The organism is Corallococcus sp. AS-1-12, assembly GCF_020036995.1.
Classification (GTDB): Bacteria; Myxococcota; Myxococcia; order Myxococcales; family Myxococcaceae; genus Corallococcus.
This window is the reverse complement of sequence record NZ_JAIQDD010000034.1, coordinates 1-91,436: the sequence shown is the minus strand read 5'-3', so window position 1 is coordinate 91,436 and position 91,436 is coordinate 1. Positions and strand designations below refer to the sequence as shown.

Annotated in this window: 83 protein-coding genes and 1 pseudogene; 40 read left to right on the top strand and 44 right to left on the bottom strand. The window is 71.4% G+C overall.

Features of this window, described 5'->3' with window-relative positions; all coding sequences use genetic code 11:
• The first annotated feature begins 248 nt into the window (after positions 1-248).
• Positions 249-695 carry a hypothetical protein gene (locus tag K8556_RS34320; RefSeq protein ID WP_223744330.1) on the top strand — a complete coding sequence of 149 codons (447 nt, stop codon included), beginning with the start codon at positions 249-251 and terminating at the stop codon, positions 693-695.
• 12 nt (positions 696-707) lie between these two features.
• On the opposite strand, the gene K8556_RS34315 is transcribed toward K8556_RS34320, so the two are convergent.
• Complete coding sequence (locus K8556_RS34315) at positions 708-908, bottom strand: SlyX family protein (RefSeq protein ID WP_120553911.1); 201 nt, start codon at positions 906-908, stop codon at positions 708-710.
• A gap of 31 nt (positions 909-939) precedes the next feature.
• On the opposite strand from K8556_RS34315, the gene K8556_RS34310 reads away from it, so the two are divergent.
• On the top strand, positions 940-1,239 hold the full coding sequence (locus tag K8556_RS34310; protein WP_014392969.1) for a hypothetical protein: 300 nt from the start codon (positions 940-942) through the stop codon (positions 1,237-1,239).
• A gap of 15 nt (positions 1,240-1,254) precedes the next feature.
• Here the strand turns inward: K8556_RS34310 and K8556_RS34305 are convergent, their stop codons facing one another.
• The 3 genes from K8556_RS34305 to K8556_RS34295 all read right to left on the bottom strand — a co-directional run bounded on the left by K8556_RS34305 (position 1,255) and on the right by K8556_RS34295 (position 3,091).
• A complete protein-coding gene (locus tag K8556_RS34305) occupies positions 1,255-2,136 on the bottom strand; it encodes a tetratricopeptide repeat protein (protein WP_223744329.1) in 882 nt (293 codons plus the stop codon).
• A gap of 93 nt (positions 2,137-2,229) precedes the next feature.
• Positions 2,230-2,574, bottom strand: a complete 345-nt coding sequence (locus K8556_RS34300) for a hypothetical protein (RefSeq protein ID WP_171447791.1) — start codon at positions 2,572-2,574, stop codon at positions 2,230-2,232.
• A gap of 100 nt (positions 2,575-2,674) precedes the next feature.
• On the bottom strand, positions 2,675-3,091 hold the full coding sequence (locus K8556_RS34295) for a hypothetical protein (RefSeq protein WP_223744328.1): 417 nt from the start codon (positions 3,089-3,091) through the stop codon (positions 2,675-2,677).
• Positions 3,092-3,307: 216 nt separating this feature from the next.
• Between K8556_RS34295 and K8556_RS34290 the strand changes: the two genes are divergently transcribed.
• The gene (locus K8556_RS34290; RefSeq protein ID WP_223744327.1) at positions 3,308-3,499 is read left to right on the top strand and encodes a hypothetical protein; all 192 of its coding nucleotides are present in this window, start codon (positions 3,308-3,310) and stop codon (positions 3,497-3,499) included.
• 55 nt (positions 3,500-3,554) lie between these two features.
• Here the strand turns inward: K8556_RS34290 and K8556_RS34285 are convergent, their stop codons facing one another.
• The 4 genes from K8556_RS34285 to K8556_RS34270 form a co-directional block, all read right to left on the bottom strand.
• Complete coding sequence (locus tag K8556_RS34285; RefSeq protein ID WP_223744326.1) at positions 3,555-4,385, bottom strand: hypothetical protein; 831 nt, start codon at positions 4,383-4,385, stop codon at positions 3,555-3,557.
• Positions 4,382-5,137 carry a hypothetical protein gene (locus K8556_RS34280; RefSeq protein ID WP_223744325.1) on the bottom strand — a complete coding sequence of 252 codons (756 nt, stop codon included), beginning with the start codon at positions 5,135-5,137 and terminating at the stop codon, positions 4,382-4,384. The genes K8556_RS34285 and K8556_RS34280 overlap by 4 nt, the downstream gene beginning before the upstream one ends.
• A complete protein-coding gene (locus tag K8556_RS34275; protein WP_255652936.1) occupies positions 5,137-7,170 on the bottom strand; it encodes a TonB-dependent receptor in 2,034 nt (677 codons plus the stop codon). The genes K8556_RS34280 and K8556_RS34275 overlap by 1 nt, the downstream gene beginning before the upstream one ends.
• A gap of 226 nt (positions 7,171-7,396) precedes the next feature.
• Positions 7,397-7,807, bottom strand: coding sequence for a hypothetical protein (locus tag K8556_RS34270; RefSeq protein WP_223744324.1), 411 nt, complete (start codon positions 7,805-7,807; stop codon positions 7,397-7,399).
• Positions 7,808-8,016: 209 nt separating this feature from the next.
• Between K8556_RS34270 and glpD the strand changes: the two genes are divergently transcribed.
• From glpD to K8556_RS34250, 4 genes are all read left to right on the top strand, one after another.
• The gene (glpD, locus tag K8556_RS34265; protein WP_223744323.1) at positions 8,017-9,714 is read left to right on the top strand and encodes a glycerol-3-phosphate dehydrogenase; all 1,698 of its coding nucleotides are present in this window, start codon (positions 8,017-8,019) and stop codon (positions 9,712-9,714) included.
• Between the two features lie 280 nt (positions 9,715-9,994).
• Positions 9,995-11,806 carry a S8 family serine peptidase gene (locus tag K8556_RS34260; protein WP_223744322.1) on the top strand — a complete coding sequence of 604 codons (1,812 nt, stop codon included), beginning with the start codon at positions 9,995-9,997 and terminating at the stop codon, positions 11,804-11,806.
• Between the two features lie 192 nt (positions 11,807-11,998).
• Positions 11,999-12,703, top strand: coding sequence for a hypothetical protein (locus K8556_RS34255; protein WP_223744321.1), 705 nt, complete (start codon positions 11,999-12,001; stop codon positions 12,701-12,703).
• Positions 12,704-12,764: 61 nt separating this feature from the next.
• Positions 12,765-12,974 (top strand): hypothetical protein, encoded by a 210-nt coding sequence (locus K8556_RS34250; RefSeq protein WP_223744320.1) that lies wholly within the window; start codon positions 12,765-12,767, stop codon positions 12,972-12,974.
• A 14-nt stretch (positions 12,975-12,988) separates the two neighbouring features.
• Here K8556_RS34250 and K8556_RS34245 read toward each other — a convergent pair whose 3' ends face one another.
• Positions 12,989-13,582, bottom strand: coding sequence for a CDP-alcohol phosphatidyltransferase family protein (locus K8556_RS34245; protein ID WP_223744319.1), 594 nt, complete (start codon positions 13,580-13,582; stop codon positions 12,989-12,991).
• 180 nt (positions 13,583-13,762) lie between these two features.
• On the opposite strand from K8556_RS34245, the gene K8556_RS34240 reads away from it, so the two are divergent.
• From K8556_RS34240 to K8556_RS34225, 4 genes are all read left to right on the top strand, one after another.
• Entirely contained in the window at positions 13,763-14,656 is an 894-nt protein-coding gene (locus K8556_RS34240; protein WP_223744334.1) for a DUF4846 domain-containing protein, read from the top strand.
• A gap of 256 nt (positions 14,657-14,912) precedes the next feature.
• Complete coding sequence (locus tag K8556_RS34235) at positions 14,913-18,332, top strand: PAS domain-containing protein (RefSeq protein ID WP_223744318.1); 3,420 nt, start codon at positions 14,913-14,915, stop codon at positions 18,330-18,332.
• Positions 18,329-18,793 (top strand): response regulator, encoded by a 465-nt coding sequence (locus K8556_RS34230; RefSeq protein WP_223744317.1) that lies wholly within the window; start codon positions 18,329-18,331, stop codon positions 18,791-18,793. The genes K8556_RS34235 and K8556_RS34230 overlap by 4 nt, the downstream gene beginning before the upstream one ends.
• Complete coding sequence (locus K8556_RS34225; RefSeq protein WP_223744316.1) at positions 18,790-20,376, top strand: ATP-binding protein; 1,587 nt, start codon at positions 18,790-18,792, stop codon at positions 20,374-20,376. Before K8556_RS34230 ends, K8556_RS34225 begins: the two co-directional genes overlap by 4 nt.
• Positions 20,377-20,382: 6 nt before the next feature.
• Here the strand turns inward: K8556_RS34225 and yidD are convergent, their stop codons facing one another.
• Positions 20,383-20,721: a membrane protein insertion efficiency factor YidD gene (gene yidD / locus K8556_RS34220; protein ID WP_223744315.1), complete on the bottom strand. Its 339-nt coding sequence runs from the start codon at positions 20,719-20,721 to the stop codon at positions 20,383-20,385.
• Positions 20,718-20,951, bottom strand: a complete 234-nt coding sequence (locus tag K8556_RS34215) for a DUF4177 domain-containing protein (RefSeq protein ID WP_223744314.1) — start codon at positions 20,949-20,951, stop codon at positions 20,718-20,720. The genes yidD and K8556_RS34215 overlap by 4 nt, the downstream gene beginning before the upstream one ends.
• Positions 20,952-21,223: 272 nt before the next feature.
• Here K8556_RS34215 and K8556_RS34210 point away from each other — a divergent pair, with 272 nt between their 5' ends.
• From K8556_RS34210 to K8556_RS34195, 4 genes are read left to right on the top strand one after another with little or no spacing between them, the layout of a single operon-like run.
• Positions 21,224-21,868 carry an EcsC family protein gene (locus K8556_RS34210; protein WP_223744313.1) on the top strand — a complete coding sequence of 215 codons (645 nt, stop codon included), beginning with the start codon at positions 21,224-21,226 and terminating at the stop codon, positions 21,866-21,868.
• Between the two features lie 56 nt (positions 21,869-21,924).
• On the top strand, positions 21,925-23,205 hold the full coding sequence (locus K8556_RS34205; protein WP_223744312.1) for an ABC transporter substrate-binding protein: 1,281 nt from the start codon (positions 21,925-21,927) through the stop codon (positions 23,203-23,205).
• On the top strand, positions 23,202-24,080 hold the full coding sequence (locus K8556_RS34200) for a carbohydrate ABC transporter permease (RefSeq protein WP_223744311.1): 879 nt from the start codon (positions 23,202-23,204) through the stop codon (positions 24,078-24,080). Before K8556_RS34205 ends, K8556_RS34200 begins: the two co-directional genes overlap by 4 nt.
• Positions 24,077-24,886 (top strand): carbohydrate ABC transporter permease, encoded by an 810-nt coding sequence (locus K8556_RS34195; RefSeq protein ID WP_223744310.1) that lies wholly within the window; start codon positions 24,077-24,079, stop codon positions 24,884-24,886. The genes K8556_RS34200 and K8556_RS34195 overlap by 4 nt, the downstream gene beginning before the upstream one ends.
• A 2-nt stretch (positions 24,887-24,888) precedes the next feature.
• Here the strand turns inward: K8556_RS34195 and K8556_RS34190 are convergent, their stop codons facing one another.
• From K8556_RS34190 to K8556_RS34175, 4 genes are all read right to left on the bottom strand, one after another.
• Positions 24,889-25,206, bottom strand: coding sequence for a type II toxin-antitoxin system RelE/ParE family toxin (locus K8556_RS34190; RefSeq protein ID WP_223744309.1), 318 nt, complete (start codon positions 25,204-25,206; stop codon positions 24,889-24,891).
• A gap of 8 nt (positions 25,207-25,214) precedes the next feature.
• Positions 25,215-25,466: an addiction module protein gene (locus K8556_RS34185; protein ID WP_223744308.1), complete on the bottom strand. Its 252-nt coding sequence runs from the start codon at positions 25,464-25,466 to the stop codon at positions 25,215-25,217.
• A 66-nt stretch (positions 25,467-25,532) separates the two neighbouring features.
• Positions 25,533-26,189 carry an NAD(P)-binding oxidoreductase gene (locus tag K8556_RS34180; RefSeq protein WP_223744307.1) on the bottom strand — a complete coding sequence of 219 codons (657 nt, stop codon included), beginning with the start codon at positions 26,187-26,189 and terminating at the stop codon, positions 25,533-25,535.
• A gap of 113 nt (positions 26,190-26,302) precedes the next feature.
• Positions 26,303-27,490: a phosphatidylserine/phosphatidylglycerophosphate/cardiolipin synthase family protein gene (locus tag K8556_RS34175; protein ID WP_223744306.1), complete on the bottom strand. Its 1,188-nt coding sequence runs from the start codon at positions 27,488-27,490 to the stop codon at positions 26,303-26,305.
• A 226-nt stretch (positions 27,491-27,716) separates the two neighbouring features.
• Here K8556_RS34175 and K8556_RS34170 point away from each other — a divergent pair, with 226 nt between their 5' ends.
• The 6 genes from K8556_RS34170 to K8556_RS34145 all read left to right on the top strand — a co-directional run bounded on the left by K8556_RS34170 (position 27,717) and on the right by K8556_RS34145 (position 34,625).
• Positions 27,717-28,067, top strand: coding sequence for a YciI family protein (locus tag K8556_RS34170; RefSeq protein WP_223744305.1), 351 nt, complete (start codon positions 27,717-27,719; stop codon positions 28,065-28,067).
• Positions 28,068-28,071: 4 nt separating this feature from the next.
• Positions 28,072-29,313 (top strand): sigma-70 family RNA polymerase sigma factor, encoded by a 1,242-nt coding sequence (locus K8556_RS34165; RefSeq protein WP_223744304.1) that lies wholly within the window; start codon positions 28,072-28,074, stop codon positions 29,311-29,313.
• Between the two features lie 48 nt (positions 29,314-29,361).
• On the top strand, positions 29,362-30,681 hold the full coding sequence (locus K8556_RS34160) for a hypothetical protein (RefSeq protein ID WP_223744303.1): 1,320 nt from the start codon (positions 29,362-29,364) through the stop codon (positions 30,679-30,681).
• A gap of 232 nt (positions 30,682-30,913) precedes the next feature.
• The gene (locus K8556_RS34155) at positions 30,914-32,254 is read left to right on the top strand and encodes a hypothetical protein (protein WP_223744302.1); all 1,341 of its coding nucleotides are present in this window, start codon (positions 30,914-30,916) and stop codon (positions 32,252-32,254) included.
• A 16-nt stretch (positions 32,255-32,270) separates the two neighbouring features.
• Positions 32,271-33,854, top strand: coding sequence for a Tox-REase-5 domain-containing protein (locus K8556_RS34150; RefSeq protein WP_370640010.1), 1,584 nt, complete (start codon positions 32,271-32,273; stop codon positions 33,852-33,854).
• A gap of 12 nt (positions 33,855-33,866) precedes the next feature.
• Positions 33,867-34,625 carry an immunity 52 family protein gene (locus K8556_RS34145; protein WP_223744300.1) on the top strand — a complete coding sequence of 253 codons (759 nt, stop codon included), beginning with the start codon at positions 33,867-33,869 and terminating at the stop codon, positions 34,623-34,625.
• Positions 34,626-34,795: 170 nt separating this feature from the next.
• On the opposite strand, the gene gor is transcribed toward K8556_RS34145, so the two are convergent.
• On the bottom strand, positions 34,796-36,226 hold the full coding sequence (gene gor, locus K8556_RS34140; protein WP_223744299.1) for a glutathione-disulfide reductase: 1,431 nt from the start codon (positions 36,224-36,226) through the stop codon (positions 34,796-34,798).
• 255 nt (positions 36,227-36,481) lie between these two features.
• Between gor and K8556_RS34135 the strand changes: the two genes are divergently transcribed.
• Positions 36,482-39,961: a serine/threonine-protein kinase PknK gene (locus K8556_RS34135; protein WP_223744298.1), complete on the top strand. Its 3,480-nt coding sequence runs from the start codon at positions 36,482-36,484 to the stop codon at positions 39,959-39,961.
• 7 nt (positions 39,962-39,968) lie between these two features.
• Positions 39,969-40,832: a methyltransferase domain-containing protein gene (locus tag K8556_RS34130; protein WP_223744297.1), complete on the top strand. Its 864-nt coding sequence runs from the start codon at positions 39,969-39,971 to the stop codon at positions 40,830-40,832.
• Here K8556_RS34130 and K8556_RS34125 read toward each other — a convergent pair.
• Positions 40,822-41,682 carry an SDR family NAD(P)-dependent oxidoreductase gene (locus K8556_RS34125; RefSeq protein WP_223744296.1) on the bottom strand — a complete coding sequence of 287 codons (861 nt, stop codon included), beginning with the start codon at positions 41,680-41,682 and terminating at the stop codon, positions 40,822-40,824. The genes K8556_RS34130 and K8556_RS34125 overlap by 11 nt on opposite strands.
• A gap of 67 nt (positions 41,683-41,749) precedes the next feature.
• The gene (locus K8556_RS34120; protein ID WP_223744295.1) at positions 41,750-42,127 is read right to left on the bottom strand and encodes a 3-keto-5-aminohexanoate cleavage protein; all 378 of its coding nucleotides are present in this window, start codon (positions 42,125-42,127) and stop codon (positions 41,750-41,752) included.
• Between the two features lie 168 nt (positions 42,128-42,295).
• Between K8556_RS34120 and K8556_RS34115 the strand changes: the two genes are divergently transcribed.
• Complete coding sequence (locus tag K8556_RS34115) at positions 42,296-42,838, top strand: DUF2378 family protein (RefSeq protein WP_223744294.1); 543 nt, start codon at positions 42,296-42,298, stop codon at positions 42,836-42,838.
• 8 nt (positions 42,839-42,846) lie between these two features.
• Here the strand turns inward: K8556_RS34115 and K8556_RS34110 are convergent, their stop codons facing one another.
• Positions 42,847-45,114, bottom strand: coding sequence for a hypothetical protein (locus K8556_RS34110; RefSeq protein ID WP_223744293.1), 2,268 nt, complete (start codon positions 45,112-45,114; stop codon positions 42,847-42,849).
• 218 nt (positions 45,115-45,332) lie between these two features.
• Here K8556_RS34110 and K8556_RS34105 point away from each other — a divergent pair, with 218 nt between their 5' ends.
• Positions 45,333-45,881 (top strand): DUF2378 family protein, encoded by a 549-nt coding sequence (locus tag K8556_RS34105; protein WP_223744292.1) that lies wholly within the window; start codon positions 45,333-45,335, stop codon positions 45,879-45,881.
• Here the strand turns inward: K8556_RS34105 and K8556_RS34100 are convergent.
• The 6 genes from K8556_RS34100 to K8556_RS34075 all read right to left on the bottom strand — a co-directional run bounded on the left by K8556_RS34100 (position 45,863) and on the right by K8556_RS34075 (position 55,228).
• A complete protein-coding gene (locus K8556_RS34100; RefSeq protein ID WP_223744291.1) occupies positions 45,863-46,615 on the bottom strand; it encodes a lysophospholipid acyltransferase family protein in 753 nt (250 codons plus the stop codon). The genes K8556_RS34105 and K8556_RS34100 overlap by 19 nt on opposite strands.
• Complete coding sequence (locus K8556_RS34095) at positions 46,612-47,580, bottom strand: ketoacyl-ACP synthase III (protein WP_223744290.1); 969 nt, start codon at positions 47,578-47,580, stop codon at positions 46,612-46,614. The genes K8556_RS34100 and K8556_RS34095 overlap by 4 nt, the downstream gene beginning before the upstream one ends.
• Complete coding sequence (locus K8556_RS34090; RefSeq protein ID WP_223744289.1) at positions 47,577-49,418, bottom strand: cyclic nucleotide-binding and patatin-like phospholipase domain-containing protein; 1,842 nt, start codon at positions 49,416-49,418, stop codon at positions 47,577-47,579. Before K8556_RS34090 ends, K8556_RS34095 begins: the two co-directional genes overlap by 4 nt.
• An 87-nt stretch (positions 49,419-49,505) precedes the next feature.
• Positions 49,506-52,700, bottom strand: coding sequence for an efflux RND transporter permease subunit (locus tag K8556_RS34085; protein WP_223744288.1), 3,195 nt, complete (start codon positions 52,698-52,700; stop codon positions 49,506-49,508).
• A 9-nt stretch (positions 52,701-52,709) separates the two neighbouring features.
• Entirely contained in the window at positions 52,710-53,918 is a 1,209-nt protein-coding gene (locus K8556_RS34080) for an efflux RND transporter periplasmic adaptor subunit (protein ID WP_223744287.1), read from the bottom strand.
• Positions 53,906-55,228 (bottom strand): TolC family protein, encoded by a 1,323-nt coding sequence (locus K8556_RS34075; protein ID WP_223744286.1) that lies wholly within the window; start codon positions 55,226-55,228, stop codon positions 53,906-53,908. The genes K8556_RS34080 and K8556_RS34075 overlap by 13 nt, the downstream gene beginning before the upstream one ends.
• A 651-nt stretch (positions 55,229-55,879) precedes the next feature.
• Here K8556_RS34075 and K8556_RS34070 point away from each other — a divergent pair.
• A complete protein-coding gene (locus K8556_RS34070) occupies positions 55,880-56,521 on the top strand; it encodes a hypothetical protein (protein WP_223744333.1) in 642 nt (213 codons plus the stop codon).
• Positions 56,522-56,603: 82 nt separating this feature from the next.
• On the top strand, positions 56,604-56,987 hold the full coding sequence (locus tag K8556_RS34065) for a hypothetical protein (protein ID WP_370640009.1): 384 nt from the start codon (positions 56,604-56,606) through the stop codon (positions 56,985-56,987).
• A 64-nt stretch (positions 56,988-57,051) separates the two neighbouring features.
• Here K8556_RS34065 and K8556_RS34060 read toward each other — a convergent pair whose 3' ends face one another.
• Both K8556_RS34060 and K8556_RS34055 read right to left on the bottom strand, forming a co-directional pair.
• Complete coding sequence (locus K8556_RS34060; protein WP_223744284.1) at positions 57,052-57,630, bottom strand: hypothetical protein; 579 nt, start codon at positions 57,628-57,630, stop codon at positions 57,052-57,054.
• A 2-nt stretch (positions 57,631-57,632) separates the two neighbouring features.
• Positions 57,633-59,696, bottom strand: coding sequence for a HEAT repeat domain-containing protein (locus tag K8556_RS34055; RefSeq protein WP_223744283.1), 2,064 nt, complete (start codon positions 59,694-59,696; stop codon positions 57,633-57,635).
• A gap of 140 nt (positions 59,697-59,836) precedes the next feature.
• Between K8556_RS34055 and K8556_RS34050 the strand changes: the two genes are divergently transcribed.
• Positions 59,837-60,664, top strand: a complete 828-nt coding sequence (locus K8556_RS34050) for an alpha/beta fold hydrolase (protein ID WP_223744282.1) — start codon at positions 59,837-59,839, stop codon at positions 60,662-60,664.
• Between the two features lie 34 nt (positions 60,665-60,698).
• A complete protein-coding gene (locus tag K8556_RS34045; RefSeq protein WP_223744281.1) occupies positions 60,699-60,983 on the top strand; it encodes a DUF427 domain-containing protein in 285 nt (94 codons plus the stop codon).
• A gap of 1 nt (position 60,984) precedes the next feature.
• Here K8556_RS34045 and K8556_RS34040 read toward each other — a convergent pair whose 3' ends face one another.
• Positions 60,985-62,031 carry an oxygenase MpaB family protein gene (locus K8556_RS34040; protein ID WP_223744280.1) on the bottom strand — a complete coding sequence of 349 codons (1,047 nt, stop codon included), beginning with the start codon at positions 62,029-62,031 and terminating at the stop codon, positions 60,985-60,987.
• Positions 62,032-62,223: 192 nt separating this feature from the next.
• Between K8556_RS34040 and K8556_RS34035 the strand changes: the two genes are divergently transcribed.
• Complete coding sequence (locus K8556_RS34035) at positions 62,224-63,237, top strand: ABC transporter ATP-binding protein (protein WP_255652921.1); 1,014 nt, start codon at positions 62,224-62,226, stop codon at positions 63,235-63,237.
• Between the two features lies 1 nt (position 63,238).
• On the opposite strand, the gene K8556_RS34030 is transcribed toward K8556_RS34035, so the two are convergent.
• The 4 genes from K8556_RS34030 to K8556_RS34015 all read right to left on the bottom strand — a co-directional run bounded on the left by K8556_RS34030 (position 63,239) and on the right by K8556_RS34015 (position 67,706).
• Positions 63,239-63,781 (bottom strand): hypothetical protein, encoded by a 543-nt coding sequence (locus K8556_RS34030; RefSeq protein WP_223744279.1) that lies wholly within the window; start codon positions 63,779-63,781, stop codon positions 63,239-63,241.
• Between the two features lie 140 nt (positions 63,782-63,921).
• Entirely contained in the window at positions 63,922-64,422 is a 501-nt protein-coding gene (locus tag K8556_RS34025) for a hypothetical protein (RefSeq protein ID WP_223744278.1), read from the bottom strand.
• Between the two features lie 224 nt (positions 64,423-64,646).
• Positions 64,647-66,998: a glycosyltransferase gene (locus K8556_RS34020; protein ID WP_223744277.1), complete on the bottom strand. Its 2,352-nt coding sequence runs from the start codon at positions 66,996-66,998 to the stop codon at positions 64,647-64,649.
• Between the two features lie 510 nt (positions 66,999-67,508).
• Positions 67,509-67,706, bottom strand: coding sequence for a hypothetical protein (locus tag K8556_RS34015; protein WP_223744276.1), 198 nt, complete (start codon positions 67,704-67,706; stop codon positions 67,509-67,511).
• A gap of 153 nt (positions 67,707-67,859) precedes the next feature.
• Here K8556_RS34015 and K8556_RS34010 point away from each other — a divergent pair, with 153 nt between their 5' ends.
• The 4 genes from K8556_RS34010 to K8556_RS33995 all read left to right on the top strand — a co-directional run bounded on the left by K8556_RS34010 (position 67,860) and on the right by K8556_RS33995 (position 71,691).
• Positions 67,860-68,195: a DUF2171 domain-containing protein gene (locus tag K8556_RS34010; protein ID WP_223744275.1), complete on the top strand. Its 336-nt coding sequence runs from the start codon at positions 67,860-67,862 to the stop codon at positions 68,193-68,195.
• A gap of 138 nt (positions 68,196-68,333) precedes the next feature.
• A complete protein-coding gene (locus K8556_RS34005) occupies positions 68,334-69,434 on the top strand; it encodes a kelch repeat-containing protein (RefSeq protein ID WP_223744274.1) in 1,101 nt (366 codons plus the stop codon).
• A gap of 471 nt (positions 69,435-69,905) precedes the next feature.
• Positions 69,906-70,181 carry a hypothetical protein gene (locus K8556_RS34000; protein ID WP_223744273.1) on the top strand — a complete coding sequence of 92 codons (276 nt, stop codon included), beginning with the start codon at positions 69,906-69,908 and terminating at the stop codon, positions 70,179-70,181.
• A 106-nt stretch (positions 70,182-70,287) separates the two neighbouring features.
• Positions 70,288-71,691 (top strand): M24 family metallopeptidase, encoded by a 1,404-nt coding sequence (locus K8556_RS33995; protein WP_223744272.1) that lies wholly within the window; start codon positions 70,288-70,290, stop codon positions 71,689-71,691.
• 4 nt (positions 71,692-71,695) lie between these two features.
• Here K8556_RS33995 and K8556_RS33990 read toward each other — a convergent pair whose 3' ends face one another.
• The 3 genes from K8556_RS33990 to K8556_RS33980 all read right to left on the bottom strand — a co-directional run bounded on the left by K8556_RS33990 (position 71,696) and on the right by K8556_RS33980 (position 75,392).
• Positions 71,696-72,859 carry a cytochrome-c peroxidase gene (locus K8556_RS33990; protein WP_223744271.1) on the bottom strand — a complete coding sequence of 388 codons (1,164 nt, stop codon included), beginning with the start codon at positions 72,857-72,859 and terminating at the stop codon, positions 71,696-71,698.
• Positions 72,860-73,013: 154 nt separating this feature from the next.
• The gene (locus K8556_RS33985) at positions 73,014-73,418 is read right to left on the bottom strand and encodes a hypothetical protein (protein WP_223744270.1); all 405 of its coding nucleotides are present in this window, start codon (positions 73,416-73,418) and stop codon (positions 73,014-73,016) included.
• A gap of 216 nt (positions 73,419-73,634) precedes the next feature.
• A complete protein-coding gene (locus K8556_RS33980) occupies positions 73,635-75,392 on the bottom strand; it encodes a S8 family serine peptidase (RefSeq protein ID WP_223744269.1) in 1,758 nt (585 codons plus the stop codon).
• A gap of 348 nt (positions 75,393-75,740) precedes the next feature.
• Between K8556_RS33980 and K8556_RS33975 the strand changes: the two genes are divergently transcribed.
• Positions 75,741-78,227 carry a serine/threonine-protein kinase gene (locus tag K8556_RS33975; RefSeq protein ID WP_223744268.1) on the top strand — a complete coding sequence of 829 codons (2,487 nt, stop codon included), beginning with the start codon at positions 75,741-75,743 and terminating at the stop codon, positions 78,225-78,227.
• A gap of 31 nt (positions 78,228-78,258) precedes the next feature.
• Here K8556_RS33975 and K8556_RS33970 read toward each other — a convergent pair whose 3' ends face one another.
• Together K8556_RS33970 and K8556_RS33965 are read right to left on the bottom strand one after the other, a co-directional pair.
• On the bottom strand, positions 78,259-78,936 hold the full coding sequence (locus K8556_RS33970; RefSeq protein WP_223744267.1) for an RDD family protein: 678 nt from the start codon (positions 78,934-78,936) through the stop codon (positions 78,259-78,261).
• A gap of 87 nt (positions 78,937-79,023) precedes the next feature.
• Entirely contained in the window at positions 79,024-79,995 is a 972-nt protein-coding gene (locus K8556_RS33965) for a PDR/VanB family oxidoreductase (RefSeq protein WP_223744266.1), read from the bottom strand.
• Between the two features lie 306 nt (positions 79,996-80,301).
• Between K8556_RS33965 and K8556_RS33960 the strand changes: the two genes are divergently transcribed.
• From K8556_RS33960 to nhaA, 3 genes and pseudogenes are all read left to right on the top strand, one after another.
• Positions 80,302-80,946 (top strand): hemerythrin domain-containing protein, encoded by a 645-nt coding sequence (locus K8556_RS33960; RefSeq protein WP_223744265.1) that lies wholly within the window; start codon positions 80,302-80,304, stop codon positions 80,944-80,946.
• A 126-nt stretch (positions 80,947-81,072) separates the two neighbouring features.
• Positions 81,073-81,825, top strand: a complete 753-nt coding sequence (locus K8556_RS33955; protein WP_223744264.1) for an SIMPL domain-containing protein — start codon at positions 81,073-81,075, stop codon at positions 81,823-81,825.
• Positions 81,826-82,051: 226 nt separating this feature from the next.
• Positions 82,052-83,379: pseudogene (nhaA, locus tag K8556_RS33950) on the top strand (Na+/H+ antiporter NhaA).
• On the opposite strand, the gene mnhG reads toward nhaA, so the two are convergent.
• The 7 genes from mnhG to mbhE are packed head-to-tail and all read right to left on the bottom strand — an operon-like array spanning position 83,362 to position 89,077.
• Positions 83,362-83,775 (bottom strand): monovalent cation/H(+) antiporter subunit G, encoded by a 414-nt coding sequence (mnhG, locus tag K8556_RS33945; protein ID WP_223744263.1) that lies wholly within the window; start codon positions 83,773-83,775, stop codon positions 83,362-83,364. The pseudogene nhaA and the gene mnhG sit on opposite strands and share 18 nt — an antisense overlap.
• Positions 83,772-84,059, bottom strand: coding sequence for a monovalent cation/H+ antiporter complex subunit F (locus tag K8556_RS33940; protein ID WP_223744262.1), 288 nt, complete (start codon positions 84,057-84,059; stop codon positions 83,772-83,774). The genes mnhG and K8556_RS33940 overlap by 4 nt, the downstream gene beginning before the upstream one ends.
• Complete coding sequence (locus K8556_RS33935; protein ID WP_223744261.1) at positions 84,056-84,526, bottom strand: Na+/H+ antiporter subunit E; 471 nt, start codon at positions 84,524-84,526, stop codon at positions 84,056-84,058. Before K8556_RS33935 ends, K8556_RS33940 begins: the two co-directional genes overlap by 4 nt.
• A complete protein-coding gene (locus tag K8556_RS33930) occupies positions 84,523-86,010 on the bottom strand; it encodes a proton-conducting transporter membrane subunit (RefSeq protein WP_223744260.1) in 1,488 nt (495 codons plus the stop codon). Before K8556_RS33930 ends, K8556_RS33935 begins: the two co-directional genes overlap by 4 nt.
• Positions 86,007-86,354, bottom strand: coding sequence for a Na+/H+ antiporter subunit C (locus K8556_RS33925; RefSeq protein ID WP_223744259.1), 348 nt, complete (start codon positions 86,352-86,354; stop codon positions 86,007-86,009). Before K8556_RS33925 ends, K8556_RS33930 begins: the two co-directional genes overlap by 4 nt.
• A gap of 3 nt (positions 86,355-86,357) precedes the next feature.
• The gene (locus K8556_RS33920) at positions 86,358-86,777 is read right to left on the bottom strand and encodes a Na+/H+ antiporter subunit B (RefSeq protein WP_223744258.1); all 420 of its coding nucleotides are present in this window, start codon (positions 86,775-86,777) and stop codon (positions 86,358-86,360) included.
• Positions 86,774-89,077 carry a hydrogen gas-evolving membrane-bound hydrogenase subunit E gene (gene mbhE / locus K8556_RS33915; RefSeq protein WP_223744257.1) on the bottom strand — a complete coding sequence of 768 codons (2,304 nt, stop codon included), beginning with the start codon at positions 89,075-89,077 and terminating at the stop codon, positions 86,774-86,776. Before mbhE ends, K8556_RS33920 begins: the two co-directional genes overlap by 4 nt.
• 359 nt (positions 89,078-89,436) lie before the next feature.
• Here mbhE and K8556_RS33910 point away from each other — a divergent pair, with 359 nt between their 5' ends.
• Both K8556_RS33910 and K8556_RS33905 read left to right on the top strand, forming a co-directional pair.
• Positions 89,437-90,261, top strand: a complete 825-nt coding sequence (locus tag K8556_RS33910; RefSeq protein ID WP_223744331.1) for a universal stress protein — start codon at positions 89,437-89,439, stop codon at positions 90,259-90,261.
• A 35-nt stretch (positions 90,262-90,296) separates the two neighbouring features.
• Positions 90,297-91,319, top strand: a complete 1,023-nt coding sequence (locus K8556_RS33905; RefSeq protein ID WP_223744256.1) for a calcium/sodium antiporter — start codon at positions 90,297-90,299, stop codon at positions 91,317-91,319.
• The last annotated feature ends 117 nt before the right edge of the window (positions 91,320-91,436 follow it).

The window sequence follows — 91,436 nt, the reverse complement described above, 5'->3', positions numbered from 1 at the left end:
ATGGTACTCCGCGGGAAACCGCGTGGGAGAGTAGGTCGCTGCCGGATTCTTTTTGAAAGCCCCTGGTGCCGCAAGGCGCCGGGGGCTTTGTCTTTGCGGGCTTGGGATGCCGGCCTCGGACGCGTGCTTCGTCGTGGATTGATCCGACGGGATGCGAACGTACTGGTGCCTGGCTTTGAGGCTGGCCTGACCCTGGCTGCTTTTGCTTGAGTGACGCTCCTTCCCCCTCTCTGGACAGGAGCTCTCGCATGCATCTGCTTCGAATCTACGCCGCTGGGCTGTTCGCGTTGGGGCTCTTGCTGGCGCCCGCGGAGTCCAAGGCGCAGCAGTCCGGCGTCCGCCTGGGCGTGGGCGCGGACTACTGGGTGGACACCAGCGCCGCGTTCAACTTCACGCTCGGCGTTGAAGGGCATGTCGCGGGCCCCCTCTTCGTGGGTGCCCGGTTCGGCGCGGTGCTCGTCACGGACGGCAACATCATTGGCGTCCCGTTGGACATCTCGCTCCGCGCGACGCTGGGGCGGACCGTCTACATCGAGGGGCTCGCGGGTCCGTGGATCTTCTTCAAGGGGGACACCTTCAAGGCCCACGCGGCGTTTGGCTTTGGCCTCCAGGGCAAGGCCGCGAGCATCGGCGTCGAAGTGGGCTACCTCGATCCGAACCCCATCATCGGCTTGCGGCTGGGCTACAAGTTCTGAGGCCGTCGTGCCTCAGTAGTGCGGTGGCCGCTCCTGCTGGCGGGCATCCACCAGGCCCGGCTCGGCGTCCAGCTTGCGCTTGAGCCGGTCCAGCTCCGCACGGAGCGCGTCGATGACGCGCCCCTGCTGGTAGAGCACGTCGCTCAGCTCCTGCAGCAGCTCCTGCTGCTGCGTGTAGCGGATTTCCAGCTCGACCAGGCGCTTGTCTTCCATTGCCGTCTTCTCCGCTCGGGGACCGTGCCCCATGAATACCCTTGAACACCTGCAGCGCGCCCGCGAGCTGCTTGGACGCGGACAGCCCGAGCTGGCCGAGTCCGCGCTGAGTGACGCCATCGATGCGGCCGTGGCGGCGGAGGACCTGGTCCTCCTCACCCAGGCGCGGTTCGCGCTGGGGGAGTTGCTCTTCCAGCAGGGCCGCGATGAAGAGGCAATCCCCTTCCTCCAGGCCGTGGTGCGCACCGAACGGGCTGACGGGTCCGTGGACGCGCCGGTCATCGCCTCGGCGCGGATGCTCCGCCAGATTCGGGGGCAGGAGCCGCGTTGAAGCAGCCCCCGCGCATCAGGGCAGCCGGCACTGCTCCCGGATGGCGTCCATCCGCTGCGGGAAGCGCCGCTCCAGGTCCGTGCGCGTCAGGCGTGCTCCCTCGAGCCTTCCTGCCTTCACCTGGAGGGTGCAGAGCGTGGCCAGCGCCCGTGTGTCGGATACGTCCAGCCGGTCCGCCTGTCGCAGGGCCTCCTCGGCGGCGGTTTCATTTCCCAACTGGAACCAGGCGATGCCCAACTGGAAGTGGCCTTCCGCGAGCTTCGGGTCCTTCTGTACCGCCTGCTGCAAGAGCCCCACGGCTTCGCGGCTCCGGCCTTCCTTGCTGAGCACCAGTCCCTGTTCCACCAGGAGCCGCGCCGCGGGGACCTTGCCCTCCAGGGAGGTGAAGACTTTCAGGGCGTCCTCGGGTTTCCCCATCCGGCTGAGCAGCCGGCCGTAGCGCACGCCGATGAGGGGATCGCCTGGAGTGCGGCTGTAGGCCCGGGACAGGGCCTCCGTGGCGCCCTCGACGTCGCCCTTCTGTTCGCTCAGGTCCGCCCGGAGCAGCTCCGGCCGTGGGTCCGCCGGCGCGAGCTTCCGCGCCTTTTCGAGTGACTGGTCCACGCAGCGGGTCATCCGCTCCCGGTCGCAGATGCGCGCGAGCAGGAGCTGGGTCTCCAGCGCGTTCGGGTCTCGCCGCTCGGCTTCCAGGGCCAGGTCGTGCGCTTCCGCCGGGGCATCGCGCAGGAGCTCGGCGGCCTCCCGCAGGTCCGCCGCCGTCGCCTTGTCGTTGTGCTTCAGGGGCACCAGGAACCGCAGCCGGCCTTCCACGCTCTCCGTGGCTCGCGCGATGGCCAGCTCCTGCTCCGGCATGTCGCGGGGCAGGAACAGCGGGATGACGTGGATGGCGAGCGCCACTCCGCAAACCCAGAGGACGCCTCGGAGACCCTGGCTCCGGCGCCGGCCGCTCCGCTCCCCTGGTTCGTTCGATGGGTCGCTCATGGGGCGTTTCTAGACGGCTCGGAGGTGCGGGCGCAGCCCCGACGGCAGTTCCAGCTCGCAGCTCCAGCAGAGCTCGAAGTTGGCGGGGTTCTCCTCGCCACAGCGTGGACAGGTCACCGAGCGGCTGGCGGCTTCCTGGTTGGCCTGGAGCTCCGCGAGGACCTGGCGCCCGGCCTCCAGTTCCTGGGGCCACAGCCACAGCTCCACCCAGGCCTCGGTGCTGGGAATCTCTCCGCTCAGCGGGACCAGGGACTCGCCGCGGATGTCGACCGAGAGCCCGGCTGATTCCAGGGCTCCCGCCAGCATCCGCGCCTCTCCGACCGTGCGGTGCACGGAGAACTGCACGCGCTTCATGCTTCTTGTCTGTCAGAAGCGCGCCTCCAGGGCAACCGGCCCCGGCTGCTCCCCTGCTGGGCCTCGGGCGACGCGGCCCTCACGGACCGTGCGGCCTCCGTCATTCATCGTGACGCAGTTGGTGCGGCAGGACGGCGTGGGCGTGGCGGGGGGCCCGCGCGTGGAGCTCCGCCGACAGCAGGGCGTCCAGCTCCGCGAGCAGGCGATCATAGCCGCCTCCCTTCGCGGGCAGCCGCTCGGTGGCGAGCCTCAGCCGGGGCGTCTCCTCGTCCTCGAAGGCCAGGGTCACCGCCAGGATGTCCGGGCCTCCTGCCTGGGACGCGAGGGTGGCGGGTTCGGGCTCCCGTTGCAGGGGTTCCAGCAAGGGGGCCAGCCGGTGGATCTCCTCCGGCGTCAGGTCCCGCTCCACCACCGGTTCGCCCTGCTCCAGCACACGCAGGTGCTTGAGGCCCTCCACCCGCAGCGCCTGGGCCCCGGTGTTCGTCTGGCCACTGCGCTCGTAGGTCACCGTCTTCACGCGCCGCACCTCCTCGCGGTCAAGGAGTAGGCATTCGCATCCTCCCCGGCATCCGAGGGAGACCCCGGCGAGTGCTCCCGGTCCGTCGGGGACAGCCCGAGCGACGGGTGCCGGACACTGTGCAGCGCCCCCTGGGCCCCTGCGCTTCCTGGGGGCGTCTCCCTACCGTGCCTTCGTCCGGGCGCCCATGTCCGGACACACGGAGGACGCCGAACGATGAGCAAGCACAAGAACCCGACCCCGAATGATCAGCGCTCCAACACGAAGAACCCCGAGCGCCCGGAGCACAAGTCCGCCCAGGACAACCGCTCCAACCAGATGAACCCGAACCGTCCTCCGAACCCGCCGTCCCACACGCCCTCGCACGGCGGTGGCATGACGGGCGGGGACGACTCCTCGAAGCGCTGAGCGGAACAGGAGAGGCCGGCCGCGCGTTCGGGCCGGCCCCTCCGGGGGTGTTGTCCTAGCGGACGCGCGGTGAGCACTCGCCTTCGCCGCGGTAGTGGCCCACGGTGCGCACGAGCGCCGTTACGAAGTCGCGCAGCGTCCGCACGCTGCCCGCGCCTCCCGTGCCGTACTGGCCCGAGGGCAGCGACGTCAGGTTCACCAGGCCCAGCTCATCCAGGGTGATTTCGCCGTCCGGCCCGACGATGCCCGTGCTGTCCGCCGCGGCGATGGCGTCGAAGCGCATCTTCGCGTCCGGCGACTGGAGGTCGTCGAAGAACAGGTGGTCGCCGTGGAGGGTGAGCTGCACCGTCTCCGTGCTGCCCTTGGGCACCGTCACTCCGCTGCCGAGGTCCTCGTTCTCGCAGTGCTCGTAGAGCGTGTTGGTGGCGAAGCCCCAGTGGAAGCGCTTCGTCACGGTGCCCTTGGTGGCCGTGCCCTCGACGTAGACGGACCAGCCTTCGGTGTTCATCCGCGTCACGTCCTCCGCGTCCGCGTTGCCGGCGGTGGCGTCCGCGACGGGGGCGATGGCGTAGCTCACCTCGTCCCATTCCTCAGCGGCCAGGTCGTTGAACGTCGCGACGTTCACGGGGCCCGGACGGTGCACGTCGTAGACCTTCGCGGCCGTCTGCCCGGCGGCGGTCTCTCCCTCGTGGTTGGCGACCTTCAGCTCGCCCAGCTTCACGAGGAACTTGTCGTACTTCACCGTCCAGCCGTCCTCGAAGGCGCTGGCGGGGATCTCCTTCTCGATGAAGTCCTCCCCATACGCGGTGAACGTCACGTTGCCTTGACCCGACGAGCAGGCGACCAGGGCCAGGCAGGACACTCCCATCAGCCAATGCTTCTTCATTGCGCTGCTCCTTCCACCCACGTCACGACGTAGGCGCTGGTGTCTTCCACGCCGCGCACCAGGCCGTTCTGGGCCTGGCTGTTGGCGGGGAAGGTGGAAACGCCAGCCGCGTCCGGAGGCGACGCGGTGGCGAAGTCGATGCGGTCCATCCATTTCCCCAGGTCCACCGCGATGCGCACGTGGCCCGTCTCCTGCCGGAGGTCGCGCTCGAAGCGCACGCCTTCAATCGCCTTGGGCAGGTCCACCGCCGCGTCGAAGCGCACCGTGGCTCCGGAGGTGTGCGTGGCGGTGCCTCGCACGTGGGCGTGGTGGCCTCCGAGGACGTTCCGCGCGTCCGTGGCCGCCGTGGGCGTCACGAGCGTCAGCTCCAGCGAGCCGTATGAACCGGTGACGGCGTTGGCGTTGCCCAGGTTGCCACCCGCGAGCAGATCCACGGTCTGGGCGTTGAGCACCTCTCCCAGGGCATCGCCGGGGACATAGTGGCCTGGGTGCGCGTTCGCGGTGCCTCCAATGAGCGAGTACCAGTCGAGGCGGGGGAGGCGTCGAGACAGCAGCACGCGGCCTTCGAAGAAGCGCACCGAACCCACGGAGAGCTGCGCGGCTTCGGGCGTCACCGTCCAGCCGTACTCGTTGGGGGCCGTGGGCGCTGTCGCCGTCATCGTCACGGCGAAGGTGCGGCGCTCTGCCTCGGTCTTGCCGCCGCAGCCCAGGCTCATCAGGGCCACGAGCAAGGCCAGCACAGTCGGGTTCATCACAGGTGGACCTCCAGGGTGAGCGAGGCCACGCGTGGTGCCCCCGCGGTGAAATGTCTGGCTGGAACGAGGCTCGGCTGGGCGGTGGGGTCGAAGCGCGAGCTGTAGACGAACTCGCCGTCCCGCCAGCGCGTGTTCAGCAGGTTCTTCACGTCGAGCCGCAGCGCGAGCGCTCCTCGCCGCAGCGCGGCCTGCACGTCCGCGAGGAACACGGTGTGGCTGTATTCGTCGTAGGGCAGGGGCCTGGGGCCGATGAGCGTGAGGCCCGTGCCCAGCGACAGCACGGAGCCGATGCCGGGCAGCGGCTTCTCCCAGCCGAGGTCCGCTCGGGCGACCAGCGGCGCGAAGTAGGGGAGCCTCGCGTCCGTCTTCGTCACCGTCGCGTTCGCCACCGTGGCGCTCAGCGCGGCCGTGACGCCTTCGAGCGGACGCGCCTGCAGCGACGCGGAGATGCCCGTGCGCAGCGTCTCTCCCGTGAAGACGGTGGTGCCTACCGTGTGGTCGAAGAAGAAGTCGTCCGCCACCCGCGAGCCGAAGACGCTCGCCTGGAAGGACATGCGTTCGCCGTCCTTCCGCGTGCCCAGCTCCGCGCCGTGCACGTTCACGAAGGGCGCCTGCTCTCCCTCCGCGAGGCTTCGCGCCTGTGGCGAACGGAAGCCGTCTCCATAGCTGGCGAAGAGGGCCCACGTGTCCGTGAGCGCGTATTCGACGCCGGCCTTCGCGCCCCAGTGCACCCCGAAGGCGCTGCGCGAATAGCCCTGTCCGTCGTAGTAGCGCGGGTCCCGGAAGGCGAGCGCGTCGAAGACCTCCACGCCCAGCGCGTCCGCGCGGCCTCCCAGCCGGAGGGCCCAGCGGCCCAGCGGGAGTCTGGCCTCGGCGTAACCCCAGACATCCGTCTGCGTGAGGTCCGCGTCCACTTCGTCCGCGAAGAAGGTGCCGTCCGTCTCACGGTAACGGCGTTGCGTCTGGTGGATGCCGTCGCGCCTTCCTCCGAGCCCCAGCTCCAGTGCGATGGGGCGGTCGAAGAGGGTCACCTGGCGGCGGTGCTCGGCGCGCAGGCCCAGCGTGGTGCCGTCGTGGGTCTGCTCCAGGCCGTCACCCCGGTCGTCCACCCGGTAGCCCGTGAAGTTGTTGCGCAGGCGCAGGTCCGAGAGGATTCCGAAGGCCTCGATGCGCGTTCGCGCGGTGCCCTCGCGCGGGAGGTCCACGCCGACGAGGAGCTGGTGCCTGGAGACCGTGCCTCCCTGACGGTCGAAGGAGCCGGAGTAGAAGGTCCGGCGGCCGGCTTCGAGGTCGTCCTCTCGCACCACTCCGGGGGAGTCGAAGCGCGTGACGTAGCTGCCTCCCAGGATTCGCGCGCTCAGGCCTTGGCCCAGGTCCAGGTTCGCCTGGGCGAGGAGCGTGGCCCGTCCGTAGCCTCGCTGCGGGCCGAAGCCGTCGCTCTCTCCGATTTCCGCCGCCGCGAAGGTGCCGGGGTCTTCTCCCGGGCGCACCGTCACGACGAGCCGGCGCGTGTTGAACTGTCCCAGCGTGCCCGCGAACTCCACGCCCTTCTCGCGCGCGCCCAGGTCCATGCGCACCGTTCCCGCGACCGCGAAGTCGCCCTGGAACGCGCGGTAGGCGCCTTCCGTCACCTCCAGCGATTGGACGAGCTCCGGGATGATGAAGTTGGTGTCCGCGTAGCCCAGCGCGTGGATGTGGCTCACCTCGTTCACCGGCAGGCCTCCGACGTTCAGCTCCACGTCCTGGCCGTGGAGCGCGTCGAAGCCCCGGAGGAAGAGCTGCTGCGCCTTGCCCTCGCCGCTGTGCTGCGAGGCCACCAGCCCCGGGACGACCCGCAGCACGTCCGTCGCGTTCGTGCGCGGCGCCGTGTCCAGGATGTCCCGGCCGATGGTGACCTCGGCGGCGCTCTGGGCCGGGCGCGTGCCCCGCACCACCGTGGAGCGCTGCTTCCCGGGGACCTCCGTGGGCTGTGGCTGTTCGGGTTGCTGCTGTTCTGGCGTGGCCTCTGGCCCCTCCTGGGCGGCGGGCATGGCCGAGGGAAGACTCGTCGAGAGCGTGGCGAACGCGATGAGCAACAGGGTCACGGTGGATGGCACGAACAGACGACGACACGTCCCCGGCGCGCGTCGGGACGCGCTCCAGGGCGTGCGGGTTGAAAGGACAGACGACACACGCCCGCGCAGGCCCGTGCCTGGCCAAAGCCAGACGGTCCGCGCGCTCGCGAGTCATGCTTGCGTTACGGAGGCCCGAGGAGGACTAGGGGCCCTGCGGCATCGCCGCGGACCGCAACCGCTGGCCCGGCGACCACTCCGGGCTCCGCTCCGGCGCCACGCGCCAGGACACCCAGCGCGGCTTCGGCGGCACGAACACCGTCCAGCTCGCCGCCACCGCCAGCAGGTGCTCCACCGAGCCCGTCAGGTGCTGGTGGCCGTGGCCCCGCTTCGCTCCGTCCGGCGTGTCCTGCCCGGACTCCGCCGGACAGGGGGCCTTCGCCGCCTCACACGTGACCGGGGTGCGGTGGACGTGGGTGCTGGCGCCGTGCTCGTGGCGTCCCAGGCCTCCGCCGTGTCCCACCACCGCGTGCAGCACCGGCGCCACCGCGAGCCCGTACACCAGGACCCACAGCCCCAGGAACGCCAGGTCTCGTCGGTCTCGGGAGTCCCACACGGCGGTTCGGGGGTACGGCGGCGGAGCGTCCAGGACGGGGGAGGTGAGGCGGTCGCCTGCCTATCCGTCCTCCCCACGACACGCAAGGCCACCTCCGCCGCTCGCTGCGAGACAGTTCCCTGCCGCCCGGTCCCATCACCCCGTGGACCTCTTGACGCATTGCATCGGAATCCGCTGCGGCCGCAGACTTCCCGTCATAGACTCCTGGCGTGCGTTCCGACTCCGCCGCGCTTCGCTCCCTGCCTGCCTCCACGGAGGTTCCCGCCCCGCCCTCGCGCGCCGACCGTCTGCGTGCGCTGGGCAGTGAGTCCTTCGACCTGCTCGTCATCGGCGGCGGGGTGACGGGCGCGGGGGCCGCCCGGGACGCGGCGCTGCGGGGCCTGAAGGTGGCCCTGGTGGAGCGCGAGGACTTCGCCAGCGGGACGTCCAGCCGCTCGTCGCGCCTCATCCACGGCGGCCTGCGCTACCTGGAGCACGGGCACCTGGGGCTCGTCTTCGAGTCGAGCATCGAGCGGCGCCGCCTGCTCCACCTGGCGCCCCACCTGGTGCGCCCGCTGGCCTTCGTCTGGCCCGTCTACGAGGGGGCTCGCGTGCCGCGCTGGAAGCTCAACGCGGGCCTGATGCTGTACGACGCCCTGTCCCTGTTCCGGAACGTGAAGGCGTATCAGCGCCTGTCGCTCAAGCAGGTGGTGGAGGCCGAGCCCGGCATCCGCGCCGAGGGGCTCAAGGGCGGCGCCCGCTACTACGACGCGGCCACGGATGATGCCCGCCTCACGCTGGCCAACGCGCTGGGCGCGAGCGAGGCCGGCGCGGTGGTGCTCAACCACGCCTCCGTGAAGCGGCTGGTGCTGGAGGACGGCAAGGCGAAGGGCGCGGTGGTGGTGGATCACCTCACCGGCCAGGAGCACACCGTGCGCGCGCGCGCAGTCGTCAACGCGACCGGCCCCTGGAGCGATGAGATCCGCCGGCTGGATTCGCAGCAGGAGCGCACGGGGCCCTCGGTGCGCGGCAGCAAGGGCGTGCACATCGCCGTGCCCCGCTCGCGGCTGAACATTGGGGACGCGCTCACGCTCCTGTCGCCCGTGGATGGCCGCGTGATGTTCATCCTCCCCTCGGATGCGTTCACGCTCATTGGCACGACGGAGACCGCCACCCGCGCCCACCCGGCCGAGGTGCGCGCGAGCGAGGCGGACGTGGCCTACCTGCTCTCCTCCGCCAACGCCTTCTTCCCGAGCGCGAACCTCACCCGCGAGGACATGGTCAGCGCGTGGGCCGGCATCCGCCCGCTGGCGGCGAGCGGCTACCACGGCAACAGCGACGCGGGCAGCGCCAGCCGCGAGCACGCCATCGACGTGAGCCCGTCCGGCGTGCTGGCCATCAGCGGCGGCAAGCTCACCACCTTCCGGGTCATGGCCCGCGACGTGGTCAACGCCGTGGAGCGCCACCTGGCCCTCCCGCACAAGAAGCCCGTCACCCACGAGCAGCCCCTGCCGGGCGGCGACATCCTCAAGCTGGACGCGGAGCTCGCGGCGGCCAGGCAGGCCGTGGGGGACGCGGCCACGGGCGAGCACCTGGTTCGCGCGTACGGCAGCCGCTGGCCCGCGGTGTGGGCGCTCACCCGCGAGTCGCCCGAGCTGGCCGAGCCGCTCGTGGAGGGCCTGCCGTACCGCCGCGCCGAGGCCGCCTGGGGCGTGACCCACGAGATGGTCCAGACGCTGGCGGACCTGCTCATCCGCCGCCTCAAGGTCGCGTTCGAGACGCGCGACCAGGGCCGCGCCGCCGCCGTCCGCGCCGCGGAGGTGATGGCGCCGCGCCTGGGCTGGGACGCGGCGGAGACCGAGCGGCAACTGGCGGCCTACGCCGTGGATGCCCAGCGCATCTTCGGCGTGGATCCCTCCGACGCCTGACGCCCCGCCAGGTGGCCGGGCCCGGTGCGTCATGCCGACGCACGAGGTCCCGCCCGAGCGAGGCGCTCCCCCTTGAGCGTGAGCGTTGAGCGCCTCACGTTGGACCGGCACCGGATGGCCGTCGGGCGCACGACAGCCGCCCGAGCAGTCGTCCTGCGTCCATGCTTAAATCGTCGTGGGAACGGGAAGCAGGGCCGGCCCGTTCCTTTCGGCCCCCTTTCCGGGGGCGGCGGGTCACGGCGCGGTCGTCCACGTTGGCCGGGCGAAGGAGATACACCCCATGAAGCGTTGGCTTTGGCTTGGGCTCGGGTTGTCCGGTCTGGTGGCGAGCGGCTGTGGCGAGGAGCCGACCCCCATCGACGTCCTGCCCCAGGAGTGTCCAGGCACCGAGGAGGTGTCGCTGCCGAAGCCGGGGGTCTCCCCGCTGAGCACGGACACGGCGCCGGACGGCGTCATCATCACCTACAAGCCGAAGGTGACCGCGAGCGCGCTGGCCGCGTCGGCGGACATCGCGGCGGCCGTGGAGCGCGAGGGCGGCACGGTCATGCGCCGCATCCCGAACATGAACGTGGTGTCCGCGCGGCTGTCGCCGGAGGCCATCTCCGCGCTGAAGCTCCGCCCGGACGTGGTCTCCGTGTCGCCCAACCGCCGCGTGCGCGCGATGGGCCTGCCCACGCCCCCGCCGCTGGCGTCGTGGCAGGGCATGCTCAACACGCAGGGCTCGGTGGGCGAGTACACGGAGGGCCTGAAGATGATCCAGGCCCCGCAGGTGTGGGACGCAAACAACGACGGCGTCATCGACACCGGCGCGCCCACGGGCGAGGGCGTGAAGGTGTGCGTCATCGACAGCGGCTGGGACAGCAAGCACCCGGAGCTGAAGGCGGCGTTCCTCCTGGGCAAGGACTTCGTCGACAAGGACGATGACCCGTCCGACCAGAGCGAGTCCCAGGGCGTGGTGACGGTGGGCGGCGGCCACGGCACGCACGTGGCCGCGACCATCCTGGCGCAGTTCGGCGCGGGCTCCGGCGCGCGCGTGGCGCCCGGGGAGGAGCCGAACGGCGTGGTGGGCGTGGCGCCGGGCGCGTCCCTGCTCGTCGCGCGCGTGCTGGACACGGACGGCGGCGGCCGCACGGACGACGTCATCGCGGCGGTGGAGTGGTGCCACTCGCAGGGGGCGAAGATCGCCTCGCTGTCCCTGGGCGCGCAGGACCCGTCCGAGGCCGAGCAGCTCATGTTCGAGAAGGTCTGGGAGAACGGCAACGGCATGCTGTCCGTGGCGGCCAGCGGCAACGACGGCAAGATGGGCATCGCGTATCCGGCCGCGTACCTGCCGTCCGTGATGGCGGTGGGCGCGGTGGACCTGCAGGGCGAGTACGCGCCCTTCTCGCAGTTCGGCCAGGAGCTGTCCGTGGTGGGGCCGGGCGTGAACGTGCTGAGCGCCACGGTGCTGGGGGCGGCGTCGCTGTCCTCGGTGACGGCGTCGTCGTCACCCATCAGCTCGTCGCCGCTGTCGTACACCGCGCAGGGCACGTACACGGGCCGGCTGGTCGACTGCGGCCTGGGCGCGGACCGCGCGGCGTGCGGTGAGGCCGCCACCTGCGACGGCTTCGTCGCGTACGTGGACCGCGGCGACCTGTTCTTCGAGGAGAAGGCGCGCAACGTCATCCAGGCCGGCGCCCGCGCGGTCATCATCGGCAACAACGTGGAGGACGACGGGGACGGCAACTTCACGCTGGGCTCCGCGAACTCGCACTGGGTGCCCACGGTGTCGGTGTCCATGGCGGCCGGCGCGTCCCTCAAGAAGATGGTGGGCCAGGACGTGACGGTGTCCATCACCGGCCTGGACTACCAGCGCGAGTCGGGCACCTCCATGGCCACCCCGCACGTGTCGGGCGTGGCGGCGCTGGTGTTCAGCGCCCGGCCGGACCTGAGCGCCGCGCACGTGCGCGCGGTGCTGGAGAAGACGGCGCTGGACGACAAGACGACGCCGGGCAAGGACCCGAAGTACGGCTACGGCCTGGTGCAGGCGGCCAAGGCCGTGGAGCTGGCGCGCACGCTGCCCCCGGGCGGCGGTCCGCTCCCGCTGCCGTAGCGGCGCGCCGTTCGCGCCCGTGGGCCCGACGCCCCCGTGTCCCTTCGTGGGGCCGGGGGCGTTCGCTTTTCTGCCGGGCAGGCGCCGGGTCGGGGTCTGGCGCTCCGGACGGACAGGCGACCGCCAGGGCCGAGGGCCGGTGGTTCGCGCCGGGTGCGCGTGCACCTTCCCAAGAAGGGAGGCACGCGGCGCATGAGGCGAGACACCTGGCTGGGGTTGGGCATCGCGGGCCTGGCCTTCCTGCTGATGTGCGGGGCGCAGTCCGGCGGGATGGAGGATGACGCGGCGTCCGAGGAGGCCGGCGCTCCCGCAGCCTCGAGGCCGGGCACGTCCCAGGCCCAGACGCCCGCGCCGCGCGAGCAGCCGCGGCAGGGGACCGGGGGCTCCGGGGCGAACACGCAGGCCCCCGCCGGGACGGCTGCTGGCGCCGCGCCCGCGCAGGGGCGCGAGGGCGACCTCCCCGTGGCGGATCCGAACAGCCCCAGCGCGGATCCGGACCCGGAGGGCCGCACGCAGCCGCCCAACCCGGGCCCGGAGACGAACACGGGCACGGGGGGCACGGGCAACACGGGGACGCGGGCTCCCGGCGCGGCGAAGGCTCCCGCTTCGGGCGCCTCGCAGGGCGTCGCGGTGGTGGACGCCATCTACCGGGGCAAGGTGCGCTCGGTGTCCGACACGGAGGTCGTCATCGACAACGATGGCTCGCGCCTGCCGCTGGAGATCAGCACGAAGACGCGCATCGTCCGCGACGGTGAGCCCATCCGCGTGACCCAGCTCCAGGAGGGCGAGCGCGTGCGCGCCACCGTGAACCTGGTGGGCCGCAGCCACACGCGGGAGATCGCCGTGCTGACCGGCGCCGAGGCCCGCCGCGACGCCGCGACCCAGCGCCGCCGGTAGCCAGCGGCCCTTGCGTCAGCCGCACGGCTCCGTCCGCGTCTCCCGGACGGAGGTTTCCACCATGACGGTCTACGACCGGTACCGAACCCTGTTGCACAAGCTGGCCCTCGTCCGCGCCCGCGCGCCCGGCGGGGACTCCCCCGAAGCGGACGCGCTGCTCGACACGATGGACGAGGTCTGGGACGCCCTGTCCGACGGCGAGCGCGCCGCCATGGAGCGCGAGCGCGCCCGCCTGGCCCTGGCCGTGGACACGCGCGCCGTGCCCGCGTGAGGCCGAGCCCCGCGTCACTCCCGCAGGGACTCCATGGGCGCCCCCGTGGGCCCATGGGGGAGGCGCGAGGACGGCGGCAGCTCCCGGCGCTGACGCTGGCGCCACACCGCCCGTGAGTAGTCCACCACCGACGCCAGCGACAGCATCGCGACGAGCGCCACGAGCGGCCGCACCAGCGGCGGGTAGAGCAGGACGCACAGCAACACCGCGAGCTGCAGCGTCGTGACGACCTTGCCCAGCATCCGCGCCTTGAGCTCGACGGCCCGCATGTCCGGCCGCAGCCTGGCGACGATGAAGCCGATGGCCGTGCCGATGTCCCGCAGGAGCAGCAGCGTCAGCTCCACCGGGTCGATGAGCCCGTCCAGCAGACACACGATGAAGGCCGTCACCATGAAGGCGCGGTCCGCCACCGGGTCGATGAGCGCCCCCAGGCGCGTGGCCAGTCCCCGGTGCCGGGCAATCCAGCCGTCCAGGAAGTCCGTCGCCGCGGCCACCACCACCAGGAGGGCCCGCACGCGCAGGTCCGACACCGCGATGAACGCCGCGGCGAGCGGCAGTCGCGACAGGGACAGCGTATTGAGCAGCACGAGGCTTGCCCGACGGTGCATGGCCTTCAAAAGGTAGTGCTCGGCCCCCGGGGCGCACCTGTCCGCCCAGACGAGCGTCCGGCGAAGGACTCCTCCGGTGCCCTCGTGGAGCGAGGGACCCCGAGGTCCGCGTGCGGTGTCCCAGGGAGGGCCGGGGCTCCTCCCGGCGCGTCCTCTCCTGGAGCCCGCCCCTTGAACCCGATGGGACCCTTCCGCCCCCTGCTGGCCCTGGCCACCCTGCTCACCGCCGCGCTGTCCCTGGCGAGCTGCGAAGCGGCTGGCCGGGCGAAGGTCGCGGCCCGCGCCCCCACGGAGGAGGAGCGGACGCGCTACCCGTGGCTGCCGGCCTCCGTCCAGGTGCGCTCGCTGGAGGAGACCTTCGCGCCCCCGGAGGGCTACGCGCGCGTGCCGCTGGAGGCGGGCTCCTTTGGCGCCTGGCTGCGCGGCCTGCCCCTGCGCCCGGAGGGCTCCCCCGTGCGAGACTTCCAGGGCCGCACGGTGCTGGCGGCCTCCGACGCCCGGCTGGCGGCGGTGGGGGAGCTGGACGTGGGCACGGCGGACCTCCAGCAGTGCGCGGACTCCATCCTGCGCCTTCATGCGGAGTGGCGCTGGGCGTCCGGCCACCCGGAGCGCATCGCCTACCGCTTCACCAGCGGCCACGTGGCGTCCTGGCCCCGGTACGCGGCCGGGGACCGGGCGCGCGTCTCCGGCTCGAAGGTGACGTGGGTGCCGGAGCGCGCGGCGGTGGACCGCTCGCGGGCGGCCTTCCGCGGCTACCTGAACCTGCTCTTCACCTACGCGGGCACCCTGTCGCTCCAGGCGGAGGGCGCCCGGCCCACGCGGGAGCAGCTTCGCCCCGGGGACTTCTTCGTCCTGGGCGGCAGCCCCGGCCACACGGTGCTCGTGCTGGACGTGGCCACCAACGCGAAGGGGGAGCGCGTGGCGCTCGTGGGGCAGGGCTTCACCCCCGCGCAGGACTTCCACGTCCTGGCGGGACGGGACGGGCCCTGGTTCCCGCTGGAGGGGGAGCACCTGGCCACGCCCTTCTGGGCGCCCTTCCCCATGACGTCCCTGCGGCGCCTGCCGTCGCCCTGATCGGCCTGGAAACCTGAAGCAGCAACGACGTGCGGCCGGGGGGACGGGCCCCCTCCCGGTGTGTCCCCTGGCGGACGGGGAGGCCGCGAACGGAGGAGGCCCGAGGGTTCTGCTGGAATCGACGGGGGGGAGGAGGCAGGTTGCGACGTGGAGTGTTGTCCTGCCGTCAACGGCGGGCACACCGACGTCGGGCCCGTCCCCCACCGCGTGCCCGCCAGCCTAAAGGGAAGGGCAGTCCGTCCCCCGAGCCTCCACCATGTCCTCCGCCGCCGTGTCCGTGCCCACGTCTTCCCCCAGGGCCAGCATCCTCCTTGTCGACGACACGCCCGGGCACCTCCTGGCGCTGGAGGGCATCCTCGCGCCCCTGGGGCAGCGGCTGGTGCGCGCCTCGTCCGGACGCGAGGCGCTGCGGCGCGTGCTGGACGAGGACTTCGCCGCCGTCCTGATGGACATGAACCTGGGCGACATGACGGGCGTGGAGGTGCTGGGCCTCTTGCGCGAGCGCGACCGCAGCCGGCGCACGCCCGTGCTGCTGATGACCGCGGGCGACGGCGACGAGCAGGAGTGGCTGGCGGCGTACGCGCACGGGGCGGTGGACTACCTGCGCAAGCCGCTGCGGCCTGAAATCCTCCTGGCGAAGGTGTCCATGTTCGTGGAGCTGCACCTGTCGCGCGAGGCCGTGCAGCGGCGCGAGGAGTCGCTGCGCGAGCGCGAGCGCAACGCGCTGGAGGCCGTCCACCGCGAGCGGCTGCACGCGTTCTTCATGCAGGCCCCGGTGGGCATCTCCATCACGCGCGGGCCGGACTTCGTCTTCGAGCTGGCGAACCCCTACTACGAGCTGCTGGTGGGCCGGCGGGTGACGCCGGGCCAGGCGCTGATGGACGCGTTCCCGGAGCTGGCGGAGCAGCCGGAGGTGATGGAGGTGCTGCGCGGGGTGGTGCGCACGAAGCAGCCCTTCGTGCGGCCGGAGTTCGAGGTGAAGCTGGTGCGCGACGGCCAGCCGGACTCCGTCTTCTTCAACGTCATCTACCACCCGATGCTGGAGGTGGACGGCACCGCGTCCGGCATCATCACCCTGGCCACGGACGTGACGGAGTTCGTGCGCGCGCGCCGGCACACGGAGGCGCTGGCGCAGGACCTGCGCAGGCAGCAGGCCGCGCTGGCGGACAGCGAGCAGCGCCTGCGCCTGGCGCTGACGGCCACCCAGTTGGGCACCTTCGACATGGACGTGGTGACGGGCGAGCTCCGGTGGGACTCGCGCTGCAAGGCGCTCTTCGGCCTGCCGCCCGACGCGGAGTCGTCCTACGAGCTGTTCCTCGCGGGCCTGCACCCGGAGGACCGGGAGGCCGTGCAGCGCGCGGTGGCGCTCAGTTGGGACCCCAGCGGCAAGGGCGACTACGACGTGGCCTACCGCACCGTGGGGTTGAAGGACGGCGTGGAGCGCTGGGTGCGCGCCACGGGCCGCACGCACTTCCAGGACGGCGCGCCGGTGCGCTTCGTGGGCACCGTGCAGGACATCACCGCGCGCAAGCGCGCCGACGCGGAGCGGGCCCGGCTGATGGCGGGCGAGCTGCGGCGCACCGAGCAGCTCCGCGGCCTGTCGCGCGCGAGCCTGGCGCTCAACGCGGCCGGCAGCGTGCCGGCCATCCTGGACCTGGTGACGCTCAAGGCGCGCAAGCTGATTGGCGCCAACCAGTCCTTCGTGCAGGTGGCGGACGGCCGGGACGCCCCGCCGCTCGCCGCGCTGTCCGCGGCGGGGCATGAGCCGCTGGCGCCGGGCGCCGCCCAGCCGGGCGTGGACGAGCGCGGCCTCTTCGCCCGGGTGTGCCAGGAGAACCGGCCGCTGCGCCTGACGCGCGAGGAGCTGCGCCAGCACGCGGCCTACGCCGAGGCGCCCGCCGCGCCGCCGCCCGCGCTGCCCCTGAAGGGCTTCCTGGCGGTGCCGCTGGTGGGACACGACGGCCGCAACCTGGGCCTGGTGCAGGTGTCCGACAAGGTGGAGGGCGACTTCGACGCGGAGGACGAGACCATCGCCGTGCAACTGGCGCAGATGGCCAGCGTGGCGCTGGAGAACGCGCGCCTGTACGAGACGGCGCAGGCGGAGCGGCGCAACCTGTTCGCGGTGCTCAAGCAGTTGCCCGCCGCCATCACCGTGCTGCGCGGGCCGGACCTGGTCTTCGAGATGGCCAACGACCTGCGCCTGAAGCTCACCGGGTCCCGGCCGCTCCTGGGGCTGACGGTGCGCCAGGCGCTGCCGGAGCTGAAGGACCAGGGGCAGGTGGCCCAGTTGGAGCACGTCTACCGCACCGGCGAGACCTACCGCGGCCACGAGGTGCCCATGCGCCTGGTGCGCGACGTGGGGCAGGAGGCGCCCGAGGGCTACTTCAACCTCACCTTCCAGCCGCTGCGCAACGCCGAGGGCAAGGTGGACGGCATCGTGTCCGTGTCGTGGGAGGTGACGGAGCAGGTGCTGGCGCGCCGGCGCATCGAGGCGCTGGCCGCGGAGCTGAAGGAGCGCGAGCAGCAGTTCCGCACGCTGGCGGACTCCATCCCCCAGTTGTCGTGGATGGCGGATCCGGACGGGCGCCTCTTCTGGTTCAACCAGCGCTGGTACGACTACACCGGGACGTCGCCCTCGCAGGTGGGGGAGAAGGACTGGAACGAGCTGGTGGACCCGGAGGATGCCGGGCGCGTGCTGGAGCACTTCAACGCGGCCCTGCGCGAGGGGACGCTGTGGGAGGACCAGTTCCGCCTGCGCCGGGCGGACGGCAGCTACCGCTGGTTCCTGTCGCGCGCCATGCCCGTGCGGGACGGCGAGGGGCGGATCGCCCGCTGGTTCGGCACCAACACGGACATCGACGACGAGCGCCGCACGCTGGAGAGCCTCAAGCAGGCGGAGGAGGAGATCCGCCACCTCAACACGGGCCTGGAGAAGCGCGTGCGCGAGCGCACCGCCCAGCTCCAGGAGGCGAACAAGGAGCTGGAGTCCTTCAGCTACTCCGTGTCGCACGACCTGCGCGCGCCCTTGCGGCACATCACCGGCTTCGCGCAGTTGCTGGAGCGGCGGGCGGGAGCGAAGCTGGACGACGTGTCGCGCGGCTACCTCTCCACCATCGCGGGCGCGGCGAAGCAGGGCGGCACGCTGGTGGATGACCTGCTCGCGTTCAGCCGCATGGGCCGGGCGGAGCTGCGTCAGTCGCGGGTGGACCTGGGCCAACTGGTGGAGGAGGCCCGGCGCGATCTGGTGCCGGAGGCCCACGGGCGGCAGGTGGAGTGGAGGGTGGGGGGCCTGCCCACGGTCGAGGGCGACCCGGCGCTCCTGCGGCAGGTCATCCACAACCTGTTGGCGAACGCGCTGAAGTATACCCGCCCCAAGCCGGAGGCCCTCATCGAGGTGGGGGCGCAGGAGACGGAGGGCGAGGTCGCGGTGTGGGTGCGCGACAACGGCGTGGGCTTCGAGATGCAGTACGTGGACAAGCTGTTCGGCGTCTTCCAGCGCCTGCACACGGCCGAGGAGTTCGAGGGCACCGGTATCGGGCTCGCGAACGTGCGGCGCATCGTGTCGCGCCATGGTGGACGGACCTGGGCGGAGGGCGCCGTGGGGCAGGGCGCGACCTTCACCTTCACCCTGCCCCGGGCTTCTCCGTTGGAGAAGAAAGTCGAGACGCACGCGTGATCGAGCTGAAGCGGATCCTCCTGGTGGAAGACAGCGCCAATGACGTGGCGCTCACGCTGGCGGCGCTGGAGGAGGTGCACCTGGCCAACGAGGTCGTGGTGGTGCGCGACGGGCAGCAGGCGCTGGACTACCTCTTCCGCAAGGGCGAGTACGCGAACCGGCAGGACGGCCACCCGGCGGTGGTGCTGCTGGACCTGAAGCTGCCGAAGGTGGACGGGCTGGAGGTGCTGGAGAAGGTGAAGGGCGCCCCGGAGCTGAAGGCGGTGCCGGTGGTGATGCTCACCTCGTCGCGCGAGGAGCGGGACCTGGCGCGCAGCTACGGCCTGGGGGTGAACGCCTACGTGGTGAAGCCGGTGGCCTTCCCGGACTTCGTCTCCGCGCTGCGCGAGCTGGGGTTGTTCTGGGCGGTGGTGAACCAGCCGCCGCCGGGCGCTCCTGGCGCATCCGGAGCGCCCAAGTGAGCGCTCGCGGCGGTGCCGCCGCATTGGACCTGACGCCCCTGCCCTCGGCGCAGCGGCCCCTGTCCATCCTCTTGCTGGAGGACAGCCCGCTGGACGCGCAGTTGGTGGCCGCGCAGTTGGAGGAAGGCGGGCTGCCTTCGACGTTGGAGTGCGTGCAGGGGCGGGCGGCCTTCGTCGCGGCGCTGGAGAAGGGGCGGTTCGACCTCATCCTGTCCGACTACAACGTGCCGGGCTTCGACGGGATGAGCGCGCTGGAGGCGGCGCAGGCGGTGTGTCCGGACACGCCGTTCCTCTTCGTGTCCGGCGCGCTGGGCGAGGACCGCGCCATCGAGCTGCTCAAGCGCGGCGCCACGGACTACGTGCTGAAGGACCGGCTGGAGCGGCTGGGCCCCAGCGTGCGGCGGGCGCTGCGCGAGGCGGAGGGGGTGCGGCTGCGCAAGCGCACGGAGGAGGCGCTGCGCCGCTCCGAGGAGCGCTACCAGTTGGTGGCGCACGCGAGCTTCGACGCCATCTGGGACCTGGAGCTCCAGACGGACGCGATGCACTGGATTGGCGACGCGACGGAGGAGGTCTTCGGCTTCCCGCTGGAAGAGGTGGGCGCGGACGGGGGCTGGTGGCGCCGGCACATCCACGGCGAGGACCGCGAGCGGGTGCTGTCGGGGCTGCAGCGGGCGTTCGACTCGGACGAGGACCGGTGGCAGGACGAGTACCGCGTGCTGCGCAAGGACGGGGGGTACGCGTACGTGGCGGCGCAGGGCTCCATCCTGCGCGGAGAGAACGGGAAGGCGCGGCGCATCGTGGGCGCCATGCGCGACATCACGGAGCGGCGGCGGGCGGAGGAGGAGCGGCAGAAGCTGGTGCACGAGGCGCAGGCGCGGGTGGAGTTCGAGCAGCAGCTCATCGGCATCGTCAGCCACGACCTGCGCAACCCGCTGGGCGCCATCCTCACCGGCGCGTCGCTGATGCTCCGGCGCGACGACATCCAGCCGTGGCACGCGAAGGCGGCGGCGCGCGTGCTGTCCGCGGCGGAGCGGGCCACGCGGATGATCCGCGACCTGCTGGACTTCACGCAGGCGCGCATGGGCGGCGGCATTCCGGTGCACGCGGCGCCGTGCGACTTCCACGCGCTCACGCTGCAGGTGGTGGAGGAGGCGCGCACGGCGCACCCGGAGCGCACCATCCAGGTGGAGCAGGAGGGGGACGGGCAGGGGGCGTGGGACTCCGACCGGATGGCGCAGGTGCTGTCCAACATCCTGGGCAACGCGCTGAAGTACAGCCCGGAGGACACGCCGGTGCGCGTGGAGAGCCGGGGCGAGCCGGACGCGGTGGTGGTGCACGTGCGCAACGGGGGCGACCCCATCCTCCCGGAGATGCTCCCGCGCATCTTCGAGCCGCTCCAGCGCGGGACGACGGTGGGGCGCTCCGAGCGCAGCATCGGGCTGGGGCTCTACATCGTGCGGCAGTTGGTGCTGGCGCACGGCGGGACGGTGGACGCGCGGTCGTCCGCGGCGGAGGGCACGGTGTTCACCGTGCGCCTGCCGCGGCTGCCGCCGAAGGAGCCGGCCGCTCCGGCGCCGGAGTAGGGCGCCTCAGGGCAGGTCGGTTCCCCCCAGGAACAGCACGTCGTTGCAGCGCCGGATGCGCGCCCAGGTGTGGAGGCCGCCGCGCCAGAGGCCGTACTTCTGGAGGGACTGGAGCCCGTACAGGGAGCACGTGGGCGTGTAGATGCACTGCCGCTTCCAGCGGTGGGGCACCGCGTGGCGGTACAGCAGGATGAGCGCCACCGCGACGAGGCACAGCGGGTCGAGCCACCAGGGCAGGCGCGTGGGCCGGGGCGCGGGCGCGGCCTGGAGCTCGCGGGACGCCTCGGGGAAGAGGGCGAGCGCGGAGTAGGGGTTGCCTTCCCAGGGCGGAGGGCCCGGGTTCATTCCTGCTTCGTCCGCTCGAAGACGCACACCAGCCAGGAGGCCGCCGTGGTGCCACAGCCCTTGGTCGCGGTGACGGCGCGGTACTCGCTGGAGTGCAGCTTCCAGCCCTGCGCGGCGTAGTTGTTGAGGAACTTCGCGAAGTCACCGCAGCGCTTGGGGTTCCAGCCCGGGTCGGTGCTGTTGCAGCCGGGGGCGGGCGGGACAAAGGCATCCACGTGATACTCGTACATCCAGGGCTCCTTCGGGGTGTCTGGGATTGGCGGCGGATGCTGTCTCAGGCCCGCCGCGTGGCAAGAATTCATGCTCCAGTCCATTGCGTGGGTTTGGCCATACCCCATGCGTGGGATGGCTTGAGTCGAGACGGGCCGGCAGGCTCGCGTGGGACGCCGCGGATGGGTTTCACGTGCCTGCCTGGCGGACGGACAGGCGGAGCCGCCTGACTCCGGCTGGGGACCCGCGCGGGGTAGGATGCGGGGCTGGCCTCATCGTGGAAGGTGGACGCATGTCGAAGCCGCTGGAGGTCGTGAACGCCGTGCTGGACGCGGGCTTCGAGGGCCTGGGGCCGCTGTGCAGCGCGACGGCGCTGGCGGACGAGTACCTGCGCGACACGCGCTACGCGGACCACGGCGCGCGCGTCGACTCGCTCATCCACTGGGAGACGGGGAAGCTGTTCACCACGGGCTTCCTGTCCGGGCTGGGCGGCCTGCTCACCCTGCCGGTGGCGCTGCCCGCGGGCCTGGGCGTGTCGTGGGCGGTGCAGGCGCGGCTGGTGGGCGCCATCGCCCGCATCCACGGGCACGACGTGGAGGAGGACCGCGTGCGGACCCTCACGCTGCTGGCCATCGTGGGGGACCTTGGAAAAGAAGTGGTGAAGCAGGCCGGCATCGAAGTCAGCCAGCACCTGGGCATGCGCGCGCTGGAGGCCGTGCCGAAGCAGGCGCTGAGCAGCATCAACCGCGCGGTGGGCTTCCGGCTGGTGAGCAAGGCGTCGCGGAAGGGCGTCGTGAACCTGTCCAAGGTGGTGCCGCTGGCCGGTGGGCTGGTGGGCGGCGCGGTGGATGCGCTCGCGTGCCGCGCGGTGGGGGCCACGGCCCGGCGGTTGTTCTCACCGGGGCCGGGGGCCCTGGCGCCCGTGTCGCCTGGATGACCGGGCGCGGGGCTTGTCGTTGACGGTGGGCCCTGGCGCTGGAGTCATCCGGGCGCATGGGCCGCCTCCTCGTCCTCCTCGTCGCGCTGGGCCTTTCCGTGGGGGGCTGCCGGCGCTCGTCCGAGGAGGCGGGCGCCGGGGGCCGCACGCGCATCGTCTTCAAGTTCCAGCCGCTGTGGGGGGACCCGAAGCCGTTCCGTGAGCTGCTGGCGCGGTATGAGCGCGCCAACCCGGACGTGGAGCTGGTGACGGAGGCGCTGCCGAACGCGTCCGACCTGGCGCACCAGTTCTTCCTCACGTCGTTGCAGGGCGGGGCCACGGACTTCGACGTGCTGGTGGCGGACGTCGTCTGGGTGCCGGAGTTCGCTCGCGCGGGCTGGGTGGCGGACCTGTCCGAGGAGTTTCCTCCCGCGCGCCTGCGCGAGGAGTTCCTGCCCGGGCCGGTGGACGCCGTGGTGATGAACGGGCGCACGTACGCGGTGCCCTGGTACGTGGACGTGGGCGTCCTCTACTACCGCACGGACCTGGTGCCTCGCGCCCCGCGCACCTACGAGGAGCTGCGGCGCTTCACCCGCGACGCGATGGCGAAGGCGCCCGGCCTCCAGGGCTACGTGTGGCAGGGCCGGCAGTATGAAGGCCTGACCTGCAACGTGTACGAGGCGCTGTGGGGGCACGGCGGGCAGTCGCTGGGCGCGGACGGGCGCGTGCTCCTGGAGACGGAGCCCGCGCGCGAGGCGCTGGCGTACCTGCACGGGCTCATCGCGGACGGGCTGTCTCCCCCGACGGTCACGGGCTTTGGCGAGGAGGAGTCCCGGCGCGTGTTCCAGGAGGGCCGCGCGGTGTTCATGCGCAACTGGCCCTATGCGTGGAGCGAGGCGCAGGCGGAGGGCTCGCCCATCCGGGGCAAGGTGGGCATCGCGCCGCTGCCGACGAAGGATGGGCAGCCGGGGTGGGGGACGCTGGGCGGGTGGCAGCTCGCGGTGAACGCGCACGTGCCGCCCGCGCGGCGCAAGGCGGCGGCCCGGCTCATCGCGCACCTGACGTCCCCGGAGGCCAACCGCGTGCTGGCGCTGCACTACGCGCGCAACCCGCCCCGGCTGGCGCTGTATGACGACCCGGAGCTGCGCGCGGAGCAGCCGTTCATCGCGAGCCTGAAGGAGGCGCTGGTGCGGGCGCGCCCCCGGCCGGTGACGCCGTACTACCTGCTCATCGCGGATGTGCTCCAGAGCGAGTTCTCCGCCGCCGTGGCGGGCCTGCGGACTCCCGAGGTCGCGCTCACGCGGGCGCAGAAGCAGGTGGATCATCTGACGGGTGAGCGGCCTCCGGAGGAGGAATGAGGGGCGCGGGTTCGCAGGCTCGGGAGCGGCGGCAGGCGTACCTGCTGGTGGCGCCGGCCGTGTTGGTGCTGGCCGTGGTGGCGCTGTACCCGGTGCTGGCGGCGGTGTGGCTGAGCCTGCACCGGTTCATCCTGGTGTTCGGTGAGCGGCGCTTCACGGGGCTGGAGAACTACGCCTACCTGATGGGGGACGCGCGCTTCGGGTCCGCGCTGGGGAACACGGCGTACTTCACGGCGGTGGCGGTGGCGGTGGAGCTGCTGCTCGCGGTGCCGCTGGCGCTGCTGCTCAACCGCGCGTTTCCGGGGCGGGGTTTGCTGCGCGCGTCGGTGCTGGTGCCGTGGGCGATCCCCACGGTGGTGAGCGCGCGGCTGTGGGCGTGGATGTTCAACCCGGACTACGGGCTCATCAACCGGATGCTGGGTGGGGCGGAGATCAACTGGCTGGGCGCGCCGGGGTATGCGTTGCACGCGGCCATCCTGGTGGACGTGTGGAAGACGACGCCCTTCGTGGCGCTGCTGGTGCTGGCGGGGCTGCAGGGCATTCCGGAGGACCTCTACAAGGCGGCGCGCGTGGACGGGGCGTCGGAGTGGCGGCGGTTCCGGTCCATCACGTTGCCGTTGCTCAAGCCCGCGCTGCTGCTGGCGGTGCTGTTCCGGTCGCTGGACGCGTTCCGCGTGTTCGACGCCATCTACGTGCTGACGGAGGGCGGGCCCGCGAACACGACGGAGACGCTGAGCATCTACGCGTACAAGACGCTGATGCGCTCCGGGGACTTCGGGTACGGCAGCACGCTGTCCGTGGCGACGTTCCTGTGCGTGGTGTTGCTGGCGGTGGTGTGGCTGCGCTGGCTGGGGCGCGAGGAGGGGCGGCGATGAGGCGGCCGGGGCTGGGCACGGCGCTGGCCGTGGTGGCGTTCCTCACGTTCTTCCTGGGGCCGTTCCTGTGGCAGGTGCTGACGAGCCTGTGGCCGGACGGGGAGCTGACCCGGCCGTGGCCTTCGCACCTGACGGGGGCGAACTACGAGAGCGTGTTGTTCGGCCGTCCGTTCCTGTGGGCGGTGTTGAACTCGCTGGTGGTGGCGACGCTGACGACGGTGTTCTGCCTCACGGTGGGGGCGTCCGCGGCGTTCGCGCTGGCGAAGCTGGAGTTCCGGGGGAGGGGCCTGCTGCTGTCCGCGGCGCTGGGCGTGTCGATGTTCCCGCCCATCGCGACGGTGAGCCCGCTGTACCTCATCCTCAGCGCGGTGGGCCTGCGGGACAGTCTGGTGGGGCTGGCGCTGCCGTACACGACGTTCGCGCTGCCGCTGACGCTGTGGGTGCTGACGTCATTCTTCCGCCAGCTCCCGGACGAGCTGTACCGCGCGGCGCGGGTGGACGGGTGCACGCCGGTGGGCGCGTTCCGAAGGGTGCTGTTGCCGCTGGCGGCGCCGGGGCTGGCGACGACGGCCATCCTGGTCTTCATCTTCGCGTGGAACGAGTTCCTCTACGCGCTGACGTTCCTGTCCACGCCACAGAAGCGCACGGTGCCGGTGGCCATCAGCCTCTTCGCCAGCGAGTACAAGGAACCCTGGGGCGAAATCGCCGCCGCGTCGGTGGTGGCCACGCTGCCGCTGGTGGTGCTGACCGTATTGTTCCAGCGGCGCATCGTGTCCGGGCTCACGGCCGGCGCGGTGAAGGAATAGGCCTACGGACGGCTTCGCGCGCGGGGCAGCCAGTAGTCCGGGCGGCGACGCAGGTGCGCGATGGCGAGCACCACCACGTCCTTGTCGCGAACGAGGTAGGGCAGGGCGAAGGGGTACTCCGGTAGCAAGAAGCGGCGGATGGGCGGCGTGTGCAGGAGGTCCGGCCAGAGAGGCCATCGGTCCGGGTGCTCATGGATGGAGGCCATCGCTTGATGCATGGCTCCGACAAAGTGGCTACCGAGTCCTGTGCGTTGGTTCTCGTACCACTTGGCGACCTTGAGCATCTCCGGCTTGGCGGCGTGATGCAGTCGGGTGCGCATGGGAGCACCTATCGCCGCATTCGCTCCAACTCCTCATTCACTTGTTTTCGTACGTCGTCCCAATCGACGAGCTCCGCCGTGCCGTCGAGGACTTCCTGCGCGCGGCGGCTGATTTCCTCGCCCCAGGCTGCCTCGGCATCCGAAGTGGCCACACCTTCATCCAGGCTGTCGAGCAGCTCATGGGCGAGCCGTCTGCGGTCCTCCGGTGAGAGTCGCAGGGCCTGGGCAAGCAACTGGTCTCGGGTAGCCATCTTCCTCATTGTAGCGCCTCCATGCGTCACGTGCTCGCGCAGCGGAGGAGCCTTCCTACCTGGAGGGTCTGACAGCTACCGGCCTACCGCCTCGACCTCCGCCCAGAGGCGCTTGTCCTCGAGCGCCGTGTCCAGGGGGGCCCGGCGCTCCGCGATGCGCAGGAGCACGGCGGCCAGTTGGTCCAGGTGCATGGGCTTCAGCTTGTGCAGCAGCGGCAGCTTGCCCAGCGTGTGCAGGATGCCGGGCGGCGCGTGGTATTCGCCCTCCAACGCCGGGGGCCGCACCATCGTGTAGGGGATGCCGCTCTCTCGGACGATGCGCTCCGCTTCCGCCTTGGCCTTGAGGTACGCGCCCACCGGGCTGCCCGCGCCTACCGACGTGAGCAGGATGAAGTGGTCCACCCCCGCCGCCTTCGCCGCGTCCACCAACTGCCGCGTGGTGCCGATGTCGCTCGTCTCGTAGGTGTCCCCGGCCGCGAAGCGCTTGCGCATCGTGCCGATGAGCTGGAGCACCGTCGTGCTGCCCTTCATCGCCTCCACCAGCGCGGGCCCGTCCGCCAGCTCCAGCACCGCCTTCTTCGGCCAGTGGTTCGCGGGCTCCGTGTTCGCGCTCCTGGGGCGCACGTGCGGCGTCACCGGCACGCCCCTGGCCAGGGCCTGCCGCATCAGCGTGCGGCCCGTCGCGCCCGTGGCGCCCGCGACGAAGAGATGACGAGGAGCTGCGCTGCTCATGGCGATGCCTCCCGGCCGCGAACCTCGCGGCCCCTGGACGCACTTCTTGAGCACACGGCCCGCCCCTTGCCCACTGTTTCCAGGGGCCACGCGTGAAAGCGGACAGCCGGCCCCTAGCGGTTCGCCTGCTCGGCCTGGACCTCGCGCGCCCTCGTGAGGTCTTCCAGGAAGATGGCCTCCAACTGACGTGCCGCCTCCACGTCCTCCAGGACCAGCGAACCTTCCTCCAGCAGATTGAACGACAGCGCGTCGTAGTTGATGGACCCCACCAGCACGAGCCGGTCATCCACCAGCATCGTCTTCGCGTGCATCATCGCCGGCTGGTACTCCCAGAGGCGCACGCCCGCCGCCCGCAGCGTGTCGTAGCTCTGGCGCTGGAGCACCGTGATGGCCCGCTGGTCGTTCTTGTCCCCCGGCGCCAGCACCCGCACGTCCACGCCCGCGCGGGCCTTCTCCACCAGCAGCGCCGTCAGCGCGTCGTTGGGCGTGAAGTACGCCTGCGAAATCCACAGCCGCTTCTTCGCCGCCTTCACCATCAACTGCGTCAGCCGCTCCGCGCGCGTCACCTCCGGGTTCGCCGTGCTGCTGACGAAGGCCGCCCAGCCTTCCCCCGCGGCGTCCAGGCCGGGCTGCGCCACCGACAGCGTGGGGAAGTCCGTCGGGGGCAACAGCTCGCCCGTCGTCTCCTGCCAGTTCTCCGCGAACGCCTGCTGGAGCTGCGACACCACCGGGCCCTGGACCCGCACGTTGGTGTCGCGCCACTCCTTCTCGTTGCGCACGTCGCCCAGCCACTCGTCCTGGATGGCGAGCCCGCCGGTGATGGCCACCTTGCCGTCCACCACGACGATCTTCCGGTGGTTGCGCGCCAGGTTCTCGTCCGCCGGCAGCGGGCGGAACAGGTGGGCCTCACAGCCGATGGCCTCCAGCCGGGGCTTCACCTCCGTCTCGAAGGGGCCGCTGCCCAGCGGATCCACCAGCACGCGGCAGTGCACGCCCTCGCGGGTCCGCTCGGCCAGCGCTTCAATCATGCGGTCGGACGCGCGGCCCGGCCTCCAGATGAACATCACGATGTGGACGGAGGCGCGGGCCCGGGCGATTTCTTCCACCATCACGTCGAATACGGCGCCGTTGTTCGCCCACCGGATGCGGTTGCGCGGCTCCATCCGCACGCCCGTCGTCTGGTACAGCGCCGATGCGAAGCCCGCCCCACGCGAACCCACCTGCCCCGTGAGCTGGAATGGACGGGACGACTCCTTCGAGTTGCACGCGGACGGACATCCCGCGAGCAACAACGCCCCCATGACTCCCCCCCACCATCGTCCGCCCTTGCTCACGTCCGGTGCCCGCGCCTCCTGTCCTTCAGGGGTAGGCACCCCCGGGTGACGTGTCACCCGTGAGCGCGAGACAAGTGTTCTCTGTCCACGGAGTGGGTGTGCGCGCAGGGTGACGAGGTAGGCATGTCGATCCTCCGCGACGTGGGCCGTCTCTTTCGACGAAACCCCCGCTGTCCCCCGAAAGGTCCGTCCCATGGCCCGCTACCTGATGCTGCTGCACGAGAACCCCGCCACCTTCGCCGCCATGTCTCCCGCCGAGCTGCAGGCCATCGTGGAGGAGTACGCCCGGTGGAGTGACGGGCTGCTCCAGGAGGGCCGCCTGCTCCAGGGCGAGAAGCTGCGCGACGAGGGCGGCCGGCGCCTGACGCGGCAGGGCGGCCAGGTGCTCGTGTCGGACGGGCCGTACGCGGAGGTGAAGGACGTGGTGGGCGGCCTCTTCATCCTGTCCGCGGATTCGTATGACGCCGCCGTGGCCCTGGCCCGGACGTGCCCGCACCTGCGCTACGGCGGTGAAGTCGAGCTGCGCGCCATCGAAGAGGTCTGACGCCGTGTCCTCCGCGACGCAGGCGCTGGAGCTGGCCTTCCGGCAGTGGTCCGCGGGGCTCGTCGCGGCCGTGGCCCGGCGCGTGGGGCTGGGGCGGCTGGACCTGGCGGAGGACGCGGTGCAGTTCGCCATGCTCCAGGCGGCGCGGACGTGGGGCTTCCACGGCATCCCGGAGCAGCCGCGGGCATGGCTGCTGCGCGTGGCGCTGAACCGGCTGACGGACCTCCTGCGGCAGCGCGCGCCGGAGGTGCCGGAGGGCCCGGACGCCGAGGAGGAGCAGGCCGGGCCTCCGGAGGAGCCCACGCGCTTCGCGGCGGAGCTCCCGGATGATGCGCTGCGGTTGCTGTTCGCGTGCTGTCATCCGGCGCTCTCCCGCGAGACGCAGGTGACCCTCACGCTGAAGGTGGCGTGTGGCTTCTCCGTGCGCGAGGTCGCCGCCGCGCTGCTCGCGGACGAGCCCACCGTGGCGCAGCGGCTGGTGCGCGCGAAGCGGACGCTGCGCGCCTGCCGGGCCACGCTGGAGGTGCCCTCGCCCGAGTCGCTGCCGGAGCGGCTGGGCGCGGTGCACGCCGCGCTCTACCTGCTCTTCAACGAGGGCTACGAGGCCTCCGAGGGCCACGACCTGTCCCGCGCGGAGCTGTGCCTGGAGGCGCTGCGCCTGTCGGAGGTGTTGCTGGCGCACGCGGGGACCGCGACGCCGGAGGGCCATGCGCTGGCGGCGCTGTTCTGCTTCCGCGCCGCGAACCTCCCGGGCCGCGTGGATGCGCGGGGCGCGTTCGTGCCGCAGGAGGCGCGAGCCGGGACGGAGCCGTCGCCCCTCTGGATGGCGCGCGGGCTCTGGCACCTGCGCGCCTCCATGGGGACGGTGCTGACGCCGCTGCACCTGGAGGCGGAGATCGCCCTCGTGCACGCGAAGACGTCCACGCCGGGGCCGGAGGACAGCGCCCGGTTGCTGCGGCTGTACGACGCGCTGCTCGCCCTCAAGCCGTCGCCCATCGTCGCGCTGTCGCGGGTGGTGGCGCTGTCGCGGGTGCGCGGGCCGGCCGAGGCGCTGGAGGCGTTGGGGCCCTTGCGCTCGGAGGCGGTGCTGCGGCGATACCCGTACCGCTTCGCCGTGGAGGGCATGTTGTTGGAGCAGGCAGGGGCGCGGGGGAGGGCGGCGGACTGCTTCCGTCAGGCCGCGGCGCTGGCCCGCACGCCGCCGCAGCGGGAGTACCTGCTCTCCCGGGCCCGCGCCTGCGAGTAGGAGCGCGCGTGCTACCGTCCCGCTCTCGTCGAGTCACCGGGAGCGGGCATGTCGCTGAGCACGTCGGAGGACTTCAAGTCGGACCTGGGCCTGGAGCCCCGTCACCTGCTGCCTGTCGTGTCCCGGCTGGAGGACTTCGTCCGGCCGTTCTGCGCCGCGCTCGACGCGTTCCATGCGGACTGGAGCGGCTGGGGCAAGGCCTCGTACTTCTTCACGGGCAAGCAGGCGTGGGCGGACGCGAAGCTGAAGGCGCTCGATACGGCGGAGCACCTGCTGTACCGGCTCTGCGACCTGGAGCAGGAGCGGCTCGCGCACTCGAAGCCGTCGCGGCTGCTGTTGATGCGGCTGCTGGTGGAGATCCAGGAGGCGCACATCGAGCTGGTGGACTACGTCCACACGAACGACCTGAAGCTCTACACGCCGGACCGCGGGACGCTGGGGACCGCCGCGCTGAACCAGTTGGACGCGGACTGGGATGCGCTGCGCAACGGCACGGGCGCGGTGAAGCTGCCCACCGGGGCGCAATACGCGCGCGGCAACCGCGAGGTGCGCGCCATCCACGCCCGGCTGCTGTCCCGTGCGCATGGCCGGGAGTTGATGCGGTGGATCCTCAGGGACACGGAGGCGGACCCGGAGTGGCCGGTGACGCTGGTGTTGACCCAGGCCTTCACGCCCTCCGCCAACTTCCGGCAGAAGGTGGAGGTCAACAAGCAGCGGCTGGTGGCGACGTCCGATGAGCTCACGCGCTTGAAGGCCGAATACGAAGGGATGAGCCAGGAGCTGACCCGCATGGAGGAGGACGCGCGGCAGGGCAGTGAGAGCTGGGGCGAGCTGCGCAAGCGCCTGGCGTCGTCGTCGAGGACCTACGCGGACCTGGGGGCCCGGCGCGATGCCGTGGACACGCGCATCGGGAAGCTGGAGGTGGAGCTCGGCTGGTACGACGAGGACGGCCACGGCGAGGACTACCTGCTGAGCGAACCGGCGCCAGGGCTCGCGGGCAAGGGTTCCGGACGCGGCTCCCGGCTCAGCCTGCGCTCCGGGCTGCGCGACAGCACGCAGCGCAACTATTCCCGCGACCAGCACCCCATCCCCGCGCCCGCGTTCATCGTCTACGGGCACGAGCTCATCCACGTCCTGCAGAACCGCCATCCGACACGCATGGTGCTGCAGCCTCAGGCGTACGCGCGCGAGCACACGAAGCACGGCTACAGCAACACTACGGAGCACGAGACCATCCGCGCGCTGCGCAAGCAGCGCACGGCGCAGCACCTGCCGTTCTACGAGAACCAGCTCCGTGACGAGCACCAGCTCACGAAGCGCAAGCACCACACGGGGACGTCCGCCTTCGAGCTGGGCGAGACGGACTGAAGCGCACGCGCTACTTGCGCTGGTCCCCCGGAGGCGTGGCCACCCCCTCACGCCCCAGCTCCAGCATGGTGGCGCTCTCTGACGGAAGGGGCGGGTCGCATCGTCCCGACCTTTCCGTCGCTGAGTCAGGACGCCATCCGCACGGAGCCGCGCCTGCTGCGCAAAGTGCCGGGCTGAGTGTCAGACGTGTGTCCTTTGCTCTCCTCGGAGGTGTCACTCCCAGGGAGCGTGGATGCGAATGACGCGAAGTGGGGCTGTCTGGCTGTGGCTGCTGTTGCCGGTCGCCGCATGGGCCGAGGACGTTCCGCGGGTGCCGCCCGTGGAGGAGGAACGGCGCACATGGGACGAGGCCTGGCGCAACCTGCTGCGCGTGGAGGCGACAACGCTGGCCTTTCTGCCGCGCGTGGGCGTCGGCTCGAGCGAGGGCTTCCTCCAGGTGGAGCCGACACTCATTCTCGACGGAGGCGCGGAGTTCGGCCTCAACCTGGGCGCGCCCGTGCGGTTGCGGCTCTGGGGTGGCGGAGGGGACGCGGGCTTCGTGCGACGCGAGGACTGGGACAGCCTCTCTGATTGGGGCCAGCTCGTGCGCGGCCTCAAGCTGGGCTCGGATGCTGCGCCGGTGGGCGTGTGGCTTGGCGCCTTGGAGGACTACAGCCTGCTGTCGGCGCATCTGGTGCGCCGCTACTCCAACCGGACGAACCCGGACCACCACCCGGCGGGAGGCTTCCTCACCGGAACCGCGGGGCCGCTCTATATGGAAGCCTTCGCCTCGGACGTGTTGGGCGCGCGGTTGATGGGGGCGGAGGTCGCGCTGGACGTGGGGCGCGTTCTCCTTGGCGCTGCTCAATCGCCGGGGGGGTACTCGCTCGCAGTTTCCGCCGTGCACGACTGGGGACGAGCCGGAGGCCGCGCGCCGTCCGTGACGCTGGCGCACCTGGACGCAACGGCGGTGGTGCTGAGGCGTCCGGGGCTGGAAGCGCACCTGCTGGCGGGCTGGGGAGGACGGCCGGGCGTTGGAGGTGCCTGGGGCGCGGTGCTGGGCATGGGGGCGGATGCGGTGGCCTCCGCGTGGGATGTGTCGGTGCGCCTGGAGGCGCGCAGGCAGCAGGGCGGCTTCCGGCAGGGCTTCTTCGGCCCGGACTACGAGCTGGCGCGCTTCCAGTCCGTGGGCACGGAGGGCGTGCCGCTGGCGTCCGTTCCCCTTCCGGACGGGTCCTCGCTCCAGGCCGAGGCTCGTGTGGGCTGGGATGCCGTGGACTATCGCGGCCTGCAACGGCACCTGATGGTGTCGCTGAGCGCGGAGGCCTTCTCCTGGGGCCGCCTGGACGCGGACGGGCGCGTGGCGGTGCAGCTCCTGGAGCGCAGCCTGGAAGTGGCGGTGAAGGGGCTGGGCGTGGGCTTGGGCCAACCTGGGGCGCGCTACCTGGGCGCGGCGGAAGCGCGCTGGCGAGTCATGGAGGGGACGCTCTACGCGGTGGCCACGGGTGGCACGCTCCTGTTCCCAGTAGGTGACGGGACGCTGCGGCCGGGGGCTTTCGCGTCGGTGGGCCTGGGGGTGGACAATGCGCGCTGAAGTCCTGCTCGGGTGCGTGGCCCTCTTCTTCACCGGATGCGCTTCAGTGCCGCATGCGCCCGGAAGGACGCTGAGCTACACGTCCTCCACGGCCACGGACTCCCCTGGGGGATGGGTATCGAACGAGATGCCACGTGCATCCGCTCCGGTGCCGAGCGTCACTTCCAATGAGGAAGCGCCGCCGCTGTACCGCCGCAAGGCCGTGCGCGAAGTGGTGACCGGGGCAAGCCCTGTTCGCAGGGTGGCCATGGCGGACGTCACCTCCCCTGACGATTCGCAGCCGGACGTCTGGGAGCGGTTGCTAGCGAACGCGGGCCTGGAGGCGCGGGACGAGCGCCCTCTGGGAGGGGGGCTGACGCCTGGGCAAGCCGCGCGTCTGCTGGATGTGCTGGTGGGCAAGCCCGTCACGTTGAGCGCCTTCCCACCTCGCATGGCCGTGGGCTTCATCCTGCGCGAGGTGATGGAGGAAGGCGAAGTCACGCGACAGGCGCTGTTGCGGCGGGTCGAGCGCTTCTCCCGGGAACAGATCGCGGTGTTGCGACCGGACGGCTCTCTGGCGTGGGCCCTCACCGGGCGCACGCAGCAGCGGGTGGCGACGGTCGAATGGAAGGACGGCGCCTTCCGTGCGCATGGTTTCGAACTGGGCTGCTTCTACAGCGGCAAGGGCGGTGTCTTCCGCGCAGTGGACGCGCAGCTCCAAGTCTCGGATTGGCGGCCCATGGCCGAGGTGTACGACGACGCGGACGTCATCAGTCGCACCCTGGATGGCGCGGAAGATGCGTTCGTGGAGCTGTACCACGCACTGGGCCAGTTGCTGACGCGCCCCGTGGACAGTCTCACGGGGCTGAGCAACCTCCCAACGGGTGTGGCGGCGCTCATCGCGTCCTCGCCCGTGTACTGGGAGCGCTTCCAGTCCATGACCCGTGGCGAGCAGATCCGCGAGGTGTCGCGGCTGACGACGGGCCTGATCATGACAGGGGGCGCGGCTTCGGCCACGACGCGGACGTTGAAGGGGATGGCAGTAGGCGCGGAGGCCACGGTGCCGGTGTTCTCGCTGTCAGCGGAGGGTGTGCTGGCGTTGGAGCGCGTCGCGGAGCCAGCAGGGCGGGCGGCGGTGGCACTCAGCGGCGGCCCTGGGGCAGCCATCATCCTCCAGCGGGCGAACACGGCTTCGAAGGGAGGATCGCCTTCCCAGGGGCCAGGGCAGTGGGGGCCCGTGAAGGAGTCCATGTCCACGCGTGCTCGGCGCTACCAGGAGCAGATCACAGGACACTCCGCGGATGAGGCCTACTGGGTCGGCGGCACCAGCACGCAGGTTGGCGGCGTGAGGTTCGACGGCTTCAAGGATGGCGTGCTGGTGGAGGCCAAGGGACCCGGCTACGCAAAGTTCTTTGATGGCCTTGAGCCCAAGGAGTGGTTCCGGAACTCCGGAGCACAGATGCTCGTTGAGCAAGCAGAGCGCCAGAGCAGAAAAGTTCGTGGCATGGGAATTCCCGTCCAGTGGCATGTCGCGGAGAAGGCGGCCGCCGATGCCTTCCGCGAACTCTTCAAGAACGCTCGTGTTGTGGGAGTCGAAATCGTCCACACCCCAGCTTTCTGAGTGGATACCCTCATGCTCGTGAAGCTCGACTCAGAGACCTATCCCGATACCTGCTTTGCAGGTGCCTACTGGGGGCCGCGAAAGGAGTCTCCCGAGCAGTGCGCCCGTCGCACAGCGGGCTTCCTCAATCTCCTGGCGAAGTGCGATCCGTTCCTGGCCCACTGGTACAAGCCCGCCAGGTCGCGCAAGGACGCGCGCAAGCATCCCCTCATGCCGCCCGACATACCTACGCTCGCTGAGATGTTTCGGCGAGGCGCCAATCGGGAGAAAGGGGGGCCTGTCTTTGAGGACCTGGGCTTTAGCTTCTGGTTCGACAACGGCGGAACCAGTCGTGATGTTGCCGCCCTGCGCATCCACTGCGGTGGATATGCGGAAGCGTTTTCCAACTCCTGTTTCTTGTCGCTCCCCAGCCAGGGCGCGAACGCGGAGCGTATCTTCACGGCGTCCGTGCTGGCCGAGGTGGTGCGCAGCATGGCGCTGGCCTGGGAACCGGAATGGGTCTCTGCCCTGTCCCGCACGCATCGGGACCTGGACGACAAGGACGGCAAGGCCGACGTGTGGCTTGGCTGGGTGACATACCTCGCTCGCCATCGCGGCAGTGTGCCGCCACTCCCCGCCCCGGTGCGAATCGAGCCAGTCGAGGGTAGCGGCACCCTGATCATCCTCACGCCGGAGCGCTTCTCAGTGGCCAACCCGGACCATGTGGCGCTGGCGCGGCGAGTGCGCGAGTTGCTGGTCAGGGCGGGTCTCATGCCGCCCATTTCGGTCTGAGATTCCAGTCCGCTGCCAGGTGGAGACCTTCGCGGAGGAATACTCCGTGGGGGCCTGCGAGGCGGACGCGCAAGGAGTCTCCCGAGGACTGCGCGCGTCGGAGCAGGCGATGCTCACGGAGTCATTCCTGCGAGAAGATAGGGGGTGACGGTGCGTCCTGAGTCATCGCTTCACCCCCGCTTGTCCCCCGGAGGCGTGGCCACCACCTCCCGCCCCAGCTCCAGCATCGTGGCGCTCTCCGACGGGTCGGGCCGCTTGTCCCGCAGCGTGACGAACTCCTCCGCCGCCGTGGGGTGGATGCCCACGGTGGCGTCGAGCTGCTTCTTCGTCACGCCGCACTTCAGCGCCACCGCGAGCCCCTGGATGATCTCCGGCGCGTCCGCGCCCACCATGTGGAAGCCCAGCACGCGCTCCGTGCCCCGCTCCACCACCACCTTCATCATGGAGCGCTCGTCCCGGCCCGTCAGCGTGTGCTTCATGGGCCGGAAGCTGGAGACGTAGACGTCCACCTTGCCGTAGCGCTCCATGGCCTCGCGCTCCGTGAGCCCCACCGTGCCCACCGGCGGCTGGCTGAAGACCGCGGACGGGACGTTCTCGTGGTCCATCGTCACCGGGTTGTTCCGGTACAGCGTCTCCACCATCGCGCGCCCCTCCGCGATGGCCACCGGCGTGAGGTTGAGCCGGTCCGTCACGTCCCCCACCGCGTAGATGCTCTCCACCGAGGAGCGTGACTGCGCGTCCACCACCACCGCGCCGCGCTCGTTCAGCTTCACGCCCGCCTCCTCCAGGCCCAGGCCCTGCGTGTTGGGAACGCGGCCGGTGGAGTACAGCACCGCGTCCACCTCCAGCGTGTCCCCCATGCGCGTCAGCAGGCTGAGCGTGCCGTCCTCGCGCTTCTCGATGTCCTGGACGAACGTCTCCGGGCGGATGTCCACGCCCTTCTTGCGCATCTCCTGCGTCAGCGCCGCGCGGATGTCGTTGTCGAAGCCGCGCAGCACCGTGTCGCCGCGGATCAGCATGGTCACCTTCACGCCCAGCGCCGCGAAGATGCCCGCGAACTCCACGCCGATGTAGCCGCCCCCCACCACCGCCACCCGGCGCGGCAGCTCGGGCAGCTCCAGCGCCTGCTCGGAGGTGAGCGCGTGCTCGATGCCCGTCACCTCCGGCAGGTAGGGCCGGCCGCCCGTGGCCACCAGGATGCGCTCCGCCGTGTAGCGCCTGCCCGCGACCTCCACCGTGTGCGCGTCCACCACCCGGCCCCGGCCCTCCACCAGCGTCACGCCCGCGTCGCGCAGGAGCCGCCCGTAGATGCCCGTCAGCCGCTCCAGCTCCTTCGCCTTCGCCGCCTGGAGCTTCTTCCAGTCCAGCGCGGGGCCGTTCACCGTCCAGCCGTAGCCCGCCGCGTCCTCCATGTCGTAGCGGTAGTGCGCCGCGTACACGAGCAGCTTCTTGGGCACGCACCCGCGCAGCACGCACGTGCCGCCCACGCGCCCCTCCTCGCAGATGGCCACCTTCGCCCCGGAGGCCCCCGCGCGCCGGCTGGCCGCCACCCCGCCCGACCCCGCGCCCACTGTGAACAAGTCGAAGTCGTAGCCAGCCATCCGGTGTCCTCCTTGCGTCAAAAGTGATGTTTCAGCGCTCCGGAGGGAAGGAACCCTGCCGGGCCCCGCCCGCAGGGCTGCTCCCCGGGGTCCGAAGCGCCTCCTGCTTCGGCTGCCCCCGATACATTCAAGCTCCCTCTCGCACGGGAAGGGGGGATATCCTCACGGACAGGGCGGCCTCCCCTCATGTCTCACCCCCCTTCCTGTCAGACCTCCTCCCGGGCGGATGCCCCGGACGCCGACTCTCCTCCGGGCATGGATCCGGAGGTCGTGGGGCGCCGCTACCGCATCCTCGACCTGCTGGGGCGCGGCGGCGCGGGCACCGTGTGGCGCGCGCAGGACGGACTGTCCGGCCCCGTGGCCCTCAAGCGGCTGCACAAGACGGTGGCGGACCTGGCGCGGCGTCCCGGCCGGGGCACCCCCTCCGCCTTCGCCACGCAGGGCATGGCGCTGTCGCTGGCCCACGAGTTCCAGACGCTGGTGTCGCTGCGCCACCCGCACGTCATCCGCGTGCTGGACTACGGCTTCGACGCGGAGGGCCGGCCCTACCTGGCCATGGACCTGCTGGAGGACGCGCGCACGCTGGTGGAGGCCGGCACGGGCGCGCCCCTGACGACGCAGGTGGGGCTGCTCATCCAGACGCTCCAGGCGCTCGCGTACCTGCACCGGCGCGGCATCATCCACCGCGACCTGAAGCCCGGGAACGTGCTGGTGGTGCGCGGCCAGGTGAAGGTGCTGGACTTCGGCCTGGCCGTGGGCCGCGACCAGCAGGGCCGCCGCGCGCAGCCCGCGGGCACCCCGGGCTACCTGGCCCCGGAGCTCTTTGAAGATCAGCCCCCGTCCGAGCGGACCGACCTGTTCGGCTTCGGCGCCATGGCGTGCCAGATGTTCTTCGGCCGGCTGCCCCACGGGGGCCAGGTGTTCGCGACGCCGGGCTTCCCGCCCGCGCTCAAGGCCCTGCTGGAGCAACTGGTGGCGCCCGAGCCCCACCGCCGGCCGCGCGACGCGGAGGCCGTCATCACCGCGCTGAGCGACGCCGTGGGCCAGCCCCCGCCCGCCGAGTCCGCCGCCACGCGCGAGAGCTTCCTCCAGTCCGCGCGCTTCGTGGGCCGCGTGGCGGAGCGCGAGCACCTGACGAACGTGCTCGACGCGGCGCTCGCGGGGCAGGGCGCCGCGTGGCTCATCGGCGGGGAGAGCGGCGTGGGCAAGTCGCGCCTGCTGGAGGAGGTGCGCTCGCTGGCGCTGGTGCGCGGCGCGATGGTGCTGCGCGGCCAGGCGGTGGACACCGGCGGCGTGCCCTACCAGGAGTGGCGCGCGGTGCTGCGCTGGCTGCCCATGCTCACGGAGCTCTCCGACCGCGAGGCGCGCGTGCTCCGGCCGCTGGTGCCGGACCTGGAGTCTCTGCTGGGCCGAGAGGTGCCCGCCGCGCCGGAGCTGGACGGGGACATGGCGCAACTGCGCCTGCACCAGACGGTGGAGGACCTCTTCGCCCGCCTGTCGCAGCCCACCGTGGTCATCCTGGAGGACCTGCACCAGGCGCACGCCGAGTCCCTCCAGCTCCTCGCGCAGCTCGCGGCGAGGGCGCCGGGCCTGCCGCTGCTCCTGCTGGTGAGCTTCCGCGACGACGAGTCCCCGCAGTTGCCGGAGCGCCTGAAGGGCACCCGCGTGCTGCGGCTTCAGCGGCTGGACGCGGAGGAGATCGCCCAACTGGGCGAGTCCATGCTGGGCGCCGTCGGCCGCCGGCCCGACGTGGTGGAGCTCCTGCGCCGCGAGTCGGAGGGCAACCCGTTCCTGCTGGTGGAGGTGGTGCGCGCGCTGGCGGAGGACGCGGGCGGCCTGGACCGGCTGGGCGCCGTCGCGCTGCCCCAGCGCGTGTGGGCGGGCGGCATGCGCGCGCTGGTGCAGCGCCGGCTGGAGAAGGTGCCCCGGGAGGCGCGGGAGCTGCTGGACGTGGCGGCGCTGCTGGGCCGGGAGCTGGACCTGGCGGTGCTGGAGCGGGCCGCGCCCGGCGCGGACGTGGAGGCGTGGCTCACCGACTGCGCGGCGGCGGCGGTGCTGGACGTGGCGGACGGCCGCTGGCGCTTCGCGCACGACAAGCTGCGCGAGCGGCTGCTGGAGGACCTGCCCCCGGAGCTCCGCCCCGCGCTCCACCGGCGCGCGGCCCAGGCGCTGGAGGCGGCCCACCCCACGGGGCACGCCGCCGCGCTGTCGTACCACTGGGGGCAGGCCGGGGACGCGGCCCGTGAGTCGCATCACGCGCGGCTCGCGGGCGAGGAGGCGCTGTCGGTGGGCGCGTGCCGGGAAGCGCTGCCGCTGCTCTCCCGGGCGCTGGCGGTCGCGCCCCAGGCCACGCCGCTGGAGCAGGGCCGGATGGAGGCGCTGCTGGCGGAGGCGCGGTTCCAGTTGGGGGACCTGGAGGCCTTCCGCGCGCACGCGGAGGCGGCGCTCGCGCACTTCGGCTGGCGCGTGCCCTCGTCGCGCGGGGCGTGGGTGCTGGGCACGCTGGGGCAGGTGCTGTCGCGGCTGGCGCAGAGCGCCCGTCCGGACGCGTACGTGGATGACTCCCGGCGGCGCAAGGAGACGCGGCGGGTGGCGGGCCGGCTGCTGATGCGGCTCACCGACGCGTTCATCTACGCGCAGGAGGCGCTGCCGGTGCTCTGGAGCGGCCTGCGCATGCTCAACCTGTGCGAGCCCGCGGGGCCCACGCCGGAGCTGGCGCGCGGCTACACGGTGATGGCGGTGGTGGCGGGCACGGTGCCGCTGCACCACGTGGCGGACGCGTGGGTGAAGCGGGCGCATGAGGTGGCCGAGAGCGTGGGCCGCCCGGCGGACCTGGCCTACGTGCTCAACCGCAACGCCGTGTGCGCGGTGTACCAGGCGCGCTGGCAGGACGTGGAGACGTGGCTCGCGCGGGCGACGGCCATCGTGGACTCGGTGGGGGACCTGCGGCTGGCGGAGGAGTGCCGCGCGCTGCTCACCGTGTCCGCCATGTACCGGGGCCAGTTCGCGCGGGGCCTGCCGCTGATGGACTGGCTGGAGGCGTCCGCGGCGCGCCGGGGCGCGGAGCAGACGCGGCACTGGGCCCAGCACTACCGGGCCCACATGCTGCTGCGGCTGGGCGAGCACGCCCGGGCCCGCGTGGCGCTGGAGCCGGCGCTCGCGTGGACGGAGGCGCACGGCGGCGCCACCGACCGCATCATCACGGACGGCACGCTGGCGCTCCTGTGCCTGCGCGAGGGTGACACGGCGGGCGCGCGCGCGGCGGCGGAGAAGGCGCTGGTGCGGCTGGCCGCGGGCAAGCCGGTGGCGCACTTCGTCTACTTCGGCGCGACGGCGGTGGCGGAGGTGCTGCTCACGCTGCTGGCGCGCGAGACGCCCGGGCCCGGCTTGCAGGCGCTCACGCACAGCGCGCGCTCCGCGCTCCATGAGGTGGAGCGCTTCGCGCGGGTGTTCCCCTTCGGCGAGCCCTCCGCGTGGCTGTGGCGCGGCTGCGAGGCGTGGCTCGCGGGCAAGCACCGCAAGGCCTTCCGCGCGTGGAAGCGCTGCATCGCGGAGTCGGACGCGCGGGGCATGCCCTACGAGGCGGCGCGCGCGCGGCTGGAGTGGGCGCGGCGCCTGCCCGCGGGCGACGCGGAGCGCGCGGAGCTGCTCCAGCGGGCGGCGGAGGACTTCACCCGGCTGGGGGCGCGCGAGGACCTGGCGCGGATCCTGGCCGAACAGAGGACGGCAGGGTGACGAAGCGATGATGTGGCTGCGGGACGTGGCGTTGCTGGCGTGCCCGGATTGCCGGGGCCAGTTGGTGTGGCACGGGCAGCGCGAGGACGACCGGCTGGACGAGGGGCGGCTGCTCTGCGGCGGCTGCGGCGAGACGTGGGGGATGGAGGACGGGCTCGCCCGGCTGTACCGCGAGGACCGCGTGCAGGGCACGGACCGCCTGATGCGCCACCTCTACGACGGGCTCCCCGCGCTGCACGACCCGCTGACGGCGGTGCTGACGCCGCTGTTCCAGTCCGTCTCCGAGTCGCGGATGCGCGACGGCTACATGCGCCGGCTGGAGCTGGGCGCGCTGAAGCCTCGCGACGACGGGCAGCCCGTGCGCGTGCTGGAGGTGGGCGTGGGCGCGGGCGCGAACCTGCCGCGCATCCGGGGCGCGCTGCCGCCGGGCCTGCCCGTGGAGGTGTGGGGCCTGGACCTGAGCACCGGCATGCTGGCGCAGTGCGAGAAGCGGCTGCGCAAGGGCCGGGGCGTGAAGGACACGCGGCTTTTGGTGGCGGACGCGCACGCGCTCCCGTTCAAGGACGGCCTGTTCGACCGCGTCTTCCACGTCGGCGGGATTGGGAGCTACCGCCAGCCCGCGGTGGCGCTGCGGGAGATGGCGCGCGTGGCGCGGCCCGGCACGCCGCTGGTGGTGGTGGACGAGCAACTGGACGCGGCCTTCCGCCCGTCGCTGTTCCAGCGCGCCGCCTTCCGCGCCCTCACGTTCTACACGCGCGAGGCGAGGAGCCCCCGCGCGCTGCTGCCCCGGAACGCGGAGGACGTCATCGAGGAGCAGGTGTCACCGTTCTACTACTGCCTCACGTTCCGCGTCCCGGCCGTCACGGGTTGAGCACCAGGTCCAGCAGCTTCAGCGTCATGCCGCCCGTGAAGTCGATGGTGGCGCCGTTGAACCACGCGGCGTCGTCGCCCGCGAGCACGGTGACGAAGCGGGCCACCTCGTCCAGCGTGGCCATGCGCCCCGCGGGGGTCATGGCCGCGTGGCGCGCCTCCAGCCGGGCCAGCGCCTCCGGCGAGTAGACGTGGCGCAGCGCGGGCGTCATCACGGTGCCGAACTTGAGCAGGTTGACGCGGTGGCCCTGGGGGCCCAGCTCCATGGCCAGGTGGCGCACGTACATCTCCAGCGAGGCCTTGGCCGCGCTGATGAGGCCGGTGTTGCCCAGGTGCGTCTCATCCAGCGGGTTCTGCAGGCCCAGGAGGCGCGCCTCCGGGGCCAGCAGGTCGCGCCGCACCAGGGCCTGCGTCCAGTACACGAACGAGTGCGCCATGCAGTCGAACGTGCGCTGGATGCGGCGCGGGTGCAGCCGGTCCGGTCCCTCGGAGAGGAAGCGGCCCACGGACGCCCCGGCGATGGCGTGCACGAACAGCTTCACGCTGCGGGGGCCCGCGCGCTGGAGCAGCTCGTCCGCGCCGGCCTCGGCGGCCTCGGGCGTGGAGGCGTCCGCCTGCCGCAGGTGGATGTCCCGGCCCAGCTCGCGCACGTGGGCCACCAGCTCGCGCGCGGTGTCCGGGTAGCGGCCCCGGTGCACGCCGAAGATGTCCAGCCCCGGCTTGCGCGCGACGGCCTCCGCGATGGCCGCGCCCGAGCCCGAGGAGGCTCCCAGGATGAGCGCCCACGCCGGGGGCGGCGGGTCCCCCTCTCTCGCTGGAGCGGATCCGCCTGCTGTGGGGGGCTCTTTCATGGTGCTTCCATCATAGGAACCCGGACGCGGCCGGGCTTGGGAGACGACCCATGCGGGGAGTGAATCCTCACGGGCCTCGTGGTGCCTGGACGGCCTCGGCCACCAGCGCGGCGTTGTCCTCCGCGCGTCGTCCATCCCGAAGCGTGAGCGTGTCCTCCAGCCCGATGCGCGTGTCGAAGCCGTGGCGCGCGGCGTGGTCGAGCACCGCCCACGCGCCTCCCTCCGAGCCGTGGACGAGCAGGGGACGCGCGGAGGTCACCGCCGCGCCGATGTCCGCCGCGTCCAGGGACTCGCCGCCGTGCGCCGCGCGCGGGTGCACGTGGAACGCGCCCGCGCCCGCGGCGTGACAGGCGGCGGCGTCCTCCGCGAGCGCTTCCGGGGTGATGGGCAGCCGGGGATGTCCGGTGGCCGCGCGGGCTCCGTTGAGGCAGGCCTTGAGCAACATGCGCGGGATGAAGCCACGGATGACCCCGGGCGCACGGGCTTCGTGAGGTTGCTCCGTCCGCTGGTGGAAATCCCGCTGCACGAAGGGGTGGGTGGGTTGTTCCCGGGTCCGTCCGCGTTTACCGATGAAGGACGCATCCCCAGCGCCGTGGAGAAGGAGCCTCCCAACGTGCGTCCTCCGGAAAAGGTCGTGTTCGGCCACACCGTCGAAGGCCTGCTGGTGGTCCTGGACGGGCATCTGGAGGGCCCGCTCCGGGCGAGGTTGAAGGCCGTGGGGCTGGACCTGGACCGGAGGCTGGCGCCCGCCTATCCCCGGGACCAGTGGCACCAGATGTTGATTCTGTGCGCGCAGGTGCTCTTCCCCCACCTCTCCGTCGGGCAGGCGCACTGGCACCTGGGCCAGCGCTACGTCACGGCCTACTTCTCCACCCGCATCGGCCGCGCGCTCCAGGGCGTGGTGAAGTTCCTGGGCCCCGCGCGCACGCTGGAGCGCACGACGCGCAACATGGCCTCCGGCAACAACTACCTGCATGTGGACGTGGAGCGCCTGGCCGCCACCGACTACCGGCTGAAGGTGAGCGAGGGCGGCATCCACCCGGAGTTCATCGGGGCGCTGTGCCACTTCGGCACGCTGTCCACCGGCGTGAAGGGGCTCACCACCGTGGTGGAGGGCCGCGAGGGGCCCTCCGCCACGTACCGGATGCGCTGGTAGCGCGTGCTTCAGCCGTGGGAGATGACGAACTCCTGCTCTCCCACGCGCACCTGGAGCAGGCGCTGGATGCCCGACCCCAGCTTCCAGCGGAAGGCGAGCTGATCCATCCAGGCGACGAACGCGGTGACGCGGAAGTCGTCGCAGGCCAGGTCATCCAGGGCCGCGAACACCTGCTGCACGGCGCAGGTCGCGTCGTTCTCCGCGATGACGGCCTCCGACTGGATGGCCTTGTTCAGCGCGATGAGCTTGTCGAGCAGGTCCTTCCAGAACACGTACACCTTCCCGTACGGCCTGCCGCCGACGTCGCCCCCGTAGCGCGAGGACTGCACGAGCACGTCGGAGAACGTGCCCGTGCCGCCGGTCTGCTCCCAGTGTGACGCGACGAAGCCGTCCGCCCCCGCCTGGGTCTTCAGGTGCCAGGCCACGCTCGCCCTCGCGCGGTCCAGCGTCCAGTTCTTCGCCCCGTCCTTGAGGTACGCGTCCCAGAGCGGCGTGTAGAGCTCCTCCCGGCGCTGGAGCTGGGTGCGCACGGGCTGGCTGGCCCGGGGCAGCGCGCGCGCCAGGGCCCTGGCGAAGGCGTTGCGTTCGAAGGCGGGTTCGGAGCCCAGCTTCGCCAGCAGCCGCCGGAAGCTGGGGTTGTCCACGCGCAGGTCCAGCCGCGTGGTGGTCTTCGTGCCGGCGGGCGCCGCGCGGAAGAGGCGGTCCACCAGCGCCGGCGCGTCCTCCGGACGGACCGCGCCCCAGACGGTGGCGCCGTCCACCGCGCGTTGGATGAGCTCCTTCGACAGGCCGTCCTCCACCTGGCTCTGGGCGAAGAGGGAGTACTCGAACTCGTCCGCGCTGGGCGTGAGGCTGAAGCGCGGCATCTGGGCGCTGAAGTCGAGCCCCCAGCGGGAGGTCTTCCCGTACAGCACGCCGGAGCTCGTGTAGCTGCGCGCCCCCAGGAACGCGTAGCGGCGCGGGCCCTGCCGGTGGTCGCGGGACGCGTGCTGGACGACGGCCTTGAGCTTGCGCCGGTCCTCCTGCGAGGCGAAGTTGAAGTCGCGCCAGCCCAGGCCCAGGCCCCAGACGCGCTGGGACTCCACGGACTTCATGTGGAAGTAGCGCCGCAGCCAGGCGTCCCGCACCCGGTGCTGGATGGAGGCCAGGTCGCCGGAGACGAGCGCGCCGTGCGCGCCCGCCAGCTCCTCCGCGGGCACCTCCAGCTCCAGCAGGGTGGAGTCCTCGGTGCTGCGCGCGTACTCGTACTCGAAGCCGGCCTTGAGCGCGCCGCTCACCACGCTCTCCACGAAGTCCTTCAGCTCTTCGTACGCGGCCGTCACCGACGCGAGCGTGGGCTCCACCGCCTTGAGGAACCCCAGTTGCGTCAGCAGCGCGGCGGCGACCTGGAGGAGCGCGGGCTGGAGCGAGCCCTTCTCCAGGCCTTCGACGAGCTGCAAGGCGTCCCGCACCTTGGAGTCCACGGCGCCCAGGATGGAGGCGAGCAGCGGCGACGAGTGCCCCAGCGACACGCCCGCGGACACGTGCACCGCCGCGGCGTCCGAGGTGGCCTTGCGCACCGACACGCGGAACGCGCCGCCGTCCTTGGGCCGGGAGAAGACGATGCGGAACTCGTCCTGGAGGGACACGGTGCCGCCGATGGACGCGCCCGCCTCCGCCTTCAGCTCGAACACCAGTGGCCCGGCCAGCCGCTTCGCGAGCGCGCCCACCAGGGACGCGCTGATGGCGGACCAGGACACCTTCACGCCGGCCTTCAGGGCCACGCACGTCTGGAACGACAGGGCGTCACCGGGCTGGAGCGCCTGCACGTCCCCCAGCACGAAGGGCAGGCGCAGGGACTTCGCGTCCGAACCCAGCGCGGCCTCCAGGGTCTGGGTGGCGGCGTGGTGCCGGTAGTCCGCCACCTTCACCTGGAGCGCCCCGCCGCCGCTCAGCTCGACGAAGGGGAAGTTCCCCTGGCCGTTGGCCTCCGCGCTCAGCTCCGCCGCGTACTTCAGCCAGCACGCGGCCCCGTCCGGGGAGAAGAGGGGCTCCGCGGTGGAGCCGTCCAGCTCCTTCGGGGGCACGCCGATGATGCCGTACGCGTCCTGGTCGTCCCGGTCGTTGAAGAGCTCCACGGGGACCTTGAGCGCGCCCGTCAGGGACACCTGGCCGCCCTGGATGGGGATGGCCCTGTTGCCGCTCAGCTCCGCGTGGCCCAGCGCCTGTTCGTGCGCGGCGTTGCCCAGCGCGAGCTTGAGCGTGTTCACCGCGGGAATGTGGATGCTCCAGCTCATGATGCCCCCCACCGAGGAATGCCCCTGTTCCGGGGCTGGTGAGCAATCATTGACGTGGGGCCTGCCCGGACGCTTCTGACGGCGGGGAGGTGAGACTGTCCTCGCGTGAAATCGTCATCACCCCGGGGATGTAGGGGTTGATTCACGAGTCGATGTTCGGTCAAAAGAGGGGCCACCCAAGCCACGTCATCCCCCGAGACATGGCGGAGGAGCCTCTCGTGTCGAACCCCTCGGAGATCGTCTTCGGCCATACGGTCGAAGGGCTGCTGTTGGCCCTGAAGGGCCGGCTGGAAGGCCCCAGTCCGCTGCGCGCGAAGCTGAAGGACGCCGGGCTGGACCTGGACCGGAAGCTGGAGCCCGCGTATCCGAACAGCGTGTGGCAGAAGCTGCTGCAGATTGGCGCGACGGAGCTGTTCCCGAACGTGCCCATGAACGAGGCGCAGTGGCTGCTGGGAGAGCGCTTCGTCGCGGGCTACTTCGAGACGAACATGGGCCGCGCGCTGCAGGCGGTGCTGCGGCTGCTGGGCCCGGCGCGCGTGCTGGACCGCATGTCGCGCAACCTGGCCTCCGGCAGCAACTTCCTGCACGTGGACGTGGAGCGGCTGGCGGACACGGACTACCGCGTCCGGGTGAACGAGGGCGGGACCTACCCGGAGTTCATCGGCTCCATCTGCCACCACGGGATGCTGACCACCGGCGTGAAGGGCCTGACCACCGTGGTCGAGTCCCGCCAGGGCCGCGCCGCCATCTACCGCGTGCGCTGGTAGCCGCGCGCCGCGTCCAGCAGTCCCTGCACCGCGCCCGTCACCTCGCGGTGCACCGTGAGCAGGGACTCGCGGTCCGCCGCGTCGAACCCCGGGGCCAGGTGGGTCGTCAGCGGCGCTCCCACCCATTGGGTCATCTTCACCGGGAAGGGCAGGGACAGCGGCCACGGGCCCGTGGCGCCCACGCCCAGCCACAGCGGCAGCCTCCCCGGCATCCCCACGCGCTTGCCCCACGCGTAGCCGTCGTTCAGGCCCACGTAGGCGTCGTCCATGCCGTGGCCCGCGATGGGGACGATGGGCAGGCCGTAGCGCACGGCCAGCCGCAGGTAGCCCAGCCGCTCTCCCCAGTCCACGCGGTAGCGGTGCCGGAAGTCCCGGCAGCCCTCGCGCGTGCCTCCGGGTTGCACCAGCACGTGCTCGCCCTTCCTCACCGCCTCCGCCAGCAGCGGCCCGTCGCCGGTGACGAAGCCCAGCCCGTCCGCGACCTGACGCATGCCGGGGATGCGGTCGAACGCGCCGTGCGCGATGCCGTGCGGCAGGTAGCCCAGCCGGTCATGCAGCGTCACCGTCAGCATGCACAGGTCCAGCGCCAGGGGGCGGCCGTGGTAGCCCACCAGCAGCTTCGCGCCGGGGCGCAGCAGCGGCTCCAGGTTCACCACCTCGTAGCGGTGGTAGCGCTGGAGCAGGCGGAACGCCGTCAGCCACGCGGCCCGCGCCGCCGTCGCGGTGAACGTCACCCGCCCACCCGGTAGAGCACCGCGCCGTGGGCCACGCCCGCGCCCACGCCCACCATCAACACGCGGTCCCCCGGCTTCACCGGCCGCGTGCGCCACAGCCGGTCCAACCCCGTGCCCAGCGACGCGGAGCCCACGCTGCCCACGGTGTCCACCACCGTGACGCTCTTCGCCTCCGGCACCTCCAGCGCCTGGAGGATGGCCGCGAACATGCTCCCGTTCGGCTGGTGCGTGAGCACCCACTCCACGTCCGCCACCGTCAGCCCCGCGCCCTGGAGCACCGTCGACGCCGCGCGCTTCAGCGCCCCCAGCGCCACGCGGGTCATGTCGCGCGAGGGCGTGAGGAAGCGCATGCGCTCGGGCTGGCCCGTCTGGTGCGGGTTCTCCAGCACGACGTCCGGCGGCAGCGTGCCGTCGTTGCCGAACGCGGCCCCCAGCACGCCCTCGCCGGGGCGTGCCTCGCCCAGCACCACCGCCGCGGCGGCGTCGCCCAGCACCAGGTAGGGACGCGGGTCCTCCGGCCGCGTGGTGCGTGACAGCAGCTCCACGGACACCACGCCCACCGGCCCCAACCCCGTCGCCACCGAGCGCGCCGCCAGGTCGAACGCGCTCAGGAACCCCATGCACGCGTTGCCCACGTCCATCGCGTCGCAGGTCCCGGACAGCCCCAGCGCCGCCGCCACCCGGCTGCCGTTGGACGGCGTGGTGACGTCCCCGCCCATCGACGACACGAAGAGGATCCGCCGCAGCGCCGTCGCGGGAAGTCCCGCCGCCTCCAGCGCGCCGCGCAGGGCCTGTGCGCCCAGGTCCGCCGCGCGCGTGCCCGCCGGAGCGAAGTGCCGCGCGCGGATGCCTGTCTTCCGCTCCACCTCCGCCGCGTCGCGACCCACGCGCGCGCAGACCTCCGCGGTCGTCACCGGCGGACCGGGCAGCACGCTCGCGGTGCCGAGGATGCGGACCGGAATCACGCGGCCCTCCTTCCACCGGACGGGTTCCGGCGCACGCGCAGCGCCTCCCAGGCCTGCTTGAGCTCCAGCAGCTTCTGCTCCAGGCCCATGTCGCGCGCGGCCTCGTCCAGCACCTCGTCCACGTGCGTGAAGCGCATGGAGCCGAGCAGCGGATGCTCGCGCGTGCCCACGTCGTAGCGCAGGTCCCCTCTGGCGGACTCCAGGTCTCCGTTGCGGTGCAGGAGCAACACGCCGCTGGCCAGCAGGTCCTTCGCTCGCGCCACCGGGTTGAGCGCGGAGAGGAACAGCCCCACCGCCCCGGGCAACAGCGGCCGCGCGGCGTGCTGGTGGCCCGCCGGGAAGATGTTGCTGGAGAAGACCAGGTCCGCGCCCGCGTGGAGCAGCACGTCCACCGGCACCATGCTGGTGAAGGCCCCATCCACGTAGCGCGCGGGCGGCTGGAGCGTGGGCGCCCAGACGCCCGGCGCCGAGCCGCTCGCGCGCACCGCCAGCGCCAGCGGCCCCTTCTCCAGCACCACGCAGCGGCCCGTGGTCAGGTCCGTCGTCACCGGCAGGAAGCCCACGGCCAGCTCCTCCAACGCCAGGTCCCCCAGGTCGCCGCGCACCAGCCACTCCATGGCCTGCGTCGTCACGACCGAGGACAGCGCCGCGGCGGACAGGTGCCCGCCCCGCGCGCGGTGCTGGAGCCGGCGCAGGCCGTCCAGCCCCTCGCGCCCGTCGCGCGCCGTGCCGCAGTAGTACGCCCCCACCAGCGAGCCCATGCTCGCGCCGCTGAGGAGGTCCACCGGCACGTCCAGCGCGGCCAGCCTCCGCAGCAGGTGCACGTGGTAGAAGCCCCACACGCCGCCGCCGCTGAGCGCCAGCCCCACGCGCCGGCCGGTGATGGCGCGCGCCCACCGCGACAGCGCGTCCCGCGTCCCCGCGTCCAGGCCCAGCGCCGCCAGCGGCCTTGCGTCCCCGGGCCGCACCACCAGCCGCTCCCAGTCCAGCCGCAGCCGGCACCCGGGCGGCGGCGCTTCCTCGTCCCACCCGTCCTCGTCCGGCAGCGAGCGCCCTCGCAACGTCGGGCTGCCCTGCGGCCGCCACGGCGACAGCAGCACGGTGGGCAGCACCGGCGCTCCCGGCGTCCCCACGCCGTCCGCCTCTGCCTCCGGCGGCACGAGCCGCACCTCGCGCGGCGTCAGCGACTCCGGCACCGGCACGCCATCCACCAGCACGCAGTCGAAGTCCTCGCCCTCGGCCAGCAGCGGCGCGCCCGGCGCCACCGTGCGGCGGAACACGCGGTCGGCTCCGCGCACCGTGCCCTCCGCGCGCTTCGCCCCCGCGCGCACGAGCAGCACCCGGTCCCCGAAGTCGTGGACCATCACCTTCGCCACCAGCTCCACCAGCACGGACAGCGTCGCGGGCGGCAGCTCCAGCCCCTGCGCCGCGCGGAACGTCACCACGTCCGCGCGAGCCGCCGCGCCGCCGCGAGGCACCACCGTCACCGCCTCCAGCTCCTCGCGGGGAAGGAAGAGCGCGTGCGACGCGGACGCCGCCGTCACCGTGACGGGCCACGTGCCACGCGCGAGCGCCTCCACGCCCAGCGACATCCCCGCGCGCAGGTGCAGCAGCACCGTCCCCGCCGACGTCACCCGCCACTCGCCCGAGCGCAGCAGGTAGAGGCCGTCCACCGGCTCGCCCTCACGGCAGAGGACCTCTCCGGGCCGAGGCTCCACCGGCCGGGCCCGCTCCAGCAGGCGGAGCAGGGCGGACACACGCGCGTGGCGCAGCACGGGGGCTTGCTTCAACGTGTACAGCCACCGACGCCGCTCATCGACAGTCAGGGGAGAAGCCATGCGTCGCCCAAGGATAACCAGGACGCTCCGGCGCCGGATAGCGCACCGGGGTGCCTGCCCGCTGTGCGGGTCCTCCGCGACGCGTCGCTACGCCGGCTGGGGTCGCGGCGGCTCCCCCTCGGGAGGGAGGGACGGCGGCGGATTCCTCGGACCGCCTGATGAATTGCCGTGCTTGCGGTGTTTCAGGATCTTCGTGCGCGCGCCCTCGACCAGCGCGTAGAGCACCGGGATGAAGATGAGGTTCACGAAGGTGGAGAAGAGCATGCCGCCGAAGACGGCCGTGCCCAGCGACTTGCGCGCGGAGGCGCCCGCGCCGCTGGCCAGCATCAGCGGCACCACGCCGAAGAGGAACGCGAAGGACGTCATCAGGATGGGCCGCAGGCGCGTCTCCGCCGCGTTGATGGCGGACTCCACCACGCCCTGGCCCTGCGCGCGGAGCTGCTCGCCGAACTCCACGATGAGGATGGCGTTCTTCGACGCGAGGCCCACCAGCATCACCAAGCCCACCTGACAGAACACGTCGTTCACCAGCCCGCGCAGGTTCTGCAGGAGCAGCGCGCCCATCATCGCGACGGGCACCGCGAGCATGACGACGAAGGGCAGGGCGAAGCTCTCATACTGCGCGGCCAGCACCAGGAACACGAACACGATGCCCAGCGCGAAGATGACGAGCACGGTGTTGCCCGCGCTCTTCTGCTCCTGGGACAGGCCCGTCCACTCGTAGGTGAAGCCCGGCGGCAGGGCCTGCTTCGCGACCTCCTCCATGGCGGAGAGCGCCTGGCCGGTGGAGACGCCGGGGGCGCCCTGGCCGTTGATGTTGGCGGAGCGGAAGAGGTTGTAGTGGGTGATGTTCTGCGCGCTGGTGATGGGCGTCACCTTCACCAGCGCCTCCAGCGGCACCATGGCCCCGGTGTCCGAGCGCACGTAGAAGCTGCCGATGTCCTTCGGGTTGTCACGGAAGGGCGTCGCGGCCTGCACGAACACGCGGTAGACGCGGTTGGCGAAGGTGAAGTCGTTCACGTACTGGCTGCCCAGGTACACCTGGAGCGTGGAGAACAGCGAGGACAGGGGCACGCCCAGGGCCTTGGCCTTCTCCCGGTCCACGTCGATGTTGAGCTGCGGCGAGCCCGCGGTGAACGCGGAGAACACGCCGCGCAGCCGCTGCTCCTGGCCCGCCTTGCCCACCAGCGCCTGCGTGGCCTGCGCCAATTCCTCCAGCGTGCGGCCGCCCTGCTGGTCCTCCAGCACGAACTCGAAGCCGCCCACGCTGCCCACGCCGCGGATGGCGGGCGGTTGCAGGGGCAGCACGCGCGCGCCGCCCACGGCGCTCAGCGGACCGCGCAGGCGCTCCACCAGCCCCGCGACGCTGGACTCCTTCGCCTTGCGCTCCTCCCAGGGCTTCAGGTTGATGAAGAGCGAGCCGTAGTTGGCGCCCGTGCCCAGCAGCGAGAAGCCGCCCACGGTGAAGATCTGCGTCACCTCCTGCTGCTGCTTGATGATGCCCTCCACCTGGATGAGCACGTTGCGCGTGTACTCCAGCGACGTGCCCTCCGGGCCCTGCACCGCGATGATGAGGTAGCCCTGGTCCTCGTCCGGGATGAAGCCCGTGGGCGTGGCCCGGTAGAGCAGGCCCGTGCCCACGAGGAACAGCGCGAAGATGCCCACCACCAGCCACCGCGCCTTGCCCAGCATCAGGCCCAGCAGCTTCCCGTAGCCGCGCCGGAGCGCGTCCAGGCCCTGGTCGAACTTGCGCGCCAGCACGAACTTCTGGCCCTCGTTGGGGCGCAGGAGGCGCGCGCACAGCGCGGGGGACAGCGTGAGCGCGACGAGCGCGGAGAGGCTGATGGAGAACGCGATGGTGAGCGCGAACTGGCGGTAGATGGCGCCGGTGGTGCCGGGGAAGAAGGACACCGGGATGAACACCGCGGACAGCACCAGCGCGGTGGCCACCACCACGCCGGCCACCTGCTGCATGCCCCGGTGCGTGGCCTCCTTCGCGTCCACCTTCTCGTGCTCGATGACGCGCTCCACGTTCTCGATGACCACGATGGCGTCATCCACCACCAGGCCCGTGGCCAGCGTGAGGCCGAAGAGGGTCAGCGTGTTGAGCGAGAAGCCGAACGCGTTGACGAACATGAACGTGCCCACCAGCGACACCGGCAGCGTCGTCACCGCCACCAGCACGCTGCGCCAGCCGTGCAGGAAGATGAAGATGACCAGGATGACCAGCAGGATGGCCTCGCCCAGCGCGTGGAGCACCTCCTCGATGGAGGCGCTCACCGCGGCCGTGGTGTCGAACGCCACCTGATAGGTGAGGCCCGGCGGGAAGTTGGCGGACAGCCGCTGGAGCTCCGCCTCCACGCCCTCGCGCACCGCCAGCGCGTTGGAGCCGGGCAACTGCGTGATGCCCAGGCCCACCGCGTCCTGGCCGTTGAAGCGCAGGAGCTGCTGGTAGTTCTCCGCGCCCAGTTGCACGCTGCCCACGTCGCGGATGCGCACCAGGGCGCCGTCCCGGCCGCGCTGGATGACGATGGCGCCGAACTCCTCCGCCGACGTGAGCTGGCCCTTCACCTGGAGGGACAACTGGTACGCCTGCTCCTTGGAGGACGGGGCCTGGCCCACCTTGCCCGCGCCCACCTGGACGTTCTGCTCCTGCAGCGCGCTCACCACGTCCTGCGCGGTGAGGCTCCTCCGGGCCAGCTCCGAGGGGTCCAGCCACAGGCGCATGGCGAAGCGGCGCTCTCCGAAGATGCGCACGTCGCCCACGCCCTTCACGCGCAGGAGCGCGTCACGGATGTAGACGTCCGCGTAGTTGCTGATGAACTCCGTGTCGTAGCGCTTCTCCTTGTCATAGACGCCAAAGGAGACGAGCAGTTGTGTCTGCGCCTTGCGCACGGTGACGCCCAGCGCGTTCACCTGCGAGGGCAACTGCGGCGTGGCGGTGGCCACGCGGTTCTGCACGTCCACCGCGGCCAGGTCCACGTCGCGCGACGGGTCGAACGTGGCGGTGATGGTGCACTGGCCGTCGTTGGTGCTGGTGGAGGACATGTAGCGCATGCCCTCCATGCCGTTGAGCTGGCGCTCCAGCACGGTGGTGACGGCGCTCTCCACCGTCTCCGCGGACGCGCCGGTGTACGTGGCCGTGATTTGCACCTGCGGCAGCGCCAGCTCCGGGTACTGCTCGATGGGGAGGCTGGGGATGGAGATGGCGCCCACCAGCGTGATGAGGATGGACAGCACGCTGGAGAAGACGGGGCGCTGGATGAAGAAGTCGGTGAACATGGCAGCCCCCTAGCGGCCCGCGTCCGCGCCGCCGCCCATGCCCTGGGCGGGTGGCAGGGGCATGCCTTCGGTCTGGCCCTGCGCCTGTGGCGCGGGCTTCGGCTGGATGGGCATGCCGTCGCGCAGTTGCTGCACCCCGCTGATGATGACCTGGGTGCCCGCGTCCAGGCCCTTGAGCACCTCGTAGTCGTTGCCCTCCACCAGCCCCAGCGTCACCGGCTGGCGCTTCACCACGGTGCCCGCGTCGCCCTCCCCCACCACCAGGGCGAAGGACTGGCTGCCCTGCCGCGTCACCGCGGTGGTGGGCATCTTCAAGGCCTCGCGCACGTCGTAGACGAGCTGCGCGCGGACCAACTGGCCCGCGCGCAGGCCCACGGTGTTGTCGAACGCGGCCTTCACCTCCACCAACTGCGTGTTCGGGTTGGGCGTGGGGGCGACGAAGAAGGCGGGGGCGCGGACGACGGGCTCGCCGTCCTCGTCGAGGACCTCCAGCGGCGTCTGCCCCACCTTCACCCGCGCGGCCTGGTCCACGGGCACCTGCACGGACAGCTCCAGGGCGCGGCTCTGGTCCACGATGGTGAGCGCCGTCTGCGGCGTCACGTAGTCGCCCAGCTTCACGGGGATGTCGCCCACGACGCCGTCGAAGGGGGCGCTGACGTTGAAGAAGCCCAGTTGCACCTGCTGGTTCTGGATCTGCGCCTCCGCCGCCTGGGCCTGGGCCTCGGCTTGCGCCGCCTGGGCCACGGCCTGCTCGTAGTCCTGGCGGCTGACGAGCCCCTCCCGGAGGAGCTGCGCGCTGCGCTCGCGCGTCCTGCGCGCGAACTCGCGGTTGGCGACGGCGGAGGCCTTCTGGGCCTGGGTGGCGCGCAGGGAGGCCTGCTCCTGGCGCGGGTCCACGACGAGCAGCACCTGGCCGGCCTTCACCTTCTGGCCGGGGCGGATGGGGATCTTCTGGATGTAGCCGGCGACCTGCGGGACGACGGTGATGCTGCTGCGGGAGATGAGGGTGCCCACGTACTCGCTCGTGTCGCGCACCGGGCCGGGCTTCACCGCCATCACCTGCACGGGGACGGGCTTGCCGCCGCCCGGGCCCTGCTGGCCTCCCTGGGGGCCGCCTCCGGGCGCGGCCTGGCCGGGCCCCTTGCCGCCGCTGCACCCGCCTGTCGTCAGCGCGAGGAAGAGACCCCACGCGACCCAACCGCGCCTCACCAATCGCATGCCGCCTCCGACAGGAATGCATCCACCACGGCCTGGCGGTACTGGAAGTCCCGGAGGACGAGCTCCAGTTCGGCCTGACGCAGGGCCCCGGCTGACTGCACCAGCTCGAGGCTCGTTCCGGTGCCCACCTCGAAGCTGCGGCGGGTGAGCCGGTCGTTCTCTTCCGCGAGCCCGCGCTCGCGCTCCGCGAGGGCGCGCGTCGTCTGGGTCACCTGCACGGCGCGCTTCGCCTGGGTGACCTCCACGACGACGTCGCGCTCGCGGGAGGTGGCGTCCGCGCGGGCCTGCTCCAACTGGCCGCGGGCCTGGCGCAGGCGGCCCTCGCGCGCGCCGCCGTCCCAGAAGGGCAGCACCAGGCTGGCGCCGACGTTCCAGATGGGGACCTCGGCGAAGCCCGGGTTGACGGTGAGCGCGGTGGTGGTGCTGGTGAGGTCCAGGGTGGGCGCGTATTGGCGGTACACCTCGCCGATGGCGCGTTCGGCCACCACCTGGCGGGAGCGCGCGGCGGCGATGTCCGGGCGGTTCTCCAGCGACTCCAGCGTGCGGCAGGTGGCCTTCGCGCCCTGGAGCAGGGTGGTCAGCTCCAGGCCCGGCTTGAGGCCCACGGCGGACGGGGTGCCCAGGGCGAGCCCGAGCGCCTCGCGCGCCTGGCGCAGGTTCTCGTCGCCGGTGACGACGTTGCGGCGGGCGGCCTGGGCGTCCTGCTCCACGCGGACGACGTCCAGGCGGGTGCCGGCGCCCAGCTCGAAGCGGCGCTGCGCCAGGGCCAGCCGCTCCAGCGCGGTGCGCAGGTTGACGCGGTTGACCTCCGCCAGGCGCTCGTTGGAGGACACGGAGACCAGCGCCTGCGCGAGTCCGCGGGTGAGCTGCCGGCGCGTCTCCGCGAGCGACAGGCTGGCGGTGCGGCGCGACTCCTTGGCGCTGCCCAGGGCGTAGAGGTTGGCCAGGTCCACGACGGGGACGTTCGCGCTGAGCACGCCGATGCCCAGCAGCTCCGTGGGGGTGAAGCCCCCGGCGCCGCTCACGCCACCGCCCACGCCGCCGCCGATGCCACCGCCCACGGCGGGGATGTTCGGGTTGAGCACGTTGTATTGGGCGGACAGGGTGCCGGTGACGGAGGGCAGCAGGTTGGCGAGCGCGATGCGCCACGTGCCCGCGGCGGCCTCGACCTGGCCCAGGGCGGCCTGGAGGTCGGGGGAGCGCTGGCGCAGGAGCGTGAGCGCTTCGTTCCAGGACTGGAGCTCCAGGGGCGCGGCGGGCGCGGGAGCGAGCAGCGGATCCGACACGTTCGCCTGGAACGGCGGGGGCACTTCAGGGACGTCTTCCGGGCTCTGGGACGGGGTGCTGGCGCGGCCGGGCCGCGGCGGAGCGGGAGCCCGGGGTGTGTTCGGGGCCGGGGCGGCGGGCGCGGGAGCGGTGGGAGCCGGCGTGGGCACGGCGGGTGGCGCGACGGAGGGCGGTGGAGGCGCGGGTGGAGCGCGCTGCGGTGGCGCGGTGTATTGCGCGAGGGCGGGACGGAAGGGTCCGGAGCCGGTGGGCGCTGGTGGCTCACCGGGGATTCCGGCGGGAACCAGCAGGGCTGCGAACACGAGCGCGTTCATAAGGGATGCTCCCCAGGTAGGGGCGAAGCCAGCCCCCCGCCACGGTTCGCGCCCCCCGGCGCTCCAGTGGACAACACAGCAGGGCGAGGAAGTGCTCAGCAGTCGATGCACGGACCTGGAGGTCCGGGGTTGCCCTTACGGACGCAAGGGCAGGGAAGGGGGAGGGGCTCGTGGAGACATGGCGCGTCCTGACGCGGGCTGGGACAAGGGAAGCGCCAACGTGCGTCACGAACGCCAAGCAGGCGTCTGTCTTCAGGGGAGGGCGCGCGTTCAGCACGCCACGTCTGTCCTACCGGCCGGGTCATGGGCCGTGGCTCGCTCCGGCGTGTGGTTTTCTTGTTTATATGGTATTGAACGTTGATGCTGAATTTCAGGATCTTGTTCCTGGGCGTAGTCGCGACCGGGCTTTGGTTCGTGTCCTGTGTGGGTGCCAGCCCAGTTCCGGTCGAGGATCGCGACTACGGACTCATGAATGGTGCCGTATGGGTGCGAGGCCCCTGGGATGCCATCCGACCCTCCGCTGACATCGATGCGGTCATCGATCAGCTCTGCCCCGCCGTCATGGAGCTGCCGCGCGCCCAGGGGCGTGAGTATGGACAGGAATACTGCGGGGTCCTCTACTCCGTGGGAGACGGTGCCTACTCGGCGAGCATGCCATCTCCGCTTGGACCGCTCTTGAAGGCGACTCCTGAGCAACAGAAGAGCTGCAAGCAGCCGAACTTCGTTCGGGACTCACGAGGCGCGGTGAAGATCCAGGCGGACTACCACAGCCACCCCTGGGCCAACTCACGCATGTCCAGGCCGGACCGAGCAGAGGCGCGTCAGAGGTACTCCATCCGGCTCCAGTTTGACACGGCATGCCGGGTGATGAAGCTGGTCCCGTACATTGGTGAAGCCAGACCTGGAGAAGTCTATGAACGGCGCGGGAAGCGCTGGGCGCTCATCGGTATCGTCAAGCCAGAGCACAAAGCCACGGGTCTGATGACCGCCGTGACGGAGTAATGCCCCGCCTATGAACCTCCTGAAATCAGCACCCCGCGGACGTAAGGGCCTCCCGAAGTCAGGATGGCTCCTGGCCCTGTGCTTGCTCCCCGCGTGTGCGCTCTTCCAGCGCACTTCGCGTCCTCCCCATGCACCGGAGGAAGAGGCGGCCCGCGTCCAGTTCCCACTGGACCTGCCCGAAGACGCGCAGACGCTCGCGGGCGGCACGGTGACCGCCATGCAACTGGCGCTGGATGATTTCCGGCCGCTGGACCTGAAGCCCCACGACGGGGCGACGGAGGAGGAGCGCTGTCTCTATCAGCGCGAGTCCTATGACGTCAGCGCGGCACCGGGCCCGGAGGGCGTGACCTTCGTGCAGATCACGCTCAAGCCCCAGCTCTGTGAGAAGCAGGGCGCCATCATGGACATGGGGGCGACCTATGCCGTGGACGTGAAGGGACGGCGCATCCTCGCCGTGCGGCACTGAGGCCGTTCACGGACGGCTGGATGGGCCCCCGTTACTCGTAGACCTTTCCCGCAACGGGTTCGGGTCATGGGCCATGGCGCACTCCGGTCCCCGCATCCGGGCCAGGTGCCTGGATGAACGGCAAGGGCACGGAGCCATCGGGTGGATCAAAGGACCGGCCGACCTCCGATGTGGGAACCAGGATGCCGGGGCCTGCATCCTTGGGCTCCAGCGTTTCATCCGGCTCGCCATCCCGAAGGCGGCGGAGGATCCGGCCATCGCCTCCGACCGCGTACTGCGCGCCCGAATGCAGGGCGGGAACAGTCAGTCCACAGGCCCGGGGATCCTCATCGATCCGCACGAAGATGACCCCTGGCCGCTGGATGACCCTGTACCGGTGTGACTCACGCCGGTTGACGCACGGGGTGTTGGCATCTTGTGGGCCCAGGAAGTCAGCGGCGGCGACATCGAGCGCATGCAGGACGGTGCCGCTCAGTTCGACAGCGCCTCCGTCCGCGCTCGCTTCCACGGCAGGCTGCTCGAAGAACCGAGGGAACTCGATGGATGCGTCATTCGTCCAGGCATCACGCGTGGGCGTAGACCGCAGGCAACTCACCAGGAGCAGCGCCGCCGGCAACGTGCGCCATGTCGCGCTCCAGCGCATCCTCACCGCAGCAACATGCCCAGCCGCTGCTTCGCGGAGCGGTTCTGTGGATCGAACCGGAGCGCTTCCTCCAGGCGCTCGCGGCCCTTCGCCGCGTTGCCCTGCACCACGTAGAGGTCCGCCAGCCGCACCAGCACGTCCGCGTTGTAGGGCTGCAGGTCCAGCGCCTGTTCGAACTCGCGCGTCGCCGTGACGACGTCGCGCTTGCGCATCGCCAACTGCCCCAGCATCACGTGCGGCTGCACCAGCCCGCGCGTCTCCGGCTCCGTCGCCAGCGCCTGCAACGCGGGCATCGCCCTGGCGTCCCCGAACGCCGCCAGCGTCAACGCCGCGCCCTGGCGCACCCACAGCGAGCCGTCGTGGAGCAGCGCCGCCAGGTCCTCCGTCGCCTCGCGCGCGTTCGCCGCGCCCAACCCGTCGATGATGTCCGAGCGCAACGTGCTGTCCGTCGTCCCCTTCAACGCCGCCCGCAGCGCCGGCACCGCGTCATGCTTGAACCGGCGCGCCAGGAACTTCGCCGCCGCGCCCCGCAACGTGCCCGCCTCCGACGTGTCCGCCAGCACCGCCTCCAGCGCTCCCCGGCTCCCCGCCGCCGTCTTCTCGTCGAACGCGTCCGCCAGCCGCAGCCTGCGCTCCTGCCGCGCCTCCGCCTTCGGCCACCACTTCACCAGCGCCGCCTGCATCGCGTCCGGCGCCTGCTTCGCGTGACAGGTGTTGCACGCGTTGGGGATGTCATGGCGCGCCGTGTTCTGGGGCGCCGGCACGTCCAGCGCGTGGTCCGCGAAGTGGTCCAACACGCCCGACACCACCGGCGGCATGTGACACGCCAGGCAGTCCTGCGCCGCCGCCGCCTTGTGGTGCGTGTGCTGCTCGCCCTGCGCCACCACCTCCGGGTGACAGCCCTGGCACGTGGACGCGTTCACCGACGTGCGCGCCGCCACCGGCTTGTGCTTGCGCACCTCGTTGGGCGCGCTCGCGTCGTGCGGCGCCGTGTGGCACGTCAGGCACGTGGCCCCGCCCTTCATGTGGCACTTCGACTGGAGGAGCGCCTGGTACTCGAAGCTGGACGTGCTGGGGCGCCCGTCCGCGAAGAAGTCCCCGGAGCGCTCGTTGCCCACCAGCAGCACCATGGGCTGATAGCTCGCGTCGTAGCGCTGGCCGGGCAGGAAGTGGTGCTTCGCGTCCAGCATGGGGAACAGCGTGCGGCGCGGCCCGTGGCACTGCGCGCACACGGAGAAGCCCTCCTCCTTCGACAGCTTCGCCGGCTGGATGATGTCCTCCGGCGCCTGCGACTCCGCGTGCCGCCCGCCGGGCCCGTGGCAGGACTCGCACGCGACGCCCGCGTCCGCGAACTTCGTCTCCCACTGGTGGCTCGCCCGGTCATAGCGCGCGTCCAGCCCCGTCACGTGGCAGTCCAGGCACGCGTGCTGCGCGCTGCGGCGGAAGTTCGTCCAGAAGAACGGGTGGTCCGGCGACAGCGCCCCCTGCTTCTTCTCCGAGTAGTCCACCCACTCGCCCTTGCCCGTCACGTGGAAGTACACCGGCATCACCTGCCAGCGGCCGTCCGGCATCAGCGTGATGGGGTCCTGCATCCGCTTGCCGCCCACCACCCACTGCACCGGCCACTCGCCCAGGTTCCCGTCCGCGCCCTTGGTGCGCATCAGGTAGCGGCTCCCGTCGCGGCGCATCCACGCCTCGCTGGACTCGCCCTGGAAGTGCGTGCCCGCCGTGAACGCGCCCACCACGTACGGCTTCGTCGCCGGTGACAGCGCCCGCGAGTGCCAGTCGTGCTTCCAGCCCGCGTGCTGCTCCTCGTGGCAGTCCGCGCACACCTGCGAGCCCACGTAGTGATTGGGTGCGGCGGGCGGCGCCTCCACCGTCTTCACCGGCACGGGCGCGGCCACGCTGCCCGCGTCCAGCGGAGCCGGAGCCTGTGTCACCGGCGGAGCAGACGCGGGCGTGGGCGCCGGGGCGCGCAGGAAGAAGAACAGGCCCGCCGCGAGGACCACCACCGCGAGGGCGACAAGGACAGGGCGAGAGGAGCGCATCCGGAAGGTGCCGCCCATGCTCCTCCCAAGCGCCGGGCGGCACAAGCGGCCCTCCGCGCGAGCCCTTCTCCTCCAGTGGACAACGACCTCCCAGGGAGGGCTGCGGTCCTGGCGAGCCATGGATTAGGGTGCCCCTCCAGCGAAGGGAGGCCGTGCCCATGCCCATGCGGTCCGTGAATGGAACCCGGCTGTACTACGAGGACACCGGCGGCGCCGGGGACGTGGTCCTCTTCAGCCACGGGCTCCTCTGGAGTACCCGGCTGTTCGACCCGCAGGTGGAGGCCCTGCGAGGCCGCTTCCGCTGCATTTCGTACGACCACCGGGGGCAGGGCCAGAGCGACGTGCCGCCCGAGTCCGCCATCGACGTGGAGACGGTGTACGCGGACGCGGTGGCGCTCATCGAGTCGCTGGGCGTCGCCCCCGTCCACTTCGTGGGGCTGTCCATGGGGGGCTTCGTGGGCATGCGGCTCGCGGCGCGCCGGCCGGACCTGCTGCGCTCCCTGGTGCTCCTGGAGACGTCCGCCGACCCCGAGCCCCTCGCCAACGTGCCGCGCTACACCGCGCTCAACCTCGTCGCCCGCTACGTGGGCCTGGGCCCCGTCGCCGGGCCGGTGATGCGCATCATGTTCGGCACGTCGTTCCTCACCGACCCGGGCCGGGCGGAGGAGCGGGCGCTGTGGCGCACGCGCCTGACGGGCAACCGCCGCGACATCTACCGCGCCGTCAACGGCGTCATCCAACGCAAGCCCGTCGCGGAGGAGCTGCCGCGCATCCGCACGCCCACGCTCGTCATCGTGGGGGAGGAGGACCGCGCGACGGTGCCCTCCAAATCGGAGCGCATCCACTCGCTCATCCCGGGCTCGAAGCTGGTGCGCCTGTCGCGCGGGGGCCACTCCTCCTCCGTGGAGGAGCCGGCGCTCGTCAACGCGGAGCTCGCTCCGTTCCTCACCCAACACGCGTCCAAGCCGGCCGCGCAGGCGGGCTGACGCGCCGTTAACGAAGTCCCCAGGAGGTTTCCCCATGCCAGTCGCGAAATGGAACGGCGCGGTGCTCGCGAAGAGCGACACCTTCGAGACCGTGGAGGGCAACATCTACTTCCCGCCGGACAGCCTGGTGCGCGAGCACTTCAAGCCCAGCGCCACGCACACCACCTGCCCCTGGAAGGGCCAGGCCCACTACTACTCCGTGGAGGTGGACGGGAAGACGAACGCGGACGCGGCCTGGTACTACCCGGAGCCCAAGCCGGCCGCGTCCAACATCCAGGGCTACGTGGCCTTCTGGAAGGGCGTGACGGTGGAGCGCTGAATCAGAGGCCCACCAGGTACTTGCCCCAGCGCAGGCTGTTGCGGAGCTGGGTGACGACGAAGGCGGGGACCCACTGGAGGAGGTTCGCCTCCGGCTGCACGCCGTAGCCGTTCCACAGCTCATCGTCGATGCGGTTGGCGTCCAGCGTCGTGGGGTAGGGGGCGGGCGTGCCGCCGTAGCACTCGCCTTGCGCGAAGAAGAGGTCCCACAGCGTGGCGGCCTCCGCGTGGTCGTCCGGGATGAGGCGCGTGTCCACGCCCAGCAGCGAGCCCAGCAGCTTCCAGAAGTAGTACCAGCGCTGCTCGTTGTACTCGTAGCCCTTGTCCTCCCACGCCTGCGCGACGATGTACGCGAACGTCAGCAGCGTGAAGGCGACCCCGCTCTGGTTGTAGCAATGCTGCCGCCCCGTATCGAGGGACTTGTAGTGGCCCAGCGCGGAGTTGTGCATCTGCGCCAGCAGCAGCGTGGTGGACAGGGTGCGCGTGCTGTAGAGGCTGCCCCAGCCCATGTTCATGTTGCCGTAGAGGATGCGCAGCATGATCTGCGCGGTCTCGATGACCCGGCGGGACACGATGGCCTTGAGCTTGCTGTGCGGGCGCTGCTTGAAGAGGGACGACACGTCCTTGTGGTAGTAGGTGGCCCGGAAGGACACGCCCGCCAACTGGTTCACGGACGCGCCCTGGAAGAAGACGTAGAACGCCTCGTCGCGCGCGGCCTCGAAGTCGCGCAGGAACTGGGCGGAGGACCCCACGCCCGTCACTCCCTGGGTGGCCACCGAGTACGTCGGCCCGTAGAGCACCTTCGCGATGCGGTGGTCGCTGTACGTGTTGCCCCAGTAGCCCTCGATGGCGGAGAAGGCCTTCAGCGCGGGCCGCCACGAGGTGCCGTTCACGCCGGGCGTGTCGCGGATGTGCTTCTTCCAGTGCTGCCGCAGCTCCTCCATGAACTCCGGCTCCGCGGCGCTCATGATGCCGTACAGGCTGTTGGCCGCGGTGAGCGGGTCGCCCAGGATGGCGGTCAGGTTCTGGCCACGGAAGGTGAAGGGCATGGGCGGGCGCTCCGGTGGATGGCGTTCCGGAGCAGTGTAGAGAACTGTTAAGCCTGTAACAAACCGCCCGTCCTGGAAAACCCGTCACGTAGGGGATGTGACGGGGCGGGGTGGACTGGACTTTCCGGGCGGACGCGAGCGGCGATGCTGGGGCTTTTCGCGGGGCGTGGCCCTGAGTGGAGGAGCGGAGCCTTGGCGACGGTGTCCCTGCAGGACGTGCGCAAGGTGTACCGGGGGGGCGTGGTGGCGGTGAAGGGCGTGACGCTGGACATCGCGGACGGCGAGTTCGTGTCGCTGGTGGGCCCGTCCGGATGCGGCAAGTCCACGACGTTGAACCTCATCGCCGGGCTGGAGGAGCTGTCCGGCGGCGAGCTGAGAATCGACGGGCAGTTGGTGAACGACCTGTCGCCGCGCGAGCGCGACATCGCGATGGTGTTCCAGAGCTACGCGCTCTATCCGCACCTGGACGTGGCCGGGAACCTGGCGTTCCCGCTGAAGGTGGCGGGCATGGACGCGAAGGACGTCGAGGCGCGCGTGCGCGAGGTGTCCGGCGTGCTGGGGCTGGAGGCGCTCCTGTCGCGCCGGCCGAAGGAGCTGTCGGGCGGGCAGCGGCAGCGCGTGGCGCTGGGGCGCGCATTGGTGCGCAGGCCCAAGGTGTTCCTCTTCGACGAGCCCCTGTCCAACCTGGACGCGGCGCTGCGCACGCAGATGCGCGGCGAAATCAAGAAGCTGCACGAACAACTGAAGGCCACGTTCATCTACGTCACGCACGACCAGGCGGAGGCGATGACGCTGTCGGACCGCGTGGTGGTGATGAGCCAGGGCGAGGTGCAGCAGGTGGCCCCGCCGCGCGAGCTCTACGACGCGCCCGCGAACCTCTTCGTGGCGGGCTTCTTCGGCTCGCCGCGCATCAACCTGGTGAAGCCCCAGACGCTGGGCCTGTCCGAAGGGGACGCGGTGCTGGGGCTGAGGCCGGAGCACCTCCAGGTGGGGCAGGGGCCCCAGCCGGAGGACGCGCGCGAGGGGCGCGTGTACCTGGTGGAGCCCATGGGCGCGGAGGTCTGGGTGACGGTGGAGACGGGCGGCGAGCGCCTGGTGGCGCGGGCGCCCGGAGACTTCCGCGCCGCGAGCGGAGACACGGTGTGGCTGCGCCACGACGCGCGCTACCTGCGCCGGTTCGACGCGAGGACGGGGCGCGCGGTGTGAGTCAGGGGCGGAGCCGCAGCCTGGCTTCCGCCAGGACGCTGCTGGCCTCACGCGCGACACGGGCATGGCGTGTCATCAGGGCTTCCTGGGATGCACGAGGCTGTGCCTCGAACAGGTCCCAGAGGTACTGCTCCTCCGTGGCAGGGACGCGATATCCCAGCTCCTCGCCGTAGCGACGCAACCGCTCCAGGGTGGCGAGCAGGTACTTCCAGTTGGCCAGCGGGCGCAGCAGCAGCACCTCGCGGCGCTGGACGGACTCCGCCGCCAGGGGATGGACGTGCCCCCGCCAATGGCCTCCCGCGTATTCCACGCCGATGGCGGAGAGGCCCAGGTCGAATCGGGAGAGGCGCTCTTCCAGTGTCGCTGGTGCGCAGTCGTAGGCCACTTCGAGCCGACGTCCCGAGAGCTGGAAGGTCGTCTGGAAGGGAGGGTTGTCATCCAGCAGGAGGGCCCCCTGTGCCTCCAGATGGACGAGGAGCACCTGCCGGTCCAGGACGCTGGCTGGCCAGAGGTCCAGGTCATGCGGGGGACGCCCTTGGAGCAAGGTCTTGAACGCTCCCCCGGCCAGGAAGAATCGGCCTGGAAACGCGTGGGAGACAAGCGGAACGAGCTGCTCCCGGGCGAAGGCAACGACGGAATCAAGCGAGAGGACCTCATCCGGCGCGGACGAGCGGGGCGAGGACCTCATGCCGGCTCCGGATGGCGTGCACGCAACTCGCGCACGGTGATGCCCTGCTCGTCGATGACCTGGAGCGCGCCGTCCAACGTCTCTACGCGGGCCTGTCCGTTGTAGAAGGGCTCCACGATGGCGAAGCGCCGGGCGTAGAGAGCGTCTCCCGCGGCGTCGACGTGATGCCAGCCGCCTGCGTCCCGGGCGCGCGCGAAGCCCTTGTGGAAGACATCCAGGTCGAAGAACCGGCGCGCATTCAAGGGGTGCCCCTGCTTGTCGATGTGCAGGTGGAGGCCCGAGGCCTCCTGCACCACCGCGTAGCCGTCCCGGAAGTCTCCCGCGTAGGCATACCGCTCCAGATAGGCCGCCTCTCCCCGGCCATCGATGTGGAAGTAGCGGCCGTCCTTCGCCCGGACCGGACAGCGCCCGTCCTGGAAGTTGCCGCACCACGCGTGGCGCCCTGTCGTGAGCTCCTGCCCATCCACGCGCAGGTGGAACGCACCCTCTGCATCCACGACCGCCGCGAGCCCTTCATAGAATCCAAACGTCCGGATGAAGCGGCGGGAGGAGAGCGCGTTCCCCCTCAAGTCGATGTGGAATGCTCCCGAGGCGTCCCTGACAGCGGCGAGTCCCGGTTCGTGAAAGGAGAGGACCTCGGTGAAGCGCGCGGCATAGAGCGGCTTGCCGTCCAGGAGATGATGGGTCCTGTCAGGCGAGACCCGCGGATGGGCGCTGGGGTTCAAGGGGCCTCCTTCACCGGCTGACGCATGTTGCAGCCGCGACACAGGGGATGGTCCTGATAGCCATTCAGCAGCCGTTGATAGGCCGGGCCCGTCCACACCTCCCGGATGCCCACCTCGTTCAGGTTGCCCAGACTCCCGAGCGTTCGTCGTTCCTTGTCGGGAGCGCAGCAGGGGTCGAAGCGGCCCACGGCGCTCACCCATGCCTCCTTCCCCAGGAACGGACACTGCGCGCCAGGCGCGAGGTCCGTGACGGCCTCCGCTCCCAGAGGAAGGATGTTCTCCAGGAGCACCTTGCTCCCATCCGGCCGCCGACACTCCTCCGCGACACGGTGCGCCTGCTGGACGGCCTCGTTCCAACGATGGATCGCCGAGGCGTCGCGCCTCATGGACAGGGGCTGGATGGCGGCGAAGTGGGCCCAGAGGTGGTGACCCTTCACCCTGTCGACGCCCAGGTCCGCCGCGAGCCGCACGATGTCCGCCAGCTCGCCCACGTTCGACTCCAGGAAGGTGAGCTGGAGCGTGACCCTGCAGCGATGACCTCCCTCGCGGGCATGAACATCGCGCTCGGCGAGGAACTGGCGGAGGTTCTCCAGGACCTGTTCCCAGCGGGTTCCGGGCATCACCGCTTCGTGGGTCTGCTTCGTGGCACCATTCCACGACACCTTCACGTCGGAGGTGATGGGGACCAGCCGGCGTGCCCACGCTCGTGCTCCGCGCCTGGGAAACGTCCCGTTGGTGGTGAGGTTCAGCCACACCCCGTGCGCCATGCACAGATCGATGATGTCGTCGAAATGGGGATAGAGCAGCGGTTCCCCCATGGTTGACGGAATCACCTCCCGCAGGGGCGTGCCATCACTGTCCGCCATGATCCGTCGCAGCAGTTCCAGGGGCATGCGACGCTTGGGCTGGCCGGCTTCCCGGCGCAGGCGTTGGGTATCGCTGTGGGGCGAGTGGTCCTCACACATGATGCAGTGCAGGTTGCAGTCGTCGGGATTGGTGTCGAAGGTGATGCGCCAGGGGCCGGGCCGGCTGGGGGCACGACGGGCACGGTGTTCCCGGATGGCACGGGCATACAGGGCCTCCACGGCCTCCACGTGGGCCTGCATCCCCTGCACGTCGCCCCCTTCCCCCAGGAGGTGCCCGCGACTGCCAAGTCGCACCGCCAGCTCCGGGGCGTCCACCAACTGCTGCATGGCCCGGGCAAGCGAGCCGGGGTCCCGGTGGGTGAAGAGCACGCCGTTTTCTCCATCCCGGACGTACTCGCGCATCCCTCCTGTATCCGCGGTGATGACAGGCACCCGCGCCTGGAGCGCCTCGTGGATGACCAGCGGAGAGTTCTCCACCCAGATGGAGGGCACGACGATGGCATCCACGTGGTTGAAGACGTCCCGCACGATGTCCGCGTTGCGGTACTCGGGAAGCCACTCCACGCGTGTGCTGGCATCTCCCGGCAGGGCCAGGGCCAGCGCCTTGAGGGTGTCCGTGTGTTCGCCGCGAGGCCGTCCCCAGATCTTCAGCCGGGCCTTGCCGCGCACCTGCCCGAAAGCCTTGATGAGGTGATGGATGCCCTTGGCCGGGATGTGGGTGCCGATGTAGCCGAAGACGACGTCGGGTTCGGGCGTTCGCTGCCGGTGGCGCAGTCGCTCCAGGTCGAAGCCGTAATCCAGATACACCGCCTTGTGGGCGGCCAGCCCGAAGTCCCGCTGGAATCGCTCCAGCAGGTAGCGCGAAGGCGCGATGAAGAGGTCCACGTGCTCCATCATCCGGCGCACATGCTCCATCCGGTCGTGCACCCACTGACTCCAGTGCGCGACGTCCTGCTCCCGCGTTTCGGGGCCTCCAGAGAAGTAGCGCGCGTAGCAGCGCTCCGCGCACTTCCGGTCCTCCTGGCCTGAACATGCGGACCAGGGCTCGCTCCCGGCAACGGGATGCATCTGCAGGAACTGCCCCCGGGGACACATGAGCCAGTAGTCGTGCAGGGTGAAGACGATGGGGATTCCACGGGTCGCGGCCACCTCCAGCAGAGACGTGGACAGGTGGTTCAGATGGCCCACGTGGATGACGTGAGGACGGAAGCCGTCCAGCACTTCCGCGAAGCGTTGATCCACCCCTTCATGCCGGTAGCGGTCACGACTGTTGGGGAGGTTGACCAGATGCAGCAGGACACGCGGGTCGTCTGGATCACGCTCCTGTGTCAGTTCGTAGTCTGGGAGGAACGGGTCCTCGCGGCGGGTGAAGACCTGGACCTCGTGCCGGCTCGACAGGCCTTGTGAAAGTGCCTGGGTATACACCTCCGAGCCCGCGTTGAAGCGCATGGGGTAGCCATGGATGACCTGAAGCACTCGCATGAAATGGCCCGGGTGCCATGGCTTCACGCCATGGCACCTGTTGAAGTGGGAACGCCGCGACACGGCTCCGCGAGTCTGCGCGAAGCCGTGTCGTCTTGTGGAAGGGAGCTTGCTACTTCAACGCGGGCTCGGAGGGCTCGGGCGCCTGAGGCTTCTGGGTATCCGCTGCCTCTTCGGAGGGACGACCTTCTTCGCCACGAGACTGCCAGTACGCGTCATCCTGGGGATTGAGCTGACGCGAACGGTTATCGATATCTGCCTGCGAGGGTTGGTACTGCTTCGAAGACCTGCTCATGGGCAACTCCAGTGTCGGATTTGCCGGCGGTGCATCGTGGTCATGCCGGATTCAACGGCCAACAAAGCCTCCGTCCAGACGGACGGCCACGGACCCACGTGGAAATTCCTGGCCAGGTTGGGTTTCTGCGGGACTGCGCGTAAACCATACACAGGCGGATTGTGAATCGCAACCCGGTGCCTGGATGGATGGTGAGGATTTGAGCGAGGGGATTGTCAGGCGTAGACCTGTTCGCTCTCCACCACGGGCTCCAGCCGGCGCTGGAGGGCGGCGAGCCGCTCGTAGCGCTGGTGCAGCGCCTCCTTGTGTTCGCGTTGCTCCGCGCGGGCGATTTCATCCAGCAGCGTCTGCAGCGAGGAATCCACGGCGTCCTTAAGCACGCGCGATTCGTCGTTCGAAAGTTCCAGCAGCATGGGGGCCTCCTTGAGCCAACGTTAGGCACCCCGTGACAGGGCCGCGCGCGGGGCGGGCGCACGGGCGTGGAAGAAGGCGGCCCGAGGGCCCACCGGGCTGCCTGCCACACCGCGCACGGCGGCGGGAGCGACCCCACTCTTGGCGAGGACCCCATGAGCGCGAGGAGCGACGCGATGATTCACGCGGGAGAGGTGCGCGAGGGCATGTCGGTGCGCACCGCCGATGGACAGCAACTGGGCCGGGTGGCGGGCGTGGGCGACACGCACTTCGAGCTGGAGCGGGGCCTGGTGCCCATTCCCCGGCGCGACTACCTGGTGGAGTACAGCGACGTGGCGGCCGTGAGCGGGGATGAAGTCCTGCTCAAGCCGGCGGACCACCCGCAGCTCACGCTGGAGGAGGACGACGACGGCGGAGCCCTGCCGCCGCGCCACAGCGAGGGCCTGGAGGCGGAGCCCACGAACGACCCCCTGGGTCCCATGCGGCACTGACGCGTCCGACCCGGAGGGCAAGGCCCTGGAATCACTGGGCCTTGCGGTCGCCTGGGTGTCAGACCGGCGCGTTAGACGGACCCCTCGACCTGACGTCCCGGTGGGGCCATGCGACGGTTTTCGACATCTTGCGTCACGATGCTGTGGTTGGGAGTGGTGTTCGCGTGCGGGCCCGCGCCGCGAGCGGATGCGGGCGGCGTGGAGGCGCCGGTGCCGGGCGTGTTGTCCACGCCGAGGCGGCTGTTGCCCTACGTCGCGTTGGACGACGGGCGGGTGCTGGCGGCGGGAGGGCATGACGGCAGCCGCACGCTGGGAAGCTGCGAAATCTTCGACCCGGACACGGGGCGCTGGCGGACCACGGGAGCGCTGCGCACGGCGCGGCGCAACCACGCGGCGGTGCGGCTGGTGGATGGGCGCGTGCTGGTGGTGGGCGGCTCGAATGGCGTGACGGTGGGCGCGCTGGCGAGCGCGGAGCTGTACGCGCCGGACACGGGCGTGTGGACGCAAGCGGCGCCCATGAGCGAGGCGCGCAACGACCCGGCGGTGGTGCTGTTGCCGGACGGCCGGGTGCTGGTGGCGGGGGGCACGGACGTGGACCTGCGGCCGGTGCGTTCGGCGGAGCTGTTCGACCCGGTGACGGGCACGTGGAGCGCGGCGGAGGCGCCCGCGTACGCGCGAGGCGGCGCGGGGACGGCGGTGGTGCTGCGCACGGGAAAGGTGCTCTTCGCGAGCGGCCTGCAGTCGGAGCTCTACGACCCGGTGACGGGCCGCTGGGAGAAGGCGGGAGCGGTGGGCGGAGCGGCGGGGACGCACCGGCTGGGGCACACGGTGACGCTGCTCCCGGACGGGCGCGTGCTGGTGGTGGGAGGCACCACGACGCAGGCGGCGCGCACGGCGGAGGTGTACGTGCCGGAGCGCAACGCCTGGGAGCGGGTGGAGGCGCCAGCGGTGCCGCGAGAGCACCACGCGGCGCTGCTGACGGCGGAGGGAGCGGTGCTGGTGGTGGGCGGCGAGCACTCCTCCCGAGGCACGCTGGACTCCGCGGAGCGCTTCGAACCGGCGAAAGGAATCTGGACGCAGGCGCCCACGCTGCATGAGCCGCGAGGCGAAGCCGGAGCGCTGTGGCTGCGCCGGGGCACGGTGCTGGTGGTGGGCGGAGTGAACGAGCTGGGCACCCTGGCCACGAGCGAGGAGTACGTCCCCGCTCCCGCCGTGGCCCAGGCCACGCCGGGAGAGTAGTTTTATTCACGGATAGACGGGGGACTGGACCAGGGGAATACTGCTGCATGTCCCGTGGAACAACAGGCGTCTTGGTGCTCGTGATGTTCCTTGTCGGAGGCGGATGCGCCTCCGCGTCTCCTAGCGAGTTTCGAGCGGATCATTCGCGCGGCCCCGGAAGCTTCTGTGCTTTGAATCCCGAAGGCTGCGCTCCGCCGCCTGTGTCCACGCCCGGAACGTTCGACCTGGACTCCTGCTTCAAGGCCTGTGATGCGGGAGGCGCGACCCTGGAGTCATACTGCCGGAGCCTCGCCGAGACCTGGCAGCGGCAGCTCTGCTGGTCCGTCGTCCAGGGCTCGAAGGCGGCATGCAAGGGCATGTGCTCGCGCATCAACGCATGCGTTTCCCACTCCACCGCCTGCCCTCCGGATGAGGGGTAGGGAGCCGTCCATGAATCCTGGCCCTCCGCACCACGCGTCCATAAGTGACCCCGTGGCCGACGACTACTGGTCCTTCGAGGACGACCAGGGGCGCAAGCACGTCTCCCGCGTCACCCTGGGCCGGCCCGCGCCCATTCCCCAGGATGCCAATGGGGACTGGTACTGCCCGCTGATCATCGGCCACGCGGTGCCCATCACCGTCAGCATGGTGGGCGTCGGTCCCGTGGACGCCCTGCTCAACGCCGCGCGGTTCGTCCGCGAGCACTTCCATGAGCTGCGCAAGGTCAGCCCCCGCGCTACGCCGCCTGGCTCCACGGATTCGAAGTGAAGCCGGGACAGTGTGTCTGGCTTTTCCGTGAATGACTGACAACGGCGGTTCCTGGCGGCCATTCGCGCCGCGCGGCGTGCCGGGGCGCGTGACAGACTGCGCGCCCATGCGCTCCTGGAAACACCTGCTCGTCGTCCCGCTCGTCTGTTCCTCCGCCTGCGCCACCGCGCCCGCCGCCCCCTCGAAGCCCGAGGCCCCGGCCGCCGCCGTCGCCGCGCCCGTGCGCCCCTTCGGCACGCTGCGCGAACAGTCCGCCCGCCAGCAGGAGTGGCTCCGTGAACGGCTGGAGACCGGACTGCCCCAGCTCATGCGCAAGTACGGCGTGAGCATGTGGGTCGTCCCCATGCGCGAGTACAACGAGGACCCCGTCTTCAAGGCGCTCGTCGCCCCCACCACCTTCTCCGCCCGCCGCCGCACCATCTACGTCTTCTTCGACCGGGGCCCGGACCAGGGCGTGGAGCGGCTGGCGCTGGGCGGCAGCACCCAGGGCGGCCTCTATGAGGCCCGCCGCGCCCCCATGATGGTGGACCGCGGCGGCTCGCAGCGCGCCGCGGAGCTCCTGGGCCCTGAACAGTGGCTGCTCCTCAAGCAGGTCGTGGAGGAGCGCAAGCCGGACTCCATCGCCATCAACGTGTCCCCCGCCATCGCCTTCGCGGACGGCCTCACCCACGGCGAATACGAAGGCATGGCCCAGGCCCTGGGCCCCACCTGGTCCAAGCGCCTCAAGCCCGCCGGAGGCCTGCCCCTGGACGTGCTCGGCTGGCGAGGCGCCGACGAGGTCCGCTTCTACGCCGACCTCCAGAAGTACGCCTGGAACCTCATCCAGACCGCCTTCTCCAACGCCGTCATCACCCCCGGCACCACCACCACCCAGGACGTGGAGTGGTGGATGCGCCAGCGCCTGGCCGACGAAGGCCTGGACACCTGGTTCCAGCCGGACGTGGACGTGCAGCGCCAGGGCGCCACCGACGAAGACCTGGGCGACCACCCCGTCATCCAGCGCGGCGACGTGCTCCACTGCGACTTCGGCGTCACCGCGCTCCGCCTCAACACCGACACCCAGCACATGGGCTACGTGCTGCGCGACGGAGAGACGGACGCCCCCGAAGGCCTCAAGGCCGCGCTCAAGGCGTCCAACCGGCTCCAGGACATCGTCACCGGCGAAATCAAGCCGGGCCGCACCGGCAACGAGGTCCTGCGCGCCTCGCTCGCGCGCATGAAGGCGGAGGGCATCAGCGGCAGCGTGTACTCACACCCCATTGGCCTGCACGGCCACGGCGCCGGCCCCATGATTGGCATGTGGGACCGCCAGGAGGGCGTGCCCGGCAACGGCGAGCACCCGGTGATGCCCGACTCCTGGTTCTCCATCGAGCTGCAGGCGACGAGCCCCGTGCCGGAGTGGAAGGGCCAGCCCGTGCGCTCCGCCCAGGAGGAGGACGTCGTCGTGGACTCGCAGGGCACCGTGCGCTGGGCCCTCCAGCGTCAGACGTCCTTCCACCTGGTCCGCTGAAGGACTACTTCGGCGCGCCCGTCATGGACTTGAGCAGCGTCACCAGCGCCTGCTTCTCCTCGCTGCTCAGGTCCAGCTTGACGATGGTCTCCGTGCGCACGCCCGCGAAGGTGCCGTCCGGGTCGCCGCCCTTGTTGTAGAACTCGACCACGTCCTCCAGCGTCTTCTCCGCGCCGGTGTGCATGTACGGCGCGCTCAGCGCCACGTTGCGCAGCGTGGGCGTGCGGAACGCGCCCTCCACCTCCGCGGGCTTGCTCTGCGCCTGCGCCTTCAGCGTGGGCAGCCGCGCCGCGTCGATGCCGGCGGGCGCGTCGCTGTAGGGGCCCGCGGCGTTGAACGGCCAGGCCACCAGCGCGTCCACCGCGGCCGCCTGCCCGCGCCGCCCCGGGCCGGAGTCCTTCAGCCCCAGGTTGTGGAACTTGTCGTCCGACAGCGAGCGGCCCTTGTGGCACACCACGCACTGGCCCTTGCGCATGAACGTCTTCAGGCCCAGGTACGCCGGGTCCTTCTCCTGCGTGCCCGCCTCCACCGCCTGCAGGAAGCGCCGCACGTCCGCGTCGAAGGGCGCCTCGGTGCGGTTGAGCGTGCGCTGGTACGCCGCCAGCACCTTGCCCACGTTCGCCATCAGCCGGTCCGGGTCGGACTCGTCCGCGGGCGCCTTGCCGAACAACTGCGTGTACGCCGCCGTGTACGAGGGCTCGCCGGACAGCCGCGCGCGCACCACCGTCACGTCCGAGTCCATCTCGATGGGGTTCGTCAGCGGCAGCAGCGCCTGCGACCAGAGCCGGTCCGCCCGCCCGTCCCACATGAACCAGCGGCTGTAGCCCACGTTCAACAGGCTGGGCGGGTTGCGCTCGGACTGGTGGCCTCCGCAGCCCTCCGCCGTCGCCGTCTCCACCGTGTAGGACTCGCCCGTGTGGCAGCTCTTGCAGGACACCGTCCCGCAGCGCGACAGCCCCGGGTCCTCGAACAGCCGCTGACCCAGCGCCGCCGCGTCCGCGTTGTCCGCCCACTTGTTGGTGGGGTCCGCCTCCGGCTTCACGCTCTGCGTGTGCAGGGCGCTGAGCTGGTCCAGCTCATCCTCGGTCGGAAAGGGAACTTCGGATTCGCAACCCGCCCCCAGCAGGGCCAGGGCGAGCACGGCGGTACGCGGACGGAGACCAGTCATGGGCCGGAGCAGCTTCGCGCCCTTGTGTTCAGCAATCAATGGTCCCCGTCCCCCCGCCGGGCATACGGCCGTCCACGCACGAAGGCCGGGGGCCCTCTTCAGGGCTTGCCCCGGCCTTCATGGCGTGAAGCCCTTCAGCGGGACTTCAGGCGCGCTACTCGCAGGCCAGCTTGAAGCTCACCACCGGCGCCGCGAACTTGGCGATCTTCATCTTCGTGGGGCCCGGGGTGACCGTGGGCGCCGCGCCGCTGGCGCACTTGAGGCCCGCGCCCATCGTCAGCTCCACGTTCAGCTCCTGGTCCTCCGGCAGCCCGCTGACGGTGTAGCTGCAGCGGTTGTTGCGGCTCTGCTTCACCTCGTGCCGGCCCAGGGCCACGGCGTCGTTCTGCGTCACCTTCACCCCCACCGCCGAGCACGGGTCACCCTGCAGGCCGCTCGCGGGGTACGCGATGCTGCCCGTGACCGTGGCGTTGCCCGCGCGACCCGCGGCCGCCGCGCCACTCGACGAGGCGCAACCCGTGGCGGCAACGACGAAGGCGGCAACAGCAATTCGCAACATGGATATCCTCAATTCAAGAATGAGATGGTTTTCGCGCCCGGTTGGCCGCCTTCCCGGCAGCCATTGGCGCGCGCCACGTACAATCCCGGCGCGCTTTCATTCCACGCGGAAACGCATTCTCGATTTCATCACGCGGAGCATTTTTCCGTTCCCCAACATCCACGCTCCGCGTCCGTGAAGTGCTCCTCACACTTCCCATGAATCGAGAAGCGCGCCTCACTGCAGCCGCTGCAGGGCGTCACGCGCGTGCACCAGGCCGTGGCCGAACAGGGAGTCCCGGCCCGCGGTGCCCAGGTCGCGCGCGGAGGACTCCAGCGCGTCGCGCACCTGCTGGGGCGTGAGGTCGGGCCGGGCGCTCCAGAGCAGCGCGGCGACGCCGCTCACGTAGGGCGCGGCCATGGAGGTGCCGGAGACGTGGGTGTAGTCCACGGGCACCAGGGTGAGCCGCGCGTCCGTGCCCAGCCGCCCGCGCAGCATGGTGCTGGCGGCCTGGTTGACGCTGACGGCCGGGGCCCAGCGTCCGCTGCGGGGCAGGGAGAGGATGTCCACCGCGCCGCCCGCGGGCGCGTCCTCGGAGCCGAAGACGACGGCGCGCGCGCCCTGCATCATCACGTTGGACATGGCCACGGACACCGGCACCGCGCCCGGCCGCACGTAGGCGACGAAGCCGTCACAGGTGGCGTCGAAGCAGGAGGCCAGCGAGTCCCCCAGGCCGCAGTCCACCAGCCGCCCCGCGGTGTCGCCCGTGGGCGAGTACAGGAGCGAGCGCGACATGGGGGACGTGTCGTCCAGGGACATCTCCGCGAAGGCGCCCATGCCCCGGGGGAAGGTGGACAGCACGTCCACGCCGGGCGCCACCAGGGAGAGCTCCGGGCCCGCGTTGGAGAAGCTCGCGCGCCGCTCGTTCGAGTCCACCGCGCCCACCGCGAGCACGGACGGGTCGGACGCGGGGTACAGCACCGGGCCGCCCTGGTTGCCCGAGGCCGCCACCACCAGCAGGCCGTGCTCCTGCAGCGCGCGGAACGCCTCCACGGTGCTGCGGGTGGCGTTGCCTCCGCCCAGCGACAGCGACACGACGCGCGCGCCCTGGGACTCGCACCACTCCATGGCGGAGAGCACCACGCTCATCTGCGTCTGCCCGGACAGGTCCAGCACGCGGGCGATGAGCAGCGACGCGTTGGGCGCCACGCCCACCATGCCGCCCTGCGCGCCCCGGGGGCCGGTGTCGCCGCCGTGGCCCATGCGCGCCGCGATGATGCCCGCCACGTGCGTGCCGTGGCCCGGGCCCCACTGGCCCTGGGCGCCGCGGTCGCTGGCGTCGTCGTCGCCGTCCAGGAAGTCGTGGCTGCCCACCACCGCGCCCTGGAACTCCGGGTGGTCCATGTCCAGCCCGCTGTCGATGACGCACACCCGCACGCCCTCGCCCGTGGGCGCGCCCACGTCCAGCACGCCGTCCCGGTCCGCGTCCCACACCTCCGGGGCCTGCACCAGGCGGAGGCCGTCCGTGTACTCGTCCGACGGCGTGGGCGTGGCGGCCGTCACCTGGCGCGGCAGCGGCGCGAGCAGCCCGGGCGTCAGGCCCTGGCCGTACCAGACCTGGTCCGCCTCGATGCTCTCCACCAGGGCGCTGCGCTCCAGCAGCAGCCGCTCCTGGGGCGTCACGCGCGCTGCCACCGCGGGGATGTTGCGGTAGACGGCGCCCACCTTCGCGCCGGTGCTCGCCGTGAAGCTGGCGCCGGACGCCGTGACGCTCGCGGCCTGCGTGCGGTCTCCCGTGTGGCGGAAGCGGATGATGACCGGCTCGCGCCCATCCCCCTGGGCCGGGGAGGGCGGGTGCCCATCCAGTCCCTGGTGGACCGTCATCCCACCGGCGACGACGCCCGGGCACACCTGCCCCTGGGACGCGCTGCGCGAGGACGACTCCGGCGCACACGCGGCCAGCGCCAGCAACCCGACGAATGCCCAACGCCTCATGGTGCGACTCCTTCCAAGCAGGACGCCCCTCCCGAGGGCGATCCCCCCACATGGCGGAGGACCGGGAGGTGCCCGCCCCCCTCACCGAGGAAGGAAGCGGCGTGCTGCGATGAGGGAACGCATCCCCGCGCGGACTCGCATCGTCTCCAGGCCCCAGGGGCGGGCCGGACGTGCGCGGGTGCACAACAGACCTGTTGTCCGTCGGAACACAGGCTCGGGAATTCCGTCGACCCCGGGACTTTCTCTTTTTTGCGCCAGGGGTGTCGGAAGGCTGGCAAGGAGGGGTGGCGCGAGGTGCGCGGCTTGATTCCATGGGGGAGTCCATGCTGCGCTCCGGGGCGCCAAGCCATGAGCACCGCACCCACAGAGTCCCCCCGCTTCTTCGGGCGCTACGAGCTCGTCCACCTCCTGGGCCAGGGCGGCATGGGAGAGGTGTACCTGGCGAAGCTGTCCGGGGCGGCGGGCTTCGAGAAGCCCTGCATCGTGAAGACCATCCTGCCGGGGCTGGTGAAGGACCGGCAGTTCCTGGACCGGTTCCACCACGAGGCCAAGGTGCTGGTGCACCTGGTCCACTCCTCCATCGCCCAGGTGTACGACATGGGCGAGGCGGACGGCACCTACTACATGGCCCTGGAGTACGTGGCGGGCGTGGACCTGGGGTACCTGCTGGAGCAGGCCCGGGTGCAGGGGCGGGCGGTGCCGGCGCCGGTGGCGCTCTACATCGGCCAGCGCATGGCGGAGGGGCTGGGGTACGCGCACCGCAAGACGGGCTCGGACGGCGAGCCGCTGGGCATCGTCCACCGCGACGTGTCCCCGCACAACGTGATGGTGTCGTACGAGGGCGAGGTGAAGGTCATCGACTTCGGCCTCGCGAAGTCCACCGCGCGCAGCAAGTACACGCTGCCGTCCACGGTGATGGGGAAGCTGGGCTACATGTCCCCGGAGCAGGTCCGCGCGGAGCCGCTGGACCACCGCAGCGACATCTACTCCTGCGCGGTGGTGGTGTGGGAGATGCTCGCGGGTCGTGGGCTGGTGCCCCACGGCACCGTGGGCGAGATGATGGCGGCGATGTCGCATCCGGTGGTGCCGCCGCTGAAGGACTTCCGTCCGGACGTGGAGCCGTCGCTGGAGGCCGTGCTGCGCCGCGCGCTGGCGCCGTCGCCCGCGGACCGGTACGCGCGGTCGGATGAGTTCGCGCGGGCGCTCAACGCGGAGCTCTTGCGCTCGGGGAACCCCCTTGGCGCGGAGGAGGTGGGCGAGTTCGTGCGCGCGCTCTGCCCGGAGGCCTTCGCCGAGCAGCGCAAGCTGACGTCCAGCGTGCACGGGGAGCGGCGCACGCCGTCGCCCGCGCCCCGGCCCGGTTCGGGCACGGGGCTGTATGGCGGCTCCGGGAGTGGCGCGGCGGCGGCCGGAGCGGTCTCCCCGGAGGAAGAGTCCGGGAGCAGGCCCAACACCGGGCGCATCGACGTGGACGGCCCGGCGCTCGGGCCGGGGGGCACGTTCGTGTCCCATCCCTCGGGCTCCGGCGGCGCGGCCAGTCCCACGCCGGGAGCCGGCGGTGTGGCCATGCCCGCGCCGGGCTCCGGTGGCGTGGCCCAGCCGGGCTCAGGCGGTGTGGCCCAGCCGGGCTCTGGCGGTGTGGCTCGCGGCACGTCGGGGTCCGGTGGCGTGGCCTCGCCGGGCTCTGGCGGCGTGGCGCGCGGTTCCGGTGGCGTGGCCCGGCCGGGCTCTGGCGGCGTGGCGCGGAGCACCGACGAGGTGGACGCGGCCGCGCTGGGCGCTACGGCGGTGCACCTGTCGCCCGCGCCGCCCCAGGGCGCCGGGTTGGCGGGCACGTCCGGATCGCTGCCAGCGCAGCCCGAGCCCCGCAGGCCGGTGGCGAGGATCGCCGTGGCGGCGCTGCTGCTGGTGGGCGCCTCCGTGGGCATCACCGCCTACGTGCTGCGCCCGCACACGGCCGAGCCGCCCGTGGCCCCCCAGACGCTCCCGCCATCCGAGCCGGTGGTGGCCGCCGCGCCCCCGAAGGTGGAGGAGCCGCCTGCCGCGGTGACGCCGCCCGTGGAGCCGCCTCCCGAGGCGCCGGTGGAGCCGGGCGCGGTGGAGCCGGAGGTGAAGCCCGAGCCGGTGGTGAAGCCTTCACCGGAGTCCAAGCCCGTCCCCGGACCGAAGCGGCCCGCGACGCATCCGCCCGAGCTGGTGCCCGCGAGCCTGGCCGTGGCGAAGATTGGCGAGACGGGCGGCGGCCAGCGCGTGGTGAACGCGGCGGTGCCCTCGGGCATCAACGCGGGCACGGTGTTCAAGGTGGTGGGCCCCATCCAGAAGGGGATCCGCAAGCGCCCGGTGCTGGGGACGGCGACCGTGGTGTCCATCCACCCGAGCCGCGAGCGCATGACCCTGCGGCTGGACGCGGAGGCGGACGCGGCGAAGGAGCCGCGCTTCCTGCTGATGGCCGTGCGCCCGTCGGGGCCCGCGCTGCCCACGCCCGTGGCCGAGGCCCCGCAGGCCCCGCAGGCCGCGCCGCCCGCGCCCGAGCCGAAGGCCGCGGAGCGCTCGCGCCTGCTGGGAGAGGCGGAGATCGACGGCATCCTGGGGACCGGCTTGAACAGCACCCTCTACGTCACGAGCTCCGACACCCGGACCTGGCACAACTGCGTCATCGTCCTGAACGGACGGCAGCAGGCCATCATGGCGAGCCTCGAGCCCTACAGGACGCACCGGGTCAAGGTGCAGGAGCCCTACTTCAAGGTGAACTACAAGGCGCCCGCGGTGCCGGAGAAGGCCGTCTGGGTGAGCTGCGACGAGGGCGACGACACCTTCGCGCTGCGCAAGCGCTGAAGCGCGAGCCCTGGCCGGCTCGCGTGACGCCTCAGGGCGCGAGCCGGCTGGCGGCCACGGGGCACTCGTTGCGCAGGAACTCCGCGACCTCCGCGTCGCCGCCGTTCGCGTTGCGCACCGCGCGGGACAGGGACGTGCGGCACTGCCAGGTGACCTCGCGCGTGCCGTGGCAGCAGTGCCACCCGGTCAGCGTGCGGTCCAGGTACTGGAGCATCTCCTGGCGCGTGGGCGTGACGATGCTCCACACCGCGCCCGCCAGCAGCACCAGCCCCACCAGCGGCAGCGGCAGGCTGCGCGCCCAGCCGCGAAGGCCGCCCGGAATCACGGCCGCGTGCACGCCCAACTGCGCGTCCAGCGGGCGGCGCTGCAGCACCACCTGGAGCAGCAGCTCCACCGGCGCGGTGAGCGCGCGCAGCAGCCCCGTGCCCATGCCGGGCACCCGTCCCTCCGCCCGCTCCAGCTTGAGGCCCAGGGCGTGACGGCCCGGGGTGAGCCCCGTCAGCCCGCCCACGCAGGACAGCACCACCCAGGCGGCCCCCATGGCGAACCCCAGCAGCGCGGGAGTGGACACCCACTCCGCCGCGCGCACCGCGCCCCAACCCACGAGCGCCGCGCCCGTGAGGTCCAACGCGTCCGCCACCCAGAGCCGGTTCTGGAACCGGGCCTCGGTGGGCGGAGTGTCCATGGAGAACAACGTCCCGTCGCTCATCAGCCTCTCTCGTGTACGAGCGGGGCGCGAGCATAGGCGGCCCGCCGTGCCCAGGCGCGCTCCAAAACGCCGGGCCCGGGGGTGTCGCTACAGATCCAGCACCAGCCGCTTGGACCGGGCGCGCGACACGCAGACCAGCATCCGTGCATTTCCCGCGGGCTCTTGCTGGAAGAACGTGTCACGGTGGTCCGGAGTTCCCTCGCACACGCGGGTGACGCAGGTGCCGCAGGAGCCCGCCTCGCAGTCGCTCTCCACCTTCACGCCGTGGGTGCGCAGGACGTTGAGCACGCTCTTGCCGGCCGGCACGCGCAGCACCTGGCCGGTGCTCTTGAGCGACACCTCGAAGTCCTCCTCCGGCGTCGCGTGGGTGGCGGAGGTGCCCTCCGCGGTGAAGGCCTCGAAGTGCACCTTCTCCCAGGGCCACTTGTGCAGGGTGGCCGCCTCGCGCACGGCCTTCATCAGGCCCGCCGGGCCGCAGCAGTACAGCCGCGTGCCCGGGCCGCGCGTCGCCAGCAGCGACCGCACGTCCAGCCCCTTCGAAGGGTCGCCCCCGTCGTGGTGCACGTGCACGCGGCCGGCGAAGGACGGCGTGGACAACAGCTCCCGGAAGGCGGTGCGGTCCGCGTCGCGCGCGCAGTAGTGCAGCACCCACTCCGCGCCGGTGCGCTCCAGCACGCGCGCCATGGCCAGCAGCGGCGTGATGCCGATGCCGCCCGCGATGAGCACGTAGCTGCGCCCGTACAGCAGGGGGAAGTCGTTGACGGGCTCGCTCACGGTGAGCACGTCGCCCTCGCGGACGTGGTCGTGCATCGCCTTGGATCCGCCGCGGCCGTGGGCGTCGCGCTGCACGGCGATGACGTAGCGGTGCGTCTCGCTCGGGTCGTTGCAGAGCGAGTACTGGCGCATGCCGTCCAGCCCCGGCACCCGCACGTCCAGGTGGGCGCCGGCCTCGAACTCGGGCAGGGCGCCGCCGTCCTGGGACACCAGCTCGTAGGACTGGATGCCTTCCGCCTCGCGGGTGATGCGCGCCACCCGCAGGCGCAGCGTGTTCGTCGTCACGGTAGTGCCCCTGTTCCCTTGCCCGCCGCCCGGCGCGAGACCGATCTGGCCGCGCACGGTGTGCACTCCCGGGCCGCCCGGGGAGTGGGGGCGGGTACGGTTTTTCCGACCGGTTCCGGACAGAAGGGGCCCTCCGCCCGCCTGCCCTCCGTCCTGACGCGGGGGCCAGGGCAGCGGGGGTGGGCACGGCTGGGAATCCATCCCCACCCTTCACTCCGTGCCGCGCTGCGCCAGGGTCACTCAGGCCCGAGCGGCTTCGCGATGGGGGATGCGCGGCCCCCCGCTTCGACGGAAGGGAGACGGCCCATGGATGCCATCACGTTGCTGAAGGCGGACCACAAGACGGTGGAGCAGTTGTTCCGCAAGTTCGAGAAGGCGGGTGAGCACGCGCTGGCGCACAAGCGCAAGCTGGTGGACGAGATGGTGCGCGAGCTGTCCATCCACGCCGCCATCGAGGAGCAGGTCTTCTACCCGGCGGTGCGCGCGCGCTCGGAGGACCTGTCGCCGGACGTGCTGCGGGCGCTGGAGGAGCACCACGTGGTGAAGTGGGTGCTGTCGGAGCTGGACACGCTGCCGCCGGAGTCCGAGCGCTTCGACGCGAAGGTGCACGTGCTGATGGAGAACGTGCGCGCGCACGTCACGGAGGAGGAGCAGTACCTCTTCCCGGAGGTGAAGAAGGCCTTCAAGCCGCAGGAGCTGCGGCAGGTGGGCGAGGCGCTGGAGCTGGCGAAGAAGGGCGCGCCCACGCACCCGCACCCGGCCGCGCCGGACACGCCGCCGGGCAACCTGCTGACGGGCGCGGTGGCGGCGGTGATGGACATGGGCCGGGACGCGCTGCGCACGGCGCGCCGCAAGGCCGTCACGCGGGTGCGCAAGTCCGCGCCGCGTCCCCTGCGCAAGCCGCTGGAGTCCATGATGTCGCCGGACCCGGCGGGCGAGCCGCTGCACTGAGCGAGCGTCAGGCGCTGGACGCCTCGGGCCCGGTGAATGTCCGCCGGGGCTGGGGCGTCTGGAGGGACATGAGAGGCTTTCGCGCCCGGAGCGCGAAGGTGCTCGGGGCCTTGGGAAGGAGGCGCCATGTCCGCTGTTCGCAGGATGTTGACGACGCTGGTGGTGCTCGTGGGCTTCACGGCCGCGGCGCAGACGCAGGGAACGCCGCCCGGCTCACCGCAGCCCCGGCCGCCGGTGGATCCGCAGGTGCGCACGCTGCGCGTGGAGGGCACGGGCGAGGTGAAGGCGCAGCCGGACGAGGCCTTCATCGACGTGGCGGTGGAGACGTCCGCGCAGAACGCGAAGGCGGCGGGCGAGGAGAACGCGAAGCGGATGGAGAAGGTGCTCGCGGCGCTCACCGGTGCGGGCATCCAGAAGCGCGATTTGCAGACGCGCAACTACAACGTCTATCCGGAGTACACGCCGGCGCCGCCGCAGGGCGGTGAGCCGAAGCTCAAGGGCTACCGGGTGAGCAACCTGGTGAGCGTCCACGTGACGGACCTGTCCAAGGTGGGGAGCCTGTTGGACAAGGCGTTGGCGGCGGGGGCGAACCGGGTGGATTCCGTGCGCTTCGGGTTGAGCCGGCAGGACGCGGTGCAGGGCGAAGCGCTGCGGCAGGCGGTGGCGCGAGCCCGGAAGTCCGCGGAGGTGCTGGCCGCGTCGCTGAACGTGAAGCTGGGCGCGGTGCTGGACGCGAGCACGGTGACGGAGGCCCCGCGCCTGTACCCGGCCACCTTCGCCATGGACATGGCGGAGTCGCGCGCCGCGCCCCCCACGCCCATCCAGCCGGAGGAGCAGACGGTGCAGGCGAAGGTGACGCTCATCTTCGCCATCCAGTAGGCGCCGGAGTTCACAGTGCCCCTCTGTCGCGGTCCGGCCAGAGCGGCGCCACCCCGTGAAGCGGGCACGTCGAGCCAGAGGCGTCGCCGTTGTGCTCTCACGCCCGAAAAGTTCGCGGCACTCCTGATCACGGTCCGAAGCGCGTCGTCGACGGCCAGCGACTCTCGCGGGAGTGCCCTCCGAATCAGCTCGTGACGACATCCCGGAGGAATTACTTTGTGCCCGCCTGAGCACGTCCTCCAAGCCCCTTCCTCCGCTCTTCAAGGCTGTCGTGGAGCCGCTGCGCGCATTCTTCCGCTTGGAGGCGGTGAGCGGCGTTCTTCTGTTCGTCGCCGCGGTCGCCGCGCTTCTCTGGGCGAACTCGCCGTGGGGTGACAGCTACACGGCGCTCCTGGAGCGCCGCTTCGTCCTGGGCCTCGGAGCGTCACAGGCGGAGTTCACCCTGGCCCAGCTCATCAACGATGGACTCATGTCCGTTTTCTTCTTTGTCGTGGGCATGGAGATCAAGCGGGAGCTGGCCGTCGGCGAGCTGAACAGTGCACCCAAGGCGCTGTTGCCCTTCGTGGCCGCGATGGGTGGGATGCTCGTTCCCGCATGCATCTACCTGCTGTTCACCTTGGGCAGGGGGGAACGGAGGGTTGGGCCATCCCCATGGCCACCGACATCGCCTTCTGCATCGGTTGCCTGACGCTGCTGAAGGGGCGCGTGTCGCAGGGCCTCGTCGTCTTCGTCACGGCGCTGGCCATCTTCGATGACATGGGCGGCATCCTCGTCATCGCCCTCTTCTACGGCCATGGCCTGGAGCCGCTGTGGCTGCTCATGTCAGCCGGAGTGCTCGCGCTTCTCGGCCTCTTCAACCGGCTCCACGTCCGCAGTGGCGTATGGCGTTGCGGGAGTCGCGCTCTGGTACGTCATCCATCACTCGGGCATCCACGCCACCATCGCGGGCGTGCTCCTGGGGCTGATGATTCGGCTCGGGGACACCGCCCCGTGAGGGATGTCCTCGTGGCCTTGAACGTCCGCCCCGCGGAGCTGGTCAAGCGCTCGCCCCAGGAGGACATCGCCAACAACGAGCTGCTGCAAATCGAAGAGGAGATCGAGGACCTGGAGCCCCCGCTCAACCGCTTCGTTCACGCGCTGCACCCCTGGGTCTCCTTCGGCATCATGCCCATCTTCGCGCTCGCGAACTCGGGGCTCCCGCTCTCCGGAGTGGGCCTGGACAGCCTGACGCGGCCCGTTCTCCTCGGCTCGGCCCTGGGCTTGTTCATCGGTAAGGCCGTGGGCGTGTTCTGCGCGACCTTCCTGGCGGTCCGGCTGGGCCTGTCCGGCATGCCCGGCAACGCCTCCATTCCCCAGCTCTTCGGCGTCTCCGTGCTCGCGGGCATCGGCTTCACCGTGGCCCTCTTCATCGCCAGCCTGGCCTTCACGGACGCACCCGAGTTCCTGGCGCAAGCCAAGTTCGGCATCCTCCTCGGCTCCCTCATGGCGGGACTCGTCGGCTGCGGCATCCTGCGGACGCTGAAGCCTCGCGGCGCTTCAGCGGCGGCTGCGTAGCCCCGAAGGCCCTGACGGAGCGGGCCTGTCTGACGTGAAGAGCGGGGGCGTTCCTCCGGGCTCGGCACCTCCCCGCCCGAAACGCTCCCTCAGTTCGTCCGTCCGCGTCCTGAACAGGGACACCCCAAGGTTGTAGCCCGCGCGCGCCAGCAGATGGGCGGCCACGGGCGCGGTGAGGAAGAGGAAGGCGACCACGGCGAGGGCCCGGGTGGCGATTTGCGTGTCCTCGAAATACACCGCCGTGCCCAGCAGCAGCAGCCCTGCTCCCGCCGTCCCGCTCTTGGTCGCCGCCTGCATGCGGCAGAAGAGGTCCGGCAGGCGTGCGAGCCCCAGCGCCGCGAGCCCCATGAACAGGGCGCCCGACAGCAGCAGCCCCCCGACGAGCCATGTCCTCATCGCGCTTTCACCCGCTCGAGGTAGCGCGCCACCGCCACCGTGCCCAGGAATGAGATGAGCGCGATGCCAGCGGTCACCCGCAGCAGGTGGGGCTCTCGGGTATAAACGCTGTAGACGGCCGTCATCCCCAGGGTCAGAACACCCATCGTGTCGAGCGCCACCACCCGGTCGGGCGCGGTGGGGCCCCGCAGCAGGCGCACGAAGACGAGGGCCAACGCCAGGGTGAGGAGCCCCAGGATGACCTCCAAGAGCAGCGTGAAGCCGGGCGAGTCCGCCGCGCTCATCGCAGCAGCTCCAGGATGCGCCGCTCGAAGCCCCGTTTGATGTCGCTGCGCACCGCCTCGGGATCCGCGGCGTACATGGCATGGATGTAGAGGACGCGCCGGTCACTGGAGACATCCAGCGCGAGCGTGCCGGGCGTGAGGCTCACCACCAGCGCCAGGAAGGTGATCTCCCCGGACGTTCGCGCATCCAGGGGAATCCCAATCACCGCCGGGGTCATCCGGTGGGTGGGGGTGAGCACGTCGAGGGAGATACGCAGCGTGGCGACGGCCAGCTCCTTGAGGAAGAAGAGCACGAAGCCCAGCAACTGCCGTACCCGTGAGAAATAGGGGGTGTGCGCGGCCACCGTGGGCGACGCCCAGAGGATGAGATAGCCCAGGACGAACCCCACGAACAGGTTGCGCACCTTGAACCCGGTGAACGCGGCCCATCCCAGCGCCAGTGCCACGTTGCCCAGCAGCGTCTTCATCTCGCAGCTCCCTGCGCCGCGAGGATATAGCCTTCGGGGGACAGCAACTGCTCGGCGGCTCTCGTGATCAGCCCGAAGGCAGGACCGGGCTGGAGCCCCAACCACAGCACCCCCAGCGCGAGCGCCCCCACCGGCAACACCATGGAGCGCGGCGGCGGCGCGCTCCGGGTGACCGGCACGGGCGGCGCCTTCCAGAAGGCCTCGGCCCAGATCTTCGTCATGGAGAAGAGCGTCAACACGCTCACCGTGAGCGCCACCCCCACGCTCACGTAGCGCCCCTGCGCGAGCGCCTCGCGCACCAGCGCAAGCTTGGCGAAGAAGCCCGAGGAAGGGGGCAGGCCCGCCAGCGCCAGCGCGAAGATGGCGAAGAGCAGGGCGACTCCCGGGTGGGAGCCCTGGAGCCCGCCGAGCGCCTTCAGGTCATGGGTGCCCCGCAGCCGGTGCGTCAGCCCGCTGACGAGGAAGAGGCTCGACTTCACCAGGCCGTGGTGGAGGATGAAGAAGAGCGCCCCGGCCAGCCCTTGCCGCGCGAAGAGCGCGAGCCCCAGCAGCATGTAGCCCACCTGGCTGATGGAGTGGAACGCGAGGATGCGCCGGAAGTCGTACTGCGAGGCCGCGCCCAGCACGCCCGTCATCATGGTGATGCAGGCCATGGCCACCAGCACCGGCTGGAAGAACGCGAAGTCATGGGCGAACAGCAGGCAGAAGACCCGGATGAGCGCGTAGAGGCCCACCTTGGTGAGCAGGCCGGCGAAGAGCGCCGTCACCGCCATGGGGGGCGTGGGGTAGCTGGCGGGCAGCCAGAAGAAGAATGGGAAGAGCGCCGCCTTGATGCCGAAGGCCGCCAGCAGCAGCACCGTCACCGCCGCCACGGTGCCGGGCTGCGGCGTCCGCGGCAGCCTCTGCGCCAGATCCGCCATGCTGAGCGTGCCCATCAGCCCATGGAGCAGCCCTACCGCCGCGAGGAACAGCGCCGAGGCGATGAGGTTGAGGGTGACGTACTTCACCGCGCCTTCAATCTGCGCCAGCTCACCGCCCAGCGCCAGGAGCGCGAACGAGGCGATGAGCAGCACCTCGAACCAGACGTAGAGGTTGAAGAGGTCCCCGGTCAGGAAGGCGCCACACACGCCCATGAGCAGCACGTGCATGAAGGCCTCGGAGTTGAACGCCTTTCGCGCCGCGTCCATGCCCGCCACGGAATAGAGGCACACCGCGAGCCCCAGCAGGCCCGAGAGCACCACCAGCCCCGCGCTGAAGAGGTCCGCCACCAGACTGATGGCGACGGGGTAGGGCCAGCGGCCTACCTGCATGACCTGGATGCCTTCGCGCTCGACGCGCACGAGCAGCGCGAGCGCCGCCGCCAACAGCAGCGCCGCGCCCAGGATGCTCACCGCCTGCCGCACGCGCGGCCAGCGCCCCAGCAGCATCGTGGTGGCCGCGGTGGCCAGGGGGATGATCAACGGGAGCACCGGAAGTTGTGTCATCGGTCCGTGCCCTCAAGCGTGTCGAGATCCGCGGACCTCGACAGTTGGTGGGCGCGGTGCAGCAACGTCACGGCGAAGGCCAGCAGGCCGAAGCTGATGACGATGGCGGTGAGCACCAGCGCCTGGGCCAACGGCTCCGCGGTGGGGGCCTCCGGCGTCAGGGCTCCCTCCGGGACGATGGGCGGCCGCCCCCGTCGCAGCCCGACCGCCGCGAAGATGAGCAGGTTGGCCGCGTGCGAAAGCAGCGCCAGCCCCAGGATGAGCCGCATCAGGTTGCGCCGCAGCACCAGATAGGTTCCCGCCGCGTAGAGACAGCCAATCACCAGGGCCAGGAGGAGACTCATCCGTCACACCTCCGCCAGGGAGAGCACGAAGGTGAGCGCCACCCCCGTGACCACCAGGTAGACGCCCAGGTCGAAGAGCAACGGCGTGCCCACGGCCAGCGGCCCCAGCCCCAGCGGATGCACCTCCGCCCAGGCGCCGGTGAGAAAGGGCGCATCCCATCGCAGCGGCGCCCACATCCCGGCCGCCAACGCCAGCAGCAGCCCCAGTGCCATGAGCGTGGATGGGTCGAAGCGCAGCGCCCGGCGCGCCGAGGCCACGTCATAGGCCAGGGCATGCAGGGTGAACGCGGCAGCGGCCACCAGCCCGCCGGTGAAGCCACCACCGGGCTCGTCGTGCCCGCTCACCAGCAGGAAGACCGAATAGAGCAGGAGGAGCGGCTGGAGCCACCGGGTGGTGGTGGCGAGGATGAGCGAGGAACTCATGACGGCATCCTCCGGGCGGGAAGCAATTTGAGAAGCGCGTGCACCCCCAGCGCCGCCACCACGAGCACGGTGATCTCCCCCAGGGTGTCGAGCGCCCGGAAGTCGGTGAGGATGACGTTGACCACATTGTGGCCGTGCGCCTGGGACACGCTGTGCTCCAGGAAGAACGAGGACACGAAGGGGTGCGGCGGCGGCGCGGCGGCGGACAGCGCGAGCAGCCCCATCGTCCCCCCGACGCCCACGGCCAGCACCCCGTCACGCAGGCGCACCGCCGTGCTGGAGAGCCGCGTGTAGCGGGGCAGGTGCAGCAGCGCGAGCACGAACACCACGACGGTGAGGGCCTCGACGATGGCCTGGGTGAGCGCGAGGTCGGGCGCGCCGAAGAAGAGGAAGAGCAGCGCCACCCCGAAGCCCACCACGCCCAGCGCCGTCACCGCGGCAATCCGCGAGCAGGCCCGTGTGACGGCTCTCGCGGCCAGCACGATGAGCAGCGCCACGCCCGCGCCCGCGACGTCCACCTGGCCCATGGCGAGGGGCGGCGTGAAGCCCCCACCGCGAACCGCCAGCGTGTAGCCCAGCAGCCCGAAGGTGGATGCCAGCACCCACAGGATGTAGCGGCCCTGGTCGCCGGACTGGAGCACGTGGGTCTGCCACAGGGCCACCGCGTTGAGTCCCTGGAGGAAGCGCTCGAAGCTCCAGACAGCCCGCACCGCTGGAGGGCAGAGCGCGCCCGCCACGCCGCGCAGGCGCTTGCGCCCCACGAATGCCGCCGCGCCGGCAGCGAGGCTGAGCGCGCTCAGCCCGAGCGCGGGGTTGATGCCGTGCCAGAGCGACAGCTCCAAAGGGCCCAGGCCGGGCTGGACCGCGGCGCCCGCGGAGGCCAGCAGCGGTGAGAGCAGCCCGGGCGCGAAGCCGAGGAGGAGCCCCAGCACCGCCAGGAGGAGCGGCGGTCCCCACATCCCGGCCGGCGCCTCGTGCACGGCCTTGGCCACACCCTCCGGACGCCCGAGAAAGGGACGCACGCCCACCATCACCGCTACCGCCACCAGTAGAACGAAGGCGACCACCGGGGCGGCGGTGAGGGGCGCGGCGGCGCGCGGGGCATGGAGCACCGCCTCGTAGACAAGCTCCTTGCCGATGAAGCCGAAGGCGGGGAGCACGCCCGCCATGCCCAGGGCGGCCAGGCCCGCCGCCAGGGCCGTGAACGGCATGGCGCGGCGCAGCCCTCCCAGGCGCATCACGTCGCGGGTGCCCGCCTCATGGTCCACCGCTCCCGCGACGAGGAAGAGCGCGGCCTTGTAGAGCGCGTGCGCCAGCAGGTACACGAGCGCCGCGTGCAGGGCCGCGGGGGTCCCCACCCCCAGCAACATCACCAGCAGCCCGAGCACCGCGAGCGTGGCGTAGGCCAGGAGCCGCTTGAGGTCCACCTCCGCCAGCGCCCGCGCCGCGCCCCACAGCATCGTCGCCCCGCCCACCAGCGTCAGCAGCAGGGCCCAGGGGGCCGTGCCGCCCAGGGCCGGGTGCAGCCGCATGAGCAGGTAGATGCCTGCCTTCACCATCGTCGCGGAGTGCAGGTAGGCGCTCACCGGGGTGGGTGCCTCCATGGCCCCCGGGAGCCAGGCATGGAAGGGCACCTGGGCGGACTTGGTGAAGGCGCCAGCAAGCACCAGCATCAGCGCGGGCAGGTAGAGGGGGTGGGCGCGCAGGGGCTGGCCCTGCCGCGCGAGCGTGGACAGCTCGAAGCTGCCTCCCATGTGCGCGAGCAGCAGCAGCCCCACCAGGAGCGCCTGCCCCCCGGCGACCGTCACCAGCAGTGCCTGGAGCGCGGAGCGGCGAGCCTCGGGCCGCTCGCGGTGGAAGCCCACCAGGGCATAGGAGCTCAGGCTGGTGAGCTCCCAGCAGATGAACATCGCGAGCAGGTTGTCCGCGAGGACCACGCCCAGCATCGCCGACATGAACAGGAAGAGCTGGCCGTAGAAGCCCCCCAGCCGCCCGTGCCCGGAGAGGTAGGACGCCGCGTAGAGCGTCACGAGCGCGCCCATCCCGGTGATGAGCAGCGCGAACAGCAGCGCCAGCCCGTCCAGGCGGAAGGACAGCCATAGGTCCACCTCTGGCGCCCACGCCCACCGCTCGGCGAGCGGGTTGCCCGAAGTGACGGACGGGAGCGTGCGCGCGAGCGCCACGAAGGCTCCCAGGGGCAGGAACATCAGCCCCCGGCTCGCGAGGCGCGGAGACAGCCGAACCGCCCAGGGAGCGAGGAGCGCCGCGCAGAAGCCACCAATGACGAGCACCGTGAGCATGGCTGGAAGAGGTGCCGAGAGCCCCGGGCCGACGGCGCACGAACTCGACCACACGCTCCGGGAGAAGGCCCCCGGAGCGGCGCTGGATTCGCGGGACGAGCATCACTTCCACACAGTCCCGGTGTGGCCCCGTCCTCATGACGACAGCGGCCGGGACCTTCGGGCAGGGGACCCTCAGGCGCGTCCTGGGCGCGTGTTGACTGTCACGGAAGGGGTGCGGAACCTTCAAGGGACGGCCCCCACCGCGTGGGCCTATCCCCCCCCGGAGCATGGCGATGAACATCCACCCAGAACTCCCGCAAGCGCCCGCGTCCGACGCACGGCCTCGCGCCTCCGGTGGTTTGCGGAGTGTGGCCGTGATGGTCGAAGCCGACCGCGCCCCGGGTGCTCTTGAGCGGGCCAGCCTGCTGGACCTGGCGCCCGGAGCCCGCGTCGCCGTCCTCGTACGCCAGGGCGCGGAGTCCCAGGGGGAGTCCCTGGCTCGCGCCGAAGCGCGGTTGGTGGCGCGGCTTCAAGCGGTGGGCGGCACGCTCTCCCGGGTCGAGCCCGTCATGGACGAGGACCTGATGGAGGCCTTCGAGCGCTATGCCGCGCAGGACGCGCCCGAACTTGTCATCGTCGCTCGTGAGCCCAAGGGGCGGCTCGCGCGCCTGCTCGGGGATACGCCCGAGAAGCTGGCCCGCCACGGCCGGGTGCCGGTCCTGGTCACCCGGCTTCCGGCGGAGGCCCCCTACCGCCGTGTCATGGTGGGCATCGACTACTCCGAAAACGCACGCGAGGCGCTGGGGCTGGCGCTCCGCCTGACGCGGCCGGAGGCCGGGCCCCTGGACGTGCTCCATTGTTACGACACCCGCTATGCCCTGGTCATGCATCAGGCGGGGACCTCCGCGAAGCAGATGGTGGCCTACTACCGGAGGCGGGCCACCGAGGCCGACGCAGGGCTGCGCGCCTACCTCCAGCCCTACCGGGATCAGGGAACGGACCTTCATGCCCTGGTGCGCTCGGGCGATCCGCAAGCGGAGCTTGAACAGGCCGTTCGCGAGCAGGGGACCGAACTGCTGGTGGTCGGCAAGCACGGCGGCCATGGACTGATGCACGCGCTGCTGGGCAGCGTCGCGGAGGCTTGTCTCCGGCGCGCGGAGTGCGACGTCCTCGTCGTTCCGCAAGCGGTCCCCCAGCACTAGCGCCCGGCCCGGAGGCCAGGCGTTGGAAGAGCGGCATGCCCCTGGAACTCCTCACCTCCCTGGGATTCTTCGCGGGTGGCGTCGTGCTGCTGGTGCTCGGTGGGGACCTGCTCGTCAAGGGCGCGGTGGCCCTCGCCGAGCGCCATGGCGTCCCGCCGATCACCATTGGCCTGACGCTGGTGGCGTTTGGCACCTCGGCTCCGGAGCTTGCTCTCAACGTCGCGGCCTCGCTCGGCGGCGCGACGGCGCTGACGTTCGGCAACATGACGGGCTCGTCGCTCACCAACGTGGGGCTGGTGCTCGGCCTGTCCGCGCTGGTGCGGCCCGTGAAGGTGTGCTCCTCGCTGCTGCGGCGCGAGCTGCCCGTGCTGCTGGGCGCCGTGCTGCTGCTGCTGGTGCTCTCCTGGCTCCCGGGCTCCCTGGGCGCGGATGGCCGGCCCGGACTGTCCCGGGCGGATGGCGTGGTGCTGCTCGCCGTCTTCCTGGGCTTCATGGGGATGATGCTGCGGGCGGCGAAGCAACCCGCGAAGGTGGGCGCCGCCTACGCCGGGGAGGCCGAGGAGGTCGTGCGGCGCGAGCCCCTGCTGTCGTGGCGGCGCGCCTCCGCGAGGGTGGTGGGCGGTCTGGTGTTGCTGGGGCTGGGAGGCAAGCTGGGGGAGACGGGCGCGGTGGGCGCGGCCCGGGCGCTGGGCATGTCCCAGCAGCTCATCGGCCTCACCGTCGTGTCCCTGGCCACCACGCTGCCCGAGCTCATCACCAGCCTGATGGCCATGCGCCGCGGCCAGACGGACATGGCCCTGGGCAACATCGTGGGCTCCAACATCTTCAACCTGCTCTTCATCCTGGGCACGGCCTCGGTCATCGCCACGGTGCCCCTCCCCGAGGGGGGCACCCTCATCCTCCTGGTGCTGCTGGGCCTCACGCTGCTGCTCTTCCCGCTGTCCATCAGCTTCGACTGGACCCTCACCCGGCCCGAGGGCTTGCTGGTGCTCGCGCTCTATCTGGCATTCATGGCATGGCAGCTCTGGATGGGAATTTCTGAGGAGTCTTTCCGATGAAGAAGATCATCTTCGCCTGTGTGCACAACGCATCCGCGTTCGTTTAACGCGGCGGCGAAAAGCAAAGCAGAATCAAAGACATAGGTGCAGCCGAGCAGGCAGGCCCGTCGAAACGGA

Coding starts and splice junctions, on each gene's coding strand:
- K8556_RS34320 (WP_223744330.1), top strand. CDS start 249: ATGCATCTGCTTCGAATCTACGCCGCTGGGCTGTTCGCGTTGGGGCTC.
- K8556_RS34315 (WP_120553911.1), bottom strand. CDS start 908: ATGGAAGACAAGCGCCTGGTCGAGCTGGAAATCCGCTACACGCAGCAG.
- K8556_RS34310 (WP_014392969.1), top strand. CDS start 940: ATGAATACCCTTGAACACCTGCAGCGCGCCCGCGAGCTGCTTGGACGC.
- K8556_RS34300 (WP_171447791.1), bottom strand. CDS start 2,574: ATGAAGCGCGTGCAGTTCTCCGTGCACCGCACGGTCGGAGAGGCGCGG.
- K8556_RS34290 (WP_223744327.1), top strand. CDS start 3,308: ATGAGCAAGCACAAGAACCCGACCCCGAATGATCAGCGCTCCAACACG.
- K8556_RS34285 (WP_223744326.1), bottom strand. CDS start 4,385: ATGAAGAAGCATTGGCTGATGGGAGTGTCCTGCCTGGCCCTGGTCGCC.
- K8556_RS34280 (WP_223744325.1), bottom strand. CDS start 5,137: ATGAACCCGACTGTGCTGGCCTTGCTCGTGGCCCTGATGAGCCTGGGC.
- K8556_RS34275 (WP_255652936.1), bottom strand. CDS start 7,170: ATGCCCGCCGCCCAGGAGGGGCCAGAGGCCACGCCAGAACAGCAGCAA.
- K8556_RS34260 (WP_223744322.1), top strand. CDS start 9,995: ATGAAGCGTTGGCTTTGGCTTGGGCTCGGGTTGTCCGGTCTGGTGGCG.
- K8556_RS34255 (WP_223744321.1), top strand. CDS start 11,999: ATGAGGCGAGACACCTGGCTGGGGTTGGGCATCGCGGGCCTGGCCTTC.
- K8556_RS34250 (WP_223744320.1), top strand. CDS start 12,765: ATGACGGTCTACGACCGGTACCGAACCCTGTTGCACAAGCTGGCCCTC.
- K8556_RS34245 (WP_223744319.1), bottom strand. CDS start 13,582: ATGCACCGTCGGGCAAGCCTCGTGCTGCTCAATACGCTGTCCCTGTCG.
- K8556_RS34240 (WP_223744334.1), top strand. CDS start 13,763: ATGGGACCCTTCCGCCCCCTGCTGGCCCTGGCCACCCTGCTCACCGCC.
- K8556_RS34235 (WP_223744318.1), top strand. CDS start 14,913: ATGTCCTCCGCCGCCGTGTCCGTGCCCACGTCTTCCCCCAGGGCCAGC.
- yidD (WP_223744315.1), bottom strand. CDS start 20,721: ATGAACCCGGGCCCTCCGCCCTGGGAAGGCAACCCCTACTCCGCGCTC.
- K8556_RS34215 (WP_223744314.1), bottom strand. CDS start 20,951: ATGTACGAGTATCACGTGGATGCCTTTGTCCCGCCCGCCCCCGGCTGC.
- K8556_RS34210 (WP_223744313.1), top strand. CDS start 21,224: ATGTCGAAGCCGCTGGAGGTCGTGAACGCCGTGCTGGACGCGGGCTTC.
- K8556_RS34205 (WP_223744312.1), top strand. CDS start 21,925: ATGGGCCGCCTCCTCGTCCTCCTCGTCGCGCTGGGCCTTTCCGTGGGG.
- K8556_RS34200 (WP_223744311.1), top strand. CDS start 23,202: ATGAGGGGCGCGGGTTCGCAGGCTCGGGAGCGGCGGCAGGCGTACCTG.
- K8556_RS34195 (WP_223744310.1), top strand. CDS start 24,077: ATGAGGCGGCCGGGGCTGGGCACGGCGCTGGCCGTGGTGGCGTTCCTC.
- K8556_RS34190 (WP_223744309.1), bottom strand. CDS start 25,206: ATGCGCACCCGACTGCATCACGCCGCCAAGCCGGAGATGCTCAAGGTC.
- K8556_RS34185 (WP_223744308.1), bottom strand. CDS start 25,466: ATGAGGAAGATGGCTACCCGAGACCAGTTGCTTGCCCAGGCCCTGCGA.
- K8556_RS34180 (WP_223744307.1), bottom strand. CDS start 26,189: ATGAGCAGCGCAGCTCCTCGTCATCTCTTCGTCGCGGGCGCCACGGGC.
- K8556_RS34175 (WP_223744306.1), bottom strand. CDS start 27,490: ATGGGGGCGTTGTTGCTCGCGGGATGTCCGTCCGCGTGCAACTCGAAG.
- K8556_RS34170 (WP_223744305.1), top strand. CDS start 27,717: ATGGCCCGCTACCTGATGCTGCTGCACGAGAACCCCGCCACCTTCGCC.
- K8556_RS34160 (WP_223744303.1), top strand. CDS start 29,362: ATGTCGCTGAGCACGTCGGAGGACTTCAAGTCGGACCTGGGCCTGGAG.
- K8556_RS34155 (WP_223744302.1), top strand. CDS start 30,914: ATGCGAATGACGCGAAGTGGGGCTGTCTGGCTGTGGCTGCTGTTGCCG.
- K8556_RS34145 (WP_223744300.1), top strand. CDS start 33,867: ATGCTCGTGAAGCTCGACTCAGAGACCTATCCCGATACCTGCTTTGCA.
- gor (WP_223744299.1), bottom strand. CDS start 36,226: ATGGCTGGCTACGACTTCGACTTGTTCACAGTGGGCGCGGGGTCGGGC.
- K8556_RS34135 (WP_223744298.1), top strand. CDS start 36,482: ATGGATCCGGAGGTCGTGGGGCGCCGCTACCGCATCCTCGACCTGCTG.
- K8556_RS34130 (WP_223744297.1), top strand. CDS start 39,969: ATGATGTGGCTGCGGGACGTGGCGTTGCTGGCGTGCCCGGATTGCCGG.
- K8556_RS34125 (WP_223744296.1), bottom strand. CDS start 41,682: ATGAAAGAGCCCCCCACAGCAGGCGGATCCGCTCCAGCGAGAGAGGGG.
- K8556_RS34120 (WP_223744295.1), bottom strand. CDS start 42,127: ATGTTGCTCAAGGCCTGCCTCAACGGAGCCCGCGCGGCCACCGGACAT.
- K8556_RS34110 (WP_223744293.1), bottom strand. CDS start 45,114: ATGAGCTGGAGCATCCACATTCCCGCGGTGAACACGCTCAAGCTCGCG.
- K8556_RS34090 (WP_223744289.1), bottom strand. CDS start 49,418: ATGGCTTCTCCCCTGACTGTCGATGAGCGGCGTCGGTGGCTGTACACG.
- K8556_RS34085 (WP_223744288.1), bottom strand. CDS start 52,700: ATGTTCACCGACTTCTTCATCCAGCGCCCCGTCTTCTCCAGCGTGCTG.
- K8556_RS34080 (WP_223744287.1), bottom strand. CDS start 53,918: ATGCGATTGGTGAGGCGCGGTTGGGTCGCGTGGGGTCTCTTCCTCGCG.
- K8556_RS34070 (WP_223744333.1), top strand. CDS start 55,880: ATGCTGAATTTCAGGATCTTGTTCCTGGGCGTAGTCGCGACCGGGCTT.
- K8556_RS34060 (WP_223744284.1), bottom strand. CDS start 57,630: ATGCGCTGGAGCGCGACATGGCGCACGTTGCCGGCGGCGCTGCTCCTG.
- K8556_RS34055 (WP_223744283.1), bottom strand. CDS start 59,696: ATGGGCGGCACCTTCCGGATGCGCTCCTCTCGCCCTGTCCTTGTCGCC.
- K8556_RS34050 (WP_223744282.1), top strand. CDS start 59,837: ATGCCCATGCGGTCCGTGAATGGAACCCGGCTGTACTACGAGGACACC.
- K8556_RS34045 (WP_223744281.1), top strand. CDS start 60,699: ATGCCAGTCGCGAAATGGAACGGCGCGGTGCTCGCGAAGAGCGACACC.
- K8556_RS34040 (WP_223744280.1), bottom strand. CDS start 62,031: ATGCCCTTCACCTTCCGTGGCCAGAACCTGACCGCCATCCTGGGCGAC.
- K8556_RS34020 (WP_223744277.1), bottom strand. CDS start 66,998: ATGCGAGTGCTTCAGGTCATCCATGGCTACCCCATGCGCTTCAACGCG.
- K8556_RS34015 (WP_223744276.1), bottom strand. CDS start 67,706: ATGCTGCTGGAACTTTCGAACGACGAATCGCGCGTGCTTAAGGACGCC.
- K8556_RS34010 (WP_223744275.1), top strand. CDS start 67,860: ATGAGCGCGAGGAGCGACGCGATGATTCACGCGGGAGAGGTGCGCGAG.
- K8556_RS34005 (WP_223744274.1), top strand. CDS start 68,334: ATGCTGTGGTTGGGAGTGGTGTTCGCGTGCGGGCCCGCGCCGCGAGCG.
- K8556_RS33995 (WP_223744272.1), top strand. CDS start 70,288: ATGCGCTCCTGGAAACACCTGCTCGTCGTCCCGCTCGTCTGTTCCTCC.
- K8556_RS33990 (WP_223744271.1), bottom strand. CDS start 72,859: ATGACTGGTCTCCGTCCGCGTACCGCCGTGCTCGCCCTGGCCCTGCTG.
- K8556_RS33985 (WP_223744270.1), bottom strand. CDS start 73,418: ATGTTGCGAATTGCTGTTGCCGCCTTCGTCGTTGCCGCCACGGGTTGC.
- K8556_RS33980 (WP_223744269.1), bottom strand. CDS start 75,392: ATGAGGCGTTGGGCATTCGTCGGGTTGCTGGCGCTGGCCGCGTGTGCG.
- K8556_RS33975 (WP_223744268.1), top strand. CDS start 75,741: ATGAGCACCGCACCCACAGAGTCCCCCCGCTTCTTCGGGCGCTACGAG.
- K8556_RS33970 (WP_223744267.1), bottom strand. CDS start 78,936: ATGAGCGACGGGACGTTGTTCTCCATGGACACTCCGCCCACCGAGGCC.
- K8556_RS33960 (WP_223744265.1), top strand. CDS start 80,302: ATGGATGCCATCACGTTGCTGAAGGCGGACCACAAGACGGTGGAGCAG.
- K8556_RS33955 (WP_223744264.1), top strand. CDS start 81,073: ATGTCCGCTGTTCGCAGGATGTTGACGACGCTGGTGGTGCTCGTGGGC.
- mnhG (WP_223744263.1), bottom strand. CDS start 83,775: ATGAGGACATGGCTCGTCGGGGGGCTGCTGCTGTCGGGCGCCCTGTTC.
- K8556_RS33940 (WP_223744262.1), bottom strand. CDS start 84,059: ATGAGCGCGGCGGACTCGCCCGGCTTCACGCTGCTCTTGGAGGTCATC.
- K8556_RS33935 (WP_223744261.1), bottom strand. CDS start 84,526: ATGAAGACGCTGCTGGGCAACGTGGCACTGGCGCTGGGATGGGCCGCG.
- K8556_RS33930 (WP_223744260.1), bottom strand. CDS start 86,010: ATGACACAACTTCCGGTGCTCCCGTTGATCATCCCCCTGGCCACCGCG.
- K8556_RS33925 (WP_223744259.1), bottom strand. CDS start 86,354: ATGAGTCTCCTCCTGGCCCTGGTGATTGGCTGTCTCTACGCGGCGGGA.
- K8556_RS33920 (WP_223744258.1), bottom strand. CDS start 86,777: ATGAGTTCCTCGCTCATCCTCGCCACCACCACCCGGTGGCTCCAGCCG.
- mbhE (WP_223744257.1), bottom strand. CDS start 89,077: ATGCTCACGGTGCTCGTCATTGGTGGCTTCTGCGCGGCGCTCCTCGCT.
- K8556_RS33910 (WP_223744331.1), top strand. CDS start 89,437: ATGGTCGAAGCCGACCGCGCCCCGGGTGCTCTTGAGCGGGCCAGCCTG.
- K8556_RS33905 (WP_223744256.1), top strand. CDS start 90,297: ATGCCCCTGGAACTCCTCACCTCCCTGGGATTCTTCGCGGGTGGCGTC.